Source organism: Candidatus Portiera aleyrodidarum, from assembly GCF_000953295.1.
GTDB lineage: Bacteria > Pseudomonadota > Gammaproteobacteria > Johnevansiales > Johnevansiaceae > Portiera > Portiera aleyrodidarum_A.
Map to the genome: position 1 here is coordinate 1 of NZ_LN649255.1, position 115,343 is coordinate 115,343.

Below are 115,343 nucleotides of genomic sequence, written 5' to 3' on the forward strand. Positions count from 1 at the left end.
ATGGGAAAAATTATAGGTATTGATTTAGGTACTACAAACTCTTGTGTAGCTGTATTAGATAATGGAAAAAGTCGTGTAATTGAAAATTCAGAAGGTGCGCGAACCACTCCTTCTATAATTGCGTATACAGATGAGAATGAAATATTAGTTGGGCAAGCTGCAAAACGGCAAGCTGTAACAAATCCATCTAAGACTTTATACGCAATCAAACGTCTTATCGGTCGCAAATTTAATGATAAGGTAGTACAAAAAGATATAAAAATGGTGCCTTATAAAATTGTAAAAGCTGAAAATGGAGATGCATGGGTAAAAGTAAAAAATAAAAAATTAGCTCCGCCTCAAATTAGTGCAGAAATATTAAAAAAAATGAAAAAAACAGCAGAAGATTATTTAGGTGAAAAAATAACTGAAGCTGTAATAACAGTACCAGCTTATTTTAATGATTCACAAAGACAAGCAACTAAAGATGCGGGACGTATAGCTGGTCTTAAAGTAAAACGTATAATTAATGAACCAACTGCAGCAGCTTTGGCTTATGGTATGGATAAGACTAGAGGTGATAAAAAAATAGCAGTTTATGATTTAGGTGGAGGAACTTTTGATATTTCAATTATAGAAATTGCAGATGTAGATGGTGAAACTCAATTTGAAGTATTAGCAACAAATGGCGATACTTTTTTAGGAGGAGAAGATTTTGATCTAAAATTAATAAATTATATAGTAAAACAATTTCAAACAGAAAGTGGGATTGATTTATCAGGAGATTCTTTAGCAATGCAAAGGTTAAAAGAAGCTGCAGAAAAAGGTAAAATAGAACTATCTAGTTCTCAACAAACTGAGATTAATTTACCATATATTACAGCTGACAAAACTGGGCCAAAACATCTTAATGTAAAACTTACTAGAGCTAAATTAGAATCATTAGTTGAAGATTTAATTAATAGATCTATTATACCTTGTAAAAAAGCTATCTCAGATGCAAAAATATCTAATTATGATATAGATGATATTATATTAGTAGGTGGGCAAACACGTATGCCTTTAGTACAAAAAACAGTAGCAGAGTTTTTTGGAAAAGAAGCTAGAAAAGATGTAAATCCAGATGAAGCAGTAGCAATGGGTGCGGCAATTCAAGGTGGTGTATTGGGTGGTGATGTTAAAGATGTACTTTTATTAGATGTAACTCCTTTGACTTTAGGTATAGAAACTATGGGTGGGATAATGACCCCATTAATAGAAAAGAATACTACAATCCCTACTAAAAAAACACAAATATTTTCAACAGCAGAAGATAATCAAACTGCAGTAACTATTCATGCTTTACAAGGCGAACGTAAAAAAGCTTTACAAAATAAATCCTTAGGTAGATTTGATTTAACAGATATACCTCCAGCTCCTAGAGGGACTCCACAAATTGAAGTAGGGTTTGATTTAGATGCTAATGGAATCTTAAATATTACAGCTAAAGATAAAGCAACTGGGAAAGAACAATCTATTGTAATCAAATCTTCTGGTGGTCTTACTGAAGATGAAATAAATAAGATGATTAAAGATGCAGAATCAAATAAAGAAGAAGATAAAAAATTTGAAGAATTAGTAAAAATAAGAAATCAATCAGATGGTATGATTCATACTATACGTAAAACATTAAAAGAAATAAAAAATAAAGATGAAAAAAAGAAAATTGAATCTTTAATTTCTAATCTTGAAGAAACATTAAAAAGTGATGAGATAAAAAAAATAAAAGATGATCTTAATAAACTTACTGAAGAATATAGTAAAGTTTCTCAAAAAATATATTCAGATAAAAAAAATAATGTTTCTTCTAATAAAAAAGAAGGAGATGTAGTGGATGCTGAATATGAAGAAGTTAATAATAAAAATAATAAAAAAAAATAATATATAAAGGCTTTATTTATTAATGTCCAAACGTGATTATTATGAAGTATTAGGTATTAGTAGAAATGCAGATCAAAAAGAAATAAAAAAAGCATATCGGAGATTAGCTCAAAAATATCATCCAGATAGAAATCCTAATGATAAACAAGCAGAAAAACGGTTTCGTGAAATATCTGAAGCATATGAAATACTTTCAGTAAAAGAGAAAAGAACTGCATATGATCAATTTGGCCATTCAGGAATAGAAGATGGTCAAACAAATAATAATTTTAATACAGGTTTTAGTGATATGTTTGGAGATGTTTTCGGTGATATTTTTGGAAGTAGTAATAAAAGATCAAATAGTCCACAAAGAGGGTCTGATTTACGTTATAAATTAAATATTGAACTTGAAGAAGCTATATATGGTAAAAAAATAAATATTACTTTAAAAAAATTAGTTAAATGTAATAGATGTAATGGTAATAGATCAGAACCAGGTTATAAAACTAAATATTGTCCTAGTTGTAAAGGTTTAGGGCAAATACGGATGCATCAAGGGTTTTTTTCTATACAACAAACTTGCAATAATTGTAAAGGGAATGGTGAAATTATAGATAAATCTTGTATCAAATGTAATGGAGAAGGTCGTATAAATGATAAAAAAAAATTATCTATTAAAATCCCACCTGGAGTAGATAATGGTGATCGGATAAGAATTATAGGGGAAGGAGAAAGTGGTATTAATGGAGGAAAATATGGAGATTTATATGTACAAATAGCTATAAAACCACATAAGATTTTTATTAGAGAAGGTAAAAATTTATATTGTTCAATACCAATCAATTTTGTAGATGCGGCATTAGGGGGAGTATTAGAAGTACCAACTTTAGAAGGAAATCAAGTTAAATTAAAAATCCCAGCTGGAACCCAAACAGGAAAACAATTTAGAATTAAAGGAAAAGGGGTTAAATCAATACGTAGTAATTATCCAGGAGATTTATTGTGTAAAGTAATAATAGAAACCCCTATTAATCTTAATAAAAATCAAAAAGAATTATTACGTAAATTTCAAAAAAGTATTGAAAAAAAAACATTCTAAAAAAAAATTGGTTTTAATGTGTAAAAATTTTTAGGATTTTAAATTAGCTTCAAATTCTGTTTTTTCAATTGGATCAATTTCTTTAATTGATAATTTTATTTTTCCTTTATTATCTTTTTCTAAAACTTTTACTGGTACAATATCTCCTTCATTAATAAAATCTCTTATATTTTTAACATGGCCTGAACTAATTTGTGAAATATGAACCAGGCCATCAGTTCCAGGCAGAAAATTAACAAAAGCACCAAAATCCATTATACGTATTACTTTCCCTCTATAGATTTTATTAATTTTAGCTTCTTCAGTAATCATCTTAATAGCTTCAATAGCTTTTTGTGAATTAATTTTATTATTCGCAAAAATATGTATTTTTCCATCATCTTTAATATCTATAATAGTCTTTGTGCTATCACATATTTTTTTTATAGTTATTCCCCCTTTACCTATCACATCACGTATCTTATCTGTTTCTATTTTTAATATTACATTAATTGGTGCTTTATTAGAAATTTTTTTTCTACTTTTACTTATTACTAAATTCATTTTATAAATAATATTTTTTCTAGCTTCTAACGCTTGATTTAAAGTTAATTGTATAATTTCTTTATTAATACCTTTTTGTGTTTTTATATCCATTTGTAATGCAGTTATACCATTTCTAGTCCCAGCTACTTTAAGATCCATCTCACCAAAATTATCTTCATCACCTACTATATCTGTAATTATTAAATATTTTTCTTGTTTTGTAATTAACCCCATCGCCACCCCAGCTACTGTATAAGTTAATGGGACCCCAGCATCCATTAGGGCTAATGAGGCACCACATACTGAAGCCATAGAACTAGACCCATTAGATTCAGTAATTTCTGAAACTATTCTTATGGAATAAGGAAAATCTTCTTTAGATAAAACACCACTTACAGCTCTTTTTGCAAGATTACCATGACCAATTTCACGGCGTTTGGGTAAACCAATAAAACCTATTTCTCCTACACTAAAAGGTGGAAAATTATAATGAAACATTAAATTCTCATATCGTTCTTCTTCTAAACCTTCTATTAACTGAGCTTCACGTAAACTACCCAAAGTTATGGCAATAAGTGCTTGAGTATCTCCCCTAGTAAATAAAGCAGAACCATGTGCACTTGGCAAAATACCTAATTGGATGGATAATGAACGTATTGATTTTAAAGCACGACCATCTAGCCGTTTGTTTGTTTCAAAAATTTTATTTATAAATATTTTTTTTATTATTACATTTAATTTTTCATAAATTATTTCGTATTTATATTTAAAATAATTATTTAGAAATTTTTCAAGAACTTGATTTATAATTATATTTAATGCTTCTTTTCTTATTATTTTATCAAAAATATAAAATATATCTTTTATACTATAATTAAATTCATTAAATAATTTATTTTCTAAATATATATTTTTTTTATTTTCTTTTTTTTTATTATTTTTTATTAACCGATTATTTTTTTTCTTATATTCTTCAGTAAATTCATTTATATTTTTTATTAAAAATTGCATTTCTCTATGTGCATAACATATTGCACCTAAAATTATTAATTCTGTTTTTTCTTTTACTTCAGCTTCAACCATTAATACTGATTTATTTGTTCCGGCTACAACTATATCTAATTCAGAATTTATTTCATTATTTATATTAAGCCAATAACCAATTTCTTTATTAAACCCAACTCTAGCAACTCCAATTGTATCTATTAAAGGTATATCTGAAATACCTATTGCTGCATATGTCCCAATCATAGCAGCCATATCTGGATTAGTTTTCTTTTCAGCAGAAATTACTGTACATATTATTTGTACTTCATTTTTATAATTTTTATTTATATTAGGTCTTATTGGTCTATCAATTAGTCTTGAAGTTAATATTTCTTTTTCAGTAGGACGACCTTCTCGTTTAAAAAAACCACCTGGGATTTTACCTGCAGCATAAGTTTTTTCTTGATAATATACTGACAAAGGAAAATAATCTTGATTTTTTATATTTTTATTTACAACTACTGTACATAATACCACAGTATTATCAATAGTAATAACGACACTCCCATTTGTATTTTTAGCTATTTTACCTGTTTCTAAAATAATATTTTTTCCACCATACTTAAATTTTTTTATATATAAAATCAATATTTTTTCCTTTTTTTTTTAAACTAATGACGTAAATTAATTTTTTTAATTAAATATTTATAACGTGCTTGATTTTTTATTTTTAAATAATTTAAAAGTTTTTTACGTTTATTTACCATACGAATCAACCCTCTTTTCGAATGATAATCATATTTATTTTTTTTTAAATGATTTTGTAATATAAATATATTATTAGTTAATAAAGCTATTTGAACTTCAGGATAACCTGTATCAAATTTATTTTTACCAAATGCATTAACAATGGCAGCTTTATTTTTTTTATTAACAGCCATTTTATATATTCTCTCCAATTATTTTATTTATTAATTTATTTAATTTATAACTACGATTAATACTTACATCATAATGAAATCTTAATTTTGGGATCTGATGTATTTTAATATTTCTATAAAGTTTAGATCGTAAATAACCTGAAGCTAATTTTAAAATTTTTGCATATATATTATTTTTTTTATTTTCATTCATTATAGTCCAATAAATCTCAGCATATTTAATATCTTTACTAACTATTACAGACTGTATTATAATTATTTTTTTTATTCTAGGATCTTTTAATTTATATTGGATTAAATAAGCTAAATCTTTTTTTATTAGTTCAGAAATTTTTCTAATGCGATATTTCATACATTTAATTTATCAAAACCTTCTATTTTATCTCCTATCTTAAGATCATTATATTTACGAATACATATACCAAATTCCATACCATTACTAACTTCATTAACATCTTCTTTGAACCGACGTAATGAATCTAAGTTCCCGTTATAAACAACTAAATTTTTACGAATAATACGTATTTTATTTTTACGTAAAATCTTACCTTCTCTTACTATACATCCAGCAATTATTCCTTTTTTTTTATTATTCTTAAATATATCACGAACTTCTGCTATACCAATAATTTTTTCAATCTTTTTAGGTTTTAATTTATTATTTATAACTTCTTTAATACCATCAATTAATTTATAAATTATATTATAATAAAATAAGGATATATTTTCACGTTCAATAATATTTCTAGCTTCACTGGAAACATGTACATTAAATCCAACTAATATTGCTTTTGATGGAATTGCTAATTTAACATCATTTTCATTTATATTTCCAACACTAGCTGATATTATCTTCACAATAATTTTCTCATTAGATAATTCATTTATAGAACTACGTAATGCTTCTAAAGTTCCTTGTACGTCTACTTTAAGTATAATTTTGATTGTATTTATTTTTTCTCTTTTTTTAAATAAATTTTGATTAAATAGACTATTATTTTTTTGTTTATTATTTTTTTGTTTTATATAACGAATGTTAATTACATCACGTGCTTTTTTTTCATCTGATACTACATTAATTTTTTCACCTGATTCTGGTATCCCATTTAATCCAATAATTTCTACTGGAATTGATGGACCTACTTTCTCTAAAGTTTTTCCTAAATCATCTATAATTGCACGTACTCTTCCATAATTTAATCCAGATAATACTATATCTCCTTTATTTAAAGTACCATTTAAAACTAATATTTTAGCTACTGGGCCTTTTCCTATATCTATTCTTGATTCTATTATTACACCATTACCTGGTGAATCTAATACAGCAGTTAACTCTAAAATTTCTGATAATAAAATAACAGATTCTAATAAAACATTTATACCTTCACCTGTTTTTGCTGAGACAGGGAGAAAAGGAGTATCTCCTCCCAAATCCTCAGGAATAAGCCCATATTTAGATAACTCATTACGAACCCTTTCAATATCTATCCCTATTTTATCAATTTTATTTATCGCTACAATAATTGGTAATTTTTCATCTTTTGCATGTTCTATTGCTTCTATAGTTTGAGGTTTTATACCATCATCAGCTGATACTACTAATATAACTATATCAGTAAATTTTACACCAATTGCACGCATTTTTATAAAAGCTTTATGACCTGGAGTATCAATAATAGTTATGTTTTTTCCTTTATCTATTAATACATTATATACACCAATATGTTGAGTAATGCCTCCTAATTCTTTCTTTACTAAGTTAGTTTTACGGATACAATCAATTAGAGATGTTTTTCCATGATCTACGTGTCCCATAACAGTAATTATTGGAATGCGGGTAATTTTTTTACCTTCATTAAAACTTTTATTTTTTAATATATTTTTTTCAATTTCATTAGTATTTCTAATTTTTGGAGTATGCCCAAGTTCTTCTACAACTAAACAAGCAGTATCTTTATCTATTTTTTGATTTTTAGTAACTGAAACCCCCAGATTAAATAATACTTTTATTAATTCTGCGGCTTTTATTGCCATTTTATTAGCTAAATATAAAATACTATTTGATTCATAAATATTTATTTCTCTAATAATATTTTTTGTAGGAATTTTAAAAGTATGTAAATTAGATTTATTATTGTTTTTTTTTATTTTTTTCTTATCTTCTTCTAAAGACTTTTTTTTATTATTACGATTATCTTTTTTTTGTAAAAATTGTTTATTATTTTTATTTCTTTCTATTTTTTCTGTATTTATTTTTAAAAAAGTCTTTTTTTTACGTATTTGAATATCTATTAATTTATTTTCCATATGGATCTTACGATTTATTTTTCTAGTTAAAGTAATTATATTATTTATCCCGTGTTGAAAATGAAGATAATTTAATAATATTTGTTTATCATTTTCTGTTAATAAATTATCTGCATTTTTATGTTTCAAACCAGCACAATTTAAATAATTAAGCAACCTATTTATATCACATCCAATTTTTATAGCAAAATCTTTAACAGTTATTTCTACCATTATCTTTCTCCATAAATACCTGTTAATTATTTTTTTATTTCATCTTTTCTTACTAAATTTAGCAATTCTTCTTTAGCACGTGATTTTAATTTTTTTATTAAATTTATATTAAATTCTTTTATATTTAAAAACTCTTCGACTGGAACATATACAATTTCTTCTAATGAAGTAAAACCATATTCTACTAAAAATACTGCTATTTTTTTATCAATCTCAAGTTTTAAACTTAAATTTTTAACTTTATTTTTTATTTCTTTTTTATTTTTTTTATTAGCTTCATTTTTAGTAACTACATTTAATATCCATCCTGTTAATTCTGATGCCAATTTTATATTTTGTCCACATTTTCCGATAGCTTTATAATAATTATATTCATTAACAATGATTTCCATACTATGTTTAGTTTCATCAACAATTATAGAAAGAACATCTAATGGATACATAGCATTAATAACAAATTTAGTATAATCATCATCCCAAAGTACAATATCAATACGTTCATTATGTAATTCATTAGAAATAGACTGGATCCGATAACCACGCATACCTACACAAGACCCTACTGGATCAAGATTAAACTCATTTGTTTTAACAGCAATTTTAGCTTTATAACCTGGATCTCTAGCAACACTTTTTATTTCTATTAATTCATCTAATATTTCAGGTACTTCTATTTTTATTAATTCAATTAAAAATTTTGAACAACATCTTGACAGTATTAATTTAAAATTCCGACTATTTGGATTTACCTTAAATAATAAAGTACGTATCCTTTCATTAATATTAAACCGTTCCCCAGGCATCATTTCATTACGTGGTAAAAAACCTTCAGTTTTATCATCTAATTCAATTATTATACCCTCTTTAATTATTTTTTTTATATTCCCACATATTATTTCACCTATTTTTTTACTATAATTACGTATTATTTCAGTACGTTCAGCTTCACGAACTTTTTGTATAAGAATTTGTTTTGCAATTTTAACAGCTATTCTACCAAAATTAATATTCTCAATTTTATATTCAATATATTTATTAAGTTCAATTTTTTTATTTATTTTTTTAGCAGCAGTATAAGGAATTTCTATAGATGATTTAGTATACTTTTCATCTTTAACTATTTTCCACCTACGAAAAGTATCATACTTGCCATTAAGTCGATTCATTTTAACTATAATATTTACATTTTGTCCTTCAAATCGTTTAATAGTTGCACTTGATAAAGCTTCTTCAACTGTTTTAAAAATACAGTTACGTGAAATACCTTTTTCATTATAAATAGAATCAATAATTAATAAAATATCTTTTCTCATACATTTTCCTATTAAAGGTTATACCTATTTTAGGAGTTTTAGGGGTTAAAATCAAAACTTTAGCGGGGATTGGATTTGAACCAACGACCTTCGGGTTATGAGCCCAACGAGCTACCTGCCTGCTCCACCCCGCTTTAACTTAATAAAATAAACAAGATGCCGAAGGCGGGAGTTGAACCCGCATAACCAGTTGGTTACTATCCCCTCGAAATAGCGTGTCTACCAATTTTCACCACATCGGCTGTATATATTATATATATTTAAAATATTACGTCAAGGGATGAAATTAAAAACAACTTAAAGTTAATGAAATTAAAAAATAAATTAATAATAAAAAATTTATTAATTTAGTTAAGATTTTATAAAAAAATATACTATTAGAACAATTAACATTAAAATATATAATAAAAGTTATTATATTTATAAAATATATAATATTTAATATTAATAAGAATTTCTTCAAGTTAATATTCCTAAATATATTTTTTTGGAAATTTTCCTTGCATTATTTTTTTTATCTGTTTAAAATTTATTGTTTCATAATGAAATAAAGCTTCTGCCATTAAATCAAGTTTCTCTATATTGTTAACTATAATTGAATAAGATATTAAATAACATTCTTCAATAAGTTTTATTATTTCTTTATCTAATTTTTCATAAGTTTTTATAGAAATTAAAAATTTTTTATTATTAATTTGATTATTTAATTTATATTCATCATACATTATTGGTCCCATTTCTGAAGAAAACCCCCATTTATACACCATTTGATGAGCTAATTCTGTTGCACATTTTATATCATTTGAAGCTCCTGTAGTAACACCATTAACTCCTTGTGTTATCTCTTCAGCAACACGACCACCAAATAAAGAACAAATTTTACTAATTAATTGTTTACGAGAATAACAATATCTATCTATTTTTGGTAAAAACATTGTAACACCTAATGCTTGTGCTCTTGGTATAATAGTTACTTTATATATAGGATCATGTTCTGGTATTAATAAACCTATAATAGCATGCCCTGCTTCATGATATGCTGTATTTCGTTTTTCTTTTTCTGACATTACCATAGAACGGATTTCATTCCCCATTATAAGTTTATCTTTTGCTTTTTCTAATTCATTCATACTAACTAAATTTAATTTCCTTTTTGCTGCTAAAATTGCTGCTTCATTAACTATATTAGCTAATTCAGCTCCAGAACATCCTGGAGTCCCCAATGCAATTATTTTAGGTTCTACATCATCAGATAAAGGAATTTTTCTCAAATGTAGATTAAGTATATTTTCTCTACCCACAATATCTGGTAAAGTTACATTAACTTTTCTATCAAACCTTCCTGGTCTTAATAATGCTTTATCTAACACATCAGGCCGATTAGTTGCAGCGATAACAATAGTCCCTTTATTTGATTCAAAACCATCCATTTCAACTAATAATTGATTTAAAGTTTGTTCTCTTTCATCATGACCTCCTCCACCTAAACTTGAACCTCTTGTTCTACCTACTGCATCTATCTCATCTATAAAAATAATACAAGGTGATTGTTTTTTTGCTTGAATAAACATATCTCTAACCCTAGAAGCACCTACTCCTACAAACATTTCTACAAATTCAGAACCAGAAATAGTAAAGAATGGGACTTTTGCTTCTCCAGCTATCGCTTTTGCAAGCAAAGTTTTACCAGTGCCAGGAGGCCCTATCATTAAAACACCTTTTGGAATTTTACCTCCTAATTTTTTAAATTTTTTTATATTTTTTAAAAAATCTACTAAGTCTTCAACTTCTGATTTAGCTTCATCACAACCTGCAACATCTCTAAACGTAATTTTTATTTGATCTTTTAAAATTACTTTAGCTTTAGATTTACCAAAAATAATTGGCCCACCTTTACCTCCAACATTAATTTGCATTTGTCGCATAAAAAATAATAAAACAGCGATAATAATTAATATTGGAAAACTAGATATTAATAACTTTGACCATATACTTGTTTTATTTGGTTCTCTTCCTTCTATCGAAACATTATGATTTAATAAATCATCAATTAAACTAGGATCTTCAATTGTTGGTCTAATTGTTTTAAAAATAGACCCATCTTTATGTTGCCCATTTATAAAATATCCATCAATAATAATATTACGGATTTTATTTTTATGTAATTCTTGTACAAATTGAGAATAACTTAAGATTTGTGTATGAGAATCAATACCAATATTATTAAAGAATGTTAATAAAATTGCTACTATAATTAACCAATTAATCAGGTTTTTAGCCATATTTTCACATTATTTTTTTATTACAAATTACAAATGTTCTATTAAATTAATTTCATACTTTACATTTCCACCTGGTGTATTTACATTAACAATCTCACCTTTTTTTTTTCCAATTAAAGCTCGTGCTATTGGAGATCTAATAGAAATTTTCTTTTTTTTTATATTAGCTTCATCTTCTCCTACAATTTTATATTTTATTTTTTTATTATTAATTAACTTTATTAAAGTAACTGTTACTCCAAATATAATTTTACCATTTGGATATATTTTTGTTATATCAATAACTTGTGAATTTGCAAGTTTATTTTCAAGTTCTTTAATACGTCTTTCTAAAAAAACTTGTTGTTCGAGAGCCGCATGATATTCAGCATTTTCTTTTAAATCACCATGTTTTCTTGCTTCAGTAATATCATTTATTATCTTATTTCTATTTATAGTTTTTAGTTTATTAAGTTCTTTTTTTAAAATTTTTTCACCTTCTTTTGTCATAGGTATTTTATTTGATGATTCCATCATTAAATAACTCCTGTATACATATCTTGAATATTTCTTACTTTATTTATTTTATTACAATATTTTAATGCCATACATATAGAATATGCGCCTGCAATTGTAGTTGTGTATGGCACTTTTTTGATAATTGCTGTATTACGAATTATATAATTTTTATTTATTAAATTATTTTTTTTATTTATTGTATTTATTACATAATTTATTTTATATTTTTTAAAAATAAAAATAATATTATTTTTACTAATACTTTTAACTAAAAGTCCATTTTTTAATATAATTTTAGCAGTTCCAATAGTAGCAAATAAATTAAAACCTAATTTTATTAAATTTTTTGCTATTTTTGAAATTTTCTTTTTATCATTATTACATACTGAAATAAAAGCAATAAGTTGTTTTTTTTCTTTTATTTTTATAATAGGCATTCCAATACTTAATTGTGATTTATAAAAAGCTTCACTAAAATTACTACCTATCCCCATAACTTCACCAGTAGATTTCATTTCAGGGGATAATACAGGAGCTACACCTATAAATTTATTAAAAGGTAAAACAGCTTCTTTTACACCATAAAATTTCGGTTTTATGTTTTTTAATATTTTTTGATAATAATTTAAAGATTTACCTATCATACAATTTGCAGCTATTTTAGCTAAAGAAAAACCTATACATTTTGAAACAAAAGGTATTGTACGTGAAGCTCTAGGATTTACTTCTAAAATATAAATTTTTTTATTTTTACAAGCTATTTGACAATTCATTAAGCCTATTATTTTTAATTCAATAGCTATTTTTTTGATTTGTTTTTTTATTTCATTTTGAATTTTTATATCTAAGTAAAAAGGTGGGAAGGAACATGCTGAATCGCCTGAATGAATACCAGCTTGTTCTATATGTTGCATAATTCCACAAATTATAATTTCTTTACCATCTGATAAAGCATCAATATCAATTTCTATTGCTTTATTTATATATTTATCTAATAAAATTGAATTTGTTTTTGATAATTTAAAAGCTTTTTTTATATATTTTTCTAATTCTTTTACATTATAAACTATTTCCATTGCTCTACCTCCTATAACATAAGAAGGACGAACAATTAATGGATATCCTATTTTTTGAGCTTGAATTAAAGCATCTTTTAAATTAAAAGCAATTTCATTTTCAGGTTGTATTAATTTTATTTTTTTAATTAAATTTTTAAATTTTTCTCTATCTTCAGCTATATCTATTGCTAAGTTATTAGTACCAATAATAGGAATTTCTTCTTTATTTATATTTTTTATTATTTTTAAAGGTGTTTGTCCACCAAATTGTATAAGAACTCCTTTTGGTTTTTCTTTTCTTATAATTTCTAATATATCTTCTAAAGTTATCGGTTCAAAATATAATTTATCACTAATATCATAATCAGTAGAAACTGTTTCTGGATTACAATTAATCATAATCGTTTCATATCCATTTTCACGCATAGCAATTGCTGCATGAACACAACAATAATCAAATTCAATACCTTGTCCAATTCGGTTAGCTCCACTTCCTATTATAATAATTTTATTATAAGTATTATTAATATTAGCTTCACATTCTTCATCATATGTAGAATACAGATAAGCAGTTGAAGTAGTAAATTCTGCTGAACAAGTATCAACTCTTTTATATACTGGATGTATATTTAATTTTTTACGTAATTCTCTAATTTTATTTTCATTAACATTTAATAATTTAGCAATTCTATTATCACTAAAACCTTGTTTTTTTAGTAAATATAAATTATCAAAATTAATATTATTTATATTCTTTTTTAAAAAAATATTTTCTATTTTTATTAATTCTTTAATTTGATTTAAAAACCAAACATCAATTTTTGTATAATTAAAAATTTCTTTTATTGTAAATCCAGCTCTAAAAGCATCAGCAATATAAAAGATACGCTCCGAGCCTGGATTTTGTAATTCATTTTTTATTATATTTAAAGAATCTTTTTTATAATTTAGTACTTTATTATTTAAGCCATTAATACCTATATCTAAACTACGTAATGCTTTTTGTAATGATTCTTTAAAATTTCTTCCTATTGCCATTACTTCACCTACAGATTTCATTTCTGTTGTTAATCTATCATTAGCTTTAGGAAATTTTTCAAAGTTAAAAATAGGTATTTTAGTAACGATATAATCTAGAGTTGGTTCAAAAGAAGCAGGGATTTTACCTTTTGTAATCTCATTTTTTAATTCATCTAATGTATAACCTATTGCTAATTTAGCTGCTATTTTAGCTATAGGAAATCCTGTCGCTTTTGATGCTAAAGCTGAAGATCTAGATACTCTAGGATTCATTTCTATTACTACCATTTTTCCTGTTTTTGGATTTATGCCAAATTGAACATTAGATCCTCCACTATCTATTCCAATTTCTTTTAATACAGAAATTGAAGCATTCCGCATTATTTGATATTCTTTATCAGTTAATGTTTGAGCAGGTGCTACTGTTATTGAATCCCCAGTATGTATCCCCATTGTATCAAAATTTTCTATTGAACATATAATAATACAATTTCCTTTTTTATCACGTAATAACTCCATTTCATATTCTTTCCAACCATTTAAATATTCATCTATTAATAATTCTTTTGTAGGAGCAATATTAAAACCTCTTATACAAATTTTTTTTAATTCTTCAAAATTTTTTGCTATTCCACCACCAAAACCACCCATGGTATATGAAGGACGTATAATACAAGGAAAACCTAGTTTATTTTTTATTTTATATATATCTTTTATATATCTAACTATTACTGATTTAGGACTCTCTAGCCCAATATTGTTCATTATATTAATAAAATTTTTACGATTTTCAGCTTTTTTTATAGTAGATATATTAACTCCAATAATTTTTACATTAAAAGTTTTTAATACACCATATTTATATAAATCTAATGCACAGTTTAAGGCTGTTTGACCTCCCATTGTTGGAAGAACTGCATCTGGTCTTTCTTTTTCAATAATCTTAGATAAAATTTCCCAGTTTATTGGCTCAATATATGTAGAATTAGCTATCTGTGGATCTGTCATAATTGTAGCTGGGTTTGAATTAACTAATATAACATATATACCTTCTTCTCTTAAAGCTTTGCATGCTTGTACTCCAGAATAATCAAATTCACAAGCTTGACCAATAATAATAGGTCCAGAACCTATAATTAATACTTTTTTTATATATGTATATTTGGGCATATGTATTCCATTTTAGAATTTATTTTTTTAATTTTTTTATAAATCGATAAAATAATAAATATGAATCGTGTGGGCCTGGACTCGCTTCTGGATGGCCTTGAAAACTAGAAGCAGGACAATCTGTCCTTTCTATACCTTGTAAAGTCCCGTCAAACAAAGATCTATGGGTAATTCTTATATTTTTTGGTAAATTCTGTTCGTCCACAACAAAACAATGATTTTGACTTGTAATAAAAATTTTTCCAGTTTTAATTTCTAATATTGGATGATTAGAACCATGATGCCCAAAGTTCATTTTAATTGTTTTTGCTCCACTAGCCAAAGCCAATAATTGATGTCCTAAACAAATACCAAATAAAGGAAGTTTAAAATCACACAATTTTTTTATAGTAGATATAGAAAAATTATAATTTTCAGGATTACCTGGTCCATTAGATAATAAAACTCCATCTGGTTTCATTGAAATAATTTCTTTAAATGAAGTTTTATATGAAACTATTGTAATACGACATCCTAATTTTTTTAATATTCTTATTATATTATATTTAGTACCAAAATCATAAACAATAATATGATTATTATATTTTTTATAATTATAATTTTTTTTATTATAATTTATTAATTTAATATTTTTATAATTTAAATTTTTACGCGCTAATTTTCTTGCTAATTTAATATAATTATTATTTATATTATTAACAGTTAAAATAGCACCATTTTTTATACCTTTATCTCTTAAATTAATAGTTAATTTTCGTGTATCAATATTTGCTATACAAACTATCTTTTGATTTTTTAAATATTCTCTTAATGAACAATTACTACGATAATTACTAATTAATATACTAGGAATACAATTTAATATTAATCCAGATACACAAATTTTTTTATATTCTATATCATATTTATTAATACCTGTATTTCCTATATGAGGATTAGTAAATGTTACTATTTGTTTAAAATAAGAAGGATCTGTTATAATTTCTTGATATCCTGTAATTGAAGTATTAAAAATTATTTCACCTGAAGTCTTACCATAATCTCCTATAGAAATCCCTTTAAAAATACTTCCATCTTCTAATGCTAATAACGCAATTTTATACAAATTTCTTTTCCTCTTTTAGTACATCTTGCATAGTATAATATCCATTTTTTTTATTTTTAATCCATTTTGCTGCAACTAATGCTCCATAAGCAAATACTAATCTATTTGTTACTTTATGATTAATTTCTATTATTTCCCCTGATTTTGAAGCATAAATTATTTTATGTTCTCCTATTATATCTCCTGCTCTAATTATTGAATATCCTATTGTATTTTTAATACGTGGACCATTTTTTTTCAGATAAACTTTAAGAGTATTTAGACTGTATCCTATAATCTCAGCTATCTTTTTGCCTATAAATAAGGCAGTTCCAGAAGGACAATCAATTTTCTTATTATGATGATATTCAATAATTTCTATATCAAAATCTTTTATTATTAATTTTTTTGTTATCTTAATAATTATATCTGATATAATATTAGCACCTATACTCATATTAGCTGACAATACAAATGGTACTTTATTTTTAAACATTTTTATTTTTTTTAATTGTTTTTTTTTAAATCCTGTAGTCCCAATAATTATTGATTTCTTATTTTTATAACAATATTCTAAATTTTTTAAACTTAATTTTGTATTTGTAAAATCTATTATTGTATCAAATTTATTTTTTATATCTTTTATATTTCCAACAGTTTTTATATTTAATTTACCTAAACCTATTATTTCACCAATATCTTTTCCTATTAATTTATTTTTTGGATTTATTACAGCACCTATTAATTTAAAATTTTTCTCACTTGTTATAGTTTTAATTAATAATTTTCCAATACGACCAATTGCCCCTAAAATAATTACTTTTATCATAAATTTTATTATTTTCCTTTTTTTTTACTAAAAATTTTTTAATAACCTATTAAAATAGATGATGGTAATGAAGCAAAATTTATTAAAGGACATATAATTATATTATCTATTAAATTTATAATTATAAAAGCAGCAATTGGAGAAATATCTATTATTCCAATAGTAGGAATAATTTTTCTTAATCTTAACATTATAGGTTCTGTTATTTGTGTTATTAATAATGAACCTGGGTGCTCAGATTTATTTAATATCCAACTAATAATAGTCAAAATTATTAATGCAAAAAAATATAATCTAATTAATATATTTAATACACTAGCTACAGATCCAATAAATAAATTTATTATTGGTGGTATATTATTAATATATAATAAATAAATTATAGATATAGAAAATATTTTAATAAATATAGCTGATATAAAAGTTGCTAAATCAAACCAACCAATAGATTTAATAATTTTTTTTATTGGACTAACAATAAAAGATGTAATTTTTATTATATTTTGTGTGATAGGATTATTTTTATCTGCACAAGAAATATGTAACGCAAAACGTAACATTAACAGAAAAGTATATAAATTAAATAATGTATTAATTAAAGATAAACCAATATTTTCCATATATTTTATACTCCAATAATAATATAATTATATTATATAATTTTATATAAATAAAAAATAATTAATATGAAGAATATAAAAAATATTTTAAAAAAAATTAAATTAAATACAAAAAAAATTTTAATTGAAAAAATTTTAATAAAAAAAATCAAATCTGGAAAAATCTTAAATATAAAAATAGGTCTAGATCCTACTACTCCTAATTTGCATTTAGGTCATTTTGTTTTAATAAAAAAATTAAAACAATTACAAGATTTAGGTCATAAAATCTTATTTATTATTGGAGATTTTACTGGGATAATAGGAGATCCAACCGGTAAAAATCTAACTAGAAAAAGTTTAACAAAAGAACAAATAAAAATAAATGCAATAAAATGTAAAAAACAAATATTAAAAATATTTAATCCTAAAAAAATAAAAATTTTATTTAATTCAGAATGGTTAAAAAAAATTTCTATCTTAAAAATAATTAAGATTTTATCTAAAGTTACAATCTCTAAAATGTTAGAAAGAAAAGATTTTAATAAAAGATATAAAACTGGTTCTAGTATTTCTATACATGAATTTATATACCCTTTAATACAAGCTTATGATTCCGTAGTTCTTAAAGCAGATATAGAAGTAGGAGGTATTGATCAATTATTTAATCTTTTAATAGGAAGAGAATTACAAAAAGTTTTTAATCAAGAACCTCAAAATCTAATTACTATGCCAATACTTGAGGGATCTGATGGAAAAAAAAAAATGTCAAAAACTCTTAATAATTATATTAATATTAATGATAAGCCTGGAGCTCTGTATAGAAAAATTATTTCTATAAATGATAATTTAATATATAAATATTTTAAATTATTATCAACTAAACCTATAAATAATTTTATAAAAATTCAAAATCTAAATCCACGAAAACTTAAATTTAAATTAGCTACTGAATTAATAACGTATTTTTATAATAAAAATATAGCAAAAAAAGCATCAACTTTAATAGGAAATAAATTTCTTAATAATTTATTTCCAATAAATATTCCTAAAATTAAACTTATTATAAAAAAATTTATAAAAGTCCCAATAATATATATATTAAATAAATCAGGATTAGTAAAAAATAATTCACAAGCAAAAGATTTATTAAAAAACAAAAAAATTAAAATTAATAATATTTTTATAAAAAAAAATTATAAATTAATTTTCAATAAAATTTATTTAATACAAGCAGGAAATAAAAAATTTGCTATAATAAATTTATTGGGGCCATAGTTTAAATGGTAGAATGCCTGCTTTGCACGTAGGAGATTAGGAGTTCAAATCTCCTTGGCTCCAATAAATAAATATTCGATTATTATTTGATAAACTTTAGTTAAAAGAACTATATCTGAAAATAAAATAGATTCATTTATTTTATGTATAGTTTTATTTTTTAATCCTAATTCTATAATTTGATGACAAATATTATAAATAAATCTACCATCTGAAATCCCTCCACTTGTCTTTATTTTTGGTTTAAATTTACAAATATAATTTATTCCAAAATTTACAGCATTTAATAAATTTCCTTTTTTTGTTATATATGGTTCTCCTGAAATATACCATTTTATATTATAATCTTTATTATTTTTTAAATTAAATAATAAAAAAACTTTCTTTACTTTTTTTTTTATTTCATTTACTGTAATTTCATTTGAAAATCTAAAATTACATAATAACTTTGCATATTTAGGTATTATATTATTTACACCCAATCCTGCATTAAAATTTGATATTTGAAAATTAGTTTTATAAAAATATTTATTACCTTTATCCCATTTTATCTTTAATAAATAATGAGCTATTTTTATTAATAAATGTATTGGATTTAATAAATTTTTTATATAAGCTATATGTCCTTGTACCCCATATACTCTAATTGTAGCATTTAATGAACCCCGTCTACCAATTTTTATTGTATCACATGTTTTAAAACTACTTGTCGGTTCACCTATTAGACAATATTTTATTCTTTCTTTTCTTTCTATTAATTTATTAATCACATATTTAGTACCATATTTTCCATAGCCTTCTTCATCACTGGTTATTAAAAAAGCTAATTTACCATTAAATATAGGATATAATTTTAAAAACTGACATGTTGCAATTATCATAGCACCCAAACTTCCTTTCATATCTGCAATACCACGTGATATAATATATCCTTCTTTATTTAAAGAAGGTATAAACGGATTATTTTTCCAGTCAATAATAGGGCCAGACGGAACAACATCAGAATGTCCAACCAATAATAAAGTTTTATTTCCAAATCCTGTGGTAGCTAACAAATTAGTCACTCCTTTTTTATTAAAAAATTCTATATTAAAACCAAATTTTTTTAATATATTACTAATTAATAATTGACAACCATAATCCTTAGGTGATAAGGATTTTTTTGAAAGCAAATTAAATATTAAATTTAAAAGATAAGACATTTTTAATTTTTTTTATGTAAATTTTTATTAAGTTTAACTTTTTTTTTATTTATACGACATTCTATTTTTCCTGTTATAGAATTTCTCATAAATAATAACTTATTTTTATAAGATAATTTTTTAGCTTTTACTATTTTTATTAAATTATTATTTAAATTTAAAACAGATATTTTTGAAGTTGATGTTATATATAACCCAGCTTCAATAATACAATTATTCCCTAACGGTATCCCACATCCAGCATTTGCTCCTATTAAACAATTTTTTCCGATAGATATTAAAATTTTTCCCCCACCTGATAATGTTCCTAAAGTAGAAGAACCCCCTCCTAAATCTGAATTTTTATTTATAAAAACACCTGATGAAATACGGCCTTCAATCATACCTGGCCCTTTAGTACCTGCATTAAAATTACAAAATCCCTCATGCATTACGGTTGTTCCTTTACCTAAATAAGCACCAAGCCGTATTCTAGATGTATCTGCTATTCTTACAGTCATTGGAATAATATAATCTGTGAGTTTAGGAAATTTATCAATACTAAATATAGTAATATTTTTTAAGTTATATTTAATTTGTTTTTTTTTTAAATCTTCAATATCTATTGGTCCGATATTAGACCAAGCTATCGTTTTCATAATATTAAACATACCAAATAAATTAATTGTATTTGGTTTACATAATCTATAAGACATTAAATGTAATTTTAAATAAATATCAGGAATATTTAAAGGTTTTTTATCATATAAAATAAAAGTATAAATTAATTTTTTTTTAGTTTTTATAAAGTTTTTTATTTTTTTTGCTTTATTTAATTCTCCAATATTAATTAATTCTAAATATAAAATTAATAAATCTTTATTAGATAAATATAAATTAAAACTGTTTGATATAATTTTTATATTAAATTTTAATTTATTTAATAAATTTTTTATAAAAAATGGATATGGATATATTATTGTAAAAGGATAATAAACTTCTAATATCTCATTTTTATAATTTTTCGTTGCTATTCCTAAACCAAAACTAAATATCATAATAAATATTTATCCTATAAATTTTTCATTTTTTCTAATTGTTGTAATAATAACACCTTTTTTTTTTATAATTAATGTATGCTCCCATTGAGCAGAAATACTTTTATCTTTTGTCAGAGTTGTCCAACCGTCATTTAATATTTTAATTGAATGTTTACCTATATTTATCATTGGTTCAACTGTTAAACACATTCCTTCTTTTAAAAAAATATCATTTTTATAATTGTAACCATTAAAATTAAGAACTTGAGGTTCTAAATGAAAATCTGTACCAATTCCATGTCCACAAAAATATTTTACAACACTAAATCCATTCTTTTTTGCATGATCTTGAATCATATTACCTATTTCAGAAAGTCTTACACCATCTCGCATAATCGATATTGCTTTGTAAAGACATTCTTGTGTAACTTTACATAATTTATAACCTTTATTTCTCTTATTTCCAACTAAATACATAGCACTAGTATCTGCATAATATCCATCTTTTTTTATTGTAACATCTATATTTAAAATATCATTTTTTTTTAATTTTTTTTTATAATTAGGAATTCCATGACAGACTATATTATTAAGAGATATACAAGTAGCATGTTGATAGCCTTTATAACCGATAGTAGCTGAAATACATTTATTTTTAGTTTCAATATATTTATGACAAATATTATTTAATTCTTCAGTATTTATACCAGGTTTAATATATTCAGAAATCATTTCTAAGATTTTTGCTGCTAATTTTCCTACAATTAGTAATTGTTTTATATCTTTTGATGAATAAATTTTAATATTCATATTTATTTATTTTTATAATGTTATAAAATTTATTTAATAAATAATATAATATATTTATTAATATTAATATATAAGGAATAATATTTTTATGATAATTAATATGCATGATTTATTAAAAGCTGGTGCACATTTTGGTCATCAAACCAAATTTTGGAATCCAAAAATGAAAAAATATATATATGGAGTTAATAATAAAATTCACATTCTAAATTTAGAATATACCTTATTTGCTCTTAAAAAAGTTAATGAAATTATAAAAAAAATTATGATGAATAATAAAAAAATAATTTTTGTTGGTACAAAAAAAGCTGCTAATTTAATTATTTGTGAAGAAGCAAAAAAGGTTAATCAACCTTATGTTAATAATAGGTGGTTAGGTGGGATGTTAACTAATTATAAAACTATTAGGCAATCAATAAAAAAATTACGTGAATTAGAATTAATGCGAGATAATGGAATCTTAAAGAAATTAACAAAAAAAGAAATTTTATTAACAAATAGAAAATTACAAAAATTAGAAAAAGATTTAGGTGGAATTAAAAATATGATTGGTTTGCCTGAAGCATTGTTTGTAATTGATGTAAATAAAGAAAGAATTGCTATAAATGAAGCTAACAAACTTGGTATATTAGTAATTGGTATTGTTGATACAAATTCTAATCCAGATGGTATAGATTATATAATCCCTGGAAATGATGATTCTATTAATGCTATAAAAATATATACAAAAATTATAGCAACTTATTGTAAAAAAAATAAAGAAAAATATAGGTAAATTTTTTATGACTTATATAAATTTAATAAAAAAATTAAGAACTAGTACTGGCTTAGGTATCATGACATGTAAAAAAGCCCTCCAGAAGTATAAAGGTAATATAAATTTAGCTATAAATTATTTACTTACTATACATAAGTTAAAATATAAAGAAAATCTTCCAAAAGAAGGAAGAATAAATATAAAAGTTTCAAAAAATTATAAAATTTTAATGTTAGAAATTAATTGTGAAACAGATTTTGTATCAAATGATATTAATTTTATACGTTTTGTAAATAAAGTTACAAATAAAGCTTTATATACTAATCAAGAAAATATAAAAAAATTAATTAATGGGAAATTAGAATTAGATAGAAAAATTTTAATAAAAAAATTAAAAGAAAATATTATCGTACGTAAATTAGTTTTAATTAATCTAAATAAAGATACTAATAAAACAATAGGTTATTACAATCATAAAAATCGGCTAGGTGCTTTAGTAATTATAAAAGATTGTAATGTTAAAATTGCAAAGGATATTGCAATGCAAATTGTCGCTACCAATCCTAATGTAATTTATATTAAAGAGTTTACAAATGAAGAAATAAAAAAAGAAATATTATTTCTTATATCCAATATAAAAAATAAACCTTTAAATTTAATTAATAAAATAATAAAAAATAAATTAAAAAATTATTTAAAAAATAATAGTTTAGTTAATCAAAATTTTATAAAAATTCCTAATATGAAAATTTCAAATTATTTATTAAAAATTAGTAAAATAATAAAATTCTTTAGATTTGAAATAGGTAAATAAAAATGGAGAATTTTATAAAAAAAACTTCAAATTTAATGGAAAAAAGCATTAGTTTATTAACTTTAAATTTTAATCAAATTCGTACACATAAAATAAATCCAGAAATCTTATATAAGATAACTATTAATTATAATGGAAAAAAAACAAAATTAAAAAAAATATCTAATATTTATATTGAAAATTCACATACTTTAATAATTAATCCTTGGGATTATAAAATTATTAATGAAATAAAAAATACTATTTTTATAAAATTAGAAATAAATCCAATTATAAAAAACAATAATATTAAATTAATATTTCCTAACTTAACAGAAGAAACACGTAAAAAATATATTAAGAAAGCAAGATTATATGCAGAAAAAAGTAAAATATATATCCGTAATATACGTCGTGATATAAAAAATAATATAAAAAAAAAATTAAAAAATAAAATATATAATATAAATGAAGCTAAAAATTTAGAAAAAACTTTACAAAAGTTAACTGATAAATATATAAATTTTATTAAAAATATATTAAAAAAAAAAGAAAAAGAATTAATAAAAATTTAATATATTTTTAAAAAAAAAAGAAAAAGAATTAATGACAAATTTTATTCATTTGCGAATACATAGTGAATATTCTTTAAGAAATAGTATTATTAAAATTAATTCTTTAATTTATAATATAAAAAAAATGAATATACCTGCAGTTTGTATAACTGATGAAAACAATATATTTAGTTTAATTAAAGTTTATAAGAAATCTATAAAAAATGGGATTAAACAAATTATAGGTTGTGATTTACATATAAATTCTAAAAATAAAATTTATAAAATAACTTTATTAGCTATGAACAATCTTGGATATAAGAATTTAATAAAATTAATTACATTATCTTGTAAAGATATATTAATAAAAAAATATATATTTAAATACTCCGAAGGATTAATTGTACTTTCTGGTGCTAGTAAAGGTGAAATAGGTTATTTTTTACTTTCAAATAATAAAAAAAAAGCTAATTTAATTATAGATCAATGGAAAAAATTTTTTCATAATTGTTTTTATTTAGAATTACAAAGAATAGGTTTAAAAAATGAAGAAGAATTATTATATAAATCAATAGATTTAGCTATAAAAAAAAATATTCCTGTAGTTGCAACAAATGATGTGATGTTTATAAAAAAAGAAGATTATTATATCCATCAAACAAGAGTTGCTATAAGTGAAGGGAAATTAATAAAAAAAAATTTTTATAGTAAAGAACAATATTTAAAAACACCTAATGAAATGATTCATTTATTTAAAGATATTCCAGAAGCTATTGAAAATAGTATAATGATTGCCATGCGGTGTAATGTAAACTTAAATTTAAATAAAAAAAATGTTTGTTTTCCAAAATTTAAGTTATCTAAAAATATAAATATAAAAAAATATTTTATATATCTATCAAATAAAGGATTAAATAATCGGTTAATAAAAAATAATATATTAAAAAATAAAAAAATTATAAAATATAAAAATAGATTATATAAAGAAATTAATCTTATAAAAAAAATGGGGTTTATTGAATATTTTTTAATAGTAATGGATTTTATTAAATGGGCTAAAAAAACAAAAATCCCAGTAGGTCCAGGTAGAGGTTCTGGAGCAGGATCTTTAGTTGCTTATTCTTTAGAAATAACAGATATTGACCCTATAAAATATGATCTTTTATTTGAAAGATTTCTTAATTCTGAAAGAATTAATCTGCCAGATTTTGATGTGGATTTTTGTATGATAAAACGTGATAAAGTAATAAAATATGTAACTAAATTATATGGTAAAAAATTAGTTGCACATATTGTTACATTTAGTACAATGACCGCAAAATCAGTAATAAGAGATGTAACTAGAGTTAAAGGTAAACCTTATTGGCTAGGTGAGAAATTATCAAAATTAATACCTTTTGATTCAAGTATAACATTAAATAAAGCTTTTGAAAACTCATTAGAATTAAGAAATTTAATTAAAAATAATGAAGAAGCTAATGAAATATGGGAAATGTCTTTAGCGTTAGAAGGTATAATTAAAGGAATAGGTAAACACGCAGGTGGTATAATAATTGCACCAAAGTTTTTAGGAAATTATTCTCCACTATTGAGTGATGATAAAGGAAAAAATATAATACAATTTGATAAAAATGATATTAAATATTTAGGTTTTATTAAATTTGATTTTTTAGGATTGAGGACCTTAACTGTTATAAATTATACTTTAATTTTAATTAATAAATCAATTAATAAAAAAATTAATATAAATAATATTCCATTAAATGATTTAAACTCTTTTAAATTATTAAAAAAAGCTGAAACGACTTCTATTTTTCAATTAGAATCACAAGGTATGAAAGTATTAATAAAAAAAATTAAACCAAATAATATTAATGATATAATTTCATTAATAGCGTTATTTAGACCAGGCCCTTTAAATTCAGGGATGGTAGATGAATTTATAAAAAGAAAAATTGGAAAAAAAATAAAGTTTTCTTATTATAAGATAATAGAACCTATATTAAAATCAACTTATGGAATAATTTTATATCAAGAACAAGTAATGAAAATTACTAATTTATTAACTGGGTTTAGTCTTGGAAAATCAGATTTATTTCGTCGTGCCATAGAAAAAAATAAAAATATAAAAAAACATCGTATAAATTTTATAAAGAATTGTATTAAGAATAATATAAAAAAATATATTGCAATAAAAATTTTTGAAATTATAAAGAAATTTGCAGGGTATGGATTTAATAAATCACATTCAACTGCTTATGGATTAATTTCTTACAAAACAATTTGGTTAAAAAGTAATTATCCTAGTCAATATATGGCATCAGTATTATCTAGTGAAATGTATAAGATTGAGAAATTAATACCAATTATCTTAGAATGTAAAAGAATGAAATTAAATATTTTACCGCCTAATATAAATATTAGTAATTATAAATTTAGTGTTGATAAGAAAAATAATATTATTTATGGGTTAGGTGCTATTAAAGGTATAGGTAAAGAATTTATTAAAGAAATTCTTATTAAGAGAAAAAAAAATGGTATTTTTTATGATTTATTTGATTTTTGTAAACGTATAAATATAAAATATTTAAATAAACGTAATTTATCTGCTTTAATACTTTCTGGGAGTTTAGATAAAATAGGGCCATCTAGAGAAATTCTTTTCGATACTATTAAGACAGCTATAAAAATTGCTTATCAAAAAAAAAATAATATAAGAATGGGTATGAATGATTTATTTAATAATATAGAATATAAAAAATATGAATATACCAAACCTTTTAAAATTTTAGAAAAATTACAAGGAGAAAAAAATACTTTAGGAATATATATATCATTTATAAATTCTTAAAAAGATGAATTTTTCACAATATTATTTATATACAATAATAAAAACTTTAAATATAAAAAAAATATGGATTGCTTTATCTGGTGGAATAGATAGTATATGTTTATTAGATATTACATATAAATCAGTAAATAAATTAAAAAAAAATAATTTAATTCCTAAAATATATGCTCTTCATATAAATCATTACATGAATAAATATTCTGAAAAATGTGAAAAATTTTGTATTAAATCTTGTGAGTTGTTTAATATCCCATTAATAATAAAAAGACAAAAAAAATATATTAAGAATATAGAATTATCAGCACGTACTTTTAGATATTTTTGGTTTACTTATTATTTAAATAAATATGATGTTATTTTTATAGCACATAATAATGATGATCAAATAGAAAATTTTATGTTAAAAACAATAAAAGGATCTGGAATTAATGGATTATCAAGTATTCCATATAAACGCAAATTGGGTGATGGTTTTCTAATTAGACCATTTTTAAATATATCACGTATAAATATTAAAAAGTATATAAAAAAATATAAAATTAATTGGTTTGAAGACAAAACAAATTTTAATATCAAGTTTGAGCGGAATTATTTAAGACATAATATAATACCTGAATTTAAAAAGAGATGGCCATATTTTAATATTACATTAACGAAATGTATTGAAAAGGTTAAAGAATCTAAAAAATTATTAAATGAATTTTCAAAAGAAATATTTAATTTTATTGGTTGTAATTCAAAAAAAATATATATAAAAAAATTAATAAAACTTTCTTATTGTAAAATAAGATATTTAATAATTTTTTGTTTAAAAAATCTAGGTTATATAAATCCATCAAAAAAAAAAATAAATGAATTAATAAATCAAATATTAAATGCAAAATATTATTCTTCAATATTAATAAAATTTAATAAAATTGAAGTTAGATTTTGGAAAGGATTTTTATATTTTATATATTATTCATATTATAAATATAAACCTGAAAATATATTTTATAGTTGGAATTTATATTGTATTAAGAAATTTGATAAATTAAATATTAAAATTTTTAATTTAAAAGGAGGAGAAAAAATAAAACATTATGGTAAAATAAAAAGGATAAAAAATTTATTACAAAAATTATCAATTCCACCTTGGGAACGTAATAAATTTATTATTGTTTATTATAAAGATAAAATAGTTGCTGCGTTAAATAAGAATTTTTCTTTAGTTACTGACAAGTGGATTGCTAAAATTAAAATAAAATATCCTTTTTAATATGATAATATTAATTATTTTTTTTATAAAAATATAAAATGAATTTAACTGAACTTAAAAAAAAAAATGTACATGAATTATTAGAATTAGCTATATCTATGAATATAGAAAATCTAATACGTTATAGAAAACAAGATATTATATTTGCTATTCTTAAAAAACATGCAGAAGGAGGAGAAGATATTTATGGAGAAGGAGTTTTAGAAATATTACAAGAAGGTTTTGGTTTTTTAAGAAGTTCTGATAGTTCTTATCAATCAGGTCCAGACGATATATATGTTTCTCCTTCACAAATTAGACGGTTTAATCTACGTAAAGGTGATAGTATATCTGGGAAAATACGTCCTCCCAAAGATGGTGAAAGATATTTTGCTTTATTAAAAGTAAATAAAATTAATTTTGATAGAATAGAAACAGTTAAAAAAAAAATTTTATTTGAAAATTTAACTCCATTATTTCCAAATTATAGATTACTTATGGAAATTGGTAATGGTTCTACTGAAGATTTAACTTCTAGAATCTTAGATTTAGTTGCTCCAATCGGCAAAGGTCAACGGGGCTTAATTGTTTCTCCTCCAAAAGCTGGGAAGACCATGATGATGCAAAATATAGCTAATGCAATAGTAAGAAATAGCCCTGAATGCTATTTAATTGTTTTACTAATTGATGAACGTCCTGAAGAAGTAACAGAAATGTCTAGAACTGTAAGAGGAGAAGTTATAGCATCTACTTTTGATGAGCCACCTACTAGACATGTTCAGTTAGCTGAAATGGTTATAGAAAAAGCTAAAAGATTAGTTGAACATAAAAAAGATGTAGTTATTATGTTAGATTCTCTTACACGTTTAGCAAGAGCTTATAATACAGTAGTGCCATCTTCTGGTAAAGTCTTAACTGGTGGAGTAGATTCAAATGCTCTTGAAAAACCTAAACGATTTTTTGGTGTTGCACGTAATATAGAAGAAGGTGGTAGTTTAACTATTTTAGCATCTGCTTTAATAGATACTGGGTCAAAAATGGATGATATAATTTTTGAAGAATTTAAAGGTACAGGTAATATGGAAGCACATTTAGATCGGAAATTAGCAGAAAAAAGAGTTTTTCCTGCAATAAATATTAGAAGGTCTGGAACGCGTAGAGAAGATTTATTATGTAGTGAAGAAGAAATACAAAGAATGTGGATTTTACGGAAATTATTGCATACAATGGAAGATGTAGCAGCAACTGAATTATTAATAGATAGATTAAAAAATACTAAAAATAATATAGAATTTTTTGAATCAATGAAACGTTAAGACATTTATTAAGGAAGTTAGTTATGACCTTTAGTTCATATTATTCAAGTTATTACAAAAACTTAAACGAATTTGATAAGATTAAGTGTTATAAAAAACTACCCAGTATATTAGAAATACGTAAAGCTCTTTCTATAAATACTGTAATTATGAAGATTATAAAATTACAAAGAAAAGCAATAAAAGAAATAATAAATGGTAAAGATAAAAGATTCTTAGTGATAGTAGGTCCGTGTTCAATACATGAGACAAAATCAGCATTGGAATATGCTAATAAATTAAAAGTTTTATCTAAGGAATTAGAAGATCAATTATTTATTGTAATGCGAACCTATGTAGAAAAACCTAGAACAAATATTGGGTGGAAAGGATTATTATATGATCCATCTTTAGATGGTAGTAATGATATTAATTATGGAATTTATATTTCTAGAAAAATTATGTATGATATAATAAATTTAGGATTACCTATTTCTAATGAAATATTAAATCCTATTACCGTTGGATTTTTTGAAGATCTGATTAGTTGGGGGGCGATTGGAGCTAGAACTACAGAATCTCAAATTCATAGAGAAGTTGTTAGTGGTTTATCTTTTCCTATTGGTTTTAAAAATGGAACAGATGGAAATATATCTCAAGCTATTGATGCAATAAAAACAGCAGAGAATAAACATTTTCATATTGGGATTGATCAAAAAGGAAGAATTTCTACTATAAAAACAAAAGGTAATATAAATACACATTTAATACTTAGAGGGGGAATTAATGGACCTAATTATTATAAAAATAATGTGATTTTATATTGCCAAGCAATGAAACGGCAAGGTATTAAAGATAAAATTATGGTAGATTGTAGTCATTCTAATAGTGGAAAAAAACCTGAAAATCAACAAGATGTATTAGAAAATATATTAGAACAGAGAATAGATGGTAATAAATCTTTAATTGGAGTTATGTTAGAAAGTAATATAAATAGTGGGACACAAAAAATAAGCAAAAATCTTAAATATGGAGTATCAATAACTGATGGCTGTTTAAGTTGGGTAGAAACAGAAAAACTACTTCGAAAGACTGCAATAAAAATGCGCCAAAATATAAAAAAATTATAAAAGGTTATTTATTTTTTAAAAATGATAAAAACACATATTTTAGGATATCCACGTATAGGCACAAATAGAGAATTAAAAATAGCATTAGAATCATATTGGAAAAACGAGATTGATTTAAAAACATTAGAAAAAATTGGAAAAAAAATTAGAGTTAAAAATTGGATTACACAATATAAAGCAGGATTATCTTATGTAACTGTAGGAGATTTTTCTTATTATGATCATGTTTTAAATCTTACTGCAATGATAGGCTCAATTCCTAAACGATTTAATCATCTTGAAAAGAGTTTGGTTGATATAAATACATATTTTCATATGGCTAGAGGATGTACAAGAAAAGGAAATCCTATTTATGCATGTGAAATGACAAAATTTTTTGATACAAACTATCATTATATTGTACCTGAATTAGAAATAAATAAAGATTTTTATTTATCCAATAATAATCTTTTTAATGAAGTTAAAGAATGTCAAAATTTAGGTTTGAAACCCAAAGTAGTATTAATTGGTCCTCTAACTTATTTGTGGCTAGCAAAATCATCTATTAATAAACTTAATTTTTTGCCATCTTTAATTAATGTGTATTCTAAAATATTAAAAAAATTAGAAAAACAAAACGTTGAATGGGTACAATTAGACGAACCAATATTAGTATTAGAAATACCAAAAATATGGAAAGATTCTTTTGAAAGAGCTTATAAAAATTTATCAAAAAAAATAAAAAAATTAAAAATAATGATAGCTTCTTATTTTGGAGGACTAGGTAAGAATTTAGATATGGTTTTATCATTACCTATAAAAAATATACATATTGATGTTGTTAGAGCACCTCAAGAATTAAATTTAATTGTAGAAAAATTTCCTAATGATAAGATTTTATCTATTGGAATTATAGATGGTAGAAATATTTGGAAAGCAAATTTAAAAAAGATTTTAAAAAAATTAAAAAAAATTAATATTGTTCTTAAAAATAGAATATGGATTTCATCAAGTTGTTCTTTATTACATATACCAATAGATCTTAATAAAGAAAAGAATATAAATAAAAAAATTTTAAATTGGTTATCTTTTGCAAAACAAAAAATAGATGAAATAGTTATTTTATCTAAATGTATAAATAATGATTTAAAAAATGAAAAATATATTAAAGATTATACAAAAGCAATAGAATCAAGAAAAAAGTGTTATATGGTAAATTCTAAATCTGTAAAAGAACGTATAAAAAAAATAAAAAAGAATTATTTAATTCGTAATAAGTCATATTTACAACGGAAATTTTTACAAAATAAAAAACTTAACTTACCTTTATTACCAACTACTACAATAGGTTCATTTCCTCAAACAAAGATAATAAGACTTGCTAGAAAAAAATTTAAAATAGGTAAAATAAGTATTGAAACTTATGAACAAATAATGCGGTATCAAATCTTGTTTATTATAGCTAAACAAAAAAGTTATGGGATCGATATGTTGGTACATGGTGAACCAGAAAGAAATGATATGGTAGAGTATTTTGGTGAAAACCTAAAAGGATTTCTATTTACTAATAATGGGTGGGTCCAAAGTTATGGCTCACGTTGTGTTAAACCTCCAATAATTTTTGGAGATGTAGAACGTAAAAATCAAATTACTGTAAGATGGATTAAATATGCACAATCAATAAGTTTAAAACCTGTTAAAGGTATGTTAACAGGTCCAGTTACAATATTACAATGGTCTTTTGTAAGAGATGATCAACCTAAAGAAATAACATGTAAACAAATAGCGTTAGCTTTACGTGATGAAGTTAAAGATTTAGAAAAATTAGGTATTAAAGCTATTCAGATAGATGAACCAGCTTTGCGTGAAGGTTTACCTTTAAATAAAAAATATTATAAATATTATTTAAATTGGGCTATTTCATGTTTTAAAATTTCATCCTCTGTAGTAAAAGATGAAACACAAATTCATACCCATATGTGTTATTCACAATTTAATGATATTATCGCTTTTATCTCTGAAATGGATGCAGATGTAATAACTATAGAAACAGCTAGATCAAATATGACCTTATTAAATGCTTTTAAATTTTTTGAATATCCAAATGACATTGGCCCAGGAATATATGATATACATACTAGAAATGTACCAAGTATTGAAGATATGATTTTTTTAATAAAAAAAGCAGCAAAAAGTATTCCTATCGATAGAATATGGGTAAATCCTGATTGTGGTTTAAAAACTCGAAAATGGAAAGAAGTAGATTATTCATTAAATAATATGGTAAAAGCAGCTTATGAATTAAGAAAAATTTTTAATTAATCTATTGCAGCTTATCTATTATTTTTTTCTTCAATACCAGAAATCCCTATACGGGAAGATAATTCTTCTAAAATTTCTGTGTGTAAGATATCTAAATAAGAAATACAAATTAAAGTATGAAACCATAAATCAGCTGTTTCTTTTATTATTTCATAACGTAAAAAATTATCTTTATAATTTTTTTCTTTAAATTTTTTAGTAACTATAATTAATTCATTGGTTTCTTCTTTAATTTTCTTTAAAATTTTTTTTATACCTTTATTATATAATGAAGATACATAAGATTTTTTAGGATCTGACTTTTTTCGGGCTGTTAAGATTAAAAATAATTTATTTAAAATTTTATCCATATAATTTTTTTATCAAAGTATATATTTTGTTAAATCTTCTTTAGGTGCTAAAGAAGCCATATTCTTATTTACATATTCTTTATTTACTATTATTTTTTTTTCTATTTCATTACCTTTATACATAGGTACTTCTAATAACATTTCCATAACAGTATGTAATCTACGGGCACCTATATTTTCTGTACATTCATTAAATTCATAAGCTAGTTCAGCAATACGTTTAATCCCTTCTTTAGTAAATTCTATTTCAATCCCTTCAGTGCTAAGTAATGCTTGATATTGTCGTGTCAAAGCAGAAGATGGTTCTGTAAGTATTCTTTCAAAATCTTTTGGGGTCAAAGCTGATAATTCAACATGAATTGGTAATCTACCTTGTAATTCAGGAATTAAATCAGATGGTTTTGATAAATGAAATGCACCAGAAGCTATAAAAAGTATATGATCTGTTTTTATCATCCCATATCTTGTTGATACTGATGAGCCTTCGATTAATGGTAATAAATCTCTTTGAACGCCTTCTCGAGATACTTCAGTTCCACTCTTATCTCCACTTCTCCTAACAATTTTATCAATTTCGTCTATAAAGACTATACCATTTTGTTCTACTGCTTCAATTGCACTTTTTTTTATGGTCTCATCACTTATTAATTTTGCTGATTCTTCTTCCATTAATAATTTTCTTGCTTCTACAATAGTAATTTTTCGGTTTTCACGATTTTGTTTATTTATATTAGAAAATATACTTTGTAACTGATTAGCCATTTCTTCCATACCAGGTGGAGTCATAATATCAATCCCTGATACTTTTTGAGTTATCTTAATATCTATTTCTTTATTTTCTAATTCCCCATTACGTAATTTATTTATAATAATTTTACGATTTTCAATATTATCATTTTCTTTATTTTTATTTGATGCTAAGATTGCATCTATTATTCTTTCTTCTACTGCATATTTTGCTTTATTTATTATTTGTTTATTAGCTTTTTCTCTTACTAATTTTATAGCAATTTCTATTAAATCACGTATTATAGATTCCACATCACGACCAACATAACCAACTTCAGTAAATTTTGTAGCTTCAACTTTAATAAAAGGTGCATTAGCTAATTTGGCTAATCTTCTTGCAATCTCTGTTTTTCCTACACCTGTTGGCCCAATCATTAAAATATTTTTTGGCGTTATTTCAGCACGTAAATTATAATCTAATTGCATTCTTCTCCATCTATTTCTTAATGCAATAGCTACAGCTTTTTTTGCTTTTTCTTGTCCAATAATATATTTATTTAATTCTTCTACTATTTTTTTTGGAGTCATATAATTATACCAACCATTTTTATTTAATTTATTTATTCCAATAATTCTATAGTAATATTTTTATTTGTAAAAACACATATTTCAGCTGCTATCTTAATACTTTTTTTTACTATATCAAAAGCTGAGATAGTAGTATTTTCTAACAGAGCCCTAGCCACAGCATTAGCGTAATTTCCACCTGATCCAATAGTAATTATGCCATTTTCAGGTTCTAAAATATCTCCAATTCCAGTAATAATTAAAGATATATTTTTATCAGCTACTGCTAACATAGCTTCTAATCTACGTAAAACTCTATCATTTCTCCATTCTTTTGCTAATTCAACTGAAGCTTTAATTAAATTACCTTGATATTTTTCAAGTTGTGCTTCAAATAATTCAAATAATGTAAAAGCATCAGCTGTCCCTCCAGCAAAACCAGATAATACTTGACCTTTATATACTTTACGGACTTTAGAAGCATTACTTTTAATTACTGTATTACCAAGTGTAACTTGCCCATCTCCAGCTATTGCAACTTTATTATTTCTTCTTACTGATACTATTGTAGTCATTTATATAACTCTATTAATTTATTTTTTATAAAAATATTTTACTATTATTATAATATATATATAATATATTAATATAATTATTTTAATTAAAAAAAATTATGAAAAAAAATCTTCATCCTAAATATAAGAATGTTATGATAAAATGTGTTTGTGGAAAAATTTTTAATATAAAATCAACATTAAAAACAAATTTGATTATTGAAATTTGTTCAAATTGTCATCCTTATTACACTGGCAAACAAAAAAAAATAAATATAGGTAATAGAATTGAAAGATTTAATAAACAATTTGGTAAAAAATATATTATTTAATGTTATATAAGAATATTATTCTTATAGGTCCAATGTTATCAGGGAAAAGTACAATTGGGAAAAATTTATCTAAGATATTTAATTGTAATTTTTATGATATTGATAATGAAATTGAAAAAATTTGTGGTTGTAAAATTTATGAAATTTTTTTATTAGAAGGAGAAAAAAGTTTTCGTAAAAGAGAAAATAAAATAATAAAAGATTTTTATAAAAAAAATGGAGTAATAATTTCCACAGGGGGTGGAAGCATAATTAAATTTAAAAATAGAAAGTTATTAAAAAATAATAATATTCTTATATATTTATATACTTCAGTAAGTTATCAAATAAAACGTCTAGATAAGATATTTAATAATCGTCCGTTATTAAAATGTTATAATTATAAAAAAAAATTAAATAAAATATTTAAAATTCGTGAACCTATTTATCATTATATTGCTGATATAATTATAAACACTGAAAAAAAAATTGAATTAATTATTAAAGAAATAAAAAAAAGGATAAAATTTATTGAAAATAATTAAAATAAATATTTTAAATAGTAGTTATCCAATATTTATCGGTCCAGGTTTATTAAAAAAAGGTATATATTTCCCTTATATATTTGGTAAACAAATAATGATTGTAACTAATAAAATTTTATCATCATTATATTTAAACCTATTAAAAAAAAAATTACTTTTATATACTGTAAAAGTAATTATTTTACCTGATGGCGAAAAATACAAAAATATTTCATCAGTTAATAATATATGGGATTTACTTATAAAATATGGGTTTAATCGTAAGAGTACATTAATTTCATTGGGTGGGGGTGTAATAGGAGATATTTCTGGTTTTACTGCCTCTTGTTATCAAAGAGGTATTTCTATTATTCACATTCCTACAACCTTATTATCTCAAGTAGATTCTTCTATTGGTGGTAAAACTGGTGTGAATCACGAAAAAGTTAAAAATATGATTGGATCTTTTTATCAACCAAAAGCAGTAATTATAGACACAGATATAATTAATACATTAAATAATAGAGAAATATCTGCTGGTCTATCTGAAATTATCAAATATAGTTTAATATGTGATTATAATTTTTTTAAATGGATAGAAAAAAATATAAAAAAATTATTAAAACTAGATAAAAAAAAATTAAAATTTTCTATTTTAAAAAGTTGTATTATTAAATCTAATTTTTTTATAAAAGATGAAAAAGAAAAAAATATAAGAACTTTACTTAATTTAGGACACACATTTGGGCATTCGATAGAACAATATAAAGGATATGGTAAGTGGTTGCATGGCGAAGCCATTGCGGTTGGAATAATGATAGCAACAAAAATATCAATATATTTAGGTAAAATTAAAGAAAAAAATTTATATAGAATATCTAATTTATTATTAAAATCTAATCTTCCTATATATATTCCTCTAGATATGAAATCAAAAAATTTTATTAAATTAATAAAATTAGATAAAAAAAATTTATATGAAAAGATAAGATTAATATTATTAAATAATATAGGTAATGCTTATATAAAAAATAGTATAAATGAAAAAGTTTTATGTAAGATAATAGATTTTTTACCTAAAAAAAAATATATTAGTAGGTAGCGTCCATTATGCTTATCTCAACACCCCAAGCTTCTAAAGCCAAAAATAAATTATCAAATAAAAAAAATAGTTTATTTACCCCATTAACTTTTAAACCTTTTAGAATAATATGGTTTGCAGATTTAATAGCAAATTTAGGTACATGGGCTCAATCAGTCGCGTCGGTTTGGATATTAACTGAATATCATGCTAGCTCGAGAACGTTAGCAATGATACAAGTAGTTACAGCTTTACCTTTAGTATTGTTATCTATTATTTCTGGAGTTTGGGCAGATAATTACGATCGCCGTAAAATTATGTTAATGGGAATGGTTTTAGAATTTACTGGTGGTGCTTTAATAACTTCTTTCGCTTTTCTTGGTTATTTAACTTCTACAAAATTAATATTATCTATATTAGGAATGTCAATTGGGGCTTCTCTAGCAGTCCCAGCATGGCAAGCAGCAATAAATGAACAAGTTTCTAAAAATCAAGTTACAAATGCTGTAATTTTAAATAGTGTTAATTATAATTTTGCAAGAGCAGTAGGGCCAGTAATAGGTGGTTTGCTTATAAAGACATTTGGTACTGCATGGGTTTTTTTACTCAATTGTTTATGTTATTTAGGATTAATTTGGGCTGTCTGGAAATGGAAACAAATTTACCCTAAACGAATTTTACCACCTGAACATATCTATGAAGGTGTAATTTCAGCATTAAAATTTGCTAAATATTCTAAAGTTATGAGATTTGTTATGTTAAGATCTTTTGTTTTTGGTCTTTCAGCTAGTGCATTATGGGCTTTACTTCCTGTATTAGCTCATAATAATACTCATTTAGTAGCACATAAGACTAAAACAGCTTCAATATATGGATATATGTTAGGAGCATTAGGGACAGGAGCGATTATTGGGAGTGCAATAGTAAAGAAATACTGTAAAATAGTAGATACTAATAAAATGATTAGTTTTGCTTCTATATTATTAAGTATAGTAATGTTATTAATTGGAATTTTAAATATAAAATTGTTAATGTTTGGGGCTCTAATGGTAGGTGGCAGTTGTTGGATAACAGTATTAGCAAGTTATAATTCCTCTGTTCAAATGTTAGTACCAGATTGGGTAAAAGCTAGAGCTTTAGCACTTTATCAAACTACATTATATGCTGGTTTAGCAATTGGATCATTTTGTTGGGGACATCTAGCTGGGATTATAAATGTTAAAATTGGATTAGTAATAGCAGGTTTCTTATTATTAATATCTACTATTGCTTTATTAAATTTAAGATTACCAAAAGTAGATGAGAAAAATAAGAGTATAAGACATATAGAACCTAAATATAATAAAAAGAAATTAGAATTTTATAAATATAAAGAATCAATAATCTTATCTATTGAATATTGTATTCCTGTAAATAAAAAAAATGAATTTATTAATCTTATAATAAAATTAAGAAATGTTAGATTACGTAATGGTGCAAAATCTTGGTCATTATATCAGAATGTTGAAGATAAAGAAGTGTGGCAAGAAATATTTTTAATACGAAATTGGTTACAATATTTAAGAATGTTAAGTAGAATAACAATTGCAGATAAAATAATTATAGATAAAGTTAATAAAATGCATAGGGGGATAAAACCACCTAGAACATATCAAGGAATACAACAAATAAAACCAAAGAAATAAAATAATATATAAAATTTTATATATTATTCTTTGTTTTAGGTAATAAAAATAATAAAATTTTATTCCAGATACGTGAAAAAAAATTATTAGATGAATTTACAGATGGAAGTTTATTTACAACTGCTGCTTTTTCTGTACGTATAATAAATTTATTTTCTATATAATTATTTTTTTCTAAATTCTTACTATATTTTTCTCCATAAAGTTGATCTTCACGTAATCTTTCGACTGCAAAATGAGGAGTATCCATCTCAGGTTCTGGTATAATTATAATTTTTACATCTTGTCTTAATTCTAGATTAACTATAAGATTTCTTTTTTCATTTAATAAATAAGTAGCGACTTCGACTGGTAAAACAGCTCTAATTTTATAACTCTTATTTTTCATAGATTCTTCTTCTATTAAACGTAAAATAGAAAGAGATAAAGAACTTACATCCCGGATTGTGCCTTGGCCATTACATCTTGGGCATACTATACCACTAGTTTCACGTAAAGATGGCCTTATTCGTTGTCGAGACATTTCCAATAAACCAAATCTTGAAATACGACCTAATTGAAGACGAGCACGATCAAGTTTAAGAGATTCACGAAGTCGATTTTCGACTTCTCTTTGATTTTTAGTTAAAGACATATCAATAAAATCAATTACTAATAAACCACCAATATCACGGAATCTCAATTGTCTACCGATTTCATCAGCTGCTTCTAAATTTGTTTGCAAAGCTGTTTCTTCTATATCATATCCTCTAGTTGCTCGTGCTGAATTAATATCAATTGATACCAAAGCTTCTGTAGTATCAATAAAAATTGAACCACCGGATGGTAATTTAACTTCTCTTTGATAAGCAGTTGCAATTTGAGATTCAATTTTAAATCTAGTAAAAAGTGGTATTTCATCTTTATAAAGTTTAATTTTTTTTTGATAATTAGGCATAACCTGTTTAATAAAATTAAGTGCATCATTATAAATATCTTCACTATCTATTATTACCTCACCTATATCTTGTCTTAAATAATCACGCATTCCACGAATAATAACATTAGATTCTCTATATATTAAAAATGGAGCATATCGTTTATTTGCTTCTTCTGTAATGGCTTCCCAAATTTGAATTAAATAATTTAAATCACATTGTAAATCTTTACTTGAGCGAGCTATTCCCGCAGTTCGCACTATTATACCCATGTTATTAGGTATAAATAATTTATTTATAGCTTCTTTTAATCTAAATCTGTCATAACCTGTAATACGTCTAGAAATACCAACCGACCTATGATTATTAGGCATTAAAACTAAAAACCTACCTGCTAAACTAATATAAGTAGTTAATGCAGCACCTTTATTACTACGTTCTTCTTTATCAACTTGTACTATTATTTCCTGACCTTCTTTAAGTAAATTTCTAATATTATAATTACAATTACAATTATTTAATAAATATTCATTAGCAATTTCTTTTAGCGGTAAAAAACCATGTCTTTCTGCTCCAAAATCAACAAAAGCGGCTTCTAAACTTGGTTCAATTCTAACAATTTTAGCACGATATATATTAGATTTTTTTTGTTCTTTAGTACAAAATTCAATATCTAAATCATATAAAAATTGACCATCTACCAGTGCAACTCTTAATTCTTCTGGTTGGGTAGCATTAATAAGAATTCTTTTCATTTCTAAGTTTACTTATTATCCTATTTTTTGTTAATATGTTTTTATATAAAAATATAACAGTAAAGAAATATTTAAGCAATTAAACGATAAATAATGAAGAAATTAAAAAATTATAAAATAATAATTTTTAACCAATTAAATCAAAGATTAGATAATTATTTAATAAAAAATTTAAAAGGTATACCAAAAAATTTAATTTATCGCCTAATAAGAAAAGGAATTATAAAAATAAATAATAAAAAATTAAAAGCTAAAAATAAATTAAAAAGAGGTGATAAAATTAGAATTCCTATACTATATAGTAAAATAGTAAAAAAACAAATAAATATAAATGAAAAATTAAAAAATTTTTTAATTAATAAAATTATTTATGAATCTAATGATTGGTTAATAATTAATAAACCGTCTGGTTTTGCAGTTCATGGTGGTAATAATATTACTATTGGTTTAATTGAATTTTTAAAAAAAAATATAAAAAATATTAATTTTATTGAATTAATTCATAGGCTTGATAAAAATACTTCAGGATGTTTATTAATAGCTAAATCTAGAAAATTTTTAATTTATATTAATTCAGCTTTTAAAAAAAAATATATAGAAAAATGTTATTTAGCTTTAGTAGAAGGTAATTGGCCTATAAATTATATATATATATATGCTCCAATTAATAAATATAAAATTAATATAAATGGAGAATTTTATAATATAATTAATAAATTTGGTAAACATTCATATACTTTTTTTGAAATATGTAAAATTTTTAAAGGATTTACATTAATCAAAGTTTTTCCTATTACAGGTAGAATGCATCAAATACGCGTACATTCTGCCTTTTTAGGTCATCCTTTATTAGGAGATTCAAAATATGGAAGTCAAATTGGGAAAAAGTTTTTAAAACTAAAAAGACTGTTTTTACATTCTTATTATATTAAATTTCCAGAATTTAAAAGTGTAAAAATTATTCAACTCAAAACAAAAATTGATGAAGAACTTAAATTAGTATTAAATAGAGCAAAAAAATATATAATATAATATTATTTATAAAAAGGAAATTATAATGGCTGTTCAAAAAAATAAAAAAACTCGTTCAAAAAGAGGAAAGCGGCGTTCACATTCCGCATTATTATTACCTACTTTAAATAAAGAAAAAATAACTGGTACTATACATCGCCGACATTATATTTCATCAGATGGATATTATAGAGGTAAAAAAATATTTTAAATTAGAAATCAGGTATTTTTTATGTATAAGTTAGAAAAAAAAATTAAATTAATAGTATCAAAAAAATTAAATATAAATCCTAATATTATAAAAAAAAATTCTTTTTTTATTGAAGAATTAGGTGCAGATTCACTTGATATAATTGAATTAGTAATGGCTTTAGAAGAAGAATTTAATATTGAAATAACTGATGAAGAATCAAAAAATATAAAAAATATTAAAGATATTATTAATTACATAAAAAAATATAATGAATAAAAAAAATATATTTTTACCTTTACCTTGGCATAAAAATAAATTAAAAAAAATTTTATTTTTAATAAAAAAAAAAATTAGTCCACATGCTTTATTATTATTAGGGCAAAAAGGTATTGGAAAAAATAAGTTTGCTAAAATATTAATATCAATTATAGTGTGTTCTAATTTTAATAATAAATATAAAATAAGTAATTCTAGTTGTGGAAATTGTAATAAATGCTTAATGTGGATTAATGGATATCATCCTAATGTTAGAAAATATACAATTAAAATAAATATTGATTCAATAAGAATTCTTAATAAATTTATTGAAAAAACATCGCAATATGATAGTTATCGTATTATTTTTATTAAAAATGCAAATTATATGACAATTGAAGCAGCTAATGCGTTATTAAAAAATCTTGAAGAACCAGGGGAACGTATTTTATTTATATTAACTTCTAATTTTTTATTATTACCTACTATTAAAAGTAGATGTTGTAAAATTTTTTTTAAACCTATATATAAAAAAAAATTTTTAGTTTGGATAGCTTCACATATATATTATTCAGCAGAATCAAATATATTTTTAAATTTAACATGTAATAATCCTTTATTAGCTACTAATATAAATTATATTTTAAAATTAAGACAAATAATAAATATTATTTTTTTTAATTTAATTAATGGTTCAGAACCTCTTAATGAAATAAAAAAAATAAATATAAAATATATTAATTTAATTTTTGATTTTGGTATAATTTTTATTGAAGATATAATCAGGTTATTATCTGGTATTAAGAATATAAAAAATTATGATAATATATCATTATATATAATATTAATAAAAAAAAATATATTATTAAATAATTGGTTTAAGTTATTAAATATAACTTATAAAAAACGGAAAATATTTATTAACAATAAAAATATTAATAAGAAATTATTATTAGAAACATGGTTTATTAAAATAACTAATTTTTTATTTAATAAAGTTTATAAGGAATAGTTTTGAAGAAATTTAAATATTATATATTAATAATTTTATTTAGTATCATTACTATTAATATTTATGCTTCATCATCTTCTGAATATAAAGAAAATATTAATTTTCCAAATTTTACAAAAATTGTAAAAAATTCATCTACATCAGTAGTAAATATTTCTACAATAAAAAAATCATTATATTCTATAAATATTTTACCTGAAAAAAAAATACCTGAAATTTTTAAAAAATTTTTTGGGAATAGAAATATTGGATATATATCTAATAATAATGAAGTTTATTCTATAGGTACAGGATTTATAATTAGTGATGATGGATATATTTTAACAAATGCTCATGTAGTAAATAATTCTGATAAAATTATTGTAAAATTAAAAAATAAAACAGATAATAAAACAGATAATAAAACAGATTATATTGCTAGATTAATTGGAATAGATAATAAAACTGATATTGCTTTAATAAAAATTAAAGTACAATATTTACCCGTAATAAATCTAGGGAATTCTGATGAGATCCAAGTTGGAGAATGGGTTGCAGCTATTGGTTCACCTTTTGGTTTTGATCAAACTATTACTTCAGGAATAGTTAGCGCTCTAAATAGAACATTACCAAATGATATATATGTTCCTTTTATTCAAACAGATGTAGCGATAAATCCTGGAAATTCAGGTGGACCTTTACTTAATATACAAGGGAAAGTTATTGGTATAAATTCACAAATAATAACAAGAAGTGGGGGCTTTATGGGATTATCTTTTTCTATACCAATAAATATTGCAATGAAGATAGCAAATCAAATAAAAATTTATGGTAAAGTCCATAGAGGGTGGTTAGGAATAAAAATTAAACCTTTATTTGATAATGAAAATTTTAAAAATAATATATGTGGAATTTTAATATATAAAATATTATTTAATAATGAGAGTATTAAACCTGGTGATATTATAATTTCGGTTAATGGAAAAAAAATAAAAAGTTATAAAATATTAACTCAAATAGTTAATAATATTATTCCAGGACAAAAAATAATGTTAAAGATTTTAAGGAATGGTAAATATAAAAATATTAAAATTAAAGTTTGTGAAGTTACTAATTAAAAACTAATAGGAATTAATATGTTTTATAATTTTGATCATAGAAAATATTGTTATTTAGATATGTTTCCTAAAATAAAAAAAAGAAATTGGACTAATAAAAAAATAAATAAAGCACCAATTTGGGTTAGTGAGGATTTAAGAGATGGTAATCAGTCTATAATAGAACCAATGAATGTTGAACAAAAAAAAAACTTATGGACATTATTAATTAATATTGGAATAAAAGAAATCATGGTAGGATTTCCTTCTGCTTGCAAAGCTGATTTTGATTTTGTAAGATGGCTAATTAGAAATAAACAAATTCCAGAAGATGTTACAATTGCTGTTTTAGTACAAGCAAGAAAACATTTAATTAAACGTACTTTTGAGTCACTTATTGGAATAAATAAAGCTATTATTCATTTTTATAATTCAACTTCTCCTATACAAAGAGATCGTGTGTTTAAAACAAATAAAGAAGGTATTATCTCAATAGCAGCAGAAGGAGCAAATTATATTTTAGAAGAAACTAAAAAATATCCAGAAGTATCTTGGATACTAGAATATACACCAGAAAGTTTTTCTAGTACGGAAATTGATTTTTCTTTAAATATATGTGAAGTAGTACTTGAAATTTGGGGTCAAAATATAAAGACTTTAAATAAAGTTATATTAAATTTACCAACTACTGTAGATATTGCAGGACCACACGTTTATGCAGATCAAATAGAATTTTTTTGTAAAAATATAAGTAAAAGAGATAAAGTTATAATATCAATTCATACACATAATGACAGAGGATCAGCTGTTTCTGCAGCTGAATTAGCCATTTTAGCAGGAGCTGAACGTGTAGAAGGTACTTTATTAGGTAATGGGGAACGGACAGGAAATATGGATTTAATTACATTTGCTATGAATTTATATAGTCAAGGAGTAGATCCTAAAATTGATTTATCATGTCCAGAAGATCTAATAAAAATTGTTGCTTCATGTACCAAAATACCTATTCATCCGCGTCATCCTTGGATAGGTGAATTAGTATATACAGCATTTTCTGGGAGTCACCAAGATGCTATACGTAAATCTTTAAAAAAACAAAAAACAAATGAAATATGGAAAGTAGCTTATTTACCTATTGATCCACAAGATCTTGGACGTAATTATAAATCTGTAGTTAGGCTTAATAGTCAATCAGGGAAAAGTGGAATGGCTTTTTTACTTGAAAGAGATTATAAAATTAAATTACCACGTTGGATGATGATTGAGTTAGCACCTTTAGTACAAAAAGAAAGTGATAAAAATATGTTAGAATTATCTAGTTCTGATGTATACCAGATATTAAAAAATAACTTTTTTTTAGAAAACCCATTTAATTTATTTAAATATATTTTTAATATAACTAAAACTAGTTTTAAAATATATATTAATAATATTAATAAAATTATTTATTTAAAAAATAAAAATATAAAAGATAAAAATATTATTTTAAAGTTTCTAACTAATTGGAATCTTCATTCCATGAAATTAAGAAAAATTTATATACAAAAAATTAATAATTATTATATCGCTTTTATAAATATAATTATTAATGAAAAACAATTAAGTGGTATAGCGATAGATATAGATAAATTTTCAGTTTTTTTAAAATCAATTTTATCAGCTATAAATAAATATTATTTATTAGCCCGTAGTTATTTTCTATCGGGCTAATAAAAAAACTTTATTAGCCCGTAGTATCCTGTATAAAAAACTTTAACTAATTACTTTTATAGAAGCAGCTTGAAGTCCTTTTTTTCCTTGAGTAACTTCAAATGATACTTTTTGACCATCTTGAAGTGATTTAAAACCATCTGCTTGTATTTCAGAAAAATGAGCAAATAAATCGCCACCTCCATCATCTGGAGATATAAAACCATAGCCTTTAGTATCGTTAAACCACTTGACAGTACCAGTTGCCATTTATATTTCCTTACATACCTAAAATATTAAAGATATAGCTCAAGCTGCTATTATTTAGAATTTAATTCCGATCTAAAGTTGCAAACTAAAGCTGTTAATAATTAATAATTATAAGAATTATATTATATATAAGTCAATAGTATTAAAAGATATTATTTGATAATGTTTATTATTTTATTTGTGATAAAATATATTTTATTAAAGCAAAAAAAATTTAAATAAGGTAAATATTTATGTCAGGTAATACCTTTGGAAAGTTATTTACAGTAACGACATTTGGGGAAAGTCATGGACCTGCATTGGGAGCCATTATAGATGGATGCCCCCCAGGTATAGAAATAAGTGAAGATTATATTCAAAAAAATTTAAATATTAGAAAACCAGGAGTTTCTAAATATACAACTAAACGACGGGAACCAGATAAAGTTAAAATATTATCAGGTGTTTTTAAAGGAATTACTACAGGCACACCAATTGGATTATTAATAGAAAATATTGATCAACGTTCTAAAGATTATAAGAAAATAAAAAACAAATTTCGTCCTTCTCACGCAGATTATACATACCAGAAAAAATATGGTATTAGAGATTATAGAGGGGGGGGCAGATCTAGTGCCAGAGAGACTGTAATGCGGGTTGCGTCAGGTGCTATCGCAAAAAAATATCTTAGGAAATTTAATATTTTTATACGTGGTTATATGAGTCAAATAGGAAAACTTAAATTACCTTTTGTTAGTTGGGATGTAGTATATAAAAATCCTTTTTTTTGCGCAGATCCAAATAAAATAATTTATTTAGAAAAATATATGCAAACTTTACAACGTGATAAAGATTCTATTGGGGCTAAAATTACAATAATTGCTGAGGGTGTACCAATCGGGCTGGGTGAACCAATTTTTGATAAATTAGATGCAGATTTATCTCATGCATTGATGAGCATTAACGCAGTAAAAGGTATAGAAATAGGTTCAGGTTTTTTATCAGTAAATCAAAGGGGTAGTGAACATAGAGATGAAATTAAAGAGAAAAAATTTATTTCTAATAATTCAGGAGGTATATTAGGAGGAATTTCTAACGGGCAAACTTTGATTATAAATTTATGTCTGAAACCAACTTCGAGTATAACTATACCAGGAAAGACTATTGATATTTATGGAAATGCAATTGAATTAATAACTGAAGGTAGGCATGATCCTTGTGTAGGTATTAGAGCAATCCCTATTGCAGAATCAATGGTTGCATTAACTTTAATTGATCATTTTTTAAGAAATCGTGCTCAAAATTTTGATGTAAAAGTTAAAAATATAATAGGAGTAAAATAATGACAGGCCAGACGCTTTATGATAAAATTTGGTATTCGCATCTAATAAAAGGACGTGAAGATGGAACATCATTAATTTATATAGATCGTCATTTACTACATGAAGTTACATCTCCTCAAGCTTTTGAAGGTTTACGTTTAACTAATAGAAAAATTTGGAGAGTTGGGACAAATCTAGCTACTGTAGATCATAATGTCCCGACTAAATCTGAAGAACGTATTAATGGTATAAATGATGAGCTGTCAAGTATACAAGTGCAAATGTTAAAAAAAAATTGTAAAGCATTTTCAATAAAAAAATTTTTTAATATAAAAGATGTAAAACAAGGTATTGTACATGTTATAGGGCCTGAAAACGGTGCAACTTTACCTGGAATGACTGTTGTTTGTGGAGATTCTCATACATCAACTCATGGGGCTTTTTCAGCTTTGTCTTATGGAATTGGTACTTCTGAAGTTGAACATGTTTTAGCAACACAATGTTTATTACAACGAAAATTAAAAAATATGAAAATTTGTATTGAAGGTTATTTATCAAACAAAGTTACTGCTAAAGATTTAATCTTATCAATTATAAATATTATTGGTACAGATGGAGGTTCCGGATATGCTATTGAATTTACAGGTAGTACTATAAAATCATTATCTATGGAAGGTAGAATGACCATATGTAATATGGCAATTGAAGCAGGAGCAAAAGTAGGTTTAATAGCAGTAGATCAAACTACAATTAATTATCTACATGGGCGAACTTTAGCACCTAATAGATATTGGCAAGATGCAAAAAAAAAATGGAAAAATTTATTTTCTGATTGTGATGCTATATTTGATAAAGATCTAAAAATAGATGCAAAAAATATTGAGCCGCAAGTTAGTTGGGGGACACAACCTGATATGGTTGTTGGTGTAAATGGTAAAATACCTAATCCTAAAGATGAATATAATAAACATGATCGCAATAATATAGAATTAGCTATAAAATATATGGGGTTAAAACCAGAACAAAAAATAGTAGATATTAAACTTGATCGGATTTTTATAGGATCTTGTACTAATTCTCGTATTGAAGATTTACGAATTGCCGCTAAAATAATTAAAAATCAACATATTGCTGCTAATATTAAACAAGCGATGGTAGTGCCTGGATCTGGATTAGTAAAAATTCAAGCTGAATTAGAAGGATTAGATGAATTATTTATTTCTGCAGGTTTTGAATGGCGTGAACCGGGTTGTTCAATGTGTTTAGCTATGAATTCTGATAAACTTGATTTTGGTGAAAGATGCGCATCTACTTCTAATAGAAATTTTGAAAGTCGCCAGGGCTTTGGTGGGAGAACTCATTTAGTAAGTCCAGCAATGGCAGCAGCAGCCGCTATTGCTGGCCATTTTATCGATGTACGTTATATCTAGGAAAGAAAAAATGGAAAAATTTATTAATCACAAAGGTTTAGTTGTACCTTTTAATAGATCTAATATAGATACTGATTTAATTATTCCTAAACAATTTTTAAAATCAATTAAACGTAGTGGGTTTGGTATTAATTTATTTGATGGGTTACGTTATATTGATGAAGGTTATACAGGAAAAAAAATCCGTTTAATAAATAAAGATTTTGTATTAAATAAATATAGATATAAAGGAGCTAGTATATTATTAGCGCGTAAGAATTTTGGATGTGGAAGTTCTAGAGAACATGCAGTTTGGGCTCTTAAAGAATCTGGTTTTAAAGTAATTATAGCACAAAGTTTTGCAGAAATATTTTATAATAATGCTTTAAAAAATGGTATTCTTCTTATAAATTTAAAAAATTTTTTTATTGAGGAAATTTTTTTATCTATATACAACCAGAAAGGTTATATGTTAAATATAAATTTGACAAAACAAATAATATATAAACAAAGTGGAAAAAAGATTAATTTCTCAATAGATCCTTTTAGTAAATATTGCTTAGAAAATGGTTTAGATGATATAGGTATTACTTTAAAAGAAATTAATGCTATCAAACTGTTTGAAAAAAGTCATAAAAAAAATAATCCTTGGTTATAAATAAAAAAAGATAAAATAATATGAAAAATGAAATTTTAATATTACCAGGTGATGGAATTGGACCTGAAGTAATAAATGAAGCTGTTAAAGTTATTAAACTTTTGCAAAAAAATAAATTAATTAATTCAGTTATTCGTTATGCTAAAATTGGAGGTTCTGCAATAGAGACATTAGGTTTACCACTTCCAAATGAAACATTAAACGCGGCAAAATCAGCTCGTGCAATTATACTAGGTGCTGTAGGTGGTTATCAGTGGGATAAGATAAAAGAATTTAATAAACGTCCTGAATATGGATTATTAAAATTACGTAAATCATTAAATTTTTTTGCTAATTTAAGAAATACTATTTTTTATTCACAAATTTTATCATCAAATCTTAAATCAGAAATCTTATCAAATGTTAATATTATGATTGTACGAGAATTAAGTCAGGGGATTTATTTTGGGAAGCCGAGAGGTATTTATTATAATGAATATGGTTTACGTTATGGATATAATACCTCTTGTTATGATGAAAAAGCAATACGTAGAATTGGTATAATAGCTTTTGAACTTGCGAAAAAACGGAAAAAAAAACTTTGCTCTGTGGATAAAGCTAACGTTATAGAAGTTACAATGTTATGGAGAGAAATAATTACTGAATTATCTAATGAATATCCTGATGTTAAATTATCTCATTTATATATTGATAACGCGGCATTGCAGCTTATATTATCACCAAAGCAATTTGATGTGATAGTTACTGGAAATATGTTTGGCGATATTTTATCTGATGAAGCAGCTAATTTGACAGGATCAATAGGTATGTTACCTTCAGCTTCTATAAATTCTATAGGACAATGTTTATTTGAACCATGTCATGGAAGTGCGCCAGATATTGCTAATAAAGGAATTGCTAACCCTATTGCTACAATTTTATCAGTTTCCATGATGTTACATTATTCTTTACAAAAACCTTTATTATCTAAATATTTAAATTTAGCTATAAATAATGTTTTAAATAAAGGTATTCGTACTGCAGATATAAATTCGACTGGGAAAAATTTAGTATCTACAAAAATAATGGGGGATGTAATAATTGAAGAATTTAAAAAAATAATTAAAATATAAACAAAATAATTAGGAAAATTTATGCTTAAAATTGGTTTTGTTGGTTGGAGAGGGATGGTTGGTTCAGTTTTAATTCAACGTATGATTGAAGAAAATGATTTTAATTATATTGAACCTATTTTTTTTTCTACTACTAAATTTGGGCAAATTTGTCCTATTTTTGGTACAAATATACAAGATGCTTATGATATAAATAAACTTAAAAAATTAAATGTAATTATTACTTGCCAAGGAGGAGATTATACAGATAGGGTTTATAATAGTTTACGTGCTTCAGGCTGGAAAGGTTATTGGGTTGATTCATCAAGTAAACTTAGAATGGATAGGAATTCAATTATTGTATTAGATCCTATAAATATTAATGTTATAGAACAAAGCTTGTATTTCGGTATAAAAAATTTTATTGGGGGTAACTGTACAGTAAGTTTAATGTTGTTAAGTTTAGGTGGTTTATTTAAACATAATCTTATAGAATGGATTAATTCTATGACATATCAAGCAGCTTCCGGAGCAGGATCTAAGCACATGATTGAGTTGTTAAATCAAATGCGTATACTTGGTAATATAGTTAATAATAAAAATCATGCAAAATCTATTTTAGAAATTGATTCTAAAATAACTAAGTATATGAGTAAACTACCTATAAAAAATTTTGGTGCTCCTCTAGCTGGAAGTTTAATTCCTTGGATAGATAAAAAAATAGATAATGGACAAACTAAAGAAGAATGGAAAGGAAATGTAGAAACTAATAAAATTTTAGGTTTTTATCCTAATACTATCAAAATAGACGGGATATGTGTAAGAATAGGTGCTATGCGTTGTCACTCTCAGGCATTTATTATAAAGTTGAAAAAAGATATCCCTATAAATGAAATAGAATCAATACTTAAAGAGCATAATCCTTGGGTGAAAGTTATAAAAAATGATATAAATTATAGTTTAAAAAAATTAACACCTGCCGCTGTAACAGGGACGATGTCCATACCAATTGGTAGAATACGTAAGTTATCTATGGGAAAAAAATATATAAGTGCATTCACTGTTGGAGATCAATTATTATGGGGAGCTGCAGAACCTATTAGAAGAATGCTTAAAATATTAGTTATGTCATAATTATCTTTATGAATTTTTTTAACAAATTAAATGAAAATTATTTTATTTCTGGACGTATAGCGCTAGGGATTGAATACATTGGTAGTGAATATTTTGGCTGGCAAAGGCTTAAACAATATAATACTATACAACAAACTATAGAAGAAGCTTTAAAAATATTTACAGGACAAAAAATTACTTTAAAAGCTAGTTCCCGTACAGATTCAGGGGTTCATGCAACACGGCAAATTGCACATTTTGATTCACATATTTGTCGGAGTCAAAAATCATGGGTAATGGGTATTAATTATTATTTACCTATTGATATTAGGATTCGTTGGGCTGTTAAAGTATCAGAGACTTTTAATTCTCGTAAAGCAATAGCTAGAAGATATAGATATTTAATTTATAATAATTTTAAACCATCAGCTTTTATACATCAGACGATGATTTGGCATAAAACCCCTCTAAATATAAATAAAATGCAGATTGCTGCTCAAAGTTTAGTTGGTAAACATGATTTTACATCTTATCGGTCTTCAAGTTGTCAATCTATAAATACAATTAAAAATTTACATTTTATTGAAATACGTAGATATGGTCCAATATTAATAATTGATTTACAAGCAAATTCATTTTTACATCATATGGTAAGAAATATTGTTGGAGTTTTATTAGAGATTGGGGATGGTCGGCGGTCAATAAATTGGTGCAATGAAATTTTATTAAAAAAAAATCGTAATGAAGCAGGAATAACAGCTAAAGCACAAGGTTTATATTTGGTTGATGTTATATATCATAAAGAATTACAAAATAAATTACCAATTGATCCTATTGGCCCTCCTCATTTATTTTATATATAAAAAAATGGAGTATATTTTAATGAAAACCAAAAAAAAAATAAGAAGAGTAAGAGTTAAATATTGTGGAATTACTAATAAATCAGATCTAAAAGAGGCAGTAAATTATGGGGTAGATGCACTAGGTTTTATACTTTGGCCGGGGAGTAAACGTTCTATTGATATTTATCGGTTAATTATTTTATCTTATAAAGTTCCTGTTTTTGTTTCACGTGTTGGGATTTTTTTTAATCAAAGTTATGATTTTATATCTTGTTGTGTTCCTTATTTAGATATTTTACAATTTCATGGGAATGAAACTTCTAATTTTTGTAATTTATTTAATAAACCATGGATAAAAGCATTACGTATGTTTAACAAGATAGATATACTAATGGAATCAGAAATTTATAGTAAAGCATCAGGTTTACTTTTAGATACTTATACTACAGATGTACCAGGAGGAACAGGAAAAATTTTTGATTGGTATAAAATTAAACCAAATATTAAAAATAATATAATTTTAGCAGGTGGATTAAATCATTTTAATGTAAATAAAGCTATTAATATAGTTTTACCTTTTGGTGTAGATGTTGCTAAAGGTATTGAATTATCAGAAGGTATAAAAGATACATATAAAATGAATGCTTTTGCTGTAGCTGTTAATCACGCAAATAATATATAAAATTTTTATTAAAAAAAATAGGATATGTAAAAAATGGGTTTATTATCTGGATGCAATGGTTTAATATTAGGTGGAGCTTTAATTGTGGTAATAGGAGCGCAAAATGCATTTGTTTTAAATCAAGGATTACGTGGTAATTATCCCTGGATGGTTGCATTAATATGTGCATTATGTGATGTAATATTAACTTCAACCGGAGTTGCAGGACTTTCAGTATTTATTCAAAAACATAAAGATTTTATTATTATTGCACGTTGGATAGGTATATTATTTTTAATATTACAATCTATAAAAGCTTTTATACGTATGCATGAATCAGAACAATTGTTTATCAGTAAATATTGTTATAAAGGAAGATTAAGTATTGTTTTAAGTACACTTGCTGTTACTTTACTTAATCCACATGTTTATTTTGATACATTATTAATGTTAGGTACTATTGGGGCTTCTCAGGCTTATCCTTGGGTGTTTGTATTGGGAGCTGGTTTAGCTTCTTTTTTATGGTTTTTTAGTTTAATATTTATAGCTAGAAGATTGAAAATATTACTATCATCTTATCAGAATGTATGGAGATTAATAGATTTTATTACTGGAATAATTTTGTTAATTGTAGCTTGGCAATTAATAATACCTATTTAAAATAAAAATATGTTAAATATTAAATTAATTTGTAAAAATTTTAATAATGTTGTAAAAAAATTAGCTAACCGTGGTTTTGAATTAGATATTAAATTTTTTAAAAATTTGCTAGAATTACGCAATAAACTTAAAAAGAAGACTGAAAACTTACAAAATAAACGTAATATTATATCTAAAGATATAGGGAATATAAAAAAAACAGGTGCAAATATAAAGCATCTAATTTTAGAAGTTAATAAATTAAATAAAAAACTTCACAAAACTAGTTTACGGTTTGAAGCAACAAAAAATAAATTTTTTAAGATTTTTTTTAAAATACCAAATTTACCACACAAAAGTGTGCCAATAAAAAAAAATATTGAAATAAACCGTTGGGGAATTCCTAAAAAATTTAAGTTTGAAATACGTGATCATATAAAAATAGGATCAATAAATGGTGAACTTGATTTTGAATTAGCAACTAAACTCACTGGTTCAAGGTTTACTGTAATACGTGGTAATTTAGCTAAATTACATCGTGCTTTAATACAATTTATGCTAGATAAGCAAGTTAATGAACATGGTTATGAAGAAATGTATGTACCATATATAATAAATAGAAATTCTTTATTAGGGACTGGTCAATTACCTCAATTTTATAAAAATATTTTTTCACTTGACGGAGAAAATGAATATTTTCTTATTCCTACAGCTGAAGTTCCTTTAGTTAATAGTGTAAGTGGGAAAATATTAAATATAAAAGATTTGCCAATTAAATTAACAGCACACTCTCCTTGTTTTAGAAATGAACCTGTATCTTATGGTAGTGATTATCGTGGAATGTTAAGACAACATCAATTTGATAAAATAGAATTGGTACAAATTGTCCATCCTAATAAATCTTATGTTGTATTAGAAGATATGACTAAACATGCTGAAGAAATTTTAAAAGCATTAAATTTACCGTATAGAGTTATAAATTTATGTACTAAAGATATAAGTTTTTGTGCATCTAAAACTTATGATCTAGAAGTCTGGATACCTAGCCTAAACAGCTATCGAGAAATATCTTCTATATCTAATTGTGAAGATTTTCAAGCTAGAAGAATAAAAACTAGATTTCGTAAAAATAAAGAAAAACCAACTTTTGTGCATACACTTAATGGCTCTGGGATAGCTGTAGGTCGTTGTTTGTTAGCTATAATGGAAAATTATCAAAACGAAGATGGGTCGATTACAGTACCTGAAATATTACGGAGTTATATGGGGGGTATTAAACGAATTTAAGTAATAAGTGCCGAGCTGGTGAAAATTGGTAAACACGCGGGTTTTAGGTACCTGTGTCTCAAAGGACGTGGGGGTTCAAGTCCCCCGCTCGGCACAATAAGAAAATAAATGAAAAATAAAAAAAAAATAATATTAATAAACAAGAAGTATATTGAATTAGATTCTGAAGGATATTTAAAATATGTTAATGATTGGAATCCTTATGTTGGACATGAATTAGCTTATAAAGAAGGACGTAAACTTCTTTCTTCACATTGGGAAATAATATTATTATTACGTAAATTTTACTATAAATATAAAATATCACCTACTATGATTCCTTTAATTAATGAAATTAAACAAATAAATTATAAGAAAGGAAATTCTATTTATTTACTTAAATTATTTACTTCTAAAACTTTAGAAAGTCCAGCACGTATTGCAGCAAGAATAGCTGGATTGCCGAAACCAAAATATTGTATATAAGAAAATGAATAAATCAATTAAAGAAAGTAATATTCTTATTACTAAAAGTGCACAAAATTATTTAGCTAATCTTTTATATAATCATAATCTGGCTACTGGGGTTAGAATCTTTATAAATAAAAAATACGCTGAACCTAGTATAGAGTTTTGTTATAAATTATCAGATAACGATATAAAAATAAAATTATCAAAATTAAATGTATACTTAGATAAAGAAAGTTTACCTTTTATAAAAAATGCTGTAGTAGATTTTACTATGGATAGATTAGGCGGGAAATTAACAATTAAAATTCCTAAAACTGAAAATAACTATGATTTGGAAAATAAAGTTAATTTGATAATTGATAATGAAATTAATCCTAGTTTAGCTAAACATGGGGGTGTTATTAGGTTAATAAAGATTACTAATGAAAAAATTGCTATATTGCAATTTGATGGGGGGTGTAAAGGATGTGTATCAGTAAATTTAACGTTAAAAAAGCATGTAAAAAGAATTTTGTTAGAACGCATACCAGAATTAACAGAAATTCTTGATTTAACTGATCATTCTGATAATAATAAAGCTTATTACAAATGAAAAGAAGTATTGAATATATTCAAAAAAAAATTATAAAAGAATTAAAATTTTTCGATAACTGGATAGATCGGTATAAATATATACTTGATTTAGGTAAAACTTTACCTGAAATGCCTGCTAAATGGAAAAAACCTAAATATCTTATATCTGGCTGTCAATCTAATGTATGGATAAATCATAAAATCTATGATAAAAAAATTCATTTTTTTGCTACTTCTGATGCAGCAATAGTTTTAGGTTTAATTGCTATTATATTAAAAATTTATAATTATAGAAATCCAAGAGAAATTTTATCTTCCCCATTAGATATAAAAAAATTTGTAGGGATAGAACAACATTTATCAATAACAAGAAATAATGGGTTAAATGCTATGTTAGCACATATATATTATATAGCATCTATCCATATAACAAATTAGGTGAGAGAATTGATTTTTTAACTATTTTAGCTTTATTATTAGTTAACTTTGTATAAAAACAACTTCTTCTCCCAGAATGACAAGAAGGCCCATATTGATCTACTTTAAATAAAAGAGTGTCTGCATCGCAATCTAAATACACTTCTTTTAATATCTGTATTTTTCCTGAAGTTTCTCCTTTTTGCCATTTTTTACACCTTGTTCGAGACCAATAACAAACATACCCTCCAATTTTTGTATCTAATAAAATAGTTTGATTTATCCAAGCTAACATTAATACTTCCCCACTATTAAATTGTTGAGCAATTACAGGTATCAAGCCTTCTTTATTCCAATTTAGAGATTCTATTGATTTTAAAAACATTTTTTTTTCATATTTTTTTATATTATTCTAGCTATACTTTTTTTTATTTTTTTACTAATTATATCAATAAATGATAATTTTTTATTAAAAACTAATTTAAATATTTTTGCTTTTTTAGAACGTAATTCTAAATATTCTTCACTTGTAATAACTTTATCTATTAATCCCTCTTTAATCGCTTTCATCCCATACCAAATATCTCCTTCTGATACTTTATTAGGATTAATTATTTTAGGACGTCTATTAAAAACATAATCTTTAAATAAATCATGAGTTTCTTTTAATTCTTTTATAAATTTAACCTTATCTTCATTAGTATTTGAACCTAATATAGTTAATGCACGTTTATGTTTTCCTGATGTTAAAATTTCTATATCTACATCATGTTTTTTTAAAAATCTATTAATATTAGGTACTTGTGCAACAACCCCTATTGAACCTACCATAGAAAATGGTGCGGCAAACAATTTATCTGCACAACAAGCCAACATATAACCTCCACTTGCTGCAACTTTATCAACACATATAGTTAATTTTATACTAGCTTTACGTAATCTATCTAATTGAGCTGCAGCTAAACCGTAAGAATGTATAATACCACCACAAGATTCTAATCTTAATACTACCTCATCATTATTTTTTGCTCCACTTAAAATACTAGTTATTAATTCAGTTAATATTGGAGTAAAACTAGCATTTCTATCACCATAAAAATCAATTAACCATACTACTGGTATATCATCATTCTTATATCTTGTTGCATTAACTAATGTAAGACTACGATTTTTAAAATACTCTCCCCAATCTGTTATTTTAATTTTATTTTGTTTAAAATAAACATTTTTCGTTTTTAAAAAAAATAAAATAATAATAAGAGCTATAAAAATAGTAAAGACTTTAGAAAAAAACAATACATAATCATAAAACCAATTAATCATATTAAATTCCAATTTTATTTTGTTTAAAATAAGTTAAGTAATACGATCCCATAAACAAAATCCGGTTTTATTTCTAAGGCCATTTATATTTTCTCTATGTTCTAATAATTCTTTATTAACTGGATATATAATTTTTAAATTACCTTTTTTTAAACTTTTTAATTTTTTTTTATTTTCAATATTTTTTAAATTTAATATAACTTGACCTCCTGTCATTGCTAAATAAATTTCAGCTAGTATTTCAGCATCTAATAAAGCTCCATGTAAATTCCGATGTCTATTATCTATATTATAACGTTTACATAATCTATCTATACTATTTCTTTGTGCGGGATGATTTTTTATTGCTAATTTTAAAGTATCAATAATTGTACATTTACTTCTAACTGGGCCTATCTGATTTTGTTTACTTCTATTTCTATTACAAATTGAAAATTCATAATCAATAAATCCAATATCAAATTCAGCATTGTGCATTATAATTTCAGATCCTTTAATAAAATTCCAAAAAGAATCAGCAATATTAGAAAATATTGGTTTATCAATTAAAAATTCATTAGTAATACCATGTATTGCAATCGCCTTAGGATCAATAATAATTTCAGGATTAATATATTTATGATAGATTTTTCCAGTTAATTTCCGATTTCTCATTTCTATACAACCAATTTCAATTAATCTATGTCCGCTAGTATAATTAAGTCCAGTAGTTTCAGTATCTAATATTACTTGTCGCATTTAGATTTTTCCAGTTAATTTCCGATTTCTCATTTCTAGAAACAATGCCGTAACGGGTTTTTAAAGAAATTAGTATATTTTTTAATAAATCTTCAATTTCTTTATCAAAAAGAGTTCTAAAGGGATGTTGCCAAGTTAATCTTAAAGCAATACTATTATATTCTTTATAAAAATCAGCATATACATCAAATAATATTATTTCTATTAAATATTTTCCAGCTTTTCTACGAATAGTATCAATTATTTTAGATACAGATAAATTTTTGTTTATTAATAAAGCTAAATCACGATTAATTTCAGGAAACCGAGATACATTATTAAATGTAGGTATTTTGCCTTTAAGTAAGTAGGCTAAATCTAATTCAAAAATAAAAATTTCAAATGGTAATCCAAAATAAGAAGAAATAGTAGGATTTAGTGCTCCAATCCATCCAACAGTTTTATTTTTACGTAAAATTTTTGCACTTTTACCTTGGTGCAATGCAGGATGTATAGCATATTTAAATTTCCAACTACTAAAATCACCACCTAATCTTATTAAAACTTCTATATCTCCTTTTATATCAAAAAATTCTGTTTTATAATTATTTAAATTCCACCCGCCTATATAACGATTCCCAGTAAATATCCCTCCTAATTTTTCTACTTGTTTTACATTTTTTATATTTTTACCTAAAAATACTAATCCAATTTCAAATAAAGCTATTCGTGTTTGTTGTCTATTTAAATTATAAAGAAGTGCTTTAATTAAACCAGGCCACAAACTAGATCGCATAACAGAAAATTCTTTTGAAAGAGGGTTATTTATTATAGGTGTGGATATCTTAGGTTGTAAATATTTCTGTAATTTAGGTGATATAAAACTATAAGTAATTACTTCTTGATAACCACGAGAAATTAATTGTGAAGATATTTGATCTTTATTAATAAGTGATTCACTCTTTAAATTTGGTGTATATTGTATTTTTGGGTTACTTTTAGGCAACTTCTTATATCCATGAATCCGTGCTAATTCCTCAATTAAATCTTCTTGTAGAAATATATCAAAACGCCAACTAGGTATTTTAATCCTCCAAAAGTTCATATATTTTTTTATTATTTTAAATCCTAACCTCTTTAAAATATCCGATATTTCATTTTTTTTTATATGGTAACCAAGTAATTTTTTTATATGTAAAAATTTTAAATTAATTATATGTTTATTTGGTAAATCTGATTTAAATTCTATATGATTTATATTACCAGCATTACCACCCGAAATACTAATTAATAATTTAGTAATACGTTCCAACGCTCTATTTTGTATTTCACTGTCTACTCCACGCGAATAACGATATGCCAAATCAGTATCTAATCCATAAAAACTGGCTTTTCCTGCTATAATTGATGGAGTAAAAAAAGCAGATAATAATAATATATTTCTAGTATCATTTCTAATGATAGTACGATCACTCCCTATTATTCCTGCAATATTTAATGGACCTAAATCATCTGCAATTATTAATGTATCTTCTTTAAGTTCAATATTTTTCCCAGTTAATAATTTTATCTTTTCGGTGTTTTTTGCCATACGAACTGTTAATTTACCCTTAAGATTATTTAAATCATAACAATTAATAGGTTGGCCAAGCTCTAACATAACATAATTAATAAGATCAACCATCAGGTCACTTGAAGCTATACCGTTAAGATAAAGTCGTTCATATATCCACCATGGCGTTTGTGTATTAACATTAATAGATTCAATAACTCTAATCGAGACTTTTGGACAATATTTTGGTACTTCAACCTTAATTGAATATGAAATTTTACTTGTAGTTTTTACTATATTGATAAAATGATTATCATTTAAATTAAGACGGTTGATTGCACAGAATTCTCTTGCTATACCTATTAGACTTAAACAATCACTACGATTAGGTAAACATTCTATATCAATTACATTTTTTAAATTCATTATATCAAATCCGATTGGAGCATCTTTAGGAAATAATATAATATCGTTAACTTTACAAAAGTTTCCCCAAGATTCTATACCATAAAAATCTTTATTTATAATTTTTAAATTTTTAGGTAATAAACCCCCAATTTTAGCGAAAGCTATTTTTTGACCAACCGTAACAGTTTTACTAGATATTATTTGCCAATATTGTTTACCATCATTTATAATACATAAATTAAATTTATCTGCATAATTAATAATTTTTTTTATACATGATATAACTACCCCAGTAACTTCTTTATTAACTAAATATGATGATTTTAATCCAATCATAGTTAGTTGTTCTGCAATAATATTGGAATCATATTTTAATGAAACCCATTCACATTTTAATTCAAACCATTCACTTATCCAAGTTTTTGAAACTTTCATATATAATTAAAACTGGCGCAAAATCCTTATATCATTCTTAAATAATGTACGTAAATCTTTAACCCCATAACGAAGCATAGTTAATCTTTCAACTCCCATTCCAAAAGCAAAACCAGAATACTTAGTATTAATTTTTAAACGTTTTAATATCTTAGGATGAATCATTCCACAACCGATAACTTCTAACCAATCTGAATAAGGTTTCATACGAATATCGACTTCAGCAGAAGGTTCTGTAAAAGGAAAATATGAAGGCCTAAATCTTACTTCTATTTTTTGTCCTTCAAAAAAACAATTAATAAAAATCTCAATAGTACCTTTTAGATCAGAAAAACTAACACACTCATCAACTAATAATCCTTCAACTTGGTGAAACATAGGGCTATGATTTATATCTGCATCACACCGATAAACTTTACCTGCCCCAATAATACTTAATGGTGGATTTTTTTTTTCCATTATTCTTATTAATATAGAAGATGTATGACTTCTCAACATATAATTTTCGTTAAAATAAAAAGTATCATGCATTGCTCGAGCCGGGTGATTTCTAGGCATATTTAATGCTTCAAAATTATGAAAGTCATCTTCTATTTCTGGACCATCAACTAATTTATAACCAAGATTAAAAAATAAGTTTTTTATTCTATATAAAGTACGTGTAATAGGATGGAAGTTTCCTATATTTTGACCTCCTCTGCCTGGCAAAGTCACATCAATTTTTTCTTTTGCTAATTTCTTCTTTATTCTTTCTTTTTGTAATAAATTCTTATGAAAATTAAACTTTTTATATAAATTTTTTTTAGTTTTATTAATTGCTTCTCCAATAATCGGTTTATCATATGATTTTAATTTACTAATATTTTTTAATTGTAATGTTAATTTACCTTTATTACCAAAATATTGTAAACGAATTTCATTAAGCTTATTAATATTATTAGTTGTATTAATTTTTATATTTGCTTCTTCTACTAATTTAATAATCTTCCTGATCTCATACGACATTTTTCATTCCATATTATTTTTAACAGTTTGAATTATATTATAAAAATAATTTTTTTTTCTAATAGCAAACTCTGCAATTATTTTTCGATCAATATTAATCTTATATTTTTTTATTAAATAAATAAATTTACTATAATTAAGACCATAACTTCTTGCTGCGGCATTTATCCGCATAATCCATAAACTTCTTAATTGCCGTTTGCGTTGACGCCTATCTCTATATGCATACTGTTTTGCCCTTATTACAGCTTGTTTAGCAACACGGTAGACTCTTGATCTAGATCCATAATAACCTTTCGCCTGTTTAATAATTTTTTTATGACGTTTGTGGGCCAAGACACCACGTTTTACACGGGACATTTTTTAATTTTCTCCAACTTATTTATACTGGTAACAATCTTTTTATTGTTTTAATATTATACTTATTAACTAGACTTAGTTTACGAAGTTTACGTTTTCGTTTTGATGATTTTTTTGTTAATATATGATTTCTAAAAGAATGACGATATTTAAACTTATTAAAAGTTTTACGGAACCGTTTAGAAGCCCCACTATTATTTTTTAATTTAAACATAATAAAAACTAATTATTTTTTTTATATTTTTTTTTTGGTGTAAGCATCATTATAATTTGTTTACCTTCCAGTTTAGGTTTAGATTCTACTATAATTAAATCTTTTAAATCTATTAAAATACGTTCCATTAATTTTATTCCTAACTCTTTATGAGCTATTTCTCGTCCTCTAAAACGTAATGTAACTTTACTACGATCTCCATCTTCTATAAAACGTATTAAACTTTTGAGCTTTACTTGATAATCACTTTCATCAGTAACAGGTCTAAATTTTACTTCTTTAACCTGAATTTGTTTTTGTTTTTTCTTTTGTGCAGATCTTTGTTTTTTTTGTTCAAATCTAAATTTACCATAATCCATAATCTTACATACTATTGTTTCAGTATTTTTATAAAGTTGTACTAAATCTAAACCATATTCTTCAGCTTTATTTATAGCTTCATTAATAGATACTATGCCTAATTGTTCCCCTTTTTTACCAATTAAACGAACTTTATTAGCCCGTATTTCTTTGTTTATCGGGGCTAATTTTTCTTTTCCTTGCCCCCGTTGATTAATTTTATTTATTTTTACTTCTCCATATATAATTATTCAACATTACGTGTTATACTCATTACCACAAGTATAATTAAATCTGATATAAGTTGTAAAGTATGTTTTACACTTTATAATCACTTACCGTTGGTTTGCTTGTGGTAATATTAAATTTATGTAAAATGGATACATTATATGCGAGCTAGTAAATTATTGATTTTAACATTAAAAGAAATCCCATCAAAAGCTGAAATTATAAGTCATAAATTAATGTTACGGGCTGGTATGATTAGACGGTTAGTTTCTGGAATTTATACTTGGTTACCTATTGGAATTAGAGTTTTAAAAAAATTTAAAAATATAATACGTCATGAAATGGAATTAATTGGAGCTAATGAAGTACTTATGTCATCAATACAACCTCTAGAATTATGGAAAGAATCTAAACGTTATGATAATTATGGTCCAGAATTATTAAAATTTAAAGATCGTAATAAAAGAGAATTATGTTTTGGTCCAACTAATGAAGAAGTTATTACGGATTTTATACGTCGTGAAATTCATTCGTATAAGCAATTACCATTAATATTATATCAAATTCAAACTAAATTTCGTGATGAAATTAGACCTAGGTTTGGTTTAATCAGGGCACGTGAATTCATTATGAAAGATGCTTATTCTTTTCATATTAATAATAAATGTTTAGATAATACATATAAAAATATGTATAATGCCTACAATCGAATTTTTAAACGTTGTAATGTTGATTACCGCTCAGTTAACGCAGAAAATGGTACAATAGGTGGGTTTTGTTCACATGAAATTCATATTTTAGCTACTTCAGGAGAAGATAAGTTAGTTTTATCTAATAAATCTAAGTATGCTGCAAATCTTGAAATTGCTGAAGCGTTATTAAAAAATAAAAAAAATTATATAAAAAAATCATCATTAAAATTAATTGAGATAAAAAAAAATAAAAAAGAAATAAAAAAAAAGATTAAAATCTTAATTTTAATTGGTAAAAAAAATAATTTAATAGCTTTAATATTACGTAATGATCATGAAATAAATAAATTTAAAGTTGAGAACCAATTAGAAGTTGCTAAACCTTTAACTATATTAAATAATGAAGAAATTTTAATAAAAATAGGAGAAAACATAAAATTTATAGGACCTCTCGGACTAAATATACCTATTCTAGTTGATAAAAGTGTTGCTTTTATGTGTGATTTTAGTGCAGGTGCAAATCAAAATAAGAAATTATATGTTGGTCTAAATTGGGATCGTGATTTACCATTACCAAAAATTGTTGATATTAGAAATGTTGTACATGGAGAGTCATCCCCTGATGGTTTTGGTAAATTAATAATAAAACGTAGTATTGAAGTTGGACATATTTTTAAATTAGGTACAAAATATTCTAAACTAATGGATGCATTAGCTATGAATTCAATAGGTAAAAAAAACCCATTATTGATGGGTTGCTTTGGTATTGGATTAACAAGAATAATAGCTGCTACAATTGAACAGAATCATGATGAAGATGGTATTATTTGGCCAGCTAATCTAGCACCTTTTGAAGTTGTATTAATTCCAATTAATTCACATAAATCTAAAAAAGTAATTGAATTATCAGAAAAACTTTATAAAACTTTTATCAAAGCTAATATTGATGTATTATTAGATGATAGAGAAATTAGATTAGGACAGAAACTTACAGAATGGGAAATTATTGGGATTCCTCATCGGATTTTTATAAGTGATCGTAATAAAAAAAAAATAGAATATAATAATCGTAAAAATAAAAAATCTATTTTTATGAATCCAGATGAATTAATAAAATATTTAAATTCAAAAAAGTAAAATATATTTTTTTATTTTACTTTAACCCAAACTTTCAACATAATTTTTTTATTAAAAATCTTTTCTATTGCAACTCGTGATTCAATACAAATTTTTTTAATTATTCCTAATATAATATTTTTTTGACTATTACGTTTAACAATTATTAATGCATATATATGAATAATTTTTAATGTATTAATTATTTTTTCTAATTTAACATTTATAAAATAAGGAATTTCAGAATGTAATTTATTTATTATTTTTTCTCTAATTAATTCAGCTATTAAAAAACTTTTATTTTGATCTGTTTTCTGATAAGCTGGAAAACAATGATTGTTATTAGGTAAATGAGATATTATTAAAGATTCAAGTTCTTTAATACCTATACCTAATTTTGCAGATATAGGTATTATTTCAGAACATTTTATTTTTTCATATAATGTTTTAACCCATGGTAATAAACTTTGTTTATTTTTTATCCAATCAATTTTATTAATTACAATAATAATTGATATATTAATTTTTTTAATATGTTGAAATAATAATTGTTCTTCTATATTCCAAGACATACGATCAATAACAAATATTACGCAATCTGCAATCTTAATAGCATTTATCCATATTTGATTATTTTTTTTATAATCTTTTTTTATTACACCTGGAGTATCTAAATAAATAGTTTGGATTGTACCTGTTGTTTTTATTCCTATTATTTGTTTACGAGTAGTTAATCTATGCCGTGAAGTAATAGAAATTTTATGGCCTAAAATTCTATTAAGCAAAGTAGATTTCCCTACATTAGAACTTCCTACTAAAGTTACTAAACCACAAATGTTATTCATTTAATATCTTTAATAAACTATTTGCTGATTTTTGTTCAGCATTACGTCTATTATAACCAATCCCAGTAGTTATATATTTTTCTACGCAACATTTTACTAGAAAATTTTGTTCATTTTTTCCATTTAATATATATATTATTTCATAAATTGGTAATTTAATCTGTCTATATTGTAAATATTCTTGTAATTTAGTTTTAGGATCTTTAATAAAATTTGAACTTTTTATTTTTTTTAAACGGTTACGAAATAAACTTAATACAACTTTTTTAGTTGGATTAACACCTCCATCTAAATAAATAGCACCAATCAGTGCTTCCATAGTATCGGCTAATATAGATTCATTATTTTGTAATTTTATTTTTTTTAATCCAAAATTTATATATTTTCCTAACTTTAATTCATTAGATAATTTAGCTAGAGTTTTACTTTGTACTAAATCAGCACGTACTTTTGATAAGAATCCTTCTCTAAATTCAGGAAAATTAATTAATAAAGCTTCTCCTATAATAAAAGTGATTAGAGAATCACCTAAAAATTCCATTCTTTCATTATTATAATAATAACTAATACTACGGTGATTCAACGCTAATTTTAAATTATTTTTATTTTTAAATTTATAACCTATTACGTTTTCTAGAAAGGTAGTCTTCATAATTTGTAAAGGTTCAAAAATAAATGAATTTGTAAAATTAACTAATAAAAAAACAGGAAATAAAGATCTAGAATATGAATTAAAATATATTTTTTTTTAATAAAGACAATAATATTTTTTTATTACTTTCTATACTTACACTTTTTTTCATACGTTTTTTACCTTCTTTTTGTTTTTCAAGTAATTTTTTTTTACGAGTAATATCACCTCCATAACATTTTGCAGTAACATTTTTTCTTAGTGCTTTTATTATTGATTTTGCTATTATTTTATTACCAATAACTGCGTTGATGTTAATATTAACTAATTGTTTAGATAATAATCTTTTTATTTTTTCTATAAACTTTTTACCTTGTTTATATGCTTGATCAAAAGGAACAATCCTAGTAAAAGCTGAAATACGATTATTATTTATTAATATATCTAAACGAACTAATTTATATTTTTTAAACCGATAAAATTCATAATCTAATGATGCATAACCTTTAGAAACTGATTTTAGCCTATTAAAAAAATTTTTTATTACTTCAGCCATAGGTAATTCGTAAATTAATTTAATATAATTTTTAATTAAAATCATATCAATTTGTGTTCCCCTAAATTTAATACATTCTTTAATAACTTTACCTACATATTCTTTAGGTACTAAAATTCTAGCAAGTACTAAAGGTTCATATATCAATTTATAATTTTCTGGAATTTTAGATGGATCAGAAATATATTTGATTTTCCCATTTTTTAATTTAATTTTATATTCAACAGTTGGTAAAGTTATTATTAATTTTATACCATATTCACGTTCTATACGTTCCTTGACTATTTCTAAATGCAACTTTCCAAGAAAACCAATACGAAAACCACAACCATAAATCTTAGAATTTTCTGGTATATAATTTAAAGAATCATCATTTAGTGCTAATTTTTCTATAGCGGTTCTAAAATGTTTATGATCTTTTATATTTGCTGGATATACGCCTGCAAAAATTTTTGAATTAATTTTTTTAAAACCTGATATTAAAGGGACATTCTTAGTATTTGCATGTGTAATTGTGTCGCCAACTGGTGCTCCATTAATATCTTTTATCCCAGCAACGATAAAACCAACTTCTCCTGCACTTAATTTACAAGTTAAATAACGCTTTGGGCTAAAAAAACCTAATGTGTTAATATCCCAAATACGTCCTGTAGATTTAATAATAATTTTATCACCTTTTTTTATAGTTCCATCAAAAATTCTAATTAAAGATATTACACCAAGATAATTTGTAAACCAAGAATCAATAATTAAAGCTCTTAACGGTTTATATGGATTACCTTTTGGGCATGGAATATATTTTATTAATTTTTCTAATAAAATATTAATACCTAAACCAACTTTAGATGATATACAACAAACCTTACTAGATTTAATAGTAAATATTTTTTCAATGTTTTCAATTGTATATTTAGGATAAGATTGAGGTAAATCTATTTTATTTACAACTGGAATAATTTTTAAGCCACGTTTTACCGCTGTATAATAATTAGTTAAAGATTGAGATTCTATACCTTGTGATGCATCAATAATTAATAAAGCACCTTCACATGCATATAAAGATCTTTCAACTTCATAAGTAAAATCAACATGTCCAGGTGTGTCAATTACATTAAATCTATATTTTTTTCCTTTTTTACTTTTATATAATAATGTTACTGCTTGTGATTTAATTGTTATCCCACGTTCACGCTCTATATCCATAGAATCTAAAATTTGATCTTTAAAATTTCTTTGGTATAATAAACCACCACAAAGTTGAATAACTCTATCAGCTAAAGTAGATTTTCCATGATTAATATGTGCAATAATTGAAAAATTACGAATATATTTTGGTGTTTTAAACATAATAAAAACTAATTATTTTTTTTAAATTTTTTTATTGTTTTATATAATCTTTTCATACCTTCTTCAATTTCTTCATTAGAAATTATTAAAGAAGGAGCTAACCTTAATATATTCTTCCCTGCATTTAATAACATTAACCCATTTTCAAAAGCTAGTTTTAAAATCTCTCTACCTTTGTTTAGGTAATTTTTATTTAATTCTATACCAATAAGCAAACCAAGCCCTCGTATTTCTTTAAATATATCAAATTCTAAATTAATTCTTTTAATATGATTTTTAAATAAATAATGTTTTTTAACAACTCCACTTAATACCGAACTAGAAGAAATTATATCAAATGCAGTATTACCTACAGCACAAGCTAATGGATTCCCACCATATGTTGAGCCATGTGTACCTAAACTAAATACTTTCCCTACTTTATCAGTAGTCAGCATCGCTGCCAAAGGAAAACCACAACCTAAAGATTTTGCTAAAGTAATAATATCTGGTCTAATATTATAGTGCATATAACTAAATAGTTTACCTATACGTCCCATTCCACATTGGACTTCATCAAATATAAGTAATGCGTTATATTTATCACATAAATAACGTAATTCTTCTAAAAAATAATATTCTGCTACGTTTATACCACCTTCACCTTGTATTGGTTCTATAATAACAGCACTTGTATAAGTATTGATTAATTTACGAATACTATTTAAGTTATTAAATTCAGCGTGTCTTATCCCTAAAGGAGCAGGTCCAAAACCTTTAGAATATTTTTTTTTTCCTCCTACATTTACAGTAAAAAAGGTACGACCATGAAAAGCTTTTTTAAAAGAAATAATTATATTTTTTTGGGAACCAAAAAATTCATAAGAATAACGTCTAGCTAATTTTAATGCAGCTTCATTAGCTTCTGCCCCACTAGAACAAAAGAAAACCTTATCAGCGAAAGTTTTTTTTACTAATTTTTTTGCTAAACATAAAGCAGGTTCATTAGTATAAAGATTAGATAAATGCCATATTTTATCAGCTTGTTCTTTTAATGCTGAAATTAGTGCTGGATTACTATATCCTAACGCATTAACTGCTATTCCACCTGCAAAATCAATATATTCACTACCATCTTGAACCCAGATTTTACTACCCTGCCCCTTAACTGGAATTTTATTTTGAGGTGAATAAACTGGTAGTATATAATTATAAAAATCTTTTATATTTGGAATAATATTCATAGTTTTCTATTTAATTATTTTTTTATTATTTTATGTTATATTTTAACATATGTTTATTAAAATCAATAACTAACAATATCTAACAATAACTAATATCTAACAATAACTAATATTGATAACATTCTAATTAATCTAATGAATAAATTATATAATAAATGGGGAAAAGGTATCCCTTTTTCCATTATGATTCCTCCTCCAAATGTTAACGGTAAATTGCATATGGGTCATGCTTTTGAATATACATTAATAGATACAATTATACGTTATAAACGTATGCAAGGTTATAAGACCCTATTGCAATTTGGAACTGATCATGCTGGGATAGCAACACAAATTTTAATTGAAAATAATCTTGCTAAAAATAAAATCTCTCGTCTTACTTTGGGAAGAAAAATTTTTATAAAAAAAACATTTAAATGGTGTAATTATACTATACCTAAAATTATTTTACAAATGAAACGGCTAGGTATAAGTGTTGATTGGAAAAAAGAACGATTTACTATGGATTATGGTTTTTATCAAACAGTGCAGGAAGCTTTTATTAAATTGTATAAAGAAGGATTAGTTTATAGAGGAAAAAGATTGATAAATTGGGATCCAATTTTATTTACAGCTCTATCAGATATAGAAGTTGAAAATATTGAATCAAAGGGTAAATTATGGTATATACGTTATCCTTTATTAAATAATATAAAAACTATTGATGGAAAAAATTATTTATTAGTTGCTACTACCCGGCCTGAAACCCTTCTAGCAGATACTTTTATTGCAGTTAATCCTAAAGATAACCGTTATAAAAATTTAATAGGTCAATGTGTGAAATTACCATTATTAGGTCGTGTATTACCAATTATTACTGATGAAATTGTTGATATACAGTTTGGTACAGGGTGTGTTAAAATTACACCTGCACATAATTTTATTGATTATAAAATTGGTAAACGTAATAACAGTCTCTTAATAAATATATTTACTAAGAAGTTTAGAGTTCGAAAAAAAGCAGAAATATGTAAATTTAAATCAGGTAAAGTTTTAAATTATAATTTTATTAAATTACCAAAATCATATGTTGGGTTGTCTATAAATTTATTACGTAAAAATATAGTTAATGACTTATTAAAAAATAATTTTTTAGAAAAAAAAATAGATAATTATATATTAATGTTGCCGTGTGGTGATCGTTCCGGGGCCGTAATTGAACCATTACTTACAGATCAATGGTTTGTTTCTATTAAAAGTTTAGCTAATTTAGCTATTAATGCAGTAAAAAACGAGAATATAAGGTTTATACCAAAAAATTATGAAAAAATATATATAAATTGGATGTATAATCTTAAAGATTGGTGTATTTCTCGGCAATTATGGTGGGGACATAGAATCCCAGCTTGGTTTGATGATAATAATAATATATTTGTTGGACGTAATGAAGAAGAAATAAGAAATAAAAATTTTATTAATTTTACAACTAAATTATATCAATCTGGTGATGTTTTAGATACTTGGTTTAGTTCAGGATTATGGACTTTTAGTACTATTGGCTGGCCTCAAAATACATATTATTTTAATTTATTTCATCCATCTAGTGTTTTAATTACTGGTTTTGATATTATACCGTTTTGGGTTTCTCGTTTGATAATGATGTCCATTAAATTGACTAATGAAATACCATTCAAAAAAGTGTATATACATGGTTTAATTAGAGATAAAATTGGACAAAAAATGTCAAAATCTAAAGGTAATGTTATAGATCCGCTTGATTTAATAAATGGGATTGAAAAAAATAAATTAAATTTTGGTGCTGATGCTTTAAGATATACATTTTTATCTATATCTTTACCAGGTAAAGATATAAATTTTGATATAGGAAGATTAAAATGTTATAGTAATTTTTGTAATAAGTTATGGAATGCAACAAGATATGTTAGATCTAAATCAGAAATTTATAATAATAATTATTATTATAATTATTTTTATTGGGAAAATTTAAATTCGATAAATAGATTTATTATTTCAATTTTACAAAAAACTAAAAAAAAATTTTCTAATTATTTAGAAGAATATCGTTTTGATTTAGCATCTCAAATTCTTTATGATTTTGTATGGAATGAATATTGTGATTGGTATTTAGAATTTTCTAAACTAATTTTTAATAGTAAATATATCTTAGTTAAACTTAGTACAATAAATACATTAGAATATGTATTAAAAGAAATTTTATTATTATTGCATCCTATGATTCCTTTTATTACTGAAGAATTATGGAAAAATATACAATATAAAAATAAAAAAACAATAATTCTTAATCAATCTTGGCCTAAGATAGATAAAAATAAAATTGATGAAAAAGCTATATCTGATATAGAATTTATAAAAAAATTTATTAGAAATATACGTTATATGCGTGCATCAATAAATATTGATAACTTTAAAATAATAAAAATTTTTTGTTCTAAAATAAAAATTCTTTATAAAAAATTATTAAAAAAATATAATTTTTATATATGCAAACTAGCTAAAATTCAAATTATAAATTATTATGAACCAAAAAATATTTCTTGCTTATCAAAAAATATTGAAAATATGATGATAATACATATCCCATATTCAAATTGTAAATTTCTTATAAAAGACAAAGAATTGAAAAAACAAAAAAAATTAATTAAAATTTTAGAAATTAAATTAAAAAATAAAAATTTTATTAATAAAGCTCCTAAATATGTAATAAAAAAAAATAAAATTAAATTAAAAAAAGCTAAATATTTAATTAAATTAATTGGTAAAAATAAATAAAAAAAAGGATAAAATTTATTAATATTTCTGATGAAGCTTTAAAAGGTAATTGGTCTGTTATATTTTTTTATCCTGCTGATTTTAGTTTTGTATGTCCTGCAGAACTTTTAGATTTATCTGAAAATTATTCTAAATTTAAAAATCTAGGTGTTGAAATATATAACACACTATACCCACAAAGTCTGGAATGAGAGCTCTTCTACTATTTCTAAAATCAACTTTCCGATGATTGCAGATCCAGCAGGTCTTCTTTCTCGGAATTTTAACGGTCTTATTGAAGAAACAGGTTTATCTGAACGGAAAATAAAAATAGATTACTAAGCATCCAGATGAGTTTGGTCCAGCAAATTGGAAAGAAGGATCAAAAACGTTAAAACCTAATATAGATTTAGTAGGAAAAATATAATATATGTCTTTACTAATTACAAATGATTGTATTAACTGTGATGTGTGTGAACTTACCTGTCCAAATAATGCTATTTTTCCAGGTGAAGAAATTTATGAAATTAATCCTGAATTATGTAATGAATGTATTGGTTTTTTTAACCATCCACAATGTCAACAAGTTTGTCCAGTTGCTTGCATCATTCCTCAACAACGTAATCCTTGAGATAATTTCCTAGTTATTTTTAAGACATTACTAATTGCTTTTTTAGGTTTACAACAATATTTTTCTATTTTTTCTAATAAAGCTGATCCCACTACAACTGCATCACTAATATTTGCTAGTTTTTTAACTTGTTGTAGATTTCTAATCCCAAAACCAACTGCAATTGGTAAATTTGTATATTTCCGTATTATTTTGACTGATTTTTCTACTTCCTCAACTTTTGGAGCAATTCCTCCTGTAACTCCATTTATTGAAATATAATAAATGTATCCTGAAGAATTTTTTAATATCAAAGGTATTCTATTTGCATTTGTGTTTGGTGTAATTATACGTATAAAATCAATTCCCTGTTTTATTGCTGGGATACAAACTTCTTTATCATGTTCTGGTGGTAAATCAACTATTATTAACCCATCAACTTGAGCTGTATAAGCATCTTTAATAAAATTTTTTACTCCATATCTATAAATAGTATTATAATATCCCATCAAAATTATTGGTGTTTTATTATCAATAACACGAAAACTTTTTACCAATTCAAATGTTTTTTTTTGATTATGTCCACTATATAATGATCTTTGCGTTGATTTTTGTATTATTTCACCATCAGCAATAGGATCTGTAAAAGGCATCCCCAATTCTATAATATCAGCTCCTGCTTTAGGTAAATTTTTTATTAATTCTAAAGACTGGTCGTAATTTATATCCCCGGCAGTTATGAAAGTTACCAAAGCAGTTCTTTTCTTCTTGTATAATTTTTCAAAACAAATTTTTATACGTTTATTAATAATCATTAACAATGCTCACTTATAATTGATATATCCTTATCGCCTCTACCACTCATATTTACTAATATAATAGTTTTCTTTGATAATCTGGGAGCTATTTTACTAACATACGCTAAGGCATGAGCTGATTCTAAAGCTGGTATTATACCTTCTAAATAGCAACATTTCTTAAAGGCATCAAGAGCTTCATTATCAGTAACAGATACATAATCAATCCGCTTACATTTATAATAATAACAATGTTCTGGCCCTACCCCTGGATAATCCATTCCTGCTGAAATTGAGTGAGCATCTTTAATTTGACCATCTTGATTTTGTAAAAGATAAGTACGATTACCATGAAGAATTCCTGGGACACCTCCAGTCAGGCTAGCTGCATGTTTCCCTGTTTCAATTCCCTTTCCCCCTGATTCTACTCCTATCATCCGTACATTCTCCTTTATCATTGGATAAAATAAACCCAAGGCATTAGATCCCCCACCAATACAAGCAACTAATATATCAGGAAGTTTCCCTTCAATTTTAATAATTTTTTCACGGACTTCATAACCAATTATAGATTGAAAATCACGAACCATAACAGGATAAGGATGTGGGCCTGCAACTGTCCCTATAATATAAAATGTATTTTCTATATTATTTACCCAATCTCTTAATGCTTCATTCATAGCATCTTTTAATGTCCCCTTACCTGAAGTTACAGGTACTACCTTAGCACCTAATAATTTCATGCGATAAACGTTTGTTTTTTGACGTTTAACGTCAGTCAAACCCATATAAATCACGCACCTCATACCAAATCTGGCCGCTACAGTTGCAGTTGCTACTCCGTGCATTCCAGCACCTGTTTCTGCAATAATTCGATTTTTACCTAACCGTTTTGCTAATAAGATTTGACCAATACAATTATTTATTTTATGTGCACCTGTATGGTTTAAATCTTCTCTTTTGAAATATATTTTAGCACCACCTAAGTTTTGAGTAATTCTATCAGCTAAATATAATGGACTTGGTCTGCCTATATAATTTTTTTGATAATATAATAATTCATTTCTGAATGAGTTATCTACTTTAGCTGATTGGTAAGTTTTTTCAAGCTCTATTATTAAAGGCATTAGGGTTTCTGATACAAAACGACCACCAAAATCACCAAATAAACCTTCATCATTAGGTAGATTATTCATTATTAATCCTTAGTATTTTTTTTTACTTAATTTATATTTTATAATTTTTTATATTATTTACTAGTATTTATAATATAATTAATATTAACAAACTATTGATTAACTATTTAAATTTTTTTTTATAATGCAAATAAAAAAGTTACCAATAATTATAAATTTTCAATATGAAATTAATATTAATAATATAATTAAATTAATTATACCAAATGAAAAAATAATTTTTTCTTGGATTTATTTAGTTTTTCAACAACATTATAAAAAAAGACATAAATATTTTAAAGAATTAACTATACGTTTTGTTGAATATAAAGAAATTTATATACTTAATAGCTATTATCGTGGGATAAATAATTTAACAAATATACTTTCTTTCCCATATGAAGCACCTCCTGGGATTAAAATACCTTTAATAGGTGAAATAGTAATAACTCCAAATATAATTTTATATGAATCATTACAAAAAAATAAATCTTTTATAGCTCATTTTGCTCATATAATTATCCATGGGTGTTTACATTTAATTGGTTTCAATCACAACAATGAAAATGATGCTGCTAATATGGAAAATATTGAATACTCAATATTAGAACAAATAAAATTCAGTTAATAAAACAAAATTTAATATATATGAAAAATCCATTTTATTATATAGATATTGAACAAGAAGCACAAAAGTTTTGGGAAGATAATAAATGTTTTGAAACAGTAGAAGATATTAATAAAGAAAAATTTTATTGTTTATGTATGTTTCCATATCCCAGTGGTAATTTACATATAGGGCATGTACGTAATTATACAATAGGAGATGTAATCTCTCGTTTACAACGTATGCTAGGAAAAAATGTATTAAATCCGATTGGCTGGGATGCTTTTGGTATGCCAGCAGAAAATGCTGCAAAAAAAAATATTATTTCTCCTAAAAAATGGACATCTGCAAATATTTTTTATATGCGTAAACAACTTAAAAAGTTAGGTTTTTCTTATAATTGGGGTAGAGAAATAACAACATGTAATTTCAAGTACTTTCGTTGGGAACAATGGTTTTTTATTAAATTGATAGACCATGGTTTAATATATAAAACTAATGCGAGTGTTAATTGGGATCCTGTTGATAATACTATTTTAGCTAACGAACAAGTAATCAAGGGTATTGGATGGCGTTCTGGGGCAAAAGTTGAACGTATAAAAATTCCAATCTGGTTTCTTAAAATTACAGATTATGCTGAAGAACTTTTGAAAGGTTTAGAAAATCTAGATTGGCCAGAGTCTGTAAAAAAAATGCAAATTAATTGGATTGGTAAATCTAAAGGAATAGAAATTTATTTCAAAGTTCTGGCTTCTGTTCCTAACTTTTTATCTAATTTGAAAGTTTTTACAAAACGTCCAGATACACTATTTGGAGTTACTTATATAATCTTAGCTCCAGATCATCCTTTAGTTGAATTAGCTGCACAAAATAATAAAAAATTAATGAATTTTTGTAAAACTTTTCGTATAGGTGGAAATTCTTCAGTAGAATTATTAAATAAGGAAAAAATTAGCTTATATATAGGATATAAAGTCTTACATCCAATTACCAATGAATATTTACCAATCTATGTTTCTAATTTTCTTATTATGGAATATGGTACTGGGGCAGTAATGGGGGTTCCTGCCCATTATCAAATAGACTGGGAATTGGCATATAAGTACGGATTACCAATAAAACCAGTAATTTCAGATAAGAATGGGATTCTTCCTGAGATTTCTAAAAAAGCATATACCAAATATGGATTCATTATAAATTCAGGTATATTTGATAAATTAAATTTTTTTGAAGCATTTGATTATATTAATAAATATATAAAACAAATAAAGTGTGGAGTTATTAAAAATCATTTTAGGCTGCGTGATTGGGGTATTTCCCGACAAAGATATTGGGGGACTCCGATTCCTATAAAGTATGGTCCAAAAGGAGAAACAGTCCCGCTTACAGATAAAGAATTACCGGTTTGTTTACCAACCGAGTTGAGTTTTAATAGTAAGTTAGATAATTTTAATTTAAAAAAAATACCATCTTTTTACGAGTTAGGAAATGGATGGGTACGTGATACGGAGACTTTTGATACTTTTATAGAATCGTCTTGGTATTATGCACGTTTTTGTAGTTACAATAATAAAAAATCGATTCTTGATGCAAGGGTAAACTATTGGTTACCAGTTGATATGTATATTGGTGGGATTGAACATGCAATTTTGCATTTATTATATGCTAGGTTTTTCCATAAATTAATGCGGGACTTTGGCTTCTTAGAGTGTGATGAACCATTCAAAAAATTAATTACTCAAGGCATGGTTATTACTCCCACCTACTATAGAAAAATACATGGTAAAAAAGAATGGTTTAGCCCTTTAGATATAAAGTTAAATAAAGATAAAAACACAGGTCAAATTATAGCAACTTTAATTAAAGATGGTGGCTCTGTTATAAGTAGCGGTATTGAAAAAATGTCTAAATCAAAAAATAACGGAGTTGATCCTAAAACTATAATTGATAAATTTGGTGCAGATACATTACGCTTATTCATTATGTTTTCCGCACCTACAGAACAATCACTTATTTGGTCAGAAACTGGAATTAAAGGTGCTTACCGATTTCTCAAACGTTTATGGAATCTAGTTCATATACATATATCTAAATATTTTTCAAAAAATAATAAAATAAAAATCTCATCATTAACCCCCTCTCAATTTATTTTATATCGCAAAACCCAGAAAACAATAAAAAAAGCTACTGAAGATATGATCTTTCGGCATACGTTTAATACTGTAATAGCAAAAGTAATGGAATTAACTAATTTAGTATCACGTTTTCTTGATTATAGTATCCTGGGGTTATCTGTAATTAGGGAAGCTTTGAAATCTATTATATTAATAATGTCACCAATCGTTCCGCACATTACCCATGTATTATGGAAAAAACTGGGATACGAACATCCCGTTATTGATGCAAATTGGCCAAAGTTTAATAAACAATGCTTATTAGAAAAATTAATTACCGTGGTTGTACAAATTAATGGAAAGTTCCGTAAAATATTAAAATTCCCTATAAATTATGGTCCCAAAAAACTGGCAATCGGTATTTTATCCTCTAAACATATAAATTGTTACCTAATAGGAAAACTCATTAATAAAATTATTATCGTACCAGAAAAAATAATTAATATAGTAGTTAAAAAATGAAGATATTTTCTTATCAGCTTTCTGAGTATTTAAACAACAATTTCTCTACCCTTTATCTTTTATCTGGATCTGAACCTGTGGTATATCTGGAAGTCTGTGACATGATTCGTGCAAAATTTACTTCATTAGGTAGGGTATATCGTAAAGTACTATATATAGAAAAAGAAAAAAGCTGGAGCAAACAACTATTGAAAGTCTCTACTAATTTATCACTTTTTGCCATACTTAAGCTCATAGAAATACAATTTCTTAGACTCCCACCCAATCTTCAATATATTAAAAATCTTCATAAGCTATTAAAGAGTAATAATATTTTTTTATTGATTATGATTCCACATTTAGATTATAAAATACAACAAACAAAATGGTTTAAAGATCTAGAAGCAATTAGCGTTTTTGTACCTCTTCCAGAAATAGAAGATATTTCTGGTTGGATTTTTAATCGAGCAGAAAAAAAACATAAAATCAGTCTTAATATAGATGCTCTCTCACTTTTAAACCAGCGTTTTGAAGGTAATTTAATTGCCTTGGATAAATTAATATCCAATAACCCTAAGTTTTTAAAGGCACAGGATATATTAAAGACTCTTCCGGATAATTCACGATTTAATGGAATTGATTTGCTGGATGCTTGTATTTTAGGTGACCCGCTTCGCTGCATATGTATTATTCAATTCTTGCAACTCTCAGATTTTGATGTATCTATTATTTTATGGAATTTAATTAGTGAATTCCGTATATTTATATTTAAAGCAGTGGGTATAAAAAAAATAAATAAAAAACATAAAAAAGCACTACAAAGGTTATCTATTTCTTCCATACATAATATGTTTTTATTTGCTCAATATTTAGACAATGCCATTAAACATAAACATGAGCATAATATCCTTTGGGTATTCTTGAATAATTTAGTTCTAATGTTAGCAGGAGCTCTTAAACCTTATGAATAGTAGTACCTAATGTTGAAAAAGCTGCTTCGTGTATTGCTTCTGAAAGGGTAGGATGAGCAAAACATGTTAATGCCAAATCCTCAGCACTTGAACTAAATTCCATTGCAATAACACCCTGAGCAATTAATTCACTAGCATTTTGGCCCATTATATGAACCCCTAAAATTCTATCATTTCCAGCATCTACCATTATTTTAACCATACCTTGTAGTTCATTATTTGCCTTAGCTCTTCCGCAATTGGAAAACGGAAAAATCCCTACTTTATATTTAATTCCTGCTGATTTAAGCTGCTGTTCAGTTTTTCCCACCCAAGCAATTTCTGGGCTTGTGTAAATCACCCATGGAATAGTCTCATAATTTATCTGTACATTATTACCAGCTATATTTTCAGCTACCATAATACCTTCTTGTGCAGCTTTATGTGCTAACATAGGACCCCTAACTACGTCTCCTACAGCATAAATTCCTGGTATACTTGTTTTACATTGTTGGTCAACTTTGATAAATCCTTTATCATCTAACTCTATCCCGCTACTTTTATCTATTAGCTTATGTGTATAAGGTATCCTACCTACACAAACTATCAACTTATCAAAAATTAAGCTCTGCTCACCAAATTGATCCATAAACTTAACTTTAACTTCTTTATTTTTAACTTCGCAACCCATAATACGCACATTTAATTTAATATTTAACCCTTGTTTTGTTAATATTTTTGATATTTCTTTAGCTAAACTTTCATCTACAGCTGGAAATACTTGATCTAATGCGTCCAATATAGTAACCTTGCTGCCAAGTCTGCTCCAAACTGAACCTACTTCTATCCCAATAATACCTGCTCCTATTATACCTAGGCGATTAGGTACATCCTGTAAACTTAATGCAGCTGCTGAGTCTATTATTGTATGTCCATTGAATGGAGCTTGCTTAATGCTGCTAGGAATAGATCCAGAAGCAATAATAATATTCTTAGCTTTAAAAATACTCTTTTTTCCGTTGTGATAAACTTCTACTTTTTTTTCATTTAAAATCTTACCAGTTCCTTTCAATACTGTAACCCCATTAGTTCTAAACAAAGCATCAATTCCATTAATTAAACTATAAACAATTTTATTTTTATGCCTTATCATCTTTTTTATATCGATCCTAAGCTTCTCAATCTTAATACCTAATTCTTCGAATTTATCCCTCGCCTCAATAAACTTATGTGATATTTCTAATAATGTTTTTGAAGGTATACATCCAACATTTAGGCAAGTCCCCCCATAAATCATTCTTCCATCTTCTTTGACCCATTTTTCAACACAAGCTGTTTTTAGCCCTAATTGGGCAGCTCTGATAGCCCCAACGTACCCTGCTGGACCTGCACCAATAACAAGTACATCAAATTTAGCTTCCATATTTATCTCGTTCATTTAAATATTTAATATAAACCGTATAGGGTTTTCTAAAAGCTCCTTAACTAAATTTAAAAATTGTACTGCATCCTTCCCATCAAGTATACGATGATCATAAGACAACGCTAAATACATCATCGGACGTATAACTATTTCTCCATTTAAAACTACTGGCCGGTTTTGAATTTTGTGCATGCCCATTATCGCTGTTTGAGGGGGGTTAATAATAGGAGTAGAAAAAAGAGATCCAAATACCCCCCCATTACTTATAGTAAAAGTTCCACCAGTAATTTCTTTAATACTTAATTTTCCATTAATACCACGTCGCCTGTAATCCATAATTAATTTCTCAATATCTACTATTTCCATAGACTCAGTATTTCTTAATATTGGAACAACTAAACCCCTCTTGGTAGAAACTGCTATTCCAATATCTTGATAATTATGATAAATAATTTCTTTAGCATCAACATCAATAAATGCATTAACTTTAGTAAACTGTTTTAGCGCCACAGTACAAGCTTTTACAAAAAAACCCATTAATCCTAGCTTCGTACCATGTAGTTCTTTAAATAGTTCCCTATATTGTGAGCGTATCTCTCTTATCTTACTCATATCTACTTCATTATAAGTAGTTAACATTGCAGCATTTTGCGCTTTTCCTATCCGTTTAGCCATCGTCTGCCGTAATCGGCTCATCTTTACCCTTTTTTCTCCGACTTCTTTATTAGAAGATATTTCTTTATTAGAAGATATTTCTTTATTAGAAGATATTTCTTTATTAGAAGATATTTCTTTATTAGAAGATATTTCTTTATTAGAAGATATTTCTTTATTAGAAGATATTTCTTTATTAGAATATATTTCTTTATTAGAATATATTTCTTTTTCTACAACAATAATACCTAGCACTTGCTCTGATTTACATGGCTTACCTGCTGGAATCTTTATATCTTTAATAATTCCTTCTGCTGGTGACACAACCTCTAGCAATACTTTATCAGTTTCTACTTCAACAATATTTTCATCTCGTGAAATTTTTTCCCCAGGTTTTTTATACCACTTAACAACTGTACCTTCATTTACTGATTCAGGAAAGCTAGGAGCTTTTATATCTATATATTTAATGTTAATTATCCTTTTTATTTTATTGCGTTAAAGGCTTCTTTTATTAAATTAGCCTGCTGTTTAATATGTAACTCAATATAACCAGATGCTGGTGCTGCTGCAGCAGTCCGACCTACAAATTTTAACTTTTTTTTAAGCTTCTTCTTATTACATAATTTAATTAAATAGTACTTAATTTGATACCAAGCTCCTTGATTTTTAGGTTCTTCTTGACACCATATAATATGTGAAGCCTTAGAGTAAATAGATATTTTTTCTATAATACTTTTAGTAGGAAAAGGATAAATCTGTTCGAGTCGTAAAATAGCAATATCATTAATATTATTTTCTTTACGATATCCAACCAACTCGTAATATACTTTACCTGATGTAATTATAATTCTTTTTACTATATTCGGATCAATTCTCTCTGTTTCACCAATCACCATTTTAAAACTTCCATAAGATAAATCTTCTAAACTAGACTTAGCATATTTATGCCGCAATAAACTTTTTGGTTGCATCAATATTAATGGTTTTCGTAATTTGCGTCTTACCTGCCTACGTATTAAATGATATAGTTGGGAAGGATTTGAAGGTATGCATATTTCCATATTTTGTTCCGCACATAACTGAAGAAATCGTTCAACACGAGCAGAAGAATGCTCTGGACCTTGACCTTCATAACCATGTGGTAGTAATAAAGTTAGACCGCTTAACCTTCCCCACTTAGTTTCACCAGAAGATATAAATTGATCAATCACTACCTGGGCTCCATTAGCAAAATCTCCAAACTGAGCTTCCCAAGCTACGAACATATTTTGTGATGTAGTAGAATAACCATATTCAAAAGCTAGCACTGCTTCTTCTGCAAGAATAGAATCCACTATAGTAAACTTCGGCTGCCCTTTTTTTATGTTTTGCATAGGTATCCATACTGTTCCATCTTTTTTACTATGGATTACTGCATGCCTATGAGAAAAAGTTCCTCTTCCTGTATCTTGACCAGTTAAACGAATGGCATAACCTTCATCTAATAAAGTAGCATATGATAACATCTCAGCAAAACCCCAATTTATATTCATCCCACTGCTATTTACCATTTTACGGCGATTTTCGTAAATTTTAGCAACTTTACTTTGAACTTCGATTCTGCCCAAATGGCACATTTTTACCGTTAATTCCTGCATCCGATCAAGTTCAAATGAGGTATCACAATTCTCCTCATCATAATATTTGTACATAATAAAACTTGATTTTTTTTTATATGAATTCTTCTTAGCATAATAATCTAATTTCTGGCGATATAAATACACCATATTTTTAACCTCATTCTCTGATATTAAACCTTGTTTTAATAAATATTTTGAATAAATTTCCCGTGTAGTTTGGTGCTTTTTTATTTTTTTATACATTATTGGTTGTGTTATTGATGGGTCATCTGATTCATGATGGCCGTTCCGTCTATAACATATCATATCAATTACTACATCTTTTTTGAATTTATTTCTATAATCAACTGCTAATTGTGTTACATATTGCCCCGCTTCAGGATCATCTCCATTTACATGAAAAACAGGATATTGAAACATTTTTGCAATCTCACTACTATATTTAGTTGATCGTGCATTGTGTCTAGAAGTAGTAAAACCTATCTGATTATTAATTATTATATGTAAAGTACCACCTGTATTATATCCCTTTATTTTTGACATTTGTAATGTTTCCATTACTACACCTTGTCCAGAAAAGGCTGCATCACCATGTACAACAATAGGTAAGACTTTTTTTCTTGCCATATCATTAATATAATCTTGTCTCGCACGAACCGCTCCTTCTATTACTGGATAAATAATTTCTAAATGTGATGGGTTAAATGCTAATTTTAAATGCACAACTCCACCTTTTGTCATTATATTTGAACTAAACCCCTGGTGATATTTCACATCACCAGAACCTGATTCATATATTTGTTTTCCTTCAAATTCATTAATTATATCTGCTGGTTTCTTACCTAAAATATTAAATAACACATTTATACGTCCTCTGTGAGCCATCCCTATAAAAATTTCTTTAATCCCATAACTTCCAGCCCGTTGAATTAATTCATATAACATAGGAATTAAAGTTTCTCCACCTTCTATACCAAACCGTTTAGTCCCAGGATATTTACGCGATAAATACTTTTCTAATCCTTCTGCTGCAGTAATTAATTCTAGAATATGCAAACTTCTTTTTTTTTGTGAGTATTTGTTACGAACAGATTCCAAACTTTGCTCCAACCACACTTTTTCTTCGTTGTTAATTATATGCATAAACTCACATCCAATTGATCCACAGTAAGTTCTATCCAAAAAATCAATAATTTCTTTTAATCTTGCTTTCTTATTACCAAATCCAGTATAAAATACTTTATTTATATCTTCTTTATTAAATTGATTAACTTTCTCTTTATTAAATTGATTAACTTTCTTACCATTTAGTGGGTCTAAGTTTGCTTTTAGATGCCCCATATAACGATACTCGTTAATAATTTGCAAAACACTCATTTGTTTTTTTATATTTTTTTCACTTTTTGAATTTTCTTTTGTTTTCACAATACATTTATTTTCTTTTTTACTAATCTCTTCAAAATATTGCCGCCATTCTTCAGAAATTTTATCCCCACTTTGGTATTGTTCGTATATTTCTTCTAAATAACTAACATTTTCTAATGCTATTTGCATATTTTTTTATAATATTCCTTTATTATTTTCTTTTCCTGTTCTAGTGTTATACCTCCTAATATATTTATTGCCTGCTCCAAACGTATTCGCGTTATATCTTTACCAATAATACCCAAAGTCTCAATTACCGATGTAGAAATTAATCTTCCATTTATTGCAATAAATATTGGAGCCATTATTGTTTTCATTTTAATTTTAAAATGGTTAGATAATTGTTTAACCTTATATAGTATAGTTACCTTTTCCCATTTTTCTATATATTCTAACTGCAACCATAAAACTTTAAGTACTTTAATTTGCAGGGTGGTTTTCAAAGAAATAACTTTAAAATCTTCTGTTTTTAAGTTAGGTAATCCAGAAAACAAATGTTCAGAAAAAGGGATAATATCAGTTAAAATTTTTATCCGAGGTTTAATTGATGGGAAAATCTTATATATATAGTCTTTTGCCCATTCATACATAACCTTAATTAAAGTTTTATCTTCCATTGACCGGATATAAATACCATTTAACCAAGTCAATTTGTCTAAATCAAATATTGGACCTCCTAAAGATATACTCTGAAGATCAACATTTATATCTTCTATAGAAAAATTTTCTTTTATAGAATTTTTAATCCCAGCAATACTACCTAAGTAATTTCTTATTGTTTGGGGTAAATAACCCATTTTACGATAATATTCAAGTGAATTATTTTGTTTGCGTTTAGATAGTTTTGATCTATCTGTATTACGTAATAATGGTAAGTGACAAACTTCGGGAAATTTCCAACCTAAATATTCATAAATCAACTTATGTTTTGGAGTAGAATTTATCCATTCTTCCCCCCTTATTACATTAGATATCCCCATCAAATAATCGTCTACTACATTCGCTAAATGATAAGTAGGGGTTCCGTCAGATTTTATTAAAATTTGTGAATCAACCTGAGACCAATTCATTTTAATCTTACCCCTCAACACATCATTAAATACGCATACTCCTTTATTAGGAACTTTAAGCCGTATTACATAAGGCCATTTGTATTTTTTCCTAAATTTTAATTCTTTATAATCTAACTGTAAATCTTTTTCTTTTAATGCTTTATCAAATTTACATTTCCGTAATTTTTCTAGTTCTTTACTAGTACGATAACATTTAAATACCTTACCTGAATTAATTAATTTCTCAACATATTTTTTATAAATCTCATTACGTTCGCTTTGCCTATAAGGCCCAAACTTTCCTCCAATATCTGGTCCTTCATCCCATTTTAAGCCTAACCAATCTAATGATTCTAAAATTTTTTTTTCAAATTTCCTTTTTGATCGCAATCTATCTGTATCTTCAAGTCGAAGAATTACTTTTCCATTATTAGTACGAGCAAAACAAAAATTTAATAAAGCTATATAGGCTGTCCCGATATGTGGGCTTCCTGTAGGTGAAGGTGCAATCCGTGTGCGTATCTTCTTCATCTATCTAACTGTAATAAATTTTGATGTCTTTTTCCGATCCCCTTTCCTACGTCGTAATCTACTTTTTCTTAACCCACCACCTGCCCCTTTTTTAGGCATTTCATGAATTTTAGCCTCTTTTTCACGTGCTAAATGTGCAAATACTGCTGCTAATTCTATTGGATTTAAGCCTTTATCTACTAATTCTTGTACTAAATACCGTTGATCTAAATACCGTTGATTATAATTTCTAGAAGCTAATATTGTAGTTACACGATTTTTAAAAACCCGATCACGATGATCTCTTAATGCCTTTACATCTGGGATTTCCATTATTTCCATCTTTTGTCCAAGAGCTTTTTCTAACCATTTTCTTTTTCGTAATTCGCTTCTATTTACAAAAGTAATAGCTGTTCCTCCCCGTCCAGCCCTTCCTGTCCTTCCTATCCGATGAATGTATGCTTCTTTATCATTTGGTATATCATAATTAATCACATGAGTAATACTAGGAAAGTCAAGTCCTCTAGCAGCGATATCTGTAGCAACTAATATATTAACTTTACCTAACTTTAATCTATATACAGTTCGGTCCCGTAATTTTTGATTTAAATCACCAGAAAGGGCTGCTGCTGAAATACTACGTGAAGTTAATTTCTCCACTAACTTGCTACAAGAAGCTCTAGTACGCACAAAGACAATTGCTGCATTAATTTTATAAATTTCTATAATCCGCGCTAATGCTTCAATTTTAGCATTATTTTCAATTTTACATAACTTTTGAATAATAGTATTTTTTACTGTTTTATATTCAATCTGAATTTTTATAGGATTAACTAAATAACGATTAACTATTGGTTCTATTTCGAAAGGTAATGTTGCAGAAAAAAACACTTTTTGGGTAGTTTCTGGCATCTTTTTTAGTATTATTTCTATATCTTCTATAAAACCCATACGTAACATTTCATCAGCTTCATCCAGTACCAGGGCATTTAGATGTTTTAAATTCATAGAACCTCTTATTAAATGATCTATAACACGTCCAGGAGTCCCTACTACAATATGAGCACCTTTATTTAAACCACGTAATTGCTCTCTATATTCTTGACCACCACATATAGTAATAACGGAAATATTTTTTACATATTTGCCATATATAAGAAAATTTCCAGAAACTTGTTGTGCAATTTCACGAGTAGGAGCTAAAACTAATACTTGCGTATGCTTAATAGTTACATCTATTCTAGTTAATAAAGGTAATGCAAAAGCTGCTGTTTTTCCTGTTCCTGTTTGAGCTTTACCTAATAAATCACGTCCTTCAAGTAACCAAGGAATTGTTTTTATTTGTACAGTGAAAGGATTTTCATATTTAATAGACTTCAAAACCGCAGGTAATAAAGCAAACTTTTTAAATTTAATTTTATAATAATAACTCGAATTCATTTTACACCTTCTAACTTTATAATAGCCTGACGAAACCTAGTCTCACATGAGGAGAACCTCATACTACCTTCGGCGTTAGGTGATTTAACTTCTGAGTTCGGAATGGTATCAGGTTGGTCCCACCAACTATAATCGTCAAGCTAAATCTTTTTAAATAAACAGACTCTTTCAGGTACTATGTATGATAAAGCCTCACGGACTATTAGTACACGTTAGCTTAAAGTGTTTACCACTCTTCCACACCGTGCCTATCAACCTCGTCATCTTCAAGGGTCCTTTAGGGGTATTACCCTGGGAAGTCTTATCTTGAAGTGGGCTTCCCGCTTATATGCTTTCAGCAGTTATCCCTTCCGAACTTAGCTACCCGGCTATGCCATTGGCATGACAACCGGAACACCAGTGGTTCGTCCACTCTGGTCCTCTCGTACTAAGAATAGCTCTTCTCAAACTTCCTACGCCCGCGGTAGATAGGGACCGAACTGTCTCACGACGTTCTAAACCCAGCTCGCGTACCACTTTAAATGGCGAACAGCCATACCCTTGGGACCTGCTTCAGCCCCAGGATGTGATGAGCCGACATCGAGGTGCCAAACACCGCCGTCGATGTGAACTCTTGGGCGGTATTAGCCTGTTATCCCCGGAGTACCTTTTATTCGTTGAGCGATGGCCCTTCCATACAGCAACCACCGGATCACTAGAACCTACTTTCGTATCTGCTCGACTTGTTGGTCTCGCAGTTAAGCACCCTTATGCTCTTACACTCTACGTACGATTTCCGACCGTACTGAGGGTACCTTTGCGCTCCTCCGTTACTCTTTGGGAGGAGACCGCCCCAGTCAAACTACCCACCACACACTGTCCTTATACCGGATAACGGTATTAAGTTAGAAAGTAAATAATATTAGGCTGGTATTTCAAGGCTGACTCTATAAAACCTAGCGGTTTTACTTCACTGTCTCCCAGCTATCCTACACAAATAATCTCCACTTTCAATATGAAGCTATAGTAAAGGTTCACGGGGTCTTTCCGTCTTACCGTGGGTATACTGCATCTTCACAGCAATTTCAATTTCACTGAGTCTCGGATGGAGACAGTGTGGCCATCATTACGCCATTCGTGCAGGTCGGAACTTACCCGACAAGGAATTTCGCTACCTTAGGACCGTTATAGTTACGGCCGCCGTTTACTGGGGCTTCGATTAAGAGCTTTGCTTGTTATAGCTTACCCTCTCAATTAACCTTCCAGCACTGGGCAGGCGTCACACTCTATACATCCGCTTACGCGTTAGCAGAGTGCTGTGTTTTTAATAAACAGTTGCAGCCACCTGGTATCTTCGACCGATTCTTGCTTTACCTGTTTATAGGTTTTACAATAATTCGGCGCACCTTCTCCCGAAGTTACGGTGCCATTTTGCCTAGTTCCTTCACCCGAGTTCTCTCAAACGCCTTAGTATACTCTACTTAACCACCTGTGTCGGTTTGTGGTACGGTCATATGTAATCTGACGCTTAGAGGTTTTTCCTGGAAGCATGGCTTCAACGACTTCACTAACTTTAATAAGTTAGTTTCGTTTCATACCTTAGTTTTATTAAGAAATCGGATTTACCTAATTTCTAAACCTACATATTTTTACCCAGACAACCACCGCTGGGCTCGCCTAGCCTTCTCCGTCACCCCATCGCAATATACATATGGTACGGGAATATTAACCAGTTTTCCATCGATTACGCTTTTCAGCCTCACCTTAGGACCGACTAACTCTGCTTCGATTAACGTGGAACAGAAAACCTTAGTTTTTCGGCGGGGATGTTTCTCACATCCCTTATCGTTACTCATGTCAGCATTCGCACTTGTGATATCTCCAGTATACTTTACAATATACCTTCCCAGACTTACACAACGCTCCTCTACCGCTTATATTTTCAATATAAACCCGTAGCTTCGGCACTTAGTTTTAGCCCCGTTATATTTTCCGCGCTGGAGAACTAGACTAGTGAGCTATTACGCTTTCTTTAAAGGGTGGCTGCTTCTAAGCCAACCTCCTAGCTGTCTTAGTCTTCCCACATCGTTTTCCACTTAACTAAGATTTTGGGACCTTAGCTGACGGTCTGGGTTCTTTCCCTTTCCACTATGGATGTTAGCACCCATAGTGTGTCTCCTATGCTGCACTCATTGGTATTCGTAGTTTGCCTCGTTTTAGTAAGTCTAGATGACTCTCCCCCGAAACAGTGCTCTACCCCCAATGGTAATACATAAGGCGCTACCTAAATAGCTTTCGAGGAGAACCAGCTATCTCCGAGCTTGATTAGCCTTTCACTCCGATCCACAAGTCATCCGAGTCTTTTTCAACAGACCCCGGTTCGGTCCTCCAATTAATGTTACTTAATTTTCAACCTGCTCATGGATAGATCGCTCGGTTTCGGGTCTATTTCCGGCAACTATACGCCCATTTAAGACTCGGTTTCCCTGCGCCTCCCCTATCCGGTTAAGCTTGCTACCGAAAATAACTCGCTGACCCATTATACAAAAGGTACGCAGTTACCTTGATTTTTTAGGCTTCCACTGCTTGTACGCATACGGTTTCAGGATCTATTTCACTCCCTTAACTAGGGTTCTTTTCACCTTTCCCTCACGGTACTTGTTCACTATCGGTCAGTCAATAGTATTTAGCCTTGGAGGATGGTCCCCCCTTCTTCAGTCAAGGTTTCTCGTGCCCCGACCTACTCTATTTCACAATTAATAAGTTTTAAATTACAGGACTATCACCTACTCTGGTACAGCTTTCCATCTGTTTTATCTAACTTATATAATTGCTTAATGGGCTTTTCCCTTTTCGCTCGCCACTACTAAGGGAATCTCATTTGATTTCTTTTCCTCAAGGTAATTAGATGTTTCAGTTCCCTTGGTTTGCTTCTGTAAGTTATATCTTCCCCTACAGATCCTGTCTTTTCAGTAGGTTACCCTATTCAGAATTCGCCGGGTTATAAGTTACTCGCCACCTAACCGGCGTTTAACGCAGGCTGTCACGTCTTTCATCGCCTTTGACTGCCTAGGCATCCACCATATGCGCTTAATCGCTTTATCACAATTTAATAACCTTTTAAGAGTCTATTTAATTCTTTTGGGTCTGGGCAGACTTGAACTACCGACCTCACTCTTATCAGGAGTGTGCTCTTCCATCTGAGCTACAGACCCACTACTATATGTAAGTACTTAGTTCATAAAGACTATAACTGTTAAGGAGGTGATCCAGCCGCAGGTTCCCCTACTGCTACCTTGTTACGACTTCACCCCAGTCATGAAACACACCGTAGTAACTGTTCTCCATTAGGTTAAACTAGCCACTTCTGGTGCCATTCACTCCCATGGTGTGACGGGCGGTGTGTACAAGGCCCGAGAACGTATTCACCGCGACATTCTGATTCACGATTACTAGCGATTCCTACTTTATGGAGTCGAGTTGCAGACTCCAATCCGAACTGAGACAATCTTTCTGGGATTAGCTTCACGTTACCGTTTTGCGACCCTTTGTCTTCGCCATTGTAGCACGTGTGTAGCCCTACTCATAAAGGCCATGATGACTTGACGTCGTCCCCACCTTCCTCCGGTTTTTCACCAGCAGTCTCCTTAAAGTTCCCGCCATTACGCACTGGCAAATAAGGACAAGGGTTACGCTCGTTACGGGACTTAACCCAACATTTCACAACACGAGCTGACGACAGCCATGCAGCACCTGTCTCAAAGTTCCCGAAGGCACATTTTCATCTCTGAAAATTTCTTTGGATGTCAAGAGTAGGTAAGGTTCTTCGCGTTGCATCGAATTAAACCACATGCTCCACCGCTTGTGCGGGCCCCCGTCAATTCATTTGAGTTTTAGCCTTGCGGCCGTACTTCCCAGGCGATCAACTTATCGCGTTAGCTTCGCCACTAAATTATTTAATAATCCAACGGCTAGTTGATATAGTTTACGGCGTGGACTACCAGGGTATCTAATCCTGTTTGCTACCCACGCTTTCGCACCTCAGCGTCAGTGTCAGTCCAGAAGGCCGCCTTCGCCACTGGTATTCCTCCAGATATCTACGCATTTCACCGCTACACCTGGAATTCTACCTTCCTCTACTGCACTCTAGTTCTTCAGTTCATTATGCCGTTCCTAGGTTAAGCCTAGGTATTTCACACAATGCTTAAAATACCGCCTACATGCCCTTTACGCCCAGTAATTCCGATTAACGCTTGCACCCTACGTTTTACCGCGGCTGCTGGCACGTAGTTAGCCGGTGCTTCTTCTGCGAGTACCGTCATTTTTATAAATTATTAGTTTATAATATTTCTTCCTCGCTGAAAGTGCTTTACAACCCTAAGGCCTTCTTCACACACGCGGCATGACTGGATCAGGGTTTCCCCCATTGTCCAAGATTCCCCACTGCTGCCTCCCTTAGAAGTCTGGGCCGTATCTCAGTCCCAGTGTGGCTGGTCATCCTCTCAGACCAGCTACGGATAGTCACCTTGGTAGGCTTTTACTCTACCAACTAGCTAATCCGACATAGATTCATCTATTAGCGCAAGGTTGATTATCAATCCCCTGCTTTGTCTCGTAAGACTTATGCGGTATTAGCGTACATTTCTATACGTTATTCCCCACTATTAGGTAGATCTCCATGTTTTACTCACCCGTTCGCCGCTTGCCAGCAAAATAAGTTATTTAATTATTTTCTGTTGCCGCTCGACTTGCATGTGTTAGGTCTGCCGCCAGCGTTCAATCTGAGCCATGATCAAACTCTTTCTTTACTTTTTTTCTCTTTTTTTTTGGTCTTTATCTGAACCAAGTACCTACTTAATTTTAAATCTTAAATAGATATTATTTATATATAATTTTTTTATATTGTCAATTTTAAATTCTTATTTAATTACTATTTTTTTTAATTCTGATATAATTATATTTGCTTTATCTCGTGCTATATTTTCTCCTTTTTTAAGTATTTTTTTTAGATACGTATAATCTTTTAAAAGTCTTAAATAAGTATCTCTTGAATAACGTAATGATTCATTTATATAATCAAAAACTATTTTTTTTACTTTAATCCAACTTATACCTTCATTATATTTATTTTTTAAATAATTAATTTCTTTTTTACTTGCAAATGCTGAGTATATTTGAAATAAAGTACAATTTTTTATATTTTTAGGATCACTCGCTTTACTTGAATTAGTTTTTATTTTAATTATCATATTATATAATGTTTTTTCTGTACAAAATAAAGGTATAGTATTACCATAACTTTTAGACATTTTTCGGCCATCTAAACCATTTAGAAGTTTATTTTTTTTATCTACTTTTATTTTTGGTAAAATAAAATATTTTCCATAAATTTTATTAAATCTTAAAGCAATATCTCTTGTTATTTCGATATGTTGAAGTTGATCATTTCCTACTAAAACAAAATTTGCATGAAACAATAAAATATCAGCAGCCATAAGTAAAGGATAACTATATAAACCCATATTAATATAATTTTTTTCAGTTATAAATAATGACTTAAAAGCATGAGCTCTATTTAATAAACCTTTAGAACAAATACAAAATAAAAACCACATTAATTCAGTAATTTCTGGTATAGCTGATTGACAATATAAAATTACTTTATTTGGGTCCAACCCAATTGCTAACCAAGCTGCCAATATTTCTATTTTATATTTCTTTATTTTTTTAGGATCTTTTAATTTTATTAAAGCATGTAAATCAGCAATAAAATAATATGATTTTATATTTATATTTCTACTAAAATCAACTGAAGGACGTAGAGCCCCAATATAATTTCCTAAATGAGGAGCTCCATTTGGAGTAATTCCACTAATTAAATTTAATTTCTCCATTTATTTAGATTCACGATAAATAACATGTTTACGTATTTTTGGATCATATTTTTTTAATTCTAATTTCTTAGGATTATTCCTTTTATTTTTATAAGTTGAATAAAAATGACCAGTTCCTAGAGTAGAAACTAACTTTATTTTTTTTCTCATAACAATTTATCCAATATAATCTTTTTTTTATTTAATATTTTTTCTATCCCATATTTATCTAATATACGCATACCTTTTGTAGAAATACGTAATTTAATATAACGATTTTTATTATTTATCCAAAATCGATGATTTTGTAAATTAGGCATAAATCTTCTACGTGTTTTTCTATTTGAATGAGAAACATTATTACCTTGCATTGGTTTTTTATAAGTTACTTGGCATTTTTTAGCCATTTATTTTCCTTATTTATTTTTTTTTATTGACATCTTAATATAATTTTTTATTTTTTTTATTGCGCTTTTTTCTAATTGACGGATCCTTTCAGCTGATACACCATAAATATCAGCTAATTCATGTAATGTTGCTTTTTGTTCATTCAACCAACGTTGCTTTAAAATATCTCTTACACGTTCATCAAGTTTATTTAAAGCTACATATAACCGTCTGAAAGTATATTTTTCGAAATCATATTTTTCTAATAATATAGCAGGATCAAATCTTGAATCTTCAATATAATTAGAAGGATTTTGATATTTATTATTATTTTCTTTATCTTCAATTTGATTATCAAAACCAGAATCATTTGATGATAATCTACCTTCCATTTCTCTAACTACATTAGGATTTACATTAAGATCATTAGCTATTGCTTTTATTTCATCATTATTTAACCAATTAAAACGTTTTTTTGCACTTCTTAAATTAAAAAATAATTTACGTTGAGATTTTGTAGTAGCTACTTTTACAATCCTCCAATTTCTTAAAACATATTCATGTATTTCAGCTTTTATCCAATGTATAGCAAAAGAAACTAACCTCACACCATGAGAAGGATCAAAACGTTTTACTGCTTTCATTAAACCTACATTACCTTCTTGAATAATATCAGATTGCTGTAATCCATATCCAGAATAAGTCCGTGCAATATGAACTACAAACCGTAAATTAGACATTACTAAACAACGAGCTGCTTCTAAATCTCCTTTCTTTCTTAATCTTATTGCTAAATCATGTTCTTCTTTAGCTGTAAGTAATGGTATTCCTATCACGGTTTGAATATAACCATTTATATTTTTTTCTGGATAAATTTTTATCATAGCCTACTCATCATTCCACTAAAAATTTTTACTCCTAAAATAAATTATTTAATTTGAAATTATATCATAATTTTTATATTATTTATTAAAGGATCAATATGATTAGATTAATAGGTGGTAATAATAAACGTAGTTCCCTTAAATTTACAGCTAGAATTCTCCCAGGTATTCGACCTACTTTAATTAGTGTAAGAGAAACATTATTTAATTGGATAACAATAAATTATATAAAAAATAAAAATATTTTAGATTTATACGCAGGGAGTGGTTCATTAGGTTTTGAATCTATTTCTAGAGGCGCAAAACATGTAGTTTTTATTGAAAATAAAAAATATTTAATTAACTATTTATACATTAATAGAAAAAAAATAAAAAAATTAAACTCTATTAAAATAATAAAAAATAATTCTATTACTTATATTAATAAATTAGCTTATATATCTTTTGATTTAGTTTTTATAGATCCCCCTTTTTATCACGGGTTAGCATATCCTACTTGTAACTTATTAGAATCAAACGGGTGGGTTAATGATAATTCATTAATATATTTAGAAGTAGAATCTAAATTAGATTTATTTTTTTTACCTAACTCCTGGAGATTATATAAAGAAACTTACTATGGAAAATCTCATATACTTCTTTATCGGCGAGCCTTATCTAATTTGACGCATAAAAGGAAATAATAATACATCACGAATTGAATCTTTATTTGTAAGAATCATAATAAGACGATCAATACCTAAACCTTGGCCAGCTGTTGGGGGCAGTCCGTATTCTAAGGCACGTATATAATCATTATCATAATAAAACATATCATTAATATCTTTTTTTTTACTCTGTAATTTAAATCTTTTAGATTGTTCTATATAATCATTTAATTCAGAAAATCCATTAGCTATTTCTCTACCTCCTATAAATAATTCGAATCTTTCAGTTATATTTGAATTATTATCTTTCCTTCTAGCTAAAGGACTAATTTCAACAGGATATTCAGTAATAAACGTTGGTTTTATTAGTTTTCTTTCTACAATTACTTCAAATATTTTATTAAGCAATAAACCATAATTATTATAATTATCTACACTAATTCCAATCCGTTTAGACAAATAAAGCAAGTTTTCTAAATTTTCTAAATCAGATTTAATAATTGAAAACTTTTTACCATATTTTCTTATAGATTCTTGCATACTTAAACAATCAAAAGGTTCTGATAAATCAACAAATTTTTTTTTTCCTATATTAATATTAGTTGTTCCTAATGTTTCATTAGCTACAAATCTAATCAAATTTTCTGTAAGTTTCATCAAATCATTATAATCTGCAAAAGCCCAATAAAATTCTAACATAGTAAATTCAGGATTATGCCAAGTTGATATGCCTTCATTACGAAAATTTTTATTAATTTCAAATACCCGTTCAAATCCCCCAACAACCAACCGTTTTAGATAAAGTTCTGGCGCAATCCGTAAATACATTTTTATATTTAATGAATTATTATAAGTTACGAATGGTTTTGCTAAAGCACCACCTGGTTTTGAGTGTAATATAGGTGTTTCTACTTCCAGAAAATCAAGCTCATTTAAAAATTTTCTAATATAAGAGATAACCCGAGTTCGAATAATAAATCTTTTCCGTACTTCTTTATTCATAATCAAATCTAAATATCGAGCTCTATATTTAATTTCTTGATCTTTTATACCATGAAATTTATCTGGTAAAGGTCTTATACATTTAGTTAAAATATAAGCTTTTTTTACTAATAAATAAATTTCTCCTTTATTAGATTTATTAATTCCCCCTAGAGCTCCAATAATATCACCAATATCCCATTCTTTAATATTTTTATACAATTCATTAGAAATTCTTTTTTTATCTATATAAAGCTGAATCTTACTACTTACATCTTGTATAATTATAAAAGGTCCCCTTTTACGCATAACACGTCCAGCTACATATGCAGTATATTTAAATTTTACTAATTCTTCTTTTTTCTTTTTTCCAAAATCTTTTTTTAAATTATTTGAAATACTATCACGACGAAAATCATTAGGAAATGCACTTTTTCCTTTTTTTCTTGTTTTTTCACGTAATCCTTTCAGTTTATCAATACGTTCTCTTATTAAAGAATTTTTTATAATCAATTTATAATCCTTGCTTGAGACTTGCTTCAATAAATATATCTAAATCACCATTTAATACTTTTTCACAATTATTTTTTTGTATTCCTGTACGTAAATCCTTAATTCTTTGAGAATCTAACACATATGAACGAATTTGATTTCCCCAACAGATTCCTGCTTTAGTTTTTTCTATTATATTTTTTTCATTTGCTCTTTTTTTTTTTTCAATCTCATATAATTTTGTTTTCAACATTTTCATAGCACGTTCTTTGTTACTATGTTGGGAGCGCTCTGTTTGACATGAAACTACTATATTTGTTGGAATATGTGTAATTCTAACAGCAGAATCAGTTGTATTAACATGCTGACCTCCTGCCCCACTAGATCTATAAGTATCTATTCTTAAATCTTCTATATTTATATTTATTTTTATATTTTTTTCAATTTCTGGATAAATAAATACTGATGAAAATGAAGTATGTCGACGGTTATTTGAATCAAAAGGACTTTTGCGTACTAACCTATGAATCCCTTTTTCAGTCCGTATCCAGCCAAATGCATATTCCCCTTTTATATGTAAAGTTGCAGATTTTATACCTGCTTTTTCACCTATTGTTAAATTTATTATTTCAGTTTTAAACTTATGACTTAAAGCCCATCTTAAATACATACGTAACAACATATTTGACCAATCTTGTGATTCTATTCCACCAGAACCTGCTTGAATTTCTAAATAAGCATTATTTATATCCAGTTTGCCTGAAAATATAAGAATACATTCTAATTTTGATAAATTTCTTTCTAAGATTATTAAATCTTCTTTAATTAAAAATAACGTGTTTTTATCTGATTCCATTATAGCTAACTGTAATAACTCTGTATTATTAAATAATTCATTAAGAATTTTATTTATAATATTTTTAACCCAATTATTTTTTATTTTTTTAAATTTATATTCTTTCTTATCAAAGATAATCCTTAATTTTAGAATACCGGTCATATAAATTTTTTATTTTTATTTTTAATTTTTGTATATTTTCATACATATATATTTTATATCCTTATTTTATATTACAATACACTAAACATATAATTATGTACCTTCTTTAGATTAGCAGGTAAAATACAATATCTCTCTTCTTTTTTTAATAATTCTTTAATTGAACTAGGTAAATATATTTCAATTCCTGCTTTAAGAACTGTCTCATAAAATTTTGCTGGATGAGCTGTAGCCAGACTTATCATAGGTATTCCTGGGTAAGTATTACATCTTTCAGCAGCTATTAACCCAATAGCTGTATGTGGGTCAACAATAACCCCATTACGTTTATAAATCTTACGTATAACAGACAAAATCATTTTATCATTTACACTTGTACTATAAAATATATTTCTTAATTTGCTTAAAGGTTTTTCATCTATTATAGTAGAATTTTTCTTATTAAATTTATTAAATAAAGCTTTAATAGCATTTGAATTTTTCTTATACGCATAAAAAAGTAACCGTTCAAAATTAGAAGAAACAACTATATCCATAGCAGGAGCTATGGTATTAACTAAATTATTTATAGAAAAATCATTATACTCTATTATTCGATGCAATATATTATTAGAATTAGTTGCAATAACTAATTGCTTAATAGGCAATCCCATTTTAGAAGCTAGATACCCTGCAAAAATATTTCCAAAATTTCCAGTAGGAACTGTAAAACTTATTTCTCGATACGGAGCTCCAACTGAAATTGCTGAAACTATATAATATACTATTTGTGCTAAAATACGTGCCCAGTTTATCGAGTTTATAGCAATTAACCTTCTTCCTTTAATAAAACAATTTTTCTTAAAACTTTCTTTAACTATTGCCTGGGCATCATCAAAATTTCCTTTAATAGCTATATTATGTACATTATCTTTTTTTACTGTAGTCATTTGTCTTCTTTGTATTTCTGATATCATTTTATCAGGATGTAAAATGAATATTTCTAAATTATTACAATAACAAAAACCTGAAATAGCAGCTGATCCCGTATCTCCTGAAGTTGCTCCCATTACTACTGCTTTTTCATCACGTTTAGTTAAAAAATAGTCAATTAAATAACCCATGAATTGTAATGCTATATCTTTAAATGCTAATGTTGGACCATTAAATAATTCTAATAAAAAATTATTTTTTCCTATTTGCTTTAGAGGCACAATTGCATCACTCTTAAATCTTGTATAACTTTTTTTTATTAAAATTTTTAAAGTCTTATCATCAATATCATCAATAAAAAGACGCATTATACGAAAAGCTGATTCAGCATATGAACAATTATTTAATTCTATTAAATCTCTATGTGTAAATTTAGGTATTTTTTCTGGAACATACAACCCGCCATCTAGAGCTAAACCTGACATTACAGTTTCTTCAAAAGAAAGTATAGGTGCTTCACCTCGTGTACTAATATAACGCATTTTTACCATCCATAAATATTTTTCATCAAAATTAAAAGTTTTCAACCCTAATTCTTGTTATAGGTCCTAATATTTTATGTGTTGATTTGATTTTTCCTATAACTAAATCTATATTTGATTCTTTTGTACTATAAGTTAAGATAATAATAACAATTGACTTTCCCGTTTTTTTTTGTATTAGTTGCTTAATTCTTATTCCTTGTTTATAAAAAATCTTTGCTACCTTTGCTATCATCTTCAAACTGATAAGCAGAAATCTCAAATAATATTCTGTAATAATTTGATCTATTGGTAAAATAGGTAATTTTTCAATATCACTAAAAGCTAAATATGGAGTCCGATAATTATGTTTTGTAAAAATATCTCTATATACATCTAATAAATCTGCTACAATAGCTGATGCTGTTGGTTCGGACCCAGCACCTCTACCATAATATAAAGTTGGACCTACTGCATCTCCATTTATTTCTATTGCATTTTTTACTCCATTCACATTTGCTATTAATCTTTTTTTTGGTACCATAGCAGGATGAACCCGTAATTCTATTCCTTTTTTAGTACGTTTAGAAATCCCCAAATGTTTTATTTTATATCCTAATTTCTCTGCTTGTTTTACATCTTCTATAGTTAGACTTTTTATACCTTCAATATAAATTTTTTCAAATTGTAAATTCACCCCATAAGCAAGAGACGCTAAAATTGTTAATTTATGTGCTGCATCAAAACCTTCTACATCTAAAGTTGGATCTTCTTCCGCATATCCTAACAATTTAGCTTTATTAAGTATTTCTTCATAACTTTTACCTTTTTTCATATTAGTAAGTATATAATTTACTGTCCCATTTATAATTCCAATAATACTCTTAATCCTATTAGCACCTAAACCCTCACGTAACGATTTGATTATTGGTATACCTCCAGCTACTGCCGCTTCAAATGCTACCATTATACCTCTTTTTTCAGCTGCATAAAAAATTTCTTGTCCATGTAATGCAATCATTGCTTTATTTGCTGTTACAACGTGCTTATTATTTTTAATAGCTTCTAATACAAGTTTCTTAGCTACATTACAGCCCCCAATTAACTCTACTATTACATCAATCTTAGGGTTTCGTACTACTTCAAAAATATTTTTAGTTACTTTAATACCTGTTAAATCACACATTGAATTATCACTCCGTGTACCTATCTGTTCGATTATTAGAGGACGACCTATTCTACGAAAGATTTCATTATAATTCCTTTTTAATATATTAAATGTCCCTCCACCAACAGTTCCTAAACCACAAATCCCTACTCGTATCAATTTCATATTCCCCAAATATTAACTTATTTTTTTATTTTTTCTTTAATACGTGCCGTTTTACCTTTCCGATTACGAAGATAGTAAAGTTTAGATTTACGAACATCACCTTTTCTATTAATTTTTATACTAAATATACTTGTACTATAAGTTTTGAATGTACGTTCTATTCCTTTTCCATTATTTATTTTACGTACTATAAAAGAAGAATTTAAACCCCTATTGCGTTTACCAATAACTATTCCTTCAAAAGCTTGTAATCTTTCTATCGAACCTTCAATAACTTTTACTTGTACAATAACTGTATCTCCTGTTTTAATTTTTGGTATTAATTTTTTTTTCATTTGTTCTAATTCTATTTCTTGAATCAATTTATTCCTCATCGTATTTCACTCCAAACTTTTTTTCATTCAATTTACTATTATTATACCTTTAATTATATCTACATTATTAATAACACTGGTTGGTAAAAGATATTCTTTTGAATTTTTTTTATTATTTACTACTAAAACATCATTAGCCCCTGTTACAAAAATATAATTTACCTTGCCTATATATTTTTTTTCTTTATTAAAAACATTTAACTTTTCAAGTTGATACCAATAATATTCTCCTTTTGGTAATTTAGGTAAGATCTTATTTGGCAACTTTATTAAAGATCCAATAATAGCTTTTGCTTTTTCACGTGTTTTAATTCCGTTTAATTGCACAAGAATAAATCTATTAACTAAATATATATGTTTTACTTTAAAATATATATTTTTTCCTTTTATTTCTAATATCCATAATCTACTGTAGTCAATTATATTACATATTGGAGTTGTATAAGAGTAAATTTTTACCCACCCTTTAACACCATAAGTTTTAGTTATAATTCCCATTACTAAATTATTTTTAAGATTCACTTATATTTTTTTAATAAAAATAAAACCCTATCTGAAATTTTTGCACCTTTATTTTTCCAATAATCTAATCTAATGTGGTTAATACTTAATCTTTCTTCACCTTGAACTAAAGGATTAAAATATCCTAATTTTTCAATAAATCTACCATCACGAGATCTCCTAGAATCTTTAACATAAATATGATAAAAAGGTCTATTTTTACAACCTCTACGAGACAGTCGTATCTTTACCATAAATCTCCCTTTAATTTTATTAATTTTTATTTTTATCTATAATTTTATTTTTGTAAATCCATGGCATCATTCTACGTAATTTTTTTCCAATTTTTTCAATCTCATGTTCTGAATTAATACTACGGTTAGTTTTAAGTAAAGTAAATCCTGATTTTTTTTCAAGAATAAAATCTTTAGCAAACTTCCCATTTTGTATATCAGATAATACTTTTTTCATTACTTTTTTTGTTTCTTTATTTATAATTTTTGGCCCTGTTACATAATCCCCATATTCAGCTGTATTAGATATTGAATAACGCATCTCACTCAAACCACCTTCATATATTAAATCAACTATAAGTTTTAATTCATGTAAACATTCAAAATAAGCCAGTTCTGCTGAATATCCTGCTTCTACTAAAGTTTCAAATCCTGATACTATTAATGATGTGATCCCGCCACACAAGACTGCTTGTTCTCCAAATAAATCTGTTTCTGTTTCTTCTTTAAAACTCGTTTGAATAATCCCTGCTCTTCCGCTCCCAATAGCACTTGCGTAAGATAAGGCTATATCTTTAGCTTGACCTGATTTATCTTTATAAATTGCAATTATACTAGGTACGCCAGTTCCCTTTAGGTAAGTCGAACGTACTGTATGTCCAGGTGCTTTTGGGGCAACCATTATTATGTCTATATCTTCCCTTGGTTCTATTTGTTTATAATGAATATTAAAACCATGAGCAAAAATTAATACTGCACCTTTTTTTAACTTCTTTTCTACATACCGATAATAAATTTTTTTTTGTAATTCATCTGGAACTAACATAACTACAATATCTGAATCTATAATAGATTTTTCTATTAATTCTACTTTTAAATTAACTGCTTCTGCTTTTTTCCATGATTTTGAACCAGAATATAATGCTACTGTTACATTAACTCCTGAATCTTTTAAATTATTAGCATGAGCATTTCCTTGTGATCCATAACCTATTACAACTACTTTTTTTTGTTTAATTAAAGATTTATTACAATCTTTATCATAATATATTTTCATTTAATTTTACCTTTTATAATTTATTTATTTTTCTTTACTCAATACACGAGTAATACCAGAAACTCCAGTTCGTACTACTTCTGAAATCCCTACTATTGCCCTAATAAATGCATCTAATTTTTCTTCATCACCAGTTATTTGTATTATAAAATCTTTTGTAGTTACATCGACAATATTAGCTCTAAAAATTTCTGTAATTCTTTTAATTTCTGCCCGCATCTCATTTGTAAATGCTTTAACTTTTATTAACATTAATTCTCTAGCTATATGAGATACTTCTGTTAAATCTAATATTTGCACGACATCTACTAATTTATTTAATTGCTTTATAATTTGCTCTATTACACGTGCTTCTCCATTTGTAGTTAACGTTAATCTAGATAACGTTATATCTTCAGTATGAGCAACATTAAGAGTTTCAATATTAAAATTTCGTTGTGAAAATACTCCAACTATTTTAGATAACGCTCCTGGTTCGTTTTCTAATAATATTGATATTATATGACGCATATGATATTACTCCAATTTTGAAAGTAACATATCATTAATAGCTCCTAATGGTCTTTGCATTGGATATACGTGTTCATGTGGGTCGATATAGATATTTATAAATACTAACTCATTTTTATTTAAAAATACTTTTTCTAAAGCTGGTTCTAATTCTTCTATTAATTTTACAGATATTGCTTTAAATCCATACGCTTCAAATAAACTATGAAATTCAGGTAAAGATTCAACATAAGAATTAGCATGCCTGGATTTATAATTTATATCTTGCCATTGCCTTACCATACCTAGAGTACCATTATTTAAGTGTATTATTTTTAATGAAATATCAAATTGTTTACATGTTGATAATTCTTGCATCATCATTTGAAAACTTCCTTCTCCAGTAAACAATACAACTTGTTCTTTAGGAAAACTTAATTTAATTCCCATTGCTGCTGGCAAACCAAAACCCATTGTTCCTAAACCTCCAGATGTTATAAACCTATTAGGTTTATTAAACTTATAATATTGAGCCGTGAACATTTGATGTTGACCTACATCAGTTGCTATATAAGCTTCTCCTTTTGTTAGTTTATATACAGCTTCTATTACTTGTTGCGGTTTAATTAAATCTCTTTTAGTAGTTGTTTTATATAAGTTCCCATCTCTATTTGATATCCATTCATTTATACATTTCCACCAATTTTCCAATTTTTTTTTTCTAATCTCAATCTTATTTTTATTATAATTCTTTTTTATTTTTTTTAACATTACTGTTAATACTTTCTTAGCAGAACCTACAATAGGTACATCTGCTAATATAGTCTTAGAAATAGAACACGGATCAATATCTATATGAATTACTTTAGCATTAGGGCAAAATTTTTCTGTATTATTAGTTACCCTGTCATCAAATCTAGCACCTATACAAAAGATAATATCTGAATTATGCATAGCATTATTAGCTTCAAAAGAACCATGCATACCTGCCCAACCTAGACATTGAAAATCACTTTGTGGAAATGCCCCAATTCCCATCAAGGACGTAATAACAGGTATAAAAAGTAATTTAGCAACTTTAATTATTAATTTACTAGCTTCACCTGTTATTGCACCTCCCCCAGCAAATAATACAGGTCGTTCTGCTTTATATAATAATTTCAATGCTTTTTTTATATTTTTTTTAATATTATTTTCTTTATTAAAAGATCTTATATTCAACTTCTTAGGATAAATATACTCATACAAATCATGAGGAGAGGTCATATCTTTGGGAATATCTACTAAAACAGGCCCTAATCTACCTGAGCTAGCTATATAAAATGCTTTTTTTAATATGAGAGGTATATCAGCAGTATCACGAATAGTAAAACTATGTTTTACTATTGGCCTTGTTACTCCTACTATATCTGTTTCTTGAAATGCATCTTCTCCTATTAATTTACTTACAACCTGACCACAAAGGATTACCATTGGTATAGAATCCATATATGCAGTTGCGATCCCTGTTACTGCATTAGTAGCACCTGGTCCTGATGTAACTAATACTACACCTGGTTTTCCACTAGCTCTTGCGTACCCATCTGCCATATGAGTAGCAGCTTGTTCATGCCGAACCAAAATATGTTTGACTTCATCTTGTCGGAATAAAGCATCATAAATATGAAGAGCAGCTCCACCTGGGTAACCATATATATATTTTACGCCTTCATCTTTCATAAAGCGTATTATCATATCAGCTCCTGATAATAATTCCAATTTTAAGCTCCCTTAAATACTAAATAACTTTTTTTAGTTTAATAAATAAAAAAGAAGCTTTCAAGTATTAAATAATAACATAGTTCTATTAATTCCATTTTTTTTATGCTAATATAATTTTTATTTACTTTAAACTCTTTGGATAAGTAATTATGTTATTAGAATATATACATTATGTTATAATAGGTTTTATAACTTTATTACCTGTAGCTAACCCACTCACTAGCACTACTTTATTATTAATCTTGGGTAAGAAACTAAATACTTATGAACGTAATAAACAAATATATTTTGCTACTTTTTATGTAGCAATTCTAATGTTGATTTGTTTTTATGCTGGTAATGAAATTATAAATGCTTTTGGTATTTCTCTTAATGGTTTACGTATTACTGGAGGTATAATTTTATTTTATATTGGATTTAAAATGTTATTTAATTTAAATAATTCTTCTATAAAAGAAAAAAATAATAAACAAGATATATCTTTTGTTCCTCTAGCTTTACCTGGTACTATTGGGCCAGGTACTATCGCTTTAATTATTAATTCATCTTCAAAATTCCCTTCAACACTAATTATACATTGTGTAATATTTACTATTACAGCCTTAATTTCATTTATTTTTTTAATTAGTTTATTAAGTGCTAAAAAAATCTTTAAATTAATTGGTAACTCAGGTCTTGATGCTATTTCTCGGATTCTGGGGTTTCTATTAAGTTGTATGGGAGTACAATTTGTAATTACAGGTCTTCTTGATATAGTCTTATTGATTCTGAGATAATATCTCCTTTCTAAATACAAATTGATCCTTTTCAAGTACAACCTTAATAATATCTCCTTTAATAAAAGTTCCATACAACATTGCTTTTGATATAGGTTTTTCTAATATTTTTTGAATTACTTTTTTTATCGGGCTTGCTCCATATACTGGAGAAAATCCAAAAGAGGATATTTTTTCTAAAACATCTTGTGTAAGTTCTAATTTTATATTTTTTTTAGCTAACCGGGTTTTTAATTTCTTGATTTTTATAGAAACAATACTATTAATTTCATTAATAAATAAAGAATTAAATATTACGAAGTCATCAATAATTTTTATAAAATCAGGATTAAAATGAGCAGTAACTAATTCCATAACTACAAAATTTAGTTGAGTATATGATTCTCCAGCCAATCTCTTAATAATTTCATTTCCTAAATTTGTTATTATAATAATAATTGTATTTCTAAAATAGACATGACGGCCCTCATTATCAATAAAAATCCCAGTTTCTAATATTTGTATTAATATCTTACTATTAAATTGATCTACATTGTAAAGCAAGATAACTGAAAAAGGTCTAATAAAGAATAATCTTGAAATATAATTCTTATCAGACAAATCAATACGTACTATTTCTTCTGTATTAAAAATTAAATCCGATAAAACTTTACATAATTCTGTTTTTCCTACACCTGTTGGCCCAATAAATAAAAAAGAACAAATCTTATTTTTATTTTTCCTACCTGGAATAGAAATACGCCTCACGGAATTACAAACTGTATGAACTGCTTCAATTTGACCAATTATTCTCTTATGCAAGACATCTTCCATTTTTTTAAGTTTTTCGATTTCACTTTCTAATATCTTTGCAATAGGTATTCCTGTAAATATTGAAAGTACTTCTGCAATTTCTTCTTCTGTTAAATCTTGCTTATTTTCTTTTTTTTTTTCTAACCCATATATAATTCTATAAGCAGATGCTCCATTTAATAAATCTTTTTTTGAATTACATTCTTTACTTATTTCTTTTATTTTATTTTTCAATATACTTAAAATTTTCTTAGAATAATTATATTTTTCTCTTTCAATAACTTCTCTTTCAATAACTTCTCTTTCAATTTTTAATTGAATCAAATTCCATTCTATTTTATCAAATACTTCTGTTTTATAATAATCTCTCCCCATCCGTCTCAAAGACGCAGCCTCATCTATTAAATCAATAGCTTTCTCTGGTAATTTTCTGTTAGTAATATACCGATTTGATAATTTTACTGCTGCTAAAATAGCTCCAGTTGTTAGATTTACACAGTGATGCAGTTCATATCTTTTTTTTAACCTACGTAATCTAACTATTGTATCTTCTTGCGACGGTTCAGATACCATAATTTTTTGAAACATTCTATTTAATACAATATCTTTTTCTAAAAATTTTATATACTCAAAAAATGTAGTAGCTCCAACACAATTAACTTTCTCTCTATATAACATATTTCCTAAATATCTGGTATATTTTACTAATCCAGCAATATTGTCTATAAATAATATAATACGACCTTTACCTTCTTTACTTAAGTTTTTAATTACTGATTTTATCTTCTCTTCAAAATCTACTCTTAATTTAGCTTCAAAAATTAAAGCTCCCATATCGATAGAATATATTTTTTTATTTTTAATACTTTGTGGAACATCACCATTAATAATACGTTTAGCTAATATTTCTACAATTGCTGTTTTCCCAACTCCTGATTCTCCAATAATTAAAGGTATATTTTTAGTCCGTTTCTGTAAAACTTGAATTATTCTGCGGATTTCAGCCTCCCTACCAATTAATGAATCAAATTTTCCTTTTAATGCACTTTTTGTAATATCCATAATATACATTTTTAATTATTCTTTAACTAGTGATTATTTTTTACTTCTTGAATAGATATTATTATAACGCAATCTATTTAATAAATATTTCATATCTTTTGGCAATTTTACTTTTAATTTAATTTTTTCATTTTTTGTAGGATGTTCAAACTGTAAACAATGAGCATGCAAAGCCTGTCTATTAAAATTAGGTAATATCTTTTTTTTAAAATATATATAATCCCCTATTAATGATCTATTTATATAATCCATATGTACTCTAATTTGATGGGTTCGCCCTGTTTCTAACCAACAACGTAGATAAGTATGTGATTTAAACTTTTCAATTACTCTGTAATGTGTTCTTGCTACTTTTCCATCACTTCTTACAATTTTCCTTTTTCTATTTTTAAAATGACGACCTATTTTTGTTTTTATGGAACCACCTGTAAATACTTTACCTATTACTAATGCATCATATTCTCTAATTATGCTTTTATATTTTATTTGTTTAATTAATTTTTTATATGTTACTAAAGTTTTAGCAATTATTAGTAAACCACTAGTATCTTTATCTATACGATGTACCAAACCAGCTCGGGGCAATTTTCTTAATTCTGGGTAACAATCCAAGATTGCATTAACTAAAGTTCCTTTTAGATTTCCTTTTGAAGGATGAACCACTAACCCCGGTTTTTTATTTATCACCATTAAATCTTTATCTTCATAAATTATATCTATTTTAAGCTTTTCTGATTTCAATACTTTCTCAACTAAATAATCTTTATTAAATGATAATAATGCAAGACATTGTCCTTCATTTATTTTCTCCTTTGGCTTAGCTGGAAAACCATCTACTATTAATTTTCTCTTATTAATAAAATATTTAATTTTTTCTCTAGAAAAATTAAATAATTCACTTGATGCTTTATCTAATCTCATCCCATGCAGATTACTTGGAATATATTTAATAGTTCTCATATATCCTCATACTATTAAACTTATAAAACAACCCATAATTATTGCAATATCTGCTATATTAAATACTAAATAATATTTATCTAACCAATGAAATGACAAAAAATCAATAATAAAACCATGACCCAATCTATCTATTAGATTACCTAGAGTCCCCCCAATAATTAATTCTAAACCAATACAAATTTTTATATAATTATTATTAAACAAAAAAATACCTAAAATACAAATCCAAAAATTAATTAATAAAAACCAATAACTGCTACTTATTAATTCTGATGATACATAATTATGTAACAAAGTTAAATTTAAATTTTTATTAATTATTATAATACTTCCATCATTTAACCAATTTGTGACAAATAATTTAGTACTAAAATCCACAATTATTATTATAAATATTAACTTAATATTCATATAAATCTTAACCTAATCTTCATACAAATAAACGTACCTCACCTGGTCCTCCTGGTAAATTAGCAATTGATCTAGCACACAATGTAGGATGCGAATTATATTTACCGACATCTGATAATCTTTCCCAACTCCGCTCACATTTTTTGTATTTACTCTTTTCTACTAAGACTTGTAATCCAGATAACTCTGTTACTTTTGCACTTTTATTAATACCTTTTTTAATATAAGCTGCTGATGTGATTAAAACAAACCGCAATTCTCCTCTCAACTTTGCTAATAATTTATAATAAGTATCATTTACATATAAAGTAACATTTGCATCTAAAGAACTTTTAATTAATTTTTTATTACGATAACCTTCCAAACATTTATTTACTTCATTTTTTACTGCTATAATTATTTCCCAAAACTCACGGTCCATTGCAGCATCTTTAGGTAATGGAATTAAATTCTTATAATAAGTCTCTAACAAAATACTTGATTTACAACGTTTTCCAGGTAAGTTTTCATAAATTTCTTCCGCTGTAAATGAACATATTGGTGAAAGCCAACGAGACATAGCTTCAACTATGTGATATAAAGCTGTTTGACAACTTCTCCGATATAAAGAATTCTTTTGAGTTGTATATTGTCGATCTTTAATTATATCTAAATAAAAACTTCCCAAGTCTTTAGTACAAAAAAGATAAATTTGTTGATATATTTCAATAAACTGATATTTTTTATAAGCTTTTTTTATCCTTTTTTGCAAATTTCCTGCTCTATCTAAAGCCCATCTATCTAAAGCCAACAATTTTTCTGGTACTATAATATTTTTATCAGGATCAAAACCTCTTAAATTAGCCATTATAAATCTTGTTGTATTTCGTATCCTTCTATATGAATCAGAAATCTGTTTCATAATTTCTTCTGACATAGTCATTTCTTTTTCATAATCATTTGAAACTACCCACAAACGTAAAATATCAGCACCATATTTTTTTATTATTTTTTGTGGAGATATTACATTTCCTATTGATTTTGACATTTTCCGTCCTTTGGAATCTACAGTAAAACCATGACTTAATAGTTCTTTATATGGTGCATAACCGTTAATCCCGGCCCCAGTAATTAATGAAGTATGAAACCAACCTCTAAATTGATCTATTCCTTCTAAATATAAATCAGCCTTCTCTTCTTTTAAATTATAACCACGCATCACATGAAAATGCGTAGTTCCAGAATCAAACCAAACATCTAAAATATCATTTACTTTTTTATATTCTCTAGCTTCATCCTCTCCAATAAATTCACAACTTTTTATTTTAACCCATGCTTCAATCCCTTCCGTTTCTACTTTTTTTGCAATTCTTTCCATAATATCTATTGTACGTTTGTGTAATAAGCCTGTTTTTCTATGTATAAAAAATGGTAATGGAACACCCCAACTTCTTTGCCTAGAAATACACCAATCAGGTCTATTAGTTATCATAGAGCTCAACCGGGTTTTTCCATTATTAGGATAAAATTTTACTTTTTTAATACTTTCTAAAGCTTTTTTACGTAATGATTTTTTTCCTACATCCATTCCAATGAACCATTGAAAGGTAGCCCTTTTTATTAACGGCTTTTTATGACGCCAACAATGCATATAACTATGTAATATTTTTTCTTTAGCTAGTAATTTTTTACTCGAATTTAATTTTTCTATAATTTCTACATTAGCTTTCCATATTAACTTTCCTCCAAATACTGGTAAAGATTTAATGTAAAATCCATTACCTTTAACTAAATTTAACATACTTTCTTTAGTTTTAAGCTTACTATTACTAAAAGCAATAAAATCTTCTTCGCCATGCGCTGGCGCTGAATGTATTATTCCTGTTCCTGTTTTTATATCTATATAATTTACTATATCTATTGTAGTTATTCTATCGTAAAATGAATCTATATTATGTAAAGGATGTTTAAATCTAAGATTTTCTAAATTTTTCCCATAAGTTTTAGCAATTATTTTTCCTTTTAACTTATATCTTAATAAACATTTCTCAACTAAGTTTTCCGCTAAAATTATAAACCTCGAACCTACATCTACCAAAGCATAAATACAATCAGGTTGCACATGTAATGCATGATTAGCTGGAATTGTCCAAGGTGTTGTTGTCCAAATTACTACAGCTATTGGTTTTTCTATATATTTCTTAATACCAAAAACTTTTATTAAATTATAATTATCAATACTTGATAACGCCACATCGATTGCTACTGATTTTTTTTCTAAATAATCTACTTCTGATTCTGCTAAAGCTGATTCACAATCAAAACACCAATTTACTGGTTTCAATCCTCTAAAAACGTAACCTTTTTTTACCAATTCAGCTAAAGCTCTTATTATACCGGCTTGATTAATAAAATCCATTGTCCGATAAGCATTATCCCAATCACCTAATATACCTAACCTAATAAAATCTAATTTTTGACTATAAATTTGTTTCTCTGCATAATTCCGGCAAAAATTCATAATTTGTTTTGATGTTAATTTTTTCCCATTATTATTTTTCTCTATTTGAAGTTCTATAGGTAAACCATGACAATCCCATCCTGGTAAATAACAAGAATCATAACCTGCTAAATTTTTAGATTTTATAATTATATCTTTAAGTATTTTATTTACTGCATGACCTATATGAATTTTACCATTGGCATAAGGCGGGCCATCGTGTAATATAAATTTTTTACAACCTTTACGAAGATTCCTTAATTTTTTGTAAATTTCCATTTTTCTCCATTTTTTCAATATAAAAGGTTCTTTTATAGATAAATTACCTTTCATTGGAAATTTTGTCATTGGTAAATTCAATGTATTTTTATATTTACTTATTTTTCTTTTTAATTCCATAAAATATTGTTAAATAACCTTTTTATTAAATTCTATTTTAATTTTTAAATTAAGCCTACTTTTTATACGTGCTGATTTTTTTTTTGATATAATATTTTTCTCAGCTAGTTTATCAATAACAGATTGTGCTTTATAAAATTCATCCATAGATAAATTATAATTTTTTAATTTAATTGCTTTTAATACTCGCTTAATAAAAGTACGTAGCATTGAACGTTTACTTGAATTCTGTTTACGTCTTATTTCTGACTGGATAGCTCTTTTTATAGATTTTTTTATTTTCTCCATTATTTATTTCCTCTTTTCAAAAAAAGAAATGCTGATTTCATTAATTCATAACATCCATAATTTTTTTTAGCAGATATAAAAAACACATTATTCCTATCCCACCAATCTAATCCTTTAATAATAGTTTCTATCATTTGTTTTTTTTTATATTTAGGAACTTTATCTAACTTATTCAATACTAACCACCTAGGTCTTTTAATAATATCAACATATATTTTTTTAATTTCATTAATAATACCTAATGTAGAATCTATAATATTATAAGTCATCAGATCTATGATCTGAAATATAATTCTTATCCGTGTAAAATGTTTTATAAATTTTAATCCCAAACCAACCCCATTCTCAGCACCAATAATTAATCCAGGTACATCAGCCATAATAAAATATGATTTTTTACTTAATTTTACTAAACCTAAATAAGGTCTTAATGTAGTAAATGGATAATTTGCTACTTTTGGTAATGCAGAAGTAACAGATCTTAATAAAGTTGATTTTCCTGCATTAGGCAAACCTAATAATCCTACATCAGCTAGCAATTTTAATTCAATATATAATTTCCGATATTCTCCTACTGTACCTTTCCTAATCTCACTTGAATTTTTATTATATATTTTTTTTAAATTACCAATTCCACAACTTCCACCTTTCGCTACCTTAATTTTTTGCTTATGTTTTATAATATCTCCTATTAATTCCCAAGTTTGTGCATCTCTTAATATTGTGCCAATTGGTACCTTTATATAAATATCTTTACCTTTTATTCCATTCTTTTTTTTAGATTTTCCATTTTTTCCATTTTCTGCTTTATAAATTTTTTTATAATTAAAAGCAATCAATGTATTTAGAGATCTATCTCCTATACAAAAAATATTACCTCCTTTTCCTCCATTACCTCCATCTGGCCCACCTTTTTTTTCTCTACGTAAACTTAAACAACCGTTCCCACCTTTCCCTGCTTCAATAAAAATACAAACTTCATCAATAAATTGCATATTTTTTCTATTACTTTGTTATAATCCTAACACTCTTACGTTTACCTTTTTTCTCATATTTAATATACCCATTTCTTAATGCAAATAATGTATAGTCTTTACCTATCCCTACACCATTTCCCGCATTAAATTTAGTACCTCGTTGCCTTACAATTATATTACCAGCCCTAACAGATTGACCCCCATATAACTTAATACCCAAACGTTTGGAATGCGAGTCTCTGCCATTTCTTGTGCTACCTGCCGCTTTTTTTTGAGCCATTTAAATCAATTTCCTTTAATTTTTATAATTTTAATTTCAGTAAACCTTTGTCTATGTCCTTGTTGCTTCATATGATGTTTCCTTCTTTTAAAATGTATTATTTTTATTTTTTTTTCTTTCTTATGTGCAATTACTTCTACACTAACCTTGGCCTTTTTTATAAAAGGTTTTCCTATTTTTATTTTTTTATTTTTTTCATCAAGTAAAAGTACTTTTTCTATTTCAAATAATTTTCCAATTTCTAAATTTAACTTTTCAATTTTTATTTTTTGGCCTTCTTTTACAATATATTGTTTACTTCCACTTTTTATAACTGCATACATTAACTGTTTTCCTTAATTTTTCTTTTTATATATCCTATACATTTTATAATAATATGATAATATCTCTTATATAAGACCTATTTTCATCATCAAAATTATCTATTTTTTACTTTCATATCATATTTTTCTTTAAAAAGGTATTTCATCATCAAAATTATCTAAATTTTCATCTTCTATATTTTTTTTAACTACATTACTATTTTTATTTTTTCCTCCCCTAAAATTTAGTATTTGTATATCACTTGCTACTATTTCTGTAATCTCACGGTTTTCTCCAGTTTGTGTTTGCCATTTCCTTGTTTGCATCCTCCCTTCAATATAAACACGTGAACCTCTTTTTAAATATTGTTGGACTATTGAAGCTAATTTATTAAATACTACAATTGTATGCCATTCTGTACGTTCTTTTATTTGTCCCCTATGCTTATCTTTCCAAGTATCTGTTGTTGCTAGTTTAAAATTACACACTGGATTTCCTGAAGCAGAATAACGTATTTCAGGATCTTTACCTAAATTACCTATTAATATTACTTTATTCACACCACGCCCCATCTCTTTTATCTCCTTTTCTTGTTGGTTGTTTTGTTTATGGTTGGTTTATGTTAATATCTAAACTAATATCTAAACTAATAATACTAATGCTATAATTGCATTATCTCCATGTCTCAACCCACTTTTTAAAATTCTTATATAACCTCCATTCCGCATAATATAACGAGGACCAATTTCTTTAAATAATTTTACTACAATTTCTTTAGATTTAATACTCTTAAAAACTAATCTCCTATTATATACTGTATCTTTTTTAGATAAAGTAATTAAAGGTTCTATATAAAAACGTAATTCCTTTGCTTTAGATAATGTTGTTTTTATTTTTTCATGTTTTATTAAAGATAAACATAAATTTTTAAACATCGAATTGCGATGTGAAACACTCATATTTAAATGCCGACCCTTTTTTCGATGCCGCATAACTTTTTACCTTTCCTTTCTTAAATTTTTCATAACCTTTTTCCTCCAGGTGGCCATAACTCTATATGCATTCCTAATGATAACCCTCTAATTTTTAAAACATTTTTTATTTCATTTAATGATTTTTTTCCAAGATTAGGTGTTTTTAATAATTCTACTTCTGTTCTTTTAACTAAATCACCAATATAATAAATATTTTCAGCTTTAAGACAATTTGCACTTCTTACTGTTAATTCTAAATCATCAACTGGTAAAAGCAAAGCATGATCAATTTTCTTATCTTTAATTTTTTCAACCTCTACCTCTTGTTTTTTTTTACATGATAAATCAACAAAAGCATCCAACTGATTTCTTAAAATATTTGCTGACCTACGTATTGCTTCTTCTGGATTTAATGTTCCATTCGTTTCTAAATCTATTACTAATTTATCCAACTCTGTATTTTGTTCTACTCTTGCAGATTCTACAAAATAAGCTACTCTCCTAATAGGACTAAAATTTGCATCTATTGGTATCCGACCTCTTTTCATATTTTTTTTCTTCCGTCTCTCAGCTGTCTCATACCCTATACCTCTAACAATGCGTAATTTCATCTTAAGTTCTCCATGATCATTAAGATGTGCTATAATATGATCTGGATTAATTATCTCTACATCATGACTTCCAGTTATATCTCCTGCTTTGACTACACATGGACCTATTTTATTTAATAACACCTCTACATCATCACTTCCATACATTTTTATTACAATTTCTTTAATATTAAGAATAATTTCTATTACATCTTCTTTTATACCTTCTATTACACTATATTCATGTTCCACTCCCTTTATTTCTGCTTCTATTACTGCACAGCCTGGCATATAAGATAACAGGATCCGGCGCAAAGCATTTCCTAATGTATGACCAAATCCACGTTCAAAGGGTTCTAAAACTATTTTTGCATGATTAGCACCAATCTCTTCTACTTTTATATTGCTAGGACGAATAAATTCTTTTAATGAACTCATAATAATATAATTACCTATTTTACTTAGAATATAATTCTACAATTAACTTTTCGTTAATATCAGTAGATAACACAATCCTATCTGGTAATTTTTT

General features: G+C 26.2%; 104 protein-coding genes, 5 tRNA genes, 3 rRNA genes and 3 pseudogenes (1 of these 115 running past the window's edge). 44 read left to right on the plus strand and 71 right to left on the minus strand.

Going from position 1 to position 115,343, the window contains the following annotated elements:
• Both dnaK and dnaJ read left to right on the plus strand, forming a co-directional pair.
• The gene (dnaK, locus tag PAD_RS00005; protein WP_219848697.1) at window positions 1-1,899 is read left to right on the plus strand and encodes a molecular chaperone DnaK; all 1,899 of its coding nucleotides are present in this window, start codon (window positions 1-3) and stop codon (window positions 1,897-1,899) included.
• 22 nt (window positions 1,900-1,921) lie between these two features.
• On the plus strand, window positions 1,922-2,980 hold the full coding sequence (gene dnaJ / locus PAD_RS00010) for a molecular chaperone DnaJ (RefSeq protein WP_219848698.1): 1,059 nt from the start codon (window positions 1,922-1,924) through the stop codon (window positions 2,978-2,980).
• 30 nt (window positions 2,981-3,010) lie between these two features.
• On the opposite strand, the gene pnp is transcribed toward dnaJ, so the two are convergent.
• The 14 genes from pnp to PAD_RS00080 form a co-directional block, all read right to left on the minus strand.
• Window positions 3,011-5,140, minus strand: coding sequence for a polyribonucleotide nucleotidyltransferase (pnp, locus tag PAD_RS00015; protein ID WP_219848699.1), 2,130 nt, complete (start codon window positions 5,138-5,140; stop codon window positions 3,011-3,013).
• A 23-nt stretch (window positions 5,141-5,163) separates the two neighbouring features.
• Window positions 5,164-5,433, minus strand: a complete 270-nt coding sequence (gene rpsO, locus PAD_RS00020) for a 30S ribosomal protein S15 (protein ID WP_219848398.1) — start codon at window positions 5,431-5,433, stop codon at window positions 5,164-5,166.
• Between the two features lies 1 nt (window position 5,434).
• Window positions 5,435-5,785 (minus strand): 30S ribosome-binding factor RbfA, encoded by a 351-nt coding sequence (rbfA, locus tag PAD_RS00025; protein WP_219848700.1) that lies wholly within the window; start codon window positions 5,783-5,785, stop codon window positions 5,435-5,437.
• Window positions 5,782-7,953: a translation initiation factor IF-2 gene (infB, locus tag PAD_RS00030; RefSeq protein ID WP_219848701.1), complete on the minus strand. Its 2,172-nt coding sequence runs from the start codon at window positions 7,951-7,953 to the stop codon at window positions 5,782-5,784. The genes rbfA and infB overlap by 4 nt, the downstream gene beginning before the upstream one ends.
• Window positions 7,954-7,979: 26 nt before the next feature.
• Window positions 7,980-9,266: a transcription termination factor NusA gene (nusA, locus tag PAD_RS00035; protein WP_219848702.1), complete on the minus strand. Its 1,287-nt coding sequence runs from the start codon at window positions 9,264-9,266 to the stop codon at window positions 7,980-7,982.
• Between the two features lie 60 nt (window positions 9,267-9,326).
• Window positions 9,327-9,400, minus strand: a tRNA-Met gene (locus PAD_RS00040).
• Window positions 9,401-9,423: 23 nt separating this feature from the next.
• A tRNA-Ser gene (locus PAD_RS00045) sits at window positions 9,424-9,508 on the minus strand.
• Window positions 9,509-9,552: 44 nt separating this feature from the next.
• Window positions 9,553-9,729 (minus strand): hypothetical protein, encoded by a 177-nt coding sequence (locus PAD_RS00050; RefSeq protein ID WP_219848703.1) that lies wholly within the window; start codon window positions 9,727-9,729, stop codon window positions 9,553-9,555.
• A 10-nt stretch (window positions 9,730-9,739) separates the two neighbouring features.
• Window positions 9,740-11,548, minus strand: coding sequence for an ATP-dependent zinc metalloprotease FtsH (gene ftsH, locus PAD_RS00055; RefSeq protein ID WP_219848704.1), 1,809 nt, complete (start codon window positions 11,546-11,548; stop codon window positions 9,740-9,742).
• 27 nt (window positions 11,549-11,575) lie between these two features.
• Window positions 11,576-12,064, minus strand: coding sequence for a transcription elongation factor GreA (gene greA / locus PAD_RS00060; protein WP_219848705.1), 489 nt, complete (start codon window positions 12,062-12,064; stop codon window positions 11,576-11,578).
• Window positions 12,064-15,294 carry a carbamoyl-phosphate synthase large subunit gene (gene carB / locus PAD_RS00065; protein ID WP_219848706.1) on the minus strand — a complete coding sequence of 1,077 codons (3,231 nt, stop codon included), beginning with the start codon at window positions 15,292-15,294 and terminating at the stop codon, window positions 12,064-12,066. Before carB ends, greA begins: the two co-directional genes overlap by 1 nt.
• Window positions 15,295-15,313: 19 nt before the next feature.
• Window positions 15,314-16,399 carry a glutamine-hydrolyzing carbamoyl-phosphate synthase small subunit gene (gene carA, locus PAD_RS00070; protein WP_219848707.1) on the minus strand — a complete coding sequence of 362 codons (1,086 nt, stop codon included), beginning with the start codon at window positions 16,397-16,399 and terminating at the stop codon, window positions 15,314-15,316.
• Window positions 16,392-17,207, minus strand: coding sequence for a 4-hydroxy-tetrahydrodipicolinate reductase (gene dapB / locus PAD_RS00075; RefSeq protein WP_219848708.1), 816 nt, complete (start codon window positions 17,205-17,207; stop codon window positions 16,392-16,394). The genes carA and dapB overlap by 8 nt, the downstream gene beginning before the upstream one ends.
• A gap of 38 nt (window positions 17,208-17,245) precedes the next feature.
• A complete protein-coding gene (locus PAD_RS00080; RefSeq protein WP_219848709.1) occupies window positions 17,246-17,827 on the minus strand; it encodes a YggT family protein in 582 nt (193 codons plus the stop codon).
• A 66-nt stretch (window positions 17,828-17,893) separates the two neighbouring features.
• On the opposite strand from PAD_RS00080, the gene tyrS reads away from it, so the two are divergent.
• Both tyrS and PAD_RS00090 read left to right on the plus strand, forming a co-directional pair.
• Window positions 17,894-19,084: a tyrosine--tRNA ligase gene (gene tyrS / locus PAD_RS00085; RefSeq protein WP_219848710.1), complete on the plus strand. Its 1,191-nt coding sequence runs from the start codon at window positions 17,894-17,896 to the stop codon at window positions 19,082-19,084.
• Window positions 19,075-19,147: transfer RNA gene (locus PAD_RS00090), tRNA-Ala, on the plus strand. Before tyrS ends, PAD_RS00090 begins: the two co-directional genes overlap by 10 nt.
• On the opposite strand, the gene dapE is transcribed toward PAD_RS00090, so the two are convergent.
• The 3 genes from dapE to map are packed head-to-tail and all read right to left on the minus strand — an operon-like array spanning window position 19,129 to window position 22,115.
• A complete protein-coding gene (dapE, locus tag PAD_RS00095; RefSeq protein WP_219848711.1) occupies window positions 19,129-20,286 on the minus strand; it encodes a succinyl-diaminopimelate desuccinylase in 1,158 nt (385 codons plus the stop codon). The two genes, PAD_RS00090 and dapE, sit on opposite strands and share 19 nt — an antisense overlap.
• Before the next feature lie 2 nt (window positions 20,287-20,288).
• Window positions 20,289-21,323, minus strand: a complete 1,035-nt coding sequence (locus PAD_RS00100; protein ID WP_219848712.1) for a DapH/DapD/GlmU-related protein — start codon at window positions 21,321-21,323, stop codon at window positions 20,289-20,291.
• A gap of 9 nt (window positions 21,324-21,332) precedes the next feature.
• Entirely contained in the window at window positions 21,333-22,115 is a 783-nt protein-coding gene (gene map, locus PAD_RS00105; protein WP_219848713.1) for a type I methionyl aminopeptidase, read from the minus strand.
• Between the two features lie 88 nt (window positions 22,116-22,203).
• Here map and rpsB point away from each other — a divergent pair, with 88 nt between their 5' ends.
• From rpsB to metE, 8 genes are read left to right on the plus strand one after another with little or no spacing between them, the layout of a single operon-like run.
• Window positions 22,204-22,890 (plus strand): 30S ribosomal protein S2, encoded by a 687-nt coding sequence (gene rpsB, locus PAD_RS00110; RefSeq protein ID WP_219848714.1) that lies wholly within the window; start codon window positions 22,204-22,206, stop codon window positions 22,888-22,890.
• Between the two features lie 7 nt (window positions 22,891-22,897).
• Window positions 22,898-23,686, plus strand: coding sequence for a translation elongation factor Ts (gene tsf / locus PAD_RS00115; protein ID WP_219848715.1), 789 nt, complete (start codon window positions 22,898-22,900; stop codon window positions 23,684-23,686).
• 2 nt (window positions 23,687-23,688) lie between these two features.
• A complete protein-coding gene (gene frr / locus PAD_RS00120; protein ID WP_219848716.1) occupies window positions 23,689-24,240 on the plus strand; it encodes a ribosome recycling factor in 552 nt (183 codons plus the stop codon).
• Window positions 24,241-24,271: 31 nt separating this feature from the next.
• Window positions 24,272-27,070, plus strand: coding sequence for a DNA polymerase III subunit alpha (gene dnaE, locus PAD_RS00125; protein ID WP_219848717.1), 2,799 nt, complete (start codon window positions 24,272-24,274; stop codon window positions 27,068-27,070).
• A 4-nt stretch (window positions 27,071-27,074) separates the two neighbouring features.
• Complete coding sequence (gene tilS / locus PAD_RS00130) at window positions 27,075-28,328, plus strand: tRNA lysidine(34) synthetase TilS (RefSeq protein ID WP_219848718.1); 1,254 nt, start codon at window positions 27,075-27,077, stop codon at window positions 28,326-28,328.
• A gap of 38 nt (window positions 28,329-28,366) precedes the next feature.
• Window positions 28,367-29,623, plus strand: a complete 1,257-nt coding sequence (gene rho, locus PAD_RS00135) for a transcription termination factor Rho (protein ID WP_219848719.1) — start codon at window positions 28,367-28,369, stop codon at window positions 29,621-29,623.
• A gap of 23 nt (window positions 29,624-29,646) precedes the next feature.
• The gene (locus PAD_RS00140) at window positions 29,647-30,732 is read left to right on the plus strand and encodes a 3-deoxy-7-phosphoheptulonate synthase (protein ID WP_219848720.1); all 1,086 of its coding nucleotides are present in this window, start codon (window positions 29,647-29,649) and stop codon (window positions 30,730-30,732) included.
• Window positions 30,733-30,753: 21 nt separating this feature from the next.
• Window positions 30,754-33,033: a 5-methyltetrahydropteroyltriglutamate--homocysteine S-methyltransferase gene (metE, locus tag PAD_RS00145; RefSeq protein WP_219848721.1), complete on the plus strand. Its 2,280-nt coding sequence runs from the start codon at window positions 30,754-30,756 to the stop codon at window positions 33,031-33,033.
• Between the two features lie 11 nt (window positions 33,034-33,044).
• Here the strand turns inward: metE and PAD_RS00150 are convergent, their stop codons facing one another.
• Genes PAD_RS00150 through hslV form a run of 3 tightly spaced genes read right to left on the minus strand, consistent with a single transcriptional unit; the run spans window position 33,045 to window position 35,254 of the window.
• The gene (locus tag PAD_RS00150; RefSeq protein ID WP_219848722.1) at window positions 33,045-33,383 is read right to left on the minus strand and encodes a phosphoribosyl-ATP diphosphatase; all 339 of its coding nucleotides are present in this window, start codon (window positions 33,381-33,383) and stop codon (window positions 33,045-33,047) included.
• A 12-nt stretch (window positions 33,384-33,395) separates the two neighbouring features.
• Window positions 33,396-34,700, minus strand: coding sequence for an ATP-dependent protease ATPase subunit HslU (hslU, locus tag PAD_RS00155; protein ID WP_219848723.1), 1,305 nt, complete (start codon window positions 34,698-34,700; stop codon window positions 33,396-33,398).
• Window positions 34,701-34,732: 32 nt separating this feature from the next.
• Window positions 34,733-35,254: an ATP-dependent protease subunit HslV gene (hslV, locus tag PAD_RS00160; protein WP_219848423.1), complete on the minus strand. Its 522-nt coding sequence runs from the start codon at window positions 35,252-35,254 to the stop codon at window positions 34,733-34,735.
• A 98-nt stretch (window positions 35,255-35,352) separates the two neighbouring features.
• On the opposite strand from hslV, the gene rpmE reads away from it, so the two are divergent.
• From rpmE to PAD_RS00180, 4 genes are read left to right on the plus strand one after another with little or no spacing between them, the layout of a single operon-like run.
• A complete protein-coding gene (rpmE, locus tag PAD_RS00165; protein ID WP_219848724.1) occupies window positions 35,353-35,565 on the plus strand; it encodes a 50S ribosomal protein L31 in 213 nt (70 codons plus the stop codon).
• The gene (locus PAD_RS00170; protein WP_219848725.1) at window positions 35,565-36,089 is read left to right on the plus strand and encodes a shikimate kinase; all 525 of its coding nucleotides are present in this window, start codon (window positions 35,565-35,567) and stop codon (window positions 36,087-36,089) included. Before rpmE ends, PAD_RS00170 begins: the two co-directional genes overlap by 1 nt.
• Window positions 36,076-37,170 carry a 3-dehydroquinate synthase gene (aroB, locus tag PAD_RS00175; protein WP_219848726.1) on the plus strand — a complete coding sequence of 365 codons (1,095 nt, stop codon included), beginning with the start codon at window positions 36,076-36,078 and terminating at the stop codon, window positions 37,168-37,170. Before PAD_RS00170 ends, aroB begins: the two co-directional genes overlap by 14 nt.
• Window positions 37,171-37,178: 8 nt before the next feature.
• Window positions 37,179-38,834: an MFS transporter gene (locus PAD_RS00180; RefSeq protein WP_219848727.1), complete on the plus strand. Its 1,656-nt coding sequence runs from the start codon at window positions 37,179-37,181 to the stop codon at window positions 38,832-38,834.
• 202 nt (window positions 38,835-39,036) lie between these two features.
• On the opposite strand, the pseudogene PAD_RS00185 reads toward PAD_RS00180, so the two are convergent.
• A pseudogene (locus PAD_RS00185) lies at window positions 39,037-40,506 on the minus strand (Rne/Rng family ribonuclease); the annotation flags it as partial.
• A gap of 93 nt (window positions 40,507-40,599) precedes the next feature.
• Here PAD_RS00185 and PAD_RS00190 point away from each other — a divergent pair.
• From PAD_RS00190 to PAD_RS00215, 6 genes are read left to right on the plus strand one after another with little or no spacing between them, the layout of a single operon-like run.
• Window positions 40,600-41,538, plus strand: a complete 939-nt coding sequence (locus PAD_RS00190; protein ID WP_219848729.1) for an RluA family pseudouridine synthase — start codon at window positions 40,600-40,602, stop codon at window positions 41,536-41,538.
• A gap of 25 nt (window positions 41,539-41,563) precedes the next feature.
• Window positions 41,564-41,728 carry a 50S ribosomal protein L32 gene (gene rpmF, locus PAD_RS00195; RefSeq protein WP_219848430.1) on the plus strand — a complete coding sequence of 55 codons (165 nt, stop codon included), beginning with the start codon at window positions 41,564-41,566 and terminating at the stop codon, window positions 41,726-41,728.
• Between the two features lie 21 nt (window positions 41,729-41,749).
• Window positions 41,750-41,986, plus strand: coding sequence for an acyl carrier protein (gene acpP / locus PAD_RS00200; protein WP_219848431.1), 237 nt, complete (start codon window positions 41,750-41,752; stop codon window positions 41,984-41,986).
• Window positions 41,979-42,977 (plus strand): DNA polymerase III delta subunit-related protein, encoded by a 999-nt coding sequence (locus PAD_RS00205; RefSeq protein WP_219848730.1) that lies wholly within the window; start codon window positions 41,979-41,981, stop codon window positions 42,975-42,977. Before acpP ends, PAD_RS00205 begins: the two co-directional genes overlap by 8 nt.
• 2 nt (window positions 42,978-42,979) lie before the next feature.
• A complete protein-coding gene (locus PAD_RS00210) occupies window positions 42,980-44,074 on the plus strand; it encodes a trypsin-like peptidase domain-containing protein (RefSeq protein WP_219848731.1) in 1,095 nt (364 codons plus the stop codon).
• Window positions 44,075-44,092: 18 nt separating this feature from the next.
• The gene (locus tag PAD_RS00215; RefSeq protein ID WP_219848732.1) at window positions 44,093-45,763 is read left to right on the plus strand and encodes a 2-isopropylmalate synthase; all 1,671 of its coding nucleotides are present in this window, start codon (window positions 44,093-44,095) and stop codon (window positions 45,761-45,763) included.
• Window positions 45,764-45,805: 42 nt separating this feature from the next.
• Here PAD_RS00215 and PAD_RS00220 read toward each other — a convergent pair whose 3' ends face one another.
• A complete protein-coding gene (locus tag PAD_RS00220; protein ID WP_180824533.1) occupies window positions 45,806-46,012 on the minus strand; it encodes a cold-shock protein in 207 nt (68 codons plus the stop codon).
• A gap of 233 nt (window positions 46,013-46,245) precedes the next feature.
• Between PAD_RS00220 and aroC the strand changes: the two genes are divergently transcribed.
• The 13 genes from aroC to PAD_RS00285 all read left to right on the plus strand — a co-directional run bounded on the left by aroC (window position 46,246) and on the right by PAD_RS00285 (window position 56,474).
• The gene (gene aroC / locus PAD_RS00225; RefSeq protein WP_219848733.1) at window positions 46,246-47,334 is read left to right on the plus strand and encodes a chorismate synthase; all 1,089 of its coding nucleotides are present in this window, start codon (window positions 46,246-46,248) and stop codon (window positions 47,332-47,334) included.
• Window positions 47,334-48,743, plus strand: a complete 1,410-nt coding sequence (gene leuC / locus PAD_RS00230) for a 3-isopropylmalate dehydratase large subunit (RefSeq protein ID WP_219848734.1) — start codon at window positions 47,334-47,336, stop codon at window positions 48,741-48,743. Before aroC ends, leuC begins: the two co-directional genes overlap by 1 nt.
• 10 nt (window positions 48,744-48,753) lie before the next feature.
• Window positions 48,754-49,380 (plus strand): 3-isopropylmalate dehydratase small subunit, encoded by a 627-nt coding sequence (gene leuD, locus PAD_RS00235; RefSeq protein WP_219848735.1) that lies wholly within the window; start codon window positions 48,754-48,756, stop codon window positions 49,378-49,380.
• Window positions 49,381-49,400: 20 nt separating this feature from the next.
• Window positions 49,401-50,492: a 3-isopropylmalate dehydrogenase gene (leuB, locus tag PAD_RS00240; RefSeq protein WP_219848736.1), complete on the plus strand. Its 1,092-nt coding sequence runs from the start codon at window positions 49,401-49,403 to the stop codon at window positions 50,490-50,492.
• Between the two features lie 21 nt (window positions 50,493-50,513).
• The gene (gene asd / locus PAD_RS00245; protein WP_219848737.1) at window positions 50,514-51,605 is read left to right on the plus strand and encodes an aspartate-semialdehyde dehydrogenase; all 1,092 of its coding nucleotides are present in this window, start codon (window positions 50,514-50,516) and stop codon (window positions 51,603-51,605) included.
• A gap of 8 nt (window positions 51,606-51,613) precedes the next feature.
• Window positions 51,614-52,447, plus strand: a complete 834-nt coding sequence (gene truA, locus PAD_RS00250; RefSeq protein WP_219848738.1) for a tRNA pseudouridine(38-40) synthase TruA — start codon at window positions 51,614-51,616, stop codon at window positions 52,445-52,447.
• A 19-nt stretch (window positions 52,448-52,466) separates the two neighbouring features.
• Window positions 52,467-53,108, plus strand: coding sequence for a phosphoribosylanthranilate isomerase (locus PAD_RS00255; RefSeq protein ID WP_219848739.1), 642 nt, complete (start codon window positions 52,467-52,469; stop codon window positions 53,106-53,108).
• 33 nt (window positions 53,109-53,141) lie between these two features.
• The gene (locus PAD_RS00260) at window positions 53,142-53,747 is read left to right on the plus strand and encodes a LysE/ArgO family amino acid transporter (RefSeq protein WP_219848443.1); all 606 of its coding nucleotides are present in this window, start codon (window positions 53,142-53,144) and stop codon (window positions 53,745-53,747) included.
• A 9-nt stretch (window positions 53,748-53,756) separates the two neighbouring features.
• Entirely contained in the window at window positions 53,757-55,013 is a 1,257-nt protein-coding gene (gene serS / locus PAD_RS00265) for a serine--tRNA ligase (protein ID WP_219848740.1), read from the plus strand.
• A gap of 9 nt (window positions 55,014-55,022) precedes the next feature.
• A tRNA-Leu gene (locus tag PAD_RS00270) sits at window positions 55,023-55,107 on the plus strand.
• 14 nt (window positions 55,108-55,121) lie between these two features.
• Window positions 55,122-55,478, plus strand: a complete 357-nt coding sequence (locus tag PAD_RS00275; protein ID WP_219848741.1) for a TusE/DsrC/DsvC family sulfur relay protein — start codon at window positions 55,122-55,124, stop codon at window positions 55,476-55,478.
• A 4-nt stretch (window positions 55,479-55,482) separates the two neighbouring features.
• A complete protein-coding gene (locus PAD_RS00280; protein WP_219848742.1) occupies window positions 55,483-56,055 on the plus strand; it encodes a NifU family protein in 573 nt (190 codons plus the stop codon).
• Window positions 56,052-56,474 carry a SufE family protein gene (locus PAD_RS00285; RefSeq protein ID WP_219848743.1) on the plus strand — a complete coding sequence of 141 codons (423 nt, stop codon included), beginning with the start codon at window positions 56,052-56,054 and terminating at the stop codon, window positions 56,472-56,474. Before PAD_RS00280 ends, PAD_RS00285 begins: the two co-directional genes overlap by 4 nt.
• Here PAD_RS00285 and hisI read toward each other — a convergent pair.
• The 8 genes from hisI to infC are packed head-to-tail and all read right to left on the minus strand — an operon-like array spanning window position 56,455 to window position 63,024.
• Entirely contained in the window at window positions 56,455-56,838 is a 384-nt protein-coding gene (gene hisI, locus PAD_RS00290; protein WP_219848744.1) for a phosphoribosyl-AMP cyclohydrolase, read from the minus strand. The genes PAD_RS00285 and hisI overlap by 20 nt on opposite strands.
• 17 nt (window positions 56,839-56,855) lie before the next feature.
• Window positions 56,856-57,776 (minus strand): protease SohB, encoded by a 921-nt coding sequence (gene sohB, locus PAD_RS00295; protein WP_219848745.1) that lies wholly within the window; start codon window positions 57,774-57,776, stop codon window positions 56,856-56,858.
• A gap of 33 nt (window positions 57,777-57,809) precedes the next feature.
• On the minus strand, window positions 57,810-58,514 hold the full coding sequence (dnaQ, locus tag PAD_RS00300) for a DNA polymerase III subunit epsilon (RefSeq protein WP_219848746.1): 705 nt from the start codon (window positions 58,512-58,514) through the stop codon (window positions 57,810-57,812).
• Window positions 58,489-60,888 (minus strand): phenylalanine--tRNA ligase subunit beta, encoded by a 2,400-nt coding sequence (pheT, locus tag PAD_RS00305; protein WP_219848747.1) that lies wholly within the window; start codon window positions 60,886-60,888, stop codon window positions 58,489-58,491. Before pheT ends, dnaQ begins: the two co-directional genes overlap by 26 nt.
• Before the next feature lie 6 nt (window positions 60,889-60,894).
• The gene (pheS, locus tag PAD_RS00310) at window positions 60,895-61,893 is read right to left on the minus strand and encodes a phenylalanine--tRNA ligase subunit alpha (RefSeq protein WP_219848748.1); all 999 of its coding nucleotides are present in this window, start codon (window positions 61,891-61,893) and stop codon (window positions 60,895-60,897) included.
• Window positions 61,894-61,896: 3 nt separating this feature from the next.
• Complete coding sequence (rplT, locus tag PAD_RS00315; RefSeq protein WP_219848749.1) at window positions 61,897-62,253, minus strand: 50S ribosomal protein L20; 357 nt, start codon at window positions 62,251-62,253, stop codon at window positions 61,897-61,899.
• Between the two features lie 22 nt (window positions 62,254-62,275).
• Window positions 62,276-62,467, minus strand: coding sequence for a 50S ribosomal protein L35 (gene rpmI, locus PAD_RS00320; protein WP_219848750.1), 192 nt, complete (start codon window positions 62,465-62,467; stop codon window positions 62,276-62,278).
• Between the two features lie 8 nt (window positions 62,468-62,475).
• Entirely contained in the window at window positions 62,476-63,024 is a 549-nt protein-coding gene (infC, locus tag PAD_RS00325; protein WP_258172090.1) for a translation initiation factor IF-3, read from the minus strand.
• A 171-nt stretch (window positions 63,025-63,195) separates the two neighbouring features.
• Between infC and PAD_RS00330 the strand changes: the two genes are divergently transcribed.
• Window positions 63,196-64,863: a proline--tRNA ligase gene (locus tag PAD_RS00330; RefSeq protein ID WP_219848751.1), complete on the plus strand. Its 1,668-nt coding sequence runs from the start codon at window positions 63,196-63,198 to the stop codon at window positions 64,861-64,863.
• Window positions 64,864-64,874: 11 nt separating this feature from the next.
• Here PAD_RS00330 and era read toward each other — a convergent pair whose 3' ends face one another.
• The 4 genes from era to PAD_RS00350 all read right to left on the minus strand — a co-directional run bounded on the left by era (window position 64,875) and on the right by PAD_RS00350 (window position 69,444).
• Window positions 64,875-65,687 carry a GTPase Era gene (era, locus tag PAD_RS00335; protein WP_219848752.1) on the minus strand — a complete coding sequence of 271 codons (813 nt, stop codon included), beginning with the start codon at window positions 65,685-65,687 and terminating at the stop codon, window positions 64,875-64,877.
• Window positions 65,680-66,339, minus strand: a complete 660-nt coding sequence (rnc, locus tag PAD_RS00340) for a ribonuclease III (RefSeq protein WP_219848753.1) — start codon at window positions 66,337-66,339, stop codon at window positions 65,680-65,682. The genes era and rnc overlap by 8 nt, the downstream gene beginning before the upstream one ends.
• 79 nt (window positions 66,340-66,418) lie before the next feature.
• On the minus strand, window positions 66,419-68,221 hold the full coding sequence (lepA, locus tag PAD_RS00345) for a translation elongation factor 4 (RefSeq protein WP_219848754.1): 1,803 nt from the start codon (window positions 68,219-68,221) through the stop codon (window positions 66,419-66,421).
• An 8-nt stretch (window positions 68,222-68,229) separates the two neighbouring features.
• Entirely contained in the window at window positions 68,230-69,444 is a 1,215-nt protein-coding gene (locus tag PAD_RS00350) for an acetylornithine/succinyldiaminopimelate transaminase (RefSeq protein WP_219848755.1), read from the minus strand.
• Between the two features lie 135 nt (window positions 69,445-69,579).
• Between PAD_RS00350 and PAD_RS00355 the strand changes: the two genes are divergently transcribed.
• From PAD_RS00355 to PAD_RS00365, 3 genes and pseudogenes are all read left to right on the plus strand, one after another.
• Complete coding sequence (locus tag PAD_RS00355; protein WP_219848756.1) at window positions 69,580-72,234, plus strand: valine--tRNA ligase; 2,655 nt, start codon at window positions 69,580-69,582, stop codon at window positions 72,232-72,234.
• Window positions 72,231-72,640 (plus strand): annotated as a pseudogene (locus tag PAD_RS00360) (redoxin domain-containing protein). The gene PAD_RS00355 and the pseudogene PAD_RS00360 overlap by 4 nt, the downstream one beginning before the upstream one ends.
• Window positions 72,641-72,643: 3 nt before the next feature.
• Window positions 72,644-72,844, plus strand: a complete 201-nt coding sequence (locus tag PAD_RS00365; RefSeq protein ID WP_219848757.1) for a YfhL family 4Fe-4S dicluster ferredoxin — start codon at window positions 72,644-72,646, stop codon at window positions 72,842-72,844.
• Here PAD_RS00365 and trpA read toward each other — a convergent pair.
• Window positions 72,826-73,638, minus strand: a complete 813-nt coding sequence (gene trpA, locus PAD_RS00370) for a tryptophan synthase subunit alpha (protein ID WP_219848758.1) — start codon at window positions 73,636-73,638, stop codon at window positions 72,826-72,828. The genes PAD_RS00365 and trpA overlap by 19 nt on opposite strands.
• Complete coding sequence (trpB, locus tag PAD_RS00375; protein ID WP_219848759.1) at window positions 73,638-74,816, minus strand: tryptophan synthase subunit beta; 1,179 nt, start codon at window positions 74,814-74,816, stop codon at window positions 73,638-73,640. The genes trpA and trpB overlap by 1 nt, the downstream gene beginning before the upstream one ends.
• A 124-nt stretch (window positions 74,817-74,940) precedes the next feature.
• On the opposite strand from trpB, the gene ybeY reads away from it, so the two are divergent.
• The 3 genes from ybeY to holA are packed head-to-tail and all read left to right on the plus strand — an operon-like array spanning window position 74,941 to window position 78,988.
• Window positions 74,941-75,423 (plus strand): rRNA maturation RNase YbeY, encoded by a 483-nt coding sequence (gene ybeY / locus PAD_RS00380; protein WP_219848760.1) that lies wholly within the window; start codon window positions 74,941-74,943, stop codon window positions 75,421-75,423.
• A 20-nt stretch (window positions 75,424-75,443) separates the two neighbouring features.
• On the plus strand, window positions 75,444-78,038 hold the full coding sequence (leuS, locus tag PAD_RS00385; RefSeq protein ID WP_219848761.1) for a leucine--tRNA ligase: 2,595 nt from the start codon (window positions 75,444-75,446) through the stop codon (window positions 78,036-78,038).
• On the plus strand, window positions 78,035-78,988 hold the full coding sequence (holA, locus tag PAD_RS00390) for a DNA polymerase III subunit delta (RefSeq protein ID WP_219848762.1): 954 nt from the start codon (window positions 78,035-78,037) through the stop codon (window positions 78,986-78,988). Before leuS ends, holA begins: the two co-directional genes overlap by 4 nt.
• Here holA and lpdA read toward each other — a convergent pair.
• The 13 genes from lpdA to rpoH form a co-directional block, all read right to left on the minus strand.
• On the minus strand, window positions 78,972-80,390 hold the full coding sequence (gene lpdA, locus PAD_RS00395) for a dihydrolipoyl dehydrogenase (RefSeq protein WP_219848819.1): 1,419 nt from the start codon (window positions 80,388-80,390) through the stop codon (window positions 78,972-78,974). The genes holA and lpdA overlap by 17 nt on opposite strands.
• A gap of 15 nt (window positions 80,391-80,405) precedes the next feature.
• Window positions 80,406-81,515: a dihydrolipoyllysine-residue succinyltransferase gene (sucB, locus tag PAD_RS00400; protein ID WP_416352732.1), complete on the minus strand. Its 1,110-nt coding sequence runs from the start codon at window positions 81,513-81,515 to the stop codon at window positions 80,406-80,408.
• A gap of 14 nt (window positions 81,516-81,529) precedes the next feature.
• Window positions 81,530-84,220 (minus strand): 2-oxoglutarate dehydrogenase E1 component, encoded by a 2,691-nt coding sequence (locus PAD_RS00405; RefSeq protein ID WP_219848763.1) that lies wholly within the window; start codon window positions 84,218-84,220, stop codon window positions 81,530-81,532.
• Window positions 84,211-85,674: a glutamate--tRNA ligase gene (gene gltX, locus PAD_RS00410; protein ID WP_219848764.1), complete on the minus strand. Its 1,464-nt coding sequence runs from the start codon at window positions 85,672-85,674 to the stop codon at window positions 84,211-84,213. The genes PAD_RS00405 and gltX overlap by 10 nt, the downstream gene beginning before the upstream one ends.
• Window positions 85,675-87,093 (minus strand): DEAD/DEAH box helicase, encoded by a 1,419-nt coding sequence (locus PAD_RS00415; protein ID WP_219848765.1) that lies wholly within the window; start codon window positions 87,091-87,093, stop codon window positions 85,675-85,677.
• Between the two features lie 24 nt (window positions 87,094-87,117).
• Window positions 87,118-87,233 (minus strand): 5S ribosomal RNA (gene rrf, locus PAD_RS00420).
• 41 nt (window positions 87,234-87,274) lie between these two features.
• Window positions 87,275-90,176, minus strand: a 23S ribosomal RNA gene (locus tag PAD_RS00425).
• 38 nt (window positions 90,177-90,214) lie between these two features.
• Window positions 90,215-90,287 (minus strand) — tRNA-Ile (locus PAD_RS00430).
• A 42-nt stretch (window positions 90,288-90,329) separates the two neighbouring features.
• Window positions 90,330-91,880, minus strand: a 16S ribosomal RNA gene (locus PAD_RS00435).
• The 16S, 23S and 5S rRNA genes sit together here with 1 tRNA gene alongside, the layout of an rRNA operon.
• Window positions 91,881-91,991: 111 nt before the next feature.
• Window positions 91,992-92,966 (minus strand): tryptophan--tRNA ligase, encoded by a 975-nt coding sequence (trpS, locus tag PAD_RS00440; RefSeq protein ID WP_219848766.1) that lies wholly within the window; start codon window positions 92,964-92,966, stop codon window positions 91,992-91,994.
• Complete coding sequence (gene rpmG / locus PAD_RS00445) at window positions 92,967-93,116, minus strand: 50S ribosomal protein L33 (protein WP_219848767.1); 150 nt, start codon at window positions 93,114-93,116, stop codon at window positions 92,967-92,969.
• The gene (gene rpmB / locus PAD_RS00450) at window positions 93,113-93,352 is read right to left on the minus strand and encodes a 50S ribosomal protein L28 (RefSeq protein ID WP_219848768.1); all 240 of its coding nucleotides are present in this window, start codon (window positions 93,350-93,352) and stop codon (window positions 93,113-93,115) included. Before rpmB ends, rpmG begins: the two co-directional genes overlap by 4 nt.
• Window positions 93,353-93,361: 9 nt before the next feature.
• Entirely contained in the window at window positions 93,362-94,216 is an 855-nt protein-coding gene (gene rpoH, locus PAD_RS00455) for an RNA polymerase sigma factor RpoH (RefSeq protein WP_219848769.1), read from the minus strand.
• A gap of 98 nt (window positions 94,217-94,314) precedes the next feature.
• Here rpoH and rsmD point away from each other — a divergent pair, with 98 nt between their 5' ends.
• Entirely contained in the window at window positions 94,315-94,899 is a 585-nt protein-coding gene (gene rsmD, locus PAD_RS00460) for a 16S rRNA (guanine(966)-N(2))-methyltransferase RsmD (RefSeq protein WP_219848770.1), read from the plus strand.
• On the opposite strand, the gene lysS is transcribed toward rsmD, so the two are convergent.
• The 10 genes and pseudogenes from lysS to ilvB form a co-directional block, all read right to left on the minus strand.
• The gene (lysS, locus tag PAD_RS00465; RefSeq protein ID WP_219848821.1) at window positions 94,870-96,357 is read right to left on the minus strand and encodes a lysine--tRNA ligase; all 1,488 of its coding nucleotides are present in this window, start codon (window positions 96,355-96,357) and stop codon (window positions 94,870-94,872) included. The two genes, rsmD and lysS, sit on opposite strands and share 30 nt — an antisense overlap.
• Window position 96,358: 1 nt before the next feature.
• Window positions 96,359-97,309, minus strand: a pseudogene (gene prfB, locus PAD_RS00470) (peptide chain release factor 2); the annotation flags it as partial.
• Between the two features lie 98 nt (window positions 97,310-97,407).
• The gene (thrC, locus tag PAD_RS00475; RefSeq protein ID WP_219848822.1) at window positions 97,408-98,790 is read right to left on the minus strand and encodes a threonine synthase; all 1,383 of its coding nucleotides are present in this window, start codon (window positions 98,788-98,790) and stop codon (window positions 97,408-97,410) included.
• Between the two features lie 31 nt (window positions 98,791-98,821).
• Window positions 98,822-100,102 (minus strand): homoserine dehydrogenase, encoded by a 1,281-nt coding sequence (locus PAD_RS00480; protein ID WP_219848772.1) that lies wholly within the window; start codon window positions 100,100-100,102, stop codon window positions 98,822-98,824.
• Between the two features lie 17 nt (window positions 100,103-100,119).
• Window positions 100,120-100,476: a 50S ribosomal protein L19 gene (gene rplS, locus PAD_RS00485; protein ID WP_219848773.1), complete on the minus strand. Its 357-nt coding sequence runs from the start codon at window positions 100,474-100,476 to the stop codon at window positions 100,120-100,122.
• A gap of 27 nt (window positions 100,477-100,503) precedes the next feature.
• Window positions 100,504-100,998 carry a ribosome maturation factor RimM gene (gene rimM, locus PAD_RS00490; RefSeq protein ID WP_258172087.1) on the minus strand — a complete coding sequence of 165 codons (495 nt, stop codon included), beginning with the start codon at window positions 100,996-100,998 and terminating at the stop codon, window positions 100,504-100,506.
• The gene (rpsP, locus tag PAD_RS00495) at window positions 100,995-101,231 is read right to left on the minus strand and encodes a 30S ribosomal protein S16 (protein WP_219848774.1); all 237 of its coding nucleotides are present in this window, start codon (window positions 101,229-101,231) and stop codon (window positions 100,995-100,997) included. The genes rimM and rpsP overlap by 4 nt, the downstream gene beginning before the upstream one ends.
• 19 nt (window positions 101,232-101,250) lie before the next feature.
• Window positions 101,251-102,267 (minus strand): ketol-acid reductoisomerase, encoded by a 1,017-nt coding sequence (gene ilvC / locus PAD_RS00500; protein WP_219848775.1) that lies wholly within the window; start codon window positions 102,265-102,267, stop codon window positions 101,251-101,253.
• A 24-nt stretch (window positions 102,268-102,291) separates the two neighbouring features.
• Window positions 102,292-102,777 (minus strand): acetolactate synthase small subunit, encoded by a 486-nt coding sequence (gene ilvN, locus PAD_RS00505; RefSeq protein ID WP_219848776.1) that lies wholly within the window; start codon window positions 102,775-102,777, stop codon window positions 102,292-102,294.
• 6 nt (window positions 102,778-102,783) lie between these two features.
• Entirely contained in the window at window positions 102,784-104,514 is a 1,731-nt protein-coding gene (ilvB, locus tag PAD_RS00510) for a biosynthetic-type acetolactate synthase large subunit (RefSeq protein WP_219848777.1), read from the minus strand.
• Between the two features lie 152 nt (window positions 104,515-104,666).
• Between ilvB and PAD_RS00515 the strand changes: the two genes are divergently transcribed.
• On the plus strand, window positions 104,667-105,293 hold the full coding sequence (locus PAD_RS00515; RefSeq protein ID WP_219848778.1) for a MarC family NAAT transporter: 627 nt from the start codon (window positions 104,667-104,669) through the stop codon (window positions 105,291-105,293).
• Here the strand turns inward: PAD_RS00515 and PAD_RS00520 are convergent.
• From PAD_RS00520 to rpsD, 12 genes are all read right to left on the minus strand, one after another.
• Entirely contained in the window at window positions 105,276-107,147 is a 1,872-nt protein-coding gene (locus PAD_RS00520) for an AAA family ATPase (RefSeq protein ID WP_219848779.1), read from the minus strand. The two genes, PAD_RS00515 and PAD_RS00520, sit on opposite strands and share 18 nt — an antisense overlap.
• A 33-nt stretch (window positions 107,148-107,180) precedes the next feature.
• Window positions 107,181-108,107, minus strand: coding sequence for an RluA family pseudouridine synthase (locus PAD_RS00525; RefSeq protein WP_219848780.1), 927 nt, complete (start codon window positions 108,105-108,107; stop codon window positions 107,181-107,183).
• A gap of 6 nt (window positions 108,108-108,113) precedes the next feature.
• On the minus strand, window positions 108,114-108,521 hold the full coding sequence (locus PAD_RS00530; protein WP_219848781.1) for a signal peptidase II: 408 nt from the start codon (window positions 108,519-108,521) through the stop codon (window positions 108,114-108,116).
• 19 nt (window positions 108,522-108,540) lie between these two features.
• The gene (ileS, locus tag PAD_RS00535; RefSeq protein WP_219848782.1) at window positions 108,541-111,399 is read right to left on the minus strand and encodes an isoleucine--tRNA ligase; all 2,859 of its coding nucleotides are present in this window, start codon (window positions 111,397-111,399) and stop codon (window positions 108,541-108,543) included.
• 9 nt (window positions 111,400-111,408) lie between these two features.
• The gene (rpsT, locus tag PAD_RS00540; protein WP_219848783.1) at window positions 111,409-111,687 is read right to left on the minus strand and encodes a 30S ribosomal protein S20; all 279 of its coding nucleotides are present in this window, start codon (window positions 111,685-111,687) and stop codon (window positions 111,409-111,411) included.
• Window positions 111,687-112,682 carry an Obg family GTPase CgtA gene (gene cgtA, locus PAD_RS00545; RefSeq protein ID WP_219848784.1) on the minus strand — a complete coding sequence of 332 codons (996 nt, stop codon included), beginning with the start codon at window positions 112,680-112,682 and terminating at the stop codon, window positions 111,687-111,689. The genes rpsT and cgtA overlap by 1 nt, the downstream gene beginning before the upstream one ends.
• Before the next feature lie 10 nt (window positions 112,683-112,692).
• A complete protein-coding gene (gene rpmA, locus PAD_RS00550; protein ID WP_219848785.1) occupies window positions 112,693-112,944 on the minus strand; it encodes a 50S ribosomal protein L27 in 252 nt (83 codons plus the stop codon).
• A gap of 5 nt (window positions 112,945-112,949) precedes the next feature.
• Entirely contained in the window at window positions 112,950-113,267 is a 318-nt protein-coding gene (rplU, locus tag PAD_RS00555) for a 50S ribosomal protein L21 (RefSeq protein ID WP_219848490.1), read from the minus strand.
• Between the two features lie 129 nt (window positions 113,268-113,396).
• Complete coding sequence (ssb, locus tag PAD_RS00560) at window positions 113,397-113,819, minus strand: single-stranded DNA-binding protein (RefSeq protein ID WP_219848786.1); 423 nt, start codon at window positions 113,817-113,819, stop codon at window positions 113,397-113,399.
• Window positions 113,820-113,888: 69 nt separating this feature from the next.
• Window positions 113,889-114,239 carry a 50S ribosomal protein L17 gene (gene rplQ, locus PAD_RS00565; protein WP_219848492.1) on the minus strand — a complete coding sequence of 117 codons (351 nt, stop codon included), beginning with the start codon at window positions 114,237-114,239 and terminating at the stop codon, window positions 113,889-113,891.
• A gap of 29 nt (window positions 114,240-114,268) precedes the next feature.
• Window positions 114,269-115,252: a DNA-directed RNA polymerase subunit alpha gene (locus PAD_RS00570; protein WP_219848824.1), complete on the minus strand. Its 984-nt coding sequence runs from the start codon at window positions 115,250-115,252 to the stop codon at window positions 114,269-114,271.
• A gap of 16 nt (window positions 115,253-115,268) precedes the next feature.
• Window positions 115,269-115,343, minus strand: the 3' end of a protein-coding gene (rpsD, locus tag PAD_RS00575) for a 30S ribosomal protein S4 (RefSeq protein ID WP_219848787.1). 540 nt of this gene lie beyond the right edge of the window; the window shows 75 of its 615 coding nt (coding positions 541-615); the start codon falls outside the window, past its right edge; it ends in the stop codon at window positions 115,269-115,271.

Excerpts from the sequence above, each read along its gene's own strand:
- dnaK (WP_219848697.1), top strand. The coding sequence starts at position 1 with ATGGGAAAAATTATAGGTATTGATTTAGGTACTACAAACTCTTGTGTA.
- dnaJ (WP_219848698.1), top strand. The coding sequence starts at position 1,922 with ATGTCCAAACGTGATTATTATGAAGTATTAGGTATTAGTAGAAATGCA.
- rpsO (WP_219848398.1), bottom strand. The coding sequence starts at position 5,433 with ATGGCTGTTAATAAAAAAAATAAAGCTGCCATTGTTAATGCATTTGGT.
- rbfA (WP_219848700.1), bottom strand. The coding sequence starts at position 5,785 with ATGAAATATCGCATTAGAAAAATTTCTGAACTAATAAAAAAAGATTTA.
- infB (WP_219848701.1), bottom strand. The coding sequence starts at position 7,953 with ATGGTAGAAATAACTGTTAAAGATTTTGCTATAAAAATTGGATGTGAT.
- nusA (WP_219848702.1), bottom strand. The coding sequence starts at position 9,266 with ATGAGAAAAGATATTTTATTAATTATTGATTCTATTTATAATGAAAAA.
- ftsH (WP_219848704.1), bottom strand. The coding sequence starts at position 11,548 with ATGGCTAAAAACCTGATTAATTGGTTAATTATAGTAGCAATTTTATTA.
- greA (WP_219848705.1), bottom strand. The coding sequence starts at position 12,064 with ATGATGGAATCATCAAATAAAATACCTATGACAAAAGAAGGTGAAAAA.
- carB (WP_219848706.1), bottom strand. The coding sequence starts at position 15,294 with ATGCCCAAATATACATATATAAAAAAAGTATTAATTATAGGTTCTGGA.
- dapB (WP_219848708.1), bottom strand. The coding sequence starts at position 17,207 with ATGATAAAAGTAATTATTTTAGGGGCAATTGGTCGTATTGGAAAATTA.
- PAD_RS00080 (WP_219848709.1), bottom strand. The coding sequence starts at position 17,827 with ATGGAAAATATTGGTTTATCTTTAATTAATACATTATTTAATTTATAT.
- tyrS (WP_219848710.1), top strand. The coding sequence starts at position 17,894 with ATGAAGAATATAAAAAATATTTTAAAAAAAATTAAATTAAATACAAAA.
- dapE (WP_219848711.1), bottom strand. The coding sequence starts at position 20,286 with ATGTCTTATCTTTTAAATTTAATATTTAATTTGCTTTCAAAAAAATCC.
- PAD_RS00100 (WP_219848712.1), bottom strand. The coding sequence starts at position 21,323 with ATGATATTTAGTTTTGGTTTAGGAATAGCAACGAAAAATTATAAAAAT.
- map (WP_219848713.1), bottom strand. The coding sequence starts at position 22,115 with ATGAATATTAAAATTTATTCATCAAAAGATATAAAACAATTACTAATT.
- rpsB (WP_219848714.1), top strand. The coding sequence starts at position 22,204 with ATGATAATTAATATGCATGATTTATTAAAAGCTGGTGCACATTTTGGT.
- tsf (WP_219848715.1), top strand. The coding sequence starts at position 22,898 with ATGACTTATATAAATTTAATAAAAAAATTAAGAACTAGTACTGGCTTA.
- frr (WP_219848716.1), top strand. The coding sequence starts at position 23,689 with ATGGAGAATTTTATAAAAAAAACTTCAAATTTAATGGAAAAAAGCATT.
- dnaE (WP_219848717.1), top strand. The coding sequence starts at position 24,272 with ATGACAAATTTTATTCATTTGCGAATACATAGTGAATATTCTTTAAGA.
- tilS (WP_219848718.1), top strand. The coding sequence starts at position 27,075 with ATGAATTTTTCACAATATTATTTATATACAATAATAAAAACTTTAAAT.
- rho (WP_219848719.1), top strand. The coding sequence starts at position 28,367 with ATGAATTTAACTGAACTTAAAAAAAAAAATGTACATGAATTATTAGAA.
- PAD_RS00140 (WP_219848720.1), top strand. The coding sequence starts at position 29,647 with ATGACCTTTAGTTCATATTATTCAAGTTATTACAAAAACTTAAACGAA.
- metE (WP_219848721.1), top strand. The coding sequence starts at position 30,754 with ATGATAAAAACACATATTTTAGGATATCCACGTATAGGCACAAATAGA.
- PAD_RS00150 (WP_219848722.1), bottom strand. The coding sequence starts at position 33,383 with ATGGATAAAATTTTAAATAAATTATTTTTAATCTTAACAGCCCGAAAA.
- hslU (WP_219848723.1), bottom strand. The coding sequence starts at position 34,700 with ATGACTCCAAAAAAAATAGTAGAAGAATTAAATAAATATATTATTGGA.
- hslV (WP_219848423.1), bottom strand. The coding sequence starts at position 35,254 with ATGACTACAATAGTATCAGTAAGAAGAAATAATAAAGTTGCAATAGCT.
- rpmE (WP_219848724.1), top strand. The coding sequence starts at position 35,353 with ATGAAAAAAAATCTTCATCCTAAATATAAGAATGTTATGATAAAATGT.
- PAD_RS00170 (WP_219848725.1), top strand. The coding sequence starts at position 35,565 with ATGTTATATAAGAATATTATTCTTATAGGTCCAATGTTATCAGGGAAA.
- PAD_RS00180 (WP_219848727.1), top strand. The coding sequence starts at position 37,179 with ATGCTTATCTCAACACCCCAAGCTTCTAAAGCCAAAAATAAATTATCA.
- PAD_RS00190 (WP_219848729.1), top strand. The coding sequence starts at position 40,600 with ATGAAGAAATTAAAAAATTATAAAATAATAATTTTTAACCAATTAAAT.
- rpmF (WP_219848430.1), top strand. The coding sequence starts at position 41,564 with ATGGCTGTTCAAAAAAATAAAAAAACTCGTTCAAAAAGAGGAAAGCGG.
- acpP (WP_219848431.1), top strand. The coding sequence starts at position 41,750 with ATGTATAAGTTAGAAAAAAAAATTAAATTAATAGTATCAAAAAAATTA.
- PAD_RS00205 (WP_219848730.1), top strand. The coding sequence starts at position 41,979 with ATGAATAAAAAAAATATATTTTTACCTTTACCTTGGCATAAAAATAAA.
- PAD_RS00215 (WP_219848732.1), top strand. The coding sequence starts at position 44,093 with ATGTTTTATAATTTTGATCATAGAAAATATTGTTATTTAGATATGTTT.
- PAD_RS00220 (WP_180824533.1), bottom strand. The coding sequence starts at position 46,012 with ATGGCAACTGGTACTGTCAAGTGGTTTAACGATACTAAAGGCTATGGT.
- aroC (WP_219848733.1), top strand. The coding sequence starts at position 46,246 with ATGTCAGGTAATACCTTTGGAAAGTTATTTACAGTAACGACATTTGGG.
- leuC (WP_219848734.1), top strand. The coding sequence starts at position 47,334 with ATGACAGGCCAGACGCTTTATGATAAAATTTGGTATTCGCATCTAATA.
- leuD (WP_219848735.1), top strand. The coding sequence starts at position 48,754 with ATGGAAAAATTTATTAATCACAAAGGTTTAGTTGTACCTTTTAATAGA.
- leuB (WP_219848736.1), top strand. The coding sequence starts at position 49,401 with ATGAAAAATGAAATTTTAATATTACCAGGTGATGGAATTGGACCTGAA.
- asd (WP_219848737.1), top strand. The coding sequence starts at position 50,514 with ATGCTTAAAATTGGTTTTGTTGGTTGGAGAGGGATGGTTGGTTCAGTT.
- truA (WP_219848738.1), top strand. The coding sequence starts at position 51,614 with ATGAATTTTTTTAACAAATTAAATGAAAATTATTTTATTTCTGGACGT.
- PAD_RS00255 (WP_219848739.1), top strand. The coding sequence starts at position 52,467 with ATGAAAACCAAAAAAAAAATAAGAAGAGTAAGAGTTAAATATTGTGGA.
- PAD_RS00260 (WP_219848443.1), top strand. The coding sequence starts at position 53,142 with ATGGGTTTATTATCTGGATGCAATGGTTTAATATTAGGTGGAGCTTTA.
- serS (WP_219848740.1), top strand. The coding sequence starts at position 53,757 with ATGTTAAATATTAAATTAATTTGTAAAAATTTTAATAATGTTGTAAAA.
- PAD_RS00275 (WP_219848741.1), top strand. The coding sequence starts at position 55,122 with ATGAAAAATAAAAAAAAAATAATATTAATAAACAAGAAGTATATTGAA.
- PAD_RS00280 (WP_219848742.1), top strand. The coding sequence starts at position 55,483 with ATGAATAAATCAATTAAAGAAAGTAATATTCTTATTACTAAAAGTGCA.
- PAD_RS00285 (WP_219848743.1), top strand. The coding sequence starts at position 56,052 with ATGAAAAGAAGTATTGAATATATTCAAAAAAAAATTATAAAAGAATTA.
- hisI (WP_219848744.1), bottom strand. The coding sequence starts at position 56,838 with ATGTTTTTAAAATCAATAGAATCTCTAAATTGGAATAAAGAAGGCTTG.
- sohB (WP_219848745.1), bottom strand. The coding sequence starts at position 57,776 with ATGATTAATTGGTTTTATGATTATGTATTGTTTTTTTCTAAAGTCTTT.
- dnaQ (WP_219848746.1), bottom strand. The coding sequence starts at position 58,514 with ATGCGACAAGTAATATTAGATACTGAAACTACTGGACTTAATTATACT.
- pheT (WP_219848747.1), bottom strand. The coding sequence starts at position 60,888 with ATGAAAGTTTCAAAAACTTGGATAAGTGAATGGTTTGAATTAAAATGT.
- pheS (WP_219848748.1), bottom strand. The coding sequence starts at position 61,893 with ATGTCGTATGAGATCAGGAAGATTATTAAATTAGTAGAAGAAGCAAAT.
- rplT (WP_219848749.1), bottom strand. The coding sequence starts at position 62,253 with ATGTCCCGTGTAAAACGTGGTGTCTTGGCCCACAAACGTCATAAAAAA.
- rpmI (WP_219848750.1), bottom strand. The coding sequence starts at position 62,467 with ATGTTTAAATTAAAAAATAATAGTGGGGCTTCTAAACGGTTCCGTAAA.
- PAD_RS00330 (WP_219848751.1), top strand. The coding sequence starts at position 63,196 with ATGCGAGCTAGTAAATTATTGATTTTAACATTAAAAGAAATCCCATCA.
- era (WP_219848752.1), bottom strand. The coding sequence starts at position 65,687 with ATGAATAACATTTGTGGTTTAGTAACTTTAGTAGGAAGTTCTAATGTA.
- rnc (WP_219848753.1), bottom strand. The coding sequence starts at position 66,339 with ATGAAGACTACCTTTCTAGAAAACGTAATAGGTTATAAATTTAAAAAT.
- lepA (WP_219848754.1), bottom strand. The coding sequence starts at position 68,221 with ATGTTTAAAACACCAAAATATATTCGTAATTTTTCAATTATTGCACAT.
- PAD_RS00350 (WP_219848755.1), bottom strand. The coding sequence starts at position 69,444 with ATGAATATTATTCCAAATATAAAAGATTTTTATAATTATATACTACCA.
- PAD_RS00355 (WP_219848756.1), top strand. The coding sequence starts at position 69,580 with ATGAATAAATTATATAATAAATGGGGAAAAGGTATCCCTTTTTCCATT.
- PAD_RS00365 (WP_219848757.1), top strand. The coding sequence starts at position 72,644 with ATGTCTTTACTAATTACAAATGATTGTATTAACTGTGATGTGTGTGAA.
- trpA (WP_219848758.1), bottom strand. The coding sequence starts at position 73,638 with ATGATTATTAATAAACGTATAAAAATTTGTTTTGAAAAATTATACAAG.
- trpB (WP_219848759.1), bottom strand. The coding sequence starts at position 74,816 with ATGAATAATCTACCTAATGATGAAGGTTTATTTGGTGATTTTGGTGGT.
- ybeY (WP_219848760.1), top strand. The coding sequence starts at position 74,941 with ATGCAAATAAAAAAGTTACCAATAATTATAAATTTTCAATATGAAATT.
- leuS (WP_219848761.1), top strand. The coding sequence starts at position 75,444 with ATGAAAAATCCATTTTATTATATAGATATTGAACAAGAAGCACAAAAG.
- holA (WP_219848762.1), top strand. The coding sequence starts at position 78,035 with ATGAAGATATTTTCTTATCAGCTTTCTGAGTATTTAAACAACAATTTC.
- lpdA (WP_219848819.1), bottom strand. The coding sequence starts at position 80,390 with ATGGAAGCTAAATTTGATGTACTTGTTATTGGTGCAGGTCCAGCAGGG.
- PAD_RS00405 (WP_219848763.1), bottom strand. The coding sequence starts at position 84,220 with ATGCAAATAGCATTAGAAAATGTTAGTTATTTAGAAGAAATATACGAA.
- gltX (WP_219848764.1), bottom strand. The coding sequence starts at position 85,674 with ATGAAGAAGATACGCACACGGATTGCACCTTCACCTACAGGAAGCCCA.
- PAD_RS00415 (WP_219848765.1), bottom strand. The coding sequence starts at position 87,093 with ATGAATTCGAGTTATTATTATAAAATTAAATTTAAAAAGTTTGCTTTA.
- trpS (WP_219848766.1), bottom strand. The coding sequence starts at position 92,966 with ATGGAGAAATTAAATTTAATTAGTGGAATTACTCCAAATGGAGCTCCT.
- rpmG (WP_219848767.1), bottom strand. The coding sequence starts at position 93,116 with ATGAGAAAAAAAATAAAGTTAGTTTCTACTCTAGGAACTGGTCATTTT.
- rpmB (WP_219848768.1), bottom strand. The coding sequence starts at position 93,352 with ATGGCTAAAAAATGCCAAGTAACTTATAAAAAACCAATGCAAGGTAAT.
- rpoH (WP_219848769.1), bottom strand. The coding sequence starts at position 94,216 with ATGATAAAAATTTATCCAGAAAAAAATATAAATGGTTATATTCAAACC.
- rsmD (WP_219848770.1), top strand. The coding sequence starts at position 94,315 with ATGATTAGATTAATAGGTGGTAATAATAAACGTAGTTCCCTTAAATTT.
- thrC (WP_219848822.1), bottom strand. The coding sequence starts at position 98,790 with ATGCGTTATATTAGTACACGAGGTGAAGCACCTATACTTTCTTTTGAA.
- PAD_RS00480 (WP_219848772.1), bottom strand. The coding sequence starts at position 100,102 with ATGAAATTGATACGAGTAGGGATTTGTGGTTTAGGAACTGTTGGTGGA.
- rplS (WP_219848773.1), bottom strand. The coding sequence starts at position 100,476 with ATGAGGAATAAATTGATTCAAGAAATAGAATTAGAACAAATGAAAAAA.
- rpsP (WP_219848774.1), bottom strand. The coding sequence starts at position 101,231 with ATGGTAAAGATACGACTGTCTCGTAGAGGTTGTAAAAATAGACCTTTT.
- ilvC (WP_219848775.1), bottom strand. The coding sequence starts at position 102,267 with ATGAAAATATATTATGATAAAGATTGTAATAAATCTTTAATTAAACAA.
- ilvN (WP_219848776.1), bottom strand. The coding sequence starts at position 102,777 with ATGCGTCATATAATATCAATATTATTAGAAAACGAACCAGGAGCGTTA.
- PAD_RS00515 (WP_219848778.1), top strand. The coding sequence starts at position 104,667 with ATGTTATTAGAATATATACATTATGTTATAATAGGTTTTATAACTTTA.
- PAD_RS00520 (WP_219848779.1), bottom strand. The coding sequence starts at position 107,147 with ATGGATATTACAAAAAGTGCATTAAAAGGAAAATTTGATTCATTAATT.
- PAD_RS00525 (WP_219848780.1), bottom strand. The coding sequence starts at position 108,107 with ATGAGAACTATTAAATATATTCCAAGTAATCTGCATGGGATGAGATTA.
- PAD_RS00530 (WP_219848781.1), bottom strand. The coding sequence starts at position 108,521 with ATGAATATTAAGTTAATATTTATAATAATAATTGTGGATTTTAGTACT.
- ileS (WP_219848782.1), bottom strand. The coding sequence starts at position 111,399 with ATGGAATTAAAAAGAAAAATAAGTAAATATAAAAATACATTGAATTTA.
- rpsT (WP_219848783.1), bottom strand. The coding sequence starts at position 111,687 with ATGGAGAAAATAAAAAAATCTATAAAAAGAGCTATCCAGTCAGAAATA.
- cgtA (WP_219848784.1), bottom strand. The coding sequence starts at position 112,682 with ATGCAATTTATTGATGAAGTTTGTATTTTTATTGAAGCAGGGAAAGGT.
- rpmA (WP_219848785.1), bottom strand. The coding sequence starts at position 112,944 with ATGGCTCAAAAAAAAGCGGCAGGTAGCACAAGAAATGGCAGAGACTCG.
- rplU (WP_219848490.1), bottom strand. The coding sequence starts at position 113,267 with ATGTATGCAGTTATAAAAAGTGGAAGTAAACAATATATTGTAAAAGAA.
- ssb (WP_219848786.1), bottom strand. The coding sequence starts at position 113,819 with ATGGGGCGTGGTGTGAATAAAGTAATATTAATAGGTAATTTAGGTAAA.
- rplQ (WP_219848492.1), bottom strand. The coding sequence starts at position 114,239 with ATGCGGCATCGAAAAAAGGGTCGGCATTTAAATATGAGTGTTTCACAT.